This window comes from Pseudonocardia zijingensis (genome assembly GCF_042657305.1).
GTDB lineage: Bacteria > Actinomycetota > Actinomycetes > Mycobacteriales > Pseudonocardiaceae > Pseudonocardia > Pseudonocardia zijingensis.
This window is the reverse complement of the sequence record NZ_JBHSKO010000014.1, coordinates 1-109751: the sequence shown is the minus strand read 5'-3', so window position 1 is coordinate 109751 and position 109751 is coordinate 1. Positions and strand designations below refer to the sequence as shown.

The 109751-nt window shown below is 72.9% G+C and carries 115 protein-coding genes, 2 tRNA genes and 1 other RNA gene (1 of these 118 running past the window's edge); 52 read left to right on the top strand and 66 right to left on the bottom strand.

Annotated elements, in window-relative coordinates:
- Positions 1 to 853: the 3' portion of an MFS transporter gene (locus ACFPL3_RS25135; protein WP_343944273.1), read on the top strand. 560 nt of this gene lie to the left of the window's left edge; only the last 853 of its 1413 coding nucleotides appear in the window; its start codon lies off the left edge, out of view; it ends in the stop codon at positions 851 to 853.
- A gap of 30 nt (positions 854 to 883) precedes the next feature.
- On the opposite strand, the gene ACFPL3_RS25130 is transcribed toward ACFPL3_RS25135, so the two are convergent.
- Positions 884 to 1618 (bottom strand): SDR family NAD(P)-dependent oxidoreductase, encoded by a 735-nt coding sequence (locus ACFPL3_RS25130; RefSeq protein ID WP_343944272.1) that lies wholly within the window; start codon positions 1616 to 1618, stop codon positions 884 to 886.
- Between the two features lie 87 nt (positions 1619 to 1705).
- On the opposite strand from ACFPL3_RS25130, the gene ACFPL3_RS25125 reads away from it, so the two are divergent.
- Positions 1706 to 2056 carry a MerR family transcriptional regulator gene (locus ACFPL3_RS25125; protein WP_343944271.1) on the top strand — a complete coding sequence of 117 codons (351 nt, stop codon included), beginning with the start codon at positions 1706 to 1708 and terminating at the stop codon, positions 2054 to 2056.
- A 36-nt stretch (positions 2057 to 2092) separates the two neighbouring features.
- On the opposite strand, the gene ACFPL3_RS25120 is transcribed toward ACFPL3_RS25125, so the two are convergent.
- A complete protein-coding gene (locus ACFPL3_RS25120; RefSeq protein WP_343944270.1) occupies positions 2093 to 3241 on the bottom strand; it encodes an epoxide hydrolase family protein in 1149 nt (382 codons plus the stop codon).
- An 88-nt stretch (positions 3242 to 3329) separates the two neighbouring features.
- On the opposite strand from ACFPL3_RS25120, the gene ACFPL3_RS25115 reads away from it, so the two are divergent.
- Positions 3330 to 3845 carry a CGNR zinc finger domain-containing protein gene (locus ACFPL3_RS25115; RefSeq protein WP_343944269.1) on the top strand — a complete coding sequence of 172 codons (516 nt, stop codon included), beginning with the start codon at positions 3330 to 3332 and terminating at the stop codon, positions 3843 to 3845.
- A 291-nt stretch (positions 3846 to 4136) separates the two neighbouring features.
- Here the strand turns inward: ACFPL3_RS25115 and ACFPL3_RS25110 are convergent, their stop codons facing one another.
- A complete protein-coding gene (locus ACFPL3_RS25110; protein ID WP_343944268.1) occupies positions 4137 to 5045 on the bottom strand; it encodes a helix-turn-helix transcriptional regulator in 909 nt (302 codons plus the stop codon).
- A 137-nt stretch (positions 5046 to 5182) separates the two neighbouring features.
- Here ACFPL3_RS25110 and ACFPL3_RS25105 point away from each other — a divergent pair, with 137 nt between their 5' ends.
- A complete protein-coding gene (locus tag ACFPL3_RS25105; protein ID WP_343944267.1) occupies positions 5183 to 5935 on the top strand; it encodes an SDR family NAD(P)-dependent oxidoreductase in 753 nt (250 codons plus the stop codon).
- Positions 5936 to 6004: 69 nt separating this feature from the next.
- Here ACFPL3_RS25105 and ACFPL3_RS25100 read toward each other — a convergent pair whose 3' ends face one another.
- Positions 6005 to 6358, bottom strand: a complete 354-nt coding sequence (locus ACFPL3_RS25100; protein ID WP_343944266.1) for a winged helix-turn-helix transcriptional regulator — start codon at positions 6356 to 6358, stop codon at positions 6005 to 6007.
- 149 nt (positions 6359 to 6507) lie between these two features.
- On the opposite strand from ACFPL3_RS25100, the gene ACFPL3_RS25095 reads away from it, so the two are divergent.
- Complete coding sequence (locus ACFPL3_RS25095; protein ID WP_343944265.1) at positions 6508 to 6882, top strand: hypothetical protein; 375 nt, start codon at positions 6508 to 6510, stop codon at positions 6880 to 6882.
- A 270-nt stretch (positions 6883 to 7152) separates the two neighbouring features.
- On the opposite strand, the gene ACFPL3_RS25090 is transcribed toward ACFPL3_RS25095, so the two are convergent.
- Complete coding sequence (locus ACFPL3_RS25090) at positions 7153 to 8352, bottom strand: ROK family transcriptional regulator (protein WP_343944264.1); 1200 nt, start codon at positions 8350 to 8352, stop codon at positions 7153 to 7155.
- A gap of 115 nt (positions 8353 to 8467) precedes the next feature.
- Here ACFPL3_RS25090 and ACFPL3_RS25085 point away from each other — a divergent pair, with 115 nt between their 5' ends.
- The 7 genes from ACFPL3_RS25085 to ACFPL3_RS25055 are packed head-to-tail and all read left to right on the top strand — an operon-like array spanning position 8468 to position 15010.
- Positions 8468 to 9730, top strand: a complete 1263-nt coding sequence (locus tag ACFPL3_RS25085; RefSeq protein WP_343944263.1) for a sugar ABC transporter substrate-binding protein — start codon at positions 8468 to 8470, stop codon at positions 9728 to 9730.
- Complete coding sequence (locus tag ACFPL3_RS25080; protein WP_343944262.1) at positions 9727 to 10656, top strand: carbohydrate ABC transporter permease; 930 nt, start codon at positions 9727 to 9729, stop codon at positions 10654 to 10656. Before ACFPL3_RS25085 ends, ACFPL3_RS25080 begins: the two co-directional genes overlap by 4 nt.
- An 8-nt stretch (positions 10657 to 10664) precedes the next feature.
- Positions 10665 to 11492 (top strand): carbohydrate ABC transporter permease, encoded by an 828-nt coding sequence (locus ACFPL3_RS25075; protein ID WP_343944261.1) that lies wholly within the window; start codon positions 10665 to 10667, stop codon positions 11490 to 11492.
- A complete protein-coding gene (locus tag ACFPL3_RS25070; RefSeq protein WP_343944260.1) occupies positions 11489 to 12703 on the top strand; it encodes a Tm-1-like ATP-binding domain-containing protein in 1215 nt (404 codons plus the stop codon). Before ACFPL3_RS25075 ends, ACFPL3_RS25070 begins: the two co-directional genes overlap by 4 nt.
- Positions 12704 to 12709: 6 nt before the next feature.
- On the top strand, positions 12710 to 13567 hold the full coding sequence (locus ACFPL3_RS25065) for a phosphoenolpyruvate hydrolase family protein (RefSeq protein WP_343944259.1): 858 nt from the start codon (positions 12710 to 12712) through the stop codon (positions 13565 to 13567).
- Positions 13568 to 13577: 10 nt separating this feature from the next.
- On the top strand, positions 13578 to 13871 hold the full coding sequence (locus ACFPL3_RS25060) for an EthD family reductase (RefSeq protein ID WP_343944258.1): 294 nt from the start codon (positions 13578 to 13580) through the stop codon (positions 13869 to 13871).
- Positions 13868 to 15010 carry a Gfo/Idh/MocA family protein gene (locus tag ACFPL3_RS25055; RefSeq protein WP_343944257.1) on the top strand — a complete coding sequence of 381 codons (1143 nt, stop codon included), beginning with the start codon at positions 13868 to 13870 and terminating at the stop codon, positions 15008 to 15010. Before ACFPL3_RS25060 ends, ACFPL3_RS25055 begins: the two co-directional genes overlap by 4 nt.
- Before the next feature lie 112 nt (positions 15011 to 15122).
- On the opposite strand, the gene ACFPL3_RS25050 is transcribed toward ACFPL3_RS25055, so the two are convergent.
- The 3 genes from ACFPL3_RS25050 to ACFPL3_RS25040 form a co-directional block, all read right to left on the bottom strand.
- On the bottom strand, positions 15123 to 15677 hold the full coding sequence (locus tag ACFPL3_RS25050; RefSeq protein WP_343944256.1) for a hypothetical protein: 555 nt from the start codon (positions 15675 to 15677) through the stop codon (positions 15123 to 15125).
- A 192-nt stretch (positions 15678 to 15869) separates the two neighbouring features.
- A complete protein-coding gene (locus ACFPL3_RS25045) occupies positions 15870 to 16475 on the bottom strand; it encodes a TetR/AcrR family transcriptional regulator (protein ID WP_343944255.1) in 606 nt (201 codons plus the stop codon).
- A gap of 55 nt (positions 16476 to 16530) precedes the next feature.
- The gene (locus ACFPL3_RS25040) at positions 16531 to 17058 is read right to left on the bottom strand and encodes a MarR family winged helix-turn-helix transcriptional regulator (RefSeq protein ID WP_343944254.1); all 528 of its coding nucleotides are present in this window, start codon (positions 17056 to 17058) and stop codon (positions 16531 to 16533) included.
- 93 nt (positions 17059 to 17151) lie between these two features.
- Here ACFPL3_RS25040 and ACFPL3_RS25035 point away from each other — a divergent pair, with 93 nt between their 5' ends.
- Positions 17152 to 17802, top strand: a complete 651-nt coding sequence (locus ACFPL3_RS25035) for an FMN-dependent NADH-azoreductase (RefSeq protein ID WP_343944253.1) — start codon at positions 17152 to 17154, stop codon at positions 17800 to 17802.
- 43 nt (positions 17803 to 17845) lie between these two features.
- On the opposite strand, the gene ACFPL3_RS25030 is transcribed toward ACFPL3_RS25035, so the two are convergent.
- The 3 genes from ACFPL3_RS25030 to ACFPL3_RS25020 are packed head-to-tail and all read right to left on the bottom strand — an operon-like array spanning position 17846 to position 20413.
- On the bottom strand, positions 17846 to 18724 hold the full coding sequence (locus ACFPL3_RS25030; RefSeq protein WP_343944252.1) for a hypothetical protein: 879 nt from the start codon (positions 18722 to 18724) through the stop codon (positions 17846 to 17848).
- Complete coding sequence (locus tag ACFPL3_RS25025) at positions 18721 to 20073, bottom strand: hypothetical protein (protein ID WP_343944251.1); 1353 nt, start codon at positions 20071 to 20073, stop codon at positions 18721 to 18723. The genes ACFPL3_RS25030 and ACFPL3_RS25025 overlap by 4 nt, the downstream gene beginning before the upstream one ends.
- Positions 20074 to 20107: 34 nt before the next feature.
- On the bottom strand, positions 20108 to 20413 hold the full coding sequence (locus ACFPL3_RS25020) for a DUF6403 family protein (RefSeq protein ID WP_343944250.1): 306 nt from the start codon (positions 20411 to 20413) through the stop codon (positions 20108 to 20110).
- Positions 20414 to 20520: 107 nt separating this feature from the next.
- Between ACFPL3_RS25020 and ACFPL3_RS25015 the strand changes: the two genes are divergently transcribed.
- Positions 20521 to 20733 carry a hypothetical protein gene (locus tag ACFPL3_RS25015; RefSeq protein WP_343944249.1) on the top strand — a complete coding sequence of 71 codons (213 nt, stop codon included), beginning with the start codon at positions 20521 to 20523 and terminating at the stop codon, positions 20731 to 20733.
- Here ACFPL3_RS25015 and tsaA read toward each other — a convergent pair.
- The 9 genes from tsaA to ACFPL3_RS24970 form a co-directional block, all read right to left on the bottom strand.
- Complete coding sequence (gene tsaA, locus ACFPL3_RS25010) at positions 20705 to 21109, bottom strand: tRNA (N6-threonylcarbamoyladenosine(37)-N6)-methyltransferase TrmO (protein ID WP_343944248.1); 405 nt, start codon at positions 21107 to 21109, stop codon at positions 20705 to 20707. The genes ACFPL3_RS25015 and tsaA overlap by 29 nt on opposite strands.
- A 132-nt stretch (positions 21110 to 21241) precedes the next feature.
- On the bottom strand, positions 21242 to 22390 hold the full coding sequence (locus ACFPL3_RS25005) for a M20 metallopeptidase family protein (RefSeq protein ID WP_343944247.1): 1149 nt from the start codon (positions 22388 to 22390) through the stop codon (positions 21242 to 21244).
- Positions 22387 to 23565, bottom strand: coding sequence for a Xaa-Pro peptidase family protein (locus ACFPL3_RS25000; protein ID WP_343944246.1), 1179 nt, complete (start codon positions 23563 to 23565; stop codon positions 22387 to 22389). The genes ACFPL3_RS25005 and ACFPL3_RS25000 overlap by 4 nt, the downstream gene beginning before the upstream one ends.
- Positions 23562 to 24665, bottom strand: coding sequence for a diaminopropionate ammonia-lyase (locus ACFPL3_RS24995; RefSeq protein ID WP_343944245.1), 1104 nt, complete (start codon positions 24663 to 24665; stop codon positions 23562 to 23564). The genes ACFPL3_RS25000 and ACFPL3_RS24995 overlap by 4 nt, the downstream gene beginning before the upstream one ends.
- Positions 24662 to 25699 (bottom strand): ABC transporter ATP-binding protein, encoded by a 1038-nt coding sequence (locus ACFPL3_RS24990; protein WP_343944244.1) that lies wholly within the window; start codon positions 25697 to 25699, stop codon positions 24662 to 24664. The genes ACFPL3_RS24995 and ACFPL3_RS24990 overlap by 4 nt, the downstream gene beginning before the upstream one ends.
- Before the next feature lie 25 nt (positions 25700 to 25724).
- A complete protein-coding gene (locus tag ACFPL3_RS24985) occupies positions 25725 to 26513 on the bottom strand; it encodes an ABC transporter permease (RefSeq protein WP_343944243.1) in 789 nt (262 codons plus the stop codon).
- Complete coding sequence (locus ACFPL3_RS24980) at positions 26510 to 27367, bottom strand: ABC transporter permease (protein ID WP_343944242.1); 858 nt, start codon at positions 27365 to 27367, stop codon at positions 26510 to 26512. Before ACFPL3_RS24980 ends, ACFPL3_RS24985 begins: the two co-directional genes overlap by 4 nt.
- Positions 27367 to 28419 carry an ABC transporter substrate-binding protein gene (locus ACFPL3_RS24975; protein WP_343944241.1) on the bottom strand — a complete coding sequence of 351 codons (1053 nt, stop codon included), beginning with the start codon at positions 28417 to 28419 and terminating at the stop codon, positions 27367 to 27369. Before ACFPL3_RS24975 ends, ACFPL3_RS24980 begins: the two co-directional genes overlap by 1 nt.
- Positions 28420 to 28424: 5 nt before the next feature.
- Complete coding sequence (locus ACFPL3_RS24970) at positions 28425 to 28841, bottom strand: pyridoxamine 5'-phosphate oxidase family protein (protein ID WP_343944240.1); 417 nt, start codon at positions 28839 to 28841, stop codon at positions 28425 to 28427.
- Positions 28842 to 28927: 86 nt separating this feature from the next.
- Between ACFPL3_RS24970 and ACFPL3_RS24965 the strand changes: the two genes are divergently transcribed.
- Together ACFPL3_RS24965 and ACFPL3_RS24960 are read left to right on the top strand one after the other, a co-directional pair.
- Positions 28928 to 29620 carry a GntR family transcriptional regulator gene (locus tag ACFPL3_RS24965; RefSeq protein ID WP_343944239.1) on the top strand — a complete coding sequence of 231 codons (693 nt, stop codon included), beginning with the start codon at positions 28928 to 28930 and terminating at the stop codon, positions 29618 to 29620.
- A 3-nt stretch (positions 29621 to 29623) separates the two neighbouring features.
- Positions 29624 to 30466: an SDR family oxidoreductase gene (locus ACFPL3_RS24960; protein WP_343944238.1), complete on the top strand. Its 843-nt coding sequence runs from the start codon at positions 29624 to 29626 to the stop codon at positions 30464 to 30466.
- A gap of 18 nt (positions 30467 to 30484) precedes the next feature.
- Here ACFPL3_RS24960 and ACFPL3_RS24955 read toward each other — a convergent pair whose 3' ends face one another.
- A complete protein-coding gene (locus ACFPL3_RS24955) occupies positions 30485 to 31210 on the bottom strand; it encodes a DUF4386 family protein (RefSeq protein ID WP_343944237.1) in 726 nt (241 codons plus the stop codon).
- A gap of 204 nt (positions 31211 to 31414) precedes the next feature.
- Here ACFPL3_RS24955 and ACFPL3_RS24950 point away from each other — a divergent pair, with 204 nt between their 5' ends.
- From ACFPL3_RS24950 to ACFPL3_RS24925, 6 genes are read left to right on the top strand one after another with little or no spacing between them, the layout of a single operon-like run.
- Positions 31415 to 32161 (top strand): GntR family transcriptional regulator, encoded by a 747-nt coding sequence (locus ACFPL3_RS24950; RefSeq protein ID WP_343944236.1) that lies wholly within the window; start codon positions 31415 to 31417, stop codon positions 32159 to 32161.
- Complete coding sequence (locus ACFPL3_RS24945) at positions 32158 to 33126, top strand: tripartite tricarboxylate transporter substrate binding protein (RefSeq protein ID WP_343944235.1); 969 nt, start codon at positions 32158 to 32160, stop codon at positions 33124 to 33126. The genes ACFPL3_RS24950 and ACFPL3_RS24945 overlap by 4 nt, the downstream gene beginning before the upstream one ends.
- Positions 33123 to 33614 (top strand): tripartite tricarboxylate transporter TctB family protein, encoded by a 492-nt coding sequence (locus ACFPL3_RS24940; RefSeq protein ID WP_343944234.1) that lies wholly within the window; start codon positions 33123 to 33125, stop codon positions 33612 to 33614. The genes ACFPL3_RS24945 and ACFPL3_RS24940 overlap by 4 nt, the downstream gene beginning before the upstream one ends.
- Positions 33615 to 33624: 10 nt before the next feature.
- Positions 33625 to 35112 carry a tripartite tricarboxylate transporter permease gene (locus ACFPL3_RS24935; RefSeq protein WP_343944233.1) on the top strand — a complete coding sequence of 496 codons (1488 nt, stop codon included), beginning with the start codon at positions 33625 to 33627 and terminating at the stop codon, positions 35110 to 35112.
- A complete protein-coding gene (locus ACFPL3_RS24930; protein ID WP_343944232.1) occupies positions 35109 to 36194 on the top strand; it encodes a sialidase family protein in 1086 nt (361 codons plus the stop codon). Before ACFPL3_RS24935 ends, ACFPL3_RS24930 begins: the two co-directional genes overlap by 4 nt.
- A complete protein-coding gene (locus tag ACFPL3_RS24925; protein WP_343944231.1) occupies positions 36191 to 37051 on the top strand; it encodes a dihydrodipicolinate synthase family protein in 861 nt (286 codons plus the stop codon). The genes ACFPL3_RS24930 and ACFPL3_RS24925 overlap by 4 nt, the downstream gene beginning before the upstream one ends.
- Before the next feature lie 34 nt (positions 37052 to 37085).
- Here ACFPL3_RS24925 and ACFPL3_RS24920 read toward each other — a convergent pair whose 3' ends face one another.
- Positions 37086 to 38045, bottom strand: coding sequence for a hypothetical protein (locus tag ACFPL3_RS24920; RefSeq protein WP_343944230.1), 960 nt, complete (start codon positions 38043 to 38045; stop codon positions 37086 to 37088).
- A 190-nt stretch (positions 38046 to 38235) separates the two neighbouring features.
- On the opposite strand from ACFPL3_RS24920, the gene ACFPL3_RS24915 reads away from it, so the two are divergent.
- Both ACFPL3_RS24915 and ACFPL3_RS24910 read left to right on the top strand, forming a co-directional pair.
- A complete protein-coding gene (locus tag ACFPL3_RS24915; protein WP_343944229.1) occupies positions 38236 to 39408 on the top strand; it encodes a sensor histidine kinase in 1173 nt (390 codons plus the stop codon).
- Entirely contained in the window at positions 39405 to 40142 is a 738-nt protein-coding gene (locus ACFPL3_RS24910) for a response regulator transcription factor (protein WP_343944228.1), read from the top strand. Before ACFPL3_RS24915 ends, ACFPL3_RS24910 begins: the two co-directional genes overlap by 4 nt.
- Positions 40143 to 40291: 149 nt before the next feature.
- Here the strand turns inward: ACFPL3_RS24910 and ACFPL3_RS24905 are convergent, their stop codons facing one another.
- From ACFPL3_RS24905 to ACFPL3_RS24860, 10 genes are all read right to left on the bottom strand, one after another.
- The gene (locus ACFPL3_RS24905; protein ID WP_343944227.1) at positions 40292 to 41086 is read right to left on the bottom strand and encodes an isocitrate lyase/PEP mutase family protein; all 795 of its coding nucleotides are present in this window, start codon (positions 41084 to 41086) and stop codon (positions 40292 to 40294) included.
- Positions 41087 to 41114: 28 nt separating this feature from the next.
- On the bottom strand, positions 41115 to 41645 hold the full coding sequence (locus tag ACFPL3_RS24900) for an MFS transporter (protein WP_343944226.1): 531 nt from the start codon (positions 41643 to 41645) through the stop codon (positions 41115 to 41117).
- Complete coding sequence (locus ACFPL3_RS24895) at positions 41645 to 42415, bottom strand: MFS transporter (RefSeq protein WP_343944225.1); 771 nt, start codon at positions 42413 to 42415, stop codon at positions 41645 to 41647. The genes ACFPL3_RS24900 and ACFPL3_RS24895 overlap by 1 nt, the downstream gene beginning before the upstream one ends.
- Positions 42416 to 42510: 95 nt before the next feature.
- Positions 42511 to 43515 (bottom strand): sigma-70 family RNA polymerase sigma factor, encoded by a 1005-nt coding sequence (locus ACFPL3_RS24890; protein WP_343944313.1) that lies wholly within the window; start codon positions 43513 to 43515, stop codon positions 42511 to 42513.
- A 676-nt stretch (positions 43516 to 44191) separates the two neighbouring features.
- A complete protein-coding gene (locus tag ACFPL3_RS24885; protein ID WP_343944224.1) occupies positions 44192 to 44836 on the bottom strand; it encodes a TetR family transcriptional regulator in 645 nt (214 codons plus the stop codon).
- A gap of 23 nt (positions 44837 to 44859) precedes the next feature.
- The gene (locus ACFPL3_RS24880) at positions 44860 to 45540 is read right to left on the bottom strand and encodes a DUF4166 domain-containing protein (RefSeq protein WP_343944223.1); all 681 of its coding nucleotides are present in this window, start codon (positions 45538 to 45540) and stop codon (positions 44860 to 44862) included.
- Positions 45537 to 46226 carry a hypothetical protein gene (locus ACFPL3_RS24875; RefSeq protein WP_343944222.1) on the bottom strand — a complete coding sequence of 230 codons (690 nt, stop codon included), beginning with the start codon at positions 46224 to 46226 and terminating at the stop codon, positions 45537 to 45539. Before ACFPL3_RS24875 ends, ACFPL3_RS24880 begins: the two co-directional genes overlap by 4 nt.
- A gap of 347 nt (positions 46227 to 46573) precedes the next feature.
- Positions 46574 to 46646 (bottom strand) — tRNA-Ala (locus tag ACFPL3_RS24870).
- An 86-nt stretch (positions 46647 to 46732) separates the two neighbouring features.
- A complete protein-coding gene (locus ACFPL3_RS24865) occupies positions 46733 to 47473 on the bottom strand; it encodes a DsbA family protein (RefSeq protein WP_343944221.1) in 741 nt (246 codons plus the stop codon).
- Position 47474: 1 nt separating this feature from the next.
- Positions 47475 to 47951 (bottom strand): MauE/DoxX family redox-associated membrane protein, encoded by a 477-nt coding sequence (locus tag ACFPL3_RS24860; protein ID WP_379589674.1) that lies wholly within the window; start codon positions 47949 to 47951, stop codon positions 47475 to 47477.
- Between the two features lie 162 nt (positions 47952 to 48113).
- Between ACFPL3_RS24860 and ACFPL3_RS24855 the strand changes: the two genes are divergently transcribed.
- Positions 48114 to 48839 carry a VIT1/CCC1 transporter family protein gene (locus ACFPL3_RS24855; protein WP_343944220.1) on the top strand — a complete coding sequence of 242 codons (726 nt, stop codon included), beginning with the start codon at positions 48114 to 48116 and terminating at the stop codon, positions 48837 to 48839.
- Here the strand turns inward: ACFPL3_RS24855 and ACFPL3_RS24850 are convergent.
- Positions 48829 to 50058 carry an MFS transporter gene (locus tag ACFPL3_RS24850; protein WP_343944219.1) on the bottom strand — a complete coding sequence of 410 codons (1230 nt, stop codon included), beginning with the start codon at positions 50056 to 50058 and terminating at the stop codon, positions 48829 to 48831. The genes ACFPL3_RS24855 and ACFPL3_RS24850 overlap by 11 nt on opposite strands.
- Positions 50059 to 50123: 65 nt before the next feature.
- On the opposite strand from ACFPL3_RS24850, the gene ACFPL3_RS24845 reads away from it, so the two are divergent.
- Entirely contained in the window at positions 50124 to 50528 is a 405-nt protein-coding gene (locus ACFPL3_RS24845; RefSeq protein WP_343944218.1) for an SRPBCC family protein, read from the top strand.
- A 416-nt stretch (positions 50529 to 50944) separates the two neighbouring features.
- Positions 50945 to 51259, top strand: coding sequence for a hypothetical protein (locus tag ACFPL3_RS24840; RefSeq protein WP_343944217.1), 315 nt, complete (start codon positions 50945 to 50947; stop codon positions 51257 to 51259).
- Between the two features lie 4 nt (positions 51260 to 51263).
- Here ACFPL3_RS24840 and ACFPL3_RS24835 read toward each other — a convergent pair whose 3' ends face one another.
- The 10 genes from ACFPL3_RS24835 to ACFPL3_RS24790 form a co-directional block, all read right to left on the bottom strand.
- The gene (locus ACFPL3_RS24835; protein ID WP_343944216.1) at positions 51264 to 52025 is read right to left on the bottom strand and encodes a GAF and ANTAR domain-containing protein; all 762 of its coding nucleotides are present in this window, start codon (positions 52023 to 52025) and stop codon (positions 51264 to 51266) included.
- Between the two features lie 22 nt (positions 52026 to 52047).
- The gene (locus ACFPL3_RS24830; protein WP_343944215.1) at positions 52048 to 52749 is read right to left on the bottom strand and encodes a GAF and ANTAR domain-containing protein; all 702 of its coding nucleotides are present in this window, start codon (positions 52747 to 52749) and stop codon (positions 52048 to 52050) included.
- A 1199-nt stretch (positions 52750 to 53948) separates the two neighbouring features.
- Positions 53949 to 54343: a transfer-messenger RNA gene (gene ssrA, locus ACFPL3_RS24825) on the bottom strand.
- Positions 54344 to 54412: 69 nt separating this feature from the next.
- Complete coding sequence (locus tag ACFPL3_RS24820; protein ID WP_343944214.1) at positions 54413 to 54628, bottom strand: hypothetical protein; 216 nt, start codon at positions 54626 to 54628, stop codon at positions 54413 to 54415.
- Positions 54629 to 54678: 50 nt separating this feature from the next.
- Positions 54679 to 55584: an amidohydrolase family protein gene (locus ACFPL3_RS24815; RefSeq protein ID WP_343944213.1), complete on the bottom strand. Its 906-nt coding sequence runs from the start codon at positions 55582 to 55584 to the stop codon at positions 54679 to 54681.
- On the bottom strand, positions 55581 to 56066 hold the full coding sequence (gene smpB, locus ACFPL3_RS24810) for an SsrA-binding protein SmpB (RefSeq protein ID WP_343944212.1): 486 nt from the start codon (positions 56064 to 56066) through the stop codon (positions 55581 to 55583). The genes ACFPL3_RS24815 and smpB overlap by 4 nt, the downstream gene beginning before the upstream one ends.
- Positions 56067 to 56119: 53 nt before the next feature.
- Positions 56120 to 57022: a permease-like cell division protein FtsX gene (ftsX, locus tag ACFPL3_RS24805; protein ID WP_343944211.1), complete on the bottom strand. Its 903-nt coding sequence runs from the start codon at positions 57020 to 57022 to the stop codon at positions 56120 to 56122.
- Between the two features lie 3 nt (positions 57023 to 57025).
- Positions 57026 to 57715, bottom strand: a complete 690-nt coding sequence (gene ftsE / locus ACFPL3_RS24800) for a cell division ATP-binding protein FtsE (protein ID WP_343944210.1) — start codon at positions 57713 to 57715, stop codon at positions 57026 to 57028.
- A 73-nt stretch (positions 57716 to 57788) separates the two neighbouring features.
- Positions 57789 to 58898 (bottom strand): peptide chain release factor 2, encoded by a 1110-nt coding sequence (gene prfB, locus ACFPL3_RS24795; protein WP_343944209.1) that lies wholly within the window; start codon positions 58896 to 58898, stop codon positions 57789 to 57791.
- 31 nt (positions 58899 to 58929) lie between these two features.
- A complete protein-coding gene (locus ACFPL3_RS24790; RefSeq protein WP_343944208.1) occupies positions 58930 to 59442 on the bottom strand; it encodes a PadR family transcriptional regulator in 513 nt (170 codons plus the stop codon).
- A gap of 206 nt (positions 59443 to 59648) precedes the next feature.
- Between ACFPL3_RS24790 and ACFPL3_RS24785 the strand changes: the two genes are divergently transcribed.
- The 5 genes from ACFPL3_RS24785 to ACFPL3_RS24765 are packed head-to-tail and all read left to right on the top strand — an operon-like array spanning position 59649 to position 66338.
- Entirely contained in the window at positions 59649 to 60626 is a 978-nt protein-coding gene (locus tag ACFPL3_RS24785; RefSeq protein ID WP_343944207.1) for an ABC transporter permease, read from the top strand.
- 5 nt (positions 60627 to 60631) lie between these two features.
- Entirely contained in the window at positions 60632 to 61564 is a 933-nt protein-coding gene (locus ACFPL3_RS24780) for an ABC transporter permease (RefSeq protein ID WP_343944206.1), read from the top strand.
- Positions 61561 to 63669 carry an ABC transporter ATP-binding protein gene (locus ACFPL3_RS24775; RefSeq protein ID WP_343944205.1) on the top strand — a complete coding sequence of 703 codons (2109 nt, stop codon included), beginning with the start codon at positions 61561 to 61563 and terminating at the stop codon, positions 63667 to 63669. The genes ACFPL3_RS24780 and ACFPL3_RS24775 overlap by 4 nt, the downstream gene beginning before the upstream one ends.
- A gap of 47 nt (positions 63670 to 63716) precedes the next feature.
- The gene (locus ACFPL3_RS24770) at positions 63717 to 65408 is read left to right on the top strand and encodes an ABC transporter family substrate-binding protein (RefSeq protein WP_343944204.1); all 1692 of its coding nucleotides are present in this window, start codon (positions 63717 to 63719) and stop codon (positions 65406 to 65408) included.
- 18 nt (positions 65409 to 65426) lie between these two features.
- Entirely contained in the window at positions 65427 to 66338 is a 912-nt protein-coding gene (locus tag ACFPL3_RS24765; protein ID WP_379589673.1) for a hypothetical protein, read from the top strand.
- Positions 66339 to 66345: 7 nt separating this feature from the next.
- Here the strand turns inward: ACFPL3_RS24765 and ACFPL3_RS24760 are convergent, their stop codons facing one another.
- From ACFPL3_RS24760 to ACFPL3_RS24745, 4 genes are all read right to left on the bottom strand, one after another.
- A complete protein-coding gene (locus tag ACFPL3_RS24760; protein ID WP_379589672.1) occupies positions 66346 to 68547 on the bottom strand; it encodes an FtsX-like permease family protein in 2202 nt (733 codons plus the stop codon).
- A 1-nt stretch (position 68548) separates the two neighbouring features.
- Positions 68549 to 69415: an ABC transporter ATP-binding protein gene (locus tag ACFPL3_RS24755; RefSeq protein WP_379589671.1), complete on the bottom strand. Its 867-nt coding sequence runs from the start codon at positions 69413 to 69415 to the stop codon at positions 68549 to 68551.
- Between the two features lie 87 nt (positions 69416 to 69502).
- The gene (locus ACFPL3_RS24750) at positions 69503 to 70519 is read right to left on the bottom strand and encodes an acyl-CoA dehydrogenase family protein (protein WP_343944200.1); all 1017 of its coding nucleotides are present in this window, start codon (positions 70517 to 70519) and stop codon (positions 69503 to 69505) included.
- 10 nt (positions 70520 to 70529) lie between these two features.
- Positions 70530 to 71699 (bottom strand): acyl-CoA dehydrogenase family protein, encoded by a 1170-nt coding sequence (locus ACFPL3_RS24745; RefSeq protein WP_343944199.1) that lies wholly within the window; start codon positions 71697 to 71699, stop codon positions 70530 to 70532.
- 130 nt (positions 71700 to 71829) lie between these two features.
- On the opposite strand from ACFPL3_RS24745, the gene ACFPL3_RS24740 reads away from it, so the two are divergent.
- The gene (locus ACFPL3_RS24740) at positions 71830 to 72072 is read left to right on the top strand and encodes a hypothetical protein (protein ID WP_343944198.1); all 243 of its coding nucleotides are present in this window, start codon (positions 71830 to 71832) and stop codon (positions 72070 to 72072) included.
- A 7-nt stretch (positions 72073 to 72079) separates the two neighbouring features.
- Positions 72080 to 72472, top strand: coding sequence for a hypothetical protein (locus tag ACFPL3_RS24735; protein ID WP_343944197.1), 393 nt, complete (start codon positions 72080 to 72082; stop codon positions 72470 to 72472).
- A 544-nt stretch (positions 72473 to 73016) separates the two neighbouring features.
- Here ACFPL3_RS24735 and ACFPL3_RS24730 read toward each other — a convergent pair.
- Positions 73017 to 73739, bottom strand: coding sequence for a tyrosine-protein phosphatase (locus ACFPL3_RS24730; RefSeq protein WP_343944196.1), 723 nt, complete (start codon positions 73737 to 73739; stop codon positions 73017 to 73019).
- A gap of 68 nt (positions 73740 to 73807) precedes the next feature.
- Between ACFPL3_RS24730 and ACFPL3_RS24725 the strand changes: the two genes are divergently transcribed.
- Both ACFPL3_RS24725 and ACFPL3_RS24720 read left to right on the top strand, forming a co-directional pair.
- Complete coding sequence (locus ACFPL3_RS24725) at positions 73808 to 74581, top strand: TetR/AcrR family transcriptional regulator (RefSeq protein ID WP_343944195.1); 774 nt, start codon at positions 73808 to 73810, stop codon at positions 74579 to 74581.
- A gap of 189 nt (positions 74582 to 74770) precedes the next feature.
- A complete protein-coding gene (locus ACFPL3_RS24720; protein WP_343944194.1) occupies positions 74771 to 75895 on the top strand; it encodes a polysaccharide pyruvyl transferase family protein in 1125 nt (374 codons plus the stop codon).
- A gap of 80 nt (positions 75896 to 75975) precedes the next feature.
- On the opposite strand, the gene soxR is transcribed toward ACFPL3_RS24720, so the two are convergent.
- Complete coding sequence (gene soxR / locus ACFPL3_RS24715) at positions 75976 to 76446, bottom strand: redox-sensitive transcriptional activator SoxR (RefSeq protein WP_343944193.1); 471 nt, start codon at positions 76444 to 76446, stop codon at positions 75976 to 75978.
- A gap of 51 nt (positions 76447 to 76497) precedes the next feature.
- Here soxR and ACFPL3_RS24710 point away from each other — a divergent pair, with 51 nt between their 5' ends.
- From ACFPL3_RS24710 to ACFPL3_RS24695, 4 genes are all read left to right on the top strand, one after another.
- Positions 76498 to 77181 carry an SDR family NAD(P)-dependent oxidoreductase gene (locus tag ACFPL3_RS24710; protein WP_343944192.1) on the top strand — a complete coding sequence of 228 codons (684 nt, stop codon included), beginning with the start codon at positions 76498 to 76500 and terminating at the stop codon, positions 77179 to 77181.
- Complete coding sequence (locus ACFPL3_RS24705; protein ID WP_343944191.1) at positions 77178 to 78245, top strand: S-adenosylmethionine:tRNA ribosyltransferase-isomerase; 1068 nt, start codon at positions 77178 to 77180, stop codon at positions 78243 to 78245. The genes ACFPL3_RS24710 and ACFPL3_RS24705 overlap by 4 nt, the downstream gene beginning before the upstream one ends.
- Before the next feature lie 360 nt (positions 78246 to 78605).
- On the top strand, positions 78606 to 79265 hold the full coding sequence (locus ACFPL3_RS24700) for a transglycosylase SLT domain-containing protein (RefSeq protein ID WP_343944190.1): 660 nt from the start codon (positions 78606 to 78608) through the stop codon (positions 79263 to 79265).
- 97 nt (positions 79266 to 79362) lie between these two features.
- Positions 79363 to 81264 (top strand): acyltransferase family protein, encoded by a 1902-nt coding sequence (locus ACFPL3_RS24695; RefSeq protein ID WP_343944189.1) that lies wholly within the window; start codon positions 79363 to 79365, stop codon positions 81262 to 81264.
- On the opposite strand, the gene ACFPL3_RS24690 is transcribed toward ACFPL3_RS24695, so the two are convergent.
- Positions 81237 to 81491 (bottom strand): RNA-binding S4 domain-containing protein, encoded by a 255-nt coding sequence (locus tag ACFPL3_RS24690; RefSeq protein WP_343944188.1) that lies wholly within the window; start codon positions 81489 to 81491, stop codon positions 81237 to 81239. The genes ACFPL3_RS24695 and ACFPL3_RS24690 overlap by 28 nt on opposite strands.
- Before the next feature lie 6 nt (positions 81492 to 81497).
- Positions 81498 to 81836 carry an ArsR/SmtB family transcription factor gene (locus tag ACFPL3_RS24685; RefSeq protein ID WP_343944187.1) on the bottom strand — a complete coding sequence of 113 codons (339 nt, stop codon included), beginning with the start codon at positions 81834 to 81836 and terminating at the stop codon, positions 81498 to 81500.
- A gap of 85 nt (positions 81837 to 81921) precedes the next feature.
- Between ACFPL3_RS24685 and ACFPL3_RS24680 the strand changes: the two genes are divergently transcribed.
- Positions 81922 to 83106 carry an MFS transporter gene (locus ACFPL3_RS24680; RefSeq protein ID WP_343944186.1) on the top strand — a complete coding sequence of 395 codons (1185 nt, stop codon included), beginning with the start codon at positions 81922 to 81924 and terminating at the stop codon, positions 83104 to 83106.
- On the opposite strand, the gene ACFPL3_RS24675 is transcribed toward ACFPL3_RS24680, so the two are convergent.
- Together ACFPL3_RS24675 and ACFPL3_RS24670 are read right to left on the bottom strand one after the other, a co-directional pair.
- The gene (locus tag ACFPL3_RS24675) at positions 83087 to 83962 is read right to left on the bottom strand and encodes a putative RNA methyltransferase (RefSeq protein WP_343944185.1); all 876 of its coding nucleotides are present in this window, start codon (positions 83960 to 83962) and stop codon (positions 83087 to 83089) included. The genes ACFPL3_RS24680 and ACFPL3_RS24675 overlap by 20 nt on opposite strands.
- Before the next feature lie 171 nt (positions 83963 to 84133).
- Positions 84134 to 85246: a glycosyltransferase family 4 protein gene (locus tag ACFPL3_RS24670; RefSeq protein WP_343944184.1), complete on the bottom strand. Its 1113-nt coding sequence runs from the start codon at positions 85244 to 85246 to the stop codon at positions 84134 to 84136.
- A gap of 138 nt (positions 85247 to 85384) precedes the next feature.
- Here ACFPL3_RS24670 and ACFPL3_RS24665 point away from each other — a divergent pair, with 138 nt between their 5' ends.
- The gene (locus ACFPL3_RS24665; RefSeq protein WP_343944183.1) at positions 85385 to 85816 is read left to right on the top strand and encodes a Fur family transcriptional regulator; all 432 of its coding nucleotides are present in this window, start codon (positions 85385 to 85387) and stop codon (positions 85814 to 85816) included.
- A gap of 20 nt (positions 85817 to 85836) precedes the next feature.
- Positions 85837 to 88074, top strand: coding sequence for a catalase/peroxidase HPI (katG, locus tag ACFPL3_RS24660; protein ID WP_343944182.1), 2238 nt, complete (start codon positions 85837 to 85839; stop codon positions 88072 to 88074).
- 88 nt (positions 88075 to 88162) lie between these two features.
- Here katG and ACFPL3_RS24655 read toward each other — a convergent pair whose 3' ends face one another.
- The gene (locus ACFPL3_RS24655) at positions 88163 to 89167 is read right to left on the bottom strand and encodes an SDR family oxidoreductase (protein WP_343944181.1); all 1005 of its coding nucleotides are present in this window, start codon (positions 89165 to 89167) and stop codon (positions 88163 to 88165) included.
- A gap of 88 nt (positions 89168 to 89255) precedes the next feature.
- Between ACFPL3_RS24655 and ACFPL3_RS24650 the strand changes: the two genes are divergently transcribed.
- The gene (locus ACFPL3_RS24650) at positions 89256 to 90098 is read left to right on the top strand and encodes a metalloregulator ArsR/SmtB family transcription factor (protein ID WP_343944180.1); all 843 of its coding nucleotides are present in this window, start codon (positions 89256 to 89258) and stop codon (positions 90096 to 90098) included.
- Positions 90095 to 90694 carry a dihydrofolate reductase family protein gene (locus ACFPL3_RS24645; protein ID WP_343944179.1) on the top strand — a complete coding sequence of 200 codons (600 nt, stop codon included), beginning with the start codon at positions 90095 to 90097 and terminating at the stop codon, positions 90692 to 90694. Before ACFPL3_RS24650 ends, ACFPL3_RS24645 begins: the two co-directional genes overlap by 4 nt.
- 300 nt (positions 90695 to 90994) lie before the next feature.
- Here ACFPL3_RS24645 and ACFPL3_RS24640 read toward each other — a convergent pair whose 3' ends face one another.
- Positions 90995 to 92194 (bottom strand): MFS transporter, encoded by a 1200-nt coding sequence (locus tag ACFPL3_RS24640; protein ID WP_343944178.1) that lies wholly within the window; start codon positions 92192 to 92194, stop codon positions 90995 to 90997.
- A 46-nt stretch (positions 92195 to 92240) separates the two neighbouring features.
- Positions 92241 to 92855, bottom strand: a complete 615-nt coding sequence (locus tag ACFPL3_RS24635; protein WP_343944177.1) for a TetR/AcrR family transcriptional regulator — start codon at positions 92853 to 92855, stop codon at positions 92241 to 92243.
- Positions 92856 to 92927: 72 nt separating this feature from the next.
- On the opposite strand from ACFPL3_RS24635, the gene ACFPL3_RS24630 reads away from it, so the two are divergent.
- Positions 92928 to 93728, top strand: a complete 801-nt coding sequence (locus ACFPL3_RS24630; RefSeq protein WP_343944176.1) for a nuclear transport factor 2 family protein — start codon at positions 92928 to 92930, stop codon at positions 93726 to 93728.
- Between the two features lie 8 nt (positions 93729 to 93736).
- Here ACFPL3_RS24630 and ACFPL3_RS24625 read toward each other — a convergent pair whose 3' ends face one another.
- Positions 93737 to 94153 (bottom strand): DUF6069 family protein, encoded by a 417-nt coding sequence (locus ACFPL3_RS24625; protein ID WP_343944175.1) that lies wholly within the window; start codon positions 94151 to 94153, stop codon positions 93737 to 93739.
- Positions 94154 to 94537: 384 nt separating this feature from the next.
- Here ACFPL3_RS24625 and ACFPL3_RS24620 point away from each other — a divergent pair, with 384 nt between their 5' ends.
- Together ACFPL3_RS24620 and ACFPL3_RS24615 are read left to right on the top strand one after the other, a co-directional pair.
- Positions 94538 to 95563: a LuxR C-terminal-related transcriptional regulator gene (locus tag ACFPL3_RS24620; protein WP_343944174.1), complete on the top strand. Its 1026-nt coding sequence runs from the start codon at positions 94538 to 94540 to the stop codon at positions 95561 to 95563.
- Between the two features lie 168 nt (positions 95564 to 95731).
- On the top strand, positions 95732 to 96124 hold the full coding sequence (locus ACFPL3_RS24615) for an STAS domain-containing protein (protein ID WP_343944173.1): 393 nt from the start codon (positions 95732 to 95734) through the stop codon (positions 96122 to 96124).
- Between the two features lie 44 nt (positions 96125 to 96168).
- Here the strand turns inward: ACFPL3_RS24615 and ACFPL3_RS24610 are convergent, their stop codons facing one another.
- The 4 genes from ACFPL3_RS24610 to ACFPL3_RS24595 all read right to left on the bottom strand — a co-directional run bounded on the left by ACFPL3_RS24610 (position 96169) and on the right by ACFPL3_RS24595 (position 101123).
- Positions 96169 to 96351 carry a helix-turn-helix domain-containing protein gene (locus tag ACFPL3_RS24610; RefSeq protein ID WP_379589682.1) on the bottom strand — a complete coding sequence of 61 codons (183 nt, stop codon included), beginning with the start codon at positions 96349 to 96351 and terminating at the stop codon, positions 96169 to 96171.
- Positions 96352 to 96801: 450 nt separating this feature from the next.
- A tRNA-Met gene (locus tag ACFPL3_RS24605) sits at positions 96802 to 96878 on the bottom strand.
- A 97-nt stretch (positions 96879 to 96975) separates the two neighbouring features.
- A complete protein-coding gene (locus ACFPL3_RS24600) occupies positions 96976 to 99912 on the bottom strand; it encodes a UPF0182 family protein (protein ID WP_343944172.1) in 2937 nt (978 codons plus the stop codon).
- A gap of 194 nt (positions 99913 to 100106) precedes the next feature.
- Positions 100107 to 101123: a YlbL family protein gene (locus tag ACFPL3_RS24595; protein ID WP_343944171.1), complete on the bottom strand. Its 1017-nt coding sequence runs from the start codon at positions 101121 to 101123 to the stop codon at positions 100107 to 100109.
- Positions 101124 to 101226: 103 nt separating this feature from the next.
- On the opposite strand from ACFPL3_RS24595, the gene ACFPL3_RS24590 reads away from it, so the two are divergent.
- Positions 101227 to 102672: a zinc-dependent metalloprotease gene (locus ACFPL3_RS24590; protein ID WP_379589670.1), complete on the top strand. Its 1446-nt coding sequence runs from the start codon at positions 101227 to 101229 to the stop codon at positions 102670 to 102672.
- A gap of 108 nt (positions 102673 to 102780) precedes the next feature.
- Here ACFPL3_RS24590 and ACFPL3_RS24585 read toward each other — a convergent pair whose 3' ends face one another.
- Positions 102781 to 103365 carry a M48 metallopeptidase family protein gene (locus tag ACFPL3_RS24585; RefSeq protein ID WP_343944168.1) on the bottom strand — a complete coding sequence of 195 codons (585 nt, stop codon included), beginning with the start codon at positions 103363 to 103365 and terminating at the stop codon, positions 102781 to 102783.
- A 121-nt stretch (positions 103366 to 103486) separates the two neighbouring features.
- On the opposite strand from ACFPL3_RS24585, the gene ACFPL3_RS24580 reads away from it, so the two are divergent.
- Together ACFPL3_RS24580 and ACFPL3_RS24575 are read left to right on the top strand one after the other, a co-directional pair.
- Complete coding sequence (locus ACFPL3_RS24580) at positions 103487 to 104455, top strand: hypothetical protein (protein WP_379589669.1); 969 nt, start codon at positions 103487 to 103489, stop codon at positions 104453 to 104455.
- 115 nt (positions 104456 to 104570) lie between these two features.
- The gene (locus tag ACFPL3_RS24575) at positions 104571 to 105911 is read left to right on the top strand and encodes an ABC1 kinase family protein (RefSeq protein WP_343945755.1); all 1341 of its coding nucleotides are present in this window, start codon (positions 104571 to 104573) and stop codon (positions 105909 to 105911) included.
- Between the two features lie 210 nt (positions 105912 to 106121).
- Here ACFPL3_RS24575 and ACFPL3_RS24570 read toward each other — a convergent pair whose 3' ends face one another.
- From ACFPL3_RS24570 to ACFPL3_RS24555, 4 genes are all read right to left on the bottom strand, one after another.
- On the bottom strand, positions 106122 to 106301 hold the full coding sequence (locus ACFPL3_RS24570; RefSeq protein ID WP_343945754.1) for a hypothetical protein: 180 nt from the start codon (positions 106299 to 106301) through the stop codon (positions 106122 to 106124).
- A 128-nt stretch (positions 106302 to 106429) separates the two neighbouring features.
- Positions 106430 to 106807 (bottom strand): WhiB family transcriptional regulator, encoded by a 378-nt coding sequence (locus ACFPL3_RS24565; RefSeq protein ID WP_379589668.1) that lies wholly within the window; start codon positions 106805 to 106807, stop codon positions 106430 to 106432.
- A 102-nt stretch (positions 106808 to 106909) separates the two neighbouring features.
- Positions 106910 to 107083: a hypothetical protein gene (locus ACFPL3_RS24560; RefSeq protein ID WP_343945753.1), complete on the bottom strand. Its 174-nt coding sequence runs from the start codon at positions 107081 to 107083 to the stop codon at positions 106910 to 106912.
- Between the two features lie 119 nt (positions 107084 to 107202).
- A complete protein-coding gene (locus ACFPL3_RS24555) occupies positions 107203 to 109257 on the bottom strand; it encodes an ATP-dependent DNA helicase UvrD2 (RefSeq protein WP_343945752.1) in 2055 nt (684 codons plus the stop codon).
- 55 nt (positions 109258 to 109312) lie between these two features.
- Here ACFPL3_RS24555 and ACFPL3_RS24550 point away from each other — a divergent pair, with 55 nt between their 5' ends.
- Positions 109313 to 109561: a mycoredoxin gene (locus ACFPL3_RS24550; protein WP_343945751.1), complete on the top strand. Its 249-nt coding sequence runs from the start codon at positions 109313 to 109315 to the stop codon at positions 109559 to 109561.
- The last annotated feature ends 190 nt before the right edge of the window (positions 109562 to 109751 follow it).

Below are 109751 nucleotides of genomic sequence, written 5' to 3'. Positions count from 1 at the left end.
CGAGTCGCGGATCCGCACCCCCGGCCGGATCGACGTCGGCGGGGCGGTGCTCCTGGGCGGCGGTCTGGCCGGCGTGCTCAGCTACGTCAGCCTCGGGGCCGAGTTCGGCTGGCTCGCCGCCGGTCCGCTGGCTCTCCTCGTCGCGGGCGCCGCGGCGCTGGCCCGCTGGTGGCTGGTGTCGACCCGCGAGCCCGAACCCCTGATCGACGTCCGGAACCTCGGCCGGCCGCTGGCGCTCACCTTCCTCGTACTGTTCCTCGCCGCAGGCGCCTACCAGAGCGTGCTGCAGCTCATCCCGCTGATCGGAGACGTCTCCACGGGCCTGCACCTCGGCTACGGGCTCGCCGACCAGGGATCGGTGGCCCTGCTGCTCGCCCTGCCCGGGATCGGCGTCACCCTCGGCGGCCCGCTCTCCGGCCTGCTCGCGACGCGCATCGGCCCGGCCGCGACGCTGGCCGGGGCCGTGCTGGTCGGGCTCGTGGGCGTCCTCGGGATGTTCCCGGGAGCCTCCCTGCTGCCCGCAGCGCTCGGCTCCGCGTTCCTGCTGGGCCTCACGGTCGGGGCGCTCGGGACCTCCGGCTTCACGATGGCAGGCAGCCTGGCGTCCCCCGAGCGGCAGAGCGTCGTGGCCGGGCTCGTCATGGTCGTGATCTCGATCGGCTCTGTCGTGCTCAACTTCGCCGGTGCCGCGGTGCTCACGTCCACCACCACGGCCCTCGGCGGCGAGACGGTGAACACGGCCGCGGGGGTGTTCAGCTGCCTCGCGATCGCCGCCACCGCGTTCGCGATCGCCGCGGTGGCGGCGATCGGGCTGGCGCGGGCGTCGCGCGGAGTCGCTACGGCGTCGCGCTGATCGCCTCCGGCGAGTTCAGGAAAGCCACGTTCAGGGCCTCTCCGGCCTTGAATGTGGCTTTCCTGAACCACCCGGGCCTGAACCACCCGGGCCTGAACCACCCGGGCCTGAACCACCCGGGCCGAGGACGACCTCCCGCTCCCAGCTCCCCTTCGCCTGGGCGTGCAGGCGCCAGTACTCCTCGGCGATGACGTCCGGGTCGAGGGCCGTGCCGACGACGACGTCCCCGTCGGGGGTGACCGAGGCGACGTGCACGCCGGAGGGCCCGTACGCCAGGTCGAGCACCTCGACGAGCGTCCGGAGGCCGGCCTTGCCCAGGGAGAGGGACACGTAGCCGGGCTTCGGCTCGGGCATGCCGCCGGTGACGAGGAAGGTTCCGCTGCCGCGCTGCGCCATCCCGGGCAGGACGTGACCCGCGGCGACGTACGCCCCGCCGACGTTGACGGCCCAGGTCTCGACGAGCTGCGCCGCACTGAGCTCCCCCACCGCGTCGGGGCGCACGAGCGCGGCGTTGTGGACGACGACGTCAGGGGCGCCGAGCCGGTCCGCGGCCCGGTCGAGCACGCTGCGCAGTTCCGTCTCCCGCGTGCTGTCGGCGGTGAGGGGCACGGCGGTTGCCCCGGCCGCTTCCACCTCGCCGGCCACCGAGCGCAGCACCGCTTCCGAGCGGGCGACGAGGACGACCGGCAGGCCCTCGCGCGCGAACCGCAGTGCGACCGAGCGGCCGATCCCCGGCCCGACTCCGATGATCACGGCTCCCGACATCTGCGTTTCCTCCCGGTGTGGAATGTGTCGGGCGGACCGTAAGGTTTCACACCGGTGTGAAGGTCAAGCCCGGAGCCGGAGCCTCGAGTGCGGATCGGTGAGCTCGGCCGCGCCGCCGGCGTGAGCACCCGGCTGCTGCGCTACTACGAGGAGCAGGGGCTGCTGCAGCCCACGCGGGGGCCGAACGGCTACCGGGAGTACGCCGAGGCCGACCTCGCCGCGGTGCTGCGCATCCGGGCCCTGCTCGCGGCCGGCCTCCCCACCTCGGTCATCGGGCAGGTGCTGCACTGCGTGCACGACGACGGCGGGAGGCTGGCGTCGTCGGGCTGCCCGGGCGTCGTCGATCTCCTGCACCGCGAACAGGCCCGCGTCGACGCCGCCATCCGGCGCCTGCGGAGCACGCAGGAGGCGCTGGACACCCTCCTGCGCAGCAGCTGATCCGGCTCGGTGCTCATCATCGGTTGCTCATCGCTGTCACCGCAGCGATGGGCAACCGATACCGCGGAAGAAGGCGGCGATGTCGTCGGCGAGCAGGACCGGCTCCTCGTGCGCGGCGAAATGGCCGCCGCGGGGCATCTCGGTGTAACGGGTGACGTCGTAGGTGCGCTCCACCCAGCTGCGCGGCAGCCTGCCCCCGAGGTCGGCGGGGAAGACCGCCACCCCGGTCGGCACGTCCACGCGCTCGACGCGCGGGCTGTGGCCGTTGCCGCGCTCCCAGTAGGGGCGGAACGAGGTGGAGATCGAGCCGGTGAACCAGTACAGCGACGCCTGGGTCAGCAGGAAGTCGTCGCTGAACCGGCTGGCGACGTCGCCCCCGCAGTCGCTCCACGCCCGGTACTTCTCGAGGATCCAGGCGAGCAGGCCCGACGGTGAGTCGGTCAGCCCCTGCGCGAGGGTGAGCGGACGCGTCTGCTGCTCGTGGGAGTAGCCGCGCTCCTCGTCGAACCACCGCTGCTCCGCGTCGAGGTAGGCGCGCTCGTCGGCGGTGAGGCCCGCCGGGTCGAAGCTGGGCGGGTCGACGGCGTCCAGGAGGTGCAGGCCGGCCACCGCCTCCGGGTGGGCCGCGCCGAGCAGGGTGACCTCCCCCGCGCCGATGTCGGAGCCGTGCGCGCCGTACCGCTCGAACCCGAGCACGTCGTGCATGAGCCGGTGCCAGATCTCGTGGGTGAGCACGCCGTCGAGCGCGGGGCGCTGCGCGCTCAGCCCGTACCCCGGCAGGGTCGGGACGACCACGGTGAACGCGTCGTCCGGGCTGCCGCCGAAGCGGGAGGGCGTGGACAGCCGCTCCGCCACGCCGATCAGCTCGAGGAACGAGCTGGGCCAGCCGTTCGCGAGCAGGATCGGGAACGCGCCCTCGCGTTCGGCGTCGAAGCGCAGGTAGTGCACGGAGGTGCCACCGATCTCGGCGAACCGCGACGGCAGGGCGTTGATCGCCGCCTCGTGCTCGCGCCAGTCGTAGCCCGACGCCCAGTACTCGACGAGGCGGTGCAGCTCGGCACCGTCGGTGCCGGCCTCCCAGGGGTCGACCGGCCACGGCGTCGCCCACCGCGTGGCGCGCAGGCGCGCGGTGAGGTCGTCGAGGTCGGCCGCGGACACGTCGAGCACCGGTCGCGGCTCGGTCATCGGCTTCTCCTCCTGTCGGTTCGACACCAGCGAAAGCTAACAAAGGTGTCGCAAGCCAGCAACACCGGTCAACAACTATGGTGGTGTCGTGCCTGGACTCAGCCTGATCGAGGAATTCCTCAACACGGTCGACGAGCGGTCGTTCCGCAGGCACGGGCAGATCCACGCGGGCGGCGACCAGCTGACGTCGCCGGACGCACTGGCGCGCTGGCTGGCCGCGCACGACCTGGCCGACGCGGGCACCGCCCTGGACCAGGACGACCTGGCCGGCACCCTCGCCCTCCGCACGGCCCTGCGGCAGTCGCTCCTGGGCGAGGCCGACCCCGCCACCGCGTTCGCGGACCACCCGCTGCAGCTCGTGCCGGACGGCGCGGGCGGGATGCGGGTGGCCGCCCGGTCCGGGAGGCGGTGGCTCGACGTCCTCGTCGAGACGGTGGCCGAGGCCGCGTGCCGGGGGGACTGGAAGCGGATCAAGCTCTGCGCGGCACCGGACTGCCGCTGGGCCTTCCACGACACCTCGCGCAACGCCCGCGGACGCTGGTGCAACATGAACGCCTGCGGCAACCGCCACAAGACCCGCGCGTACCGCGAACGCCGCCACTGACGAACCTGCCCGGACCCGCGCCCCTCAGCGATGCGCAACCGACGACCTCGATTGCGTACCAGGTGCCGCGCCCGCGGCCACCGCACCGGGTACGAACGGGCACGTGTCCCCGCGGGCGCCTACTTCGCCCGCTCCCGACCCCGCGAGACGGTTCAGCCCCGGCCGGGTCGGCCCCCGCGCCGGCGAGCAGGTACCCGTCGGGCACGGAACCCGCATCGTCCACGCCGAAGCCGCTCGCAGCGCCACCGCGCGTCCGCGGGATGACCGCGCGGACCGGCACGTGCGCTGAGTTCACATCACCGAGCTGACGGTCCCACCCATGCCTCCGCCGTTGACTGGCGAGCCGGGCGGCCGACCCCGACCTGACCAATCCGGTCGACGGAGGACGCGATCGATGCGTTCACGGCTGCGATCCTCGGCGGGGGTGTGGACGACGATCCGGATACCGGGGTGGTCGACAAGGGCCATGCCGGTGGAGCGGATACGAATTTCCCCGATCTCCGGGAAGTCGTAGTGCTTGTCGCACAGACGGGGCGGGGCCACGTCTTCGGTGTCCCACAAGCGGGCGAACAGAGGGCTCGCGTCGCGCAGGCGGGCGACGAAATCGCGCCATTGCGGATCGTTGAGGTGCTGGCTGTAGCTGTAGCGGAAGCCGGCCACGACCTCCGGTGCCTGTTCGTCGCGGTTGAGGATGCGGCTGTGCTCCTGCAGCGCCGTGAACAGGTACCAGATGGTGTTCCGTTGGGCGGCCGGCGCGCTGACCAGGTGATGGTGTAGAGCACCGTACGACCGATTCCAGCCCAGAACGTCCGTGCGGGCGTTGACCAGCACCGCTGGCAGCGGATCCAGGGCCCGCACGATGGCGTGGAGCTCATCCGGGATGTCGAGCGCGGGTTCCACGTCGGCCAGGAGCTGGGGGACCCCCGCCAGGCGGTAGAGGTGGTCGCGTTCGGCGTCGGTCAGGCGCAGGGTCCGGGCCACCGCGGCGAGCACCTGGGCGCTGGCGTTGATCGGCCGACCCTGTTCGAGCCAGGTGTACCAGGTGATGCCGACCCCGGCGAGCTGGGCGACCTCCTCGCGGCGGAGCCCTGGGGTGCGCCGCCGGGTGCCGGGCGGGATGCCGACCTGGTCGGGTGTGATCCGTTCGCGCCGTGACCGCAGGAACGACCCGAGTTCCTTACCGTGTGCGGTGGCTGTCACGCCACCATCGTGCCCGAGCCGGTGGCAGGTAGCCGGGTGGTGTCAGTACCGGTATGAGCAGGCTCTCAGCACCGGTATCGGAGGAGGTTCAGGCTCGGACCGCTGGTGATTCCGAGCATGAACGGACGAAGATCTCGATGAGCGACACATTTCACGGCAAGATCGCGGTCGTGACGGGCGGCAGCGCCGGTATCGGCCACGCCACGGCCCGGAAGATCGCCGCACGCGGCGGCGCGGTCTACATCACGGGCCGGGACGGGGATCGCGTGAAGGCAGCGGCCGCGGACATCCCCGGTGACGTCGTCGGTGTCCAGGCCGACTCGGCCTCCGTCGACGATCTCGACCGGCTCTTCGCGCAGGTGCAGGAGCGCAGTGGCCGGTTGGACGTGCTCGTCGCCAACGCGGCGGCGATCGTGCCCGCCCCGCTGGGCTCGATCACCACGGAGATCATCGACACCGTGTTCGGCGTCAACGTGGCTGGGACGATCATGACGGTCCAGAAGGCGCTGCCGTTGCTGGTCGACGGGGGTGCCGTGGTGCTCGTCGGGTCGATGGCCGCGCACAAGGCGTCGCGCGGGCAGAGCGTCTACGCAGCGTCCAAGGCCGGGGTTCGGGCGCTGGCCCGTACGTGGGCTCTGGAGCTCAGCCCGCGGGGGATCCGGGTGAACGTGGTGAGTCCGGGCCCGACGGACACGCCCGGCATCGCGCAGCTCGCCCCGGGCGACGAGGCGCGGAAGGCGTTCTTCTCGAGGATGGGCGCCGGGACGCCGATGACCCGGGCCGGCACCGCGGAGGAGGTGGCCGCGGTCATCGCTTTCGTCGCCTCGGACGCCGCTTCCCACGTCAACGGCGCCGACTACCAGGCCGATGGCGGATACGGGCAGGTCTGAACTGCTGATCGATACTGATACTCATCCCGGGCGCCGGGCCGCTCGTGCGCGGGCCCGACCCCGGGTGATTCAGGCCTGTGACGACTCGTCGAGCTCCGCGGCCCAGCGCTCCGACCACGACACCAGCGGCAGGAGGTGCTCCACGAGCTCGGTCCCCAGTGTGGTGAGGCGGTAGCCGTCGGCGTCGGCGACGGCCAGGCGGGCGTCCTGCAGGACGCCGAGCCGTTGGCTGAGCACGCTCGAGGACATGCCGTCGCAGCGCTTCTGGAGGGCGTTGAACGGCAACGGAGCATGCCCGTGCAGCTCCCACATGATCCGCATCGTCCACCGCTGCCCGAGGACGTCGAGCAGCGCCATGATCGGACGCCCGGTGCGTGATCCGCGCACCGGGCGAGCGGGCCGGGGCGCCTGCTGCGCGCTCATGAGCCTGCGCCCGTGTGGCGTACCGGCATTCGCAAGCCTCTTTCCGTGCCTCGGCTGCAGCGCGCCAGCCTAGCCGTGCCCCGTGAATTGACAGGCCCCACGGCGGTGTCGCAGACTCGCTTCTAAATTCGAAGTGGCGAGAGGCGATCATGATCCGCGCACTGCTGGCACCGTCCACGCCGGACACCGTCCGGCCGCTGCTCGCTCCGTCCGTGGCGTTCCACAGCCCGGTGGCCGACTACCGGGGCCGTGACGACGTCGCGCACCTGCTCGCCACGATCGGCCGGTGCCTGACCGACCCCGAGCCGGGCCAGCGGTGCGAAGCGGAGCGGCGGCGGTTCGAGGAGTTCACCGCACACGTGGGTGACCACCCCGTCGACGGCGTGCTGATCCGGCGGACCGGCCCCGAAGGGCTGATCGAGGAACTGACCCTCTTCGTCCGACCCCTCGAGCCGCTGCAGATCGCCGTGGCGATCATGCGGGACGCGCTTCGCGCCGATCCACTGCCGAGCAGGCGGCGGTGACCCGTGGAGGGGCAGCACCCTGATCGACTGCAGCGCGTCCGGGAGGCGGCCTGAGCGCGAGCCGCACTTCACAGTGCGGCTGAGCGCCCCCGTGTGCTGCTCGCGCCAAGCATCGGAAGGTCAGCAGTACCTCACGGTCGTGTCGCCTGCACTGAGGTGCTTCTCGGGCCGGCGCAGCACCCGGGGGCTGGGCTCCGCACCGCCAGCCACAGGTCGTGGCGGGCCCGGGGTTGTGGAACCGCGCACGGCCGCAGCGGCTCGCGGCCGCCCTCAGGCCGACCAGGAGCCGGTGAGCACCGCCCGGTCCACGGCGCGGGGCTCCAGCACGATGTCGATCACGGAGAGCGCGGCGCCCCGGACCCCGGCCAGCTCACCCAGGGCCGTGTTGATGAGGCGGAGGTTCTCGCTGGAACCGGGCAGGGCCGTCTGGTACAGCGACTCGCGGATCCCGGCGAGCAGGGACTCGGCCTCGGTGAGGTAGCCCCACATCGAGATCCCCGCCGGGTTGAGCAGGTTCACCACCGACGACAGCACTTCGCCGATGCGCCGGCCCGAGCGGCGGATGAGGTGCACCGCGTCCCGGTCGCCGTCGTTGGCGAGCTGCACGACCTGCGAGACGTGGTCGACGGGGCGGCCGGCCGCGACCATCTGGCGCACGAGCGCGCTGCCGCTCGCGACCGCGTCGAGGCACCCGACGCTCCCGCAGGCGCACGGGTCGTCGGCGTCGGTGACCTTGATGTGCCCGAGCTCGCCGGCGAGGCGGTCGGCCCCGCGCACCGGCAGGCCCCTGACCACCACCGACGCGTCGATCAGGGTGCCGAGCTTGACGCACACGAGCACCTCGGCGTCCGGCCAGGACACCCGGTGCTCGGCCAGCGCCAGCATGGCGACGTCGAGGTCGAGCAGCACCGGCACGTGGTAGCGCGCCGCGAGGGCGTCGCGGAACTCGTCGCGGTCCCAGCCGACGGCCGAGAGACCGTGCCCGCGCGCGTAGGCCTTCAGCTCGAACGTGCTGGGGGTGCCGACGCCGACCCCGACGACGGGACCGGCCGCGGCCTCCGCGGAGAGCTCCTCGAACGTGCCGTGCAGGAGGTCGAGCACGGCGCCGGGGCCCCGCGCGACGTCGACGGTGCGGAACCGGGCGGCGAGCACCTCGCCGTCGAGGTCGGTCACGGCCAGCCGTACCCCGGTGAGTCCCAGGTGGGCGGCGAGCACCGTGCCCGCGCGCGGGTCGAACCCGAACACGGCGGCGGGACGGCCGCGCGCCCCCTCGGTGCGCATCTCGCTGCGCACGAGGCCGAGCCGCTGGAGGTGGTCGAGCCGCTGCAGGATCGTCGAGCGCGCCACGCCCATGGCGTCCGCGAGCTGGGTGACGGTGCGCGCCCGCCCGCTGCGGATCATCCCGAGCAGCACGCCTGCACCCTCCACCGACGCCGGGGTCGGCGGGTGGCTGCGCTCGGATACGGCCATCCGGCCAACATAACGTCCGGACAATTACGTCGGCAATCTTCATATATATCTTGTGCGTCGCTATAACCCTGCCTAGGCTCAGCCCGACGCCCACGCCGCTGTGGAGGACCCGCCGATGAGATCGCGCCTGCCCGCACTGGCACTCGCCCTCCTGCTGGTGACCTCGGGCCCGGTGCTCTCGGGCTGTGCGATCTCCAGCATCGCGGCGAGCACTCCGGGCAGCACCGTGCTGACGTTCTGGCAGTACTACGACGGCACCCAGAAGGAGTGGCTCGAGGCCGAGGTGCAGCGCTTCGAGGAGCGCAACCCCGGCGTCGAGATCGAGCTGGTGCAGGTGGTTGGCAGCCAGCAGGACCAGAAGCTGCTCGCGTCGGTGGCCACGGGGAGCACGCCCGACCTGTTCACCAACAACATCGTGGTCGACTTCCCGACCCTCGTCGCGGGCGGCGTGATGCGCGACCTCACGCCGCACTGGGAGTCCTTCCCCGACGCCGACCGCTTCCCCGACCACGCCACCTGGGAGGACGAGGGCCGCATCTACAACCTGATGTCGTACACGAACCTGGTCGGCCTCTACTACAACCAGGACATCCTCGACGAGTACGGCCTCGCTCCCCCCACCACGCTCGACGAGCTGCAGGCCGCCATGGAGACGGTCGAGGCCGGCGGGAAGTACGGGGGCGTCGCACTCTCCGGCGCCGCCGACGTGGAGGGCGCATGGCTCTTCGCGCCACAACTCCTCGGCCTGGGCGTTGGCTACTGCAACCTCGCGGAGTCGGCCCAGCAGGTCACCGAGGCGTTCCGGCGCATCGCCGCGTGGCGGGAGACGGACTCGCTGCCGCGCGCCGCGGCCACCTGGGACCAGAACGCGTCGTGGCAGCAGTTCATGACGGGCCGCTACGCGTTCGCGCTCAACGGCAACTGGCAGCTCGGCAACGTCAAGGAGGCCGGGTTCCGCTACGGCACCGCGCAGTTCCCGGCGCCCACGGGCGGGAGGAGCCAGGTCTTCCCCGGCGGGGAGGGCTTCGCGATCGGGTCGAAGTCGCAGCACCCCGACCTCGCGTGGAAGTTCCTGGAGCAGCTCATGTCGCCGGAGAGCGGCCTGGCCGTGTACGAGGCGGCGGGCTCCATCCCGCTGCACGAGCAGGCCGCCGCGGCGCCCGAGATCCAGCAGGACCCCCTGGTCGCCCCGTTCGTCGCCGCCACGCGCGACGCGGCCCCGTGGCCGAACAACCCGAACACCGCGGCCATGCAGAAGGCGCTCGGCACCGCGGTCAGCTCCGTGATCTCCGGGGAGCAGTCGCCGGAGGACGGGGCGCGGGACGCGATCGAGAGCGTCGCCGAGGCACGTGAGCAGGGCGGCGGAGGATGCGCATGAGCGGGCTCGCCACGAAGATCCCGGAGGTCGCGGCACCCCCGCAGGCCCCACCGGAGAGACGCCGGAGCGCGATCACCCCGCTCGGCTTCGGCGTGCCCGCCGCCGTCGTGCTGGTCGCCATGGCGCTCTACCCGCTCGTCGTGCTGTTCCAGATGTCGGTGAGCGACGTCGGGCCGAGCAACATCGTCGGCGGCTGGTCGCTCGTCGGCCTCGACAACTTCGCCGACGCGCTCGGCGACCCCGAGACCTGGTACGCGCTGTGGCGCACGCTCGGCGTGTGCGCCGTGCTGCTCACCTCCAACCTGGTGCTGGGCTTCGTCTGCGCATCGGTGCTGGCCGAACCGGGCCGGGGCAGCGGCGCCGTGCTCGGACTGATGGTGTTCATCTGGGCGCTGCCGCCGCTGGTCAGCGGCAGCGTCTGGAAGTTCCTGCTCGACGACTCCGGGGTGCTCAACTCGGTGCTCGGCGTCGTCGGGATCGGGCCGGTGCCCTGGCTGAGCTCGCCCAGCGCGGCGCTGTGGACGGTCGCGGGCGTCGTCGCCTGGTCGGCGCTGCCGTTCTCGACGCTGATCCTTCGCGGCGCGATGCTCGCCGTGCCGAGGGAGGTCCTCGAGGCCGCCGCGATCGACGGGGCGGGCTACTGGACCACGCGGGCCCGCATCGTGCTGCCGCTCCTGCGGCCCACCATGTGGATCCTCGCGATCCTCACGGTGGTCTACGCGTTCAAGAGCTTCGACTTCGTCTACGTCCTCACCGAGGGCGGGCCGGGCACCTCGACCAACACCCTGCCGGTGCTGTCCTACTACACCGCGTTCACCCAGTTCGACATGAGCACGGGCGCCACCGTCGCGGTGCTGTCGATGATCGTGGTCGCCGCCTGCGCCGTGCCGTACGTGCGCCGGGTCAACGCGGAGGTCCCCCGATGATCCCCGGGATGATCACCGCTCCCACCCGGGCGCTGTTCGCCGTCGTCAAGGCCCTGCTCGCGCTGGCGTACGCCGTGCCGCTCGCCTGGATCGTGGTGACGTCGTTCAAGAGCACCACGCAGGTGCTCACGGACCCGAACGGGGTCGTGTTCGCCCCCACCCTCGACACCTACCGCGAGGTGGTCGGCGAGGGCGCGGCGGCGATCGTCACCTCGGTGCAGATCAGCGTGGTCGTCACGGTCGTGGTCGTGGCGCTCGGGGTGCCGGCGGCGTTCGCGGCGGCGGAGCGCCTCAGCGGCGGCGCGGCGCGGGTGATCGCGGTCGCGCTCGCCGGGCTGCTCGTCCTGCAGATGATCCCGCAGCCGATGACGGTGATCCCGCTGTTCAGCGTGCTGGCGCAGTGGGGGATCCTCAACACGCTCCCCGGCCTGATCCTCGCCGACGTCGCGGTCATGCTGCCGTTCGCGATCATGCTGCTGCGGCCGTACGCGCAGGACGTCCCGCGGGCGCTGTACGAAGCCGCCGTGATCGACGGGGCCGGGCCGTGGCGGTCGTTCCGCTCGATCACCGTGCCGATGATGCGCAACGGCGTGTTCACCGTCGCCAGCGTCGTCTTCATCAACGCGTGGGGCGAGTTCGTCTACGCGATCAACCTGCTGCCGCCCGGCGTGGTGCCGCCGGTCAGCGGCCTGCTCGCGTCGCAGAACACCACCTACGCCGCCAACTGGAACGGGCTGATGGCGCTCGCGGTGCTCACCTCGCTGCCGCTCGTGGTGGTGTTCGCGGTCTCCCAGAAGCGGCTGATCAGCGGGTTGTCGTTGGGTGCGGTCAAGTGAACGTCGTGCTCGTCGGCGCGCTCGACACGAAGCACGCCGAGTACGGGTTCGTCCGCGACCGGATCACGGCGGCGGGGGTGCCCTGCCTGCTGGTCGACACGTCCGTGCTGGGCGAGCCGGGGCTCGCCGCCGACGTCGACCGGCGTGCTGTGGCGGAAGCGGCGGGCGCCGAGCACGACGGGCTGGTTGCTGCCGGGGACCGGAACGCCGCCGTCTCGGCGATGGCCCGCGGCGCCGCCGCCGTGGTGCGCGAGCTGCACCGGGCGGGCCGGGTGGCCGCCGTCGTCGTGCTCGGCGGGTCGAACGCAGGCTTCGTGATGAGCGAGGTGGCCCCGGTGCTGCCGCTCGGCGTGCCGAAGGTGCTCGTGTCGACGGTGGTCGCCGGCGACACCCGCCCGTACGTCGGCACCAGCGATCTCACGATGATCTACCCGGTCGTCGACATCGCCGGGCTCAACTCGGTGAGCACCCCCGTGCTGGCCAGGGCGGCCGACGCCGTCGTCGGGATGGTCACCGGACCACCGGTCCCCGTCGCAGCCGACCGCCCCGTCGTGGGCGCCACGATGTTCGGCGTCACCACCGCGTGCGTGCAGGCCGTCGGCGAGCACCTGGGGGCGAACGCCGAGGTGCAGGTCTTCCACTGCACCGGCACCGGCGGGCGCACCTTCGAGTCCCTGATCGCCTCGGGGCTGTTCGCCGCCGTCGCCGACGTCACCACCACCGAGCTCGCCGACGAGCTGGTCGGCGGCGTCTGCACGGCGGGACCGCACCGGCTGGAGGCGGCCACGGCGCACGGCGTGCCGCAGGTGGTGAGCGTCGGCGCCCTGGACATGGTCAACTTCGGCCCGCGTGACACCGTGCCCGCCGAGCACGCCGGGCGGCACCTGCTCGCCCACAACCCGTCGGTCACGCTCATGCGCACCTCCCCCGCCGAGAACGCGGAGCTGGGCCGGATCATCGCGCGCAAGCTCGCGGGGGCCCGCGCGTTCGTCGAGGTCCACGTGCCGCGGCGGGGCTTCTCCCAGATCTCCGCGCCGGGCGGGCCGTTCCACGACCCCGAGGCCGACGCCGCGCTGATCGACGCATTGCAGGCGGCGCTCGACCCGCGCATCCCCCTGCACGTCCACGACCTCGCCGTGAACGACCCGGCCTTCGCCCGCCACATCGGCGCGGCGGTGGACCGGGCCATCCTCAGCACGAAAGGCACGTGATCTTCCATGTCCACCCGATCCGAGCTCGTCGACCGCCTGCGCGCGAAGGTGGCGCAGGGGCGGCCGATCATCGGCGGCGGCGCAGGCACCGGCCTGTCGGCGAAGTGCGCCGAGGCGGCGGGCCTCGACTTCGTCGTCATCTACAACTCGGGCCGCTTCCGGATGGCGGGGCGCAGCTCGATGGCGGGCCTCATGCCCTACGGCGACGCCAACGCGATCGTGATGGAGATGGGCACCGAGGTACTGCCGGTGGTGCGCGACCTGCCGGTGCTCGCCGGGGTCTGCGGCACCGACCCGTTCCGGCTGATGCCGCAGTTCCTGCGCACGGTCGCCGAGGCGGGGTTCTCCGGCGTGCAGAACTACCCGACCGTCTGCCTGTTCGACGGGATCATCCGCGCCAACCTCGAGGAGACCGGCCTCGGCTTCGACAAGGAGGTGGACATGATCGCCGCCGCGCACGCGCTGGACCTGTTCACCTGCACCTACGTGGCCAACCCCGACGAGGCGGCGGCCATGGCCGAGGCCGGCGCGGACGTCGTCGTGCCGCACATGGGCCTCACGACGTCCGGGATGATCGGGGCGCGGACGGCGCTCTCGCTCGCGGAGGCGAAGGAGAAGGTCGCCGAGCTCGCCGCCGCCGCGCGGGCGAAGAACCCCGACGTGCTCGTCGTGTGCCACGGCGGGCCGATCCACTCCCCCACCGAGGCGGCCGAGGTGATCCGGGACGTGCCCGGTGTGCAGGGCTTCCTCGGCGCCTCCAGCATGGAACGGCTGCCCACAGAGGTCGCGATGGTCGACCACATGCGCTCCTACCTGCAGATCGAGCTGCCGAGCACGACCACCACCCCGACGGAGGCGAGCTGACGTGTACCGGATGACCATCCTCTACGGCACGCCGACCGACCCCGAGGCGTTCCGCCGCTACTACACGGAGACGCACGTCCCGCTGGCCCGGAAGATGCAGGGGCTCACCGGCTGGAACCTGCAGTGGACCGACGGGAACCCCGACTGGATCCTCGTCGCGGAGCTCTACGCCGAGGACAAGGCGGCCATGGACGCGGCGCTCGCCTCGCCGGAGGGCGTCGCCGCGAGCGCGGACCTCGACAACTTCGTCACCGGCGGCGTGGTGTTCCTGACCGGCGAGGAGGAGCAGGTGGCCTTCTCGTGAGCGGTGGCGCCGGCCTCGTCGTCGCCGTCGCCGGGTTGGGCTTCGGCGCCGAGTTCGTGCCGATCTACCTCAGCCACCCCGACGTGGCGAGGGTCGTGCTGGTCGAGCCCGACCGCGAGCGCCGTGCCGCGCTGGCCGAGCGGTACCGGCTGTCGGCGGGGTACGGCGACGTCGCCGACGCGCTCGCCGACCCGGGCATCGACGCGGTGCACGTCTTCGCGCCGGTGCACACGCACGCCGACCTCTCGGTCGCCGCGCTGGAGGCGGGCAAGCACGTGGCCTGCGCCGTGCCGATGGCCACCACGCTGGAGGACCTCGACCGCGTCATCGCGGCCCAGGAGGCCTCCGGCCGCAACTACATGATGATGGAGACCACGGTCTTCGCCCGCGAGTACTTCGCCGTCTCCGGGATGCACCGCGCCGGCGAGCTGGGCGAGCTCACCCTCTACCGCGGCTACCACATCCAGAACCTCGACGGCTTCCCCGCGTACTGGCAGGGCTTCCCGCCGATGCACTACGTGACGCACGCGCTGTCGCCGATCCTCTCGCTGCTCGACACGACCGTCGCGAGCGTCCGGTGCCAGGGCGCGGGGCGGCTCGCCGAGACCCGCCGCACCGGTGGTTTCGACAACCCGTTCCCCACGGAGATGGGGCTGTTCCGGCTGCGCGACAGCGACGTGCTCGCCGACATCCAGATGTCGTTCTCCCAGACCGCCCGCAGCTACATCGAGGGGTTCTCCATCTACGGCGACCGTCGCGGCGTCGAGTGGCCGATCGACAACGAGGGCGAGCTGACCGTGTTCGACATGTCCGGCCCCGCGCCGGGGCGGCGCGGCAACCGGGTCGAGACGAGCACGCTCGCCCCACCCGACCACCCCGAGCTGCTGCCGGAGCCGCTGCGGCGGTTCGTCCGGCCCACGGCCGTGCGGCTGCCGGGAATGCTGGCCGAGGTCGAGGTGGGCGCGGACCACGGTGGCTCGCACCCGTTCCTCGTGGACGAGTTCGTGCGCAGCGTCGTGGACGGGCGGGCGCCGCTCGTCGACGCCCGGCGCGCGGCCGCGTGGACGGCACCCGGGATCTGCGCGCACGCCTCCGCGCTCGCCGACGGCGCGACGGTGCAGGTGCCCGACTACGCGTGACGGGCTGCCCGAGGAGGCGAGCACCGATCAGTACGCCACCATGAACCGGGTGCGGCGGTGCGCCGCCAGCTCCGCCTCGTCGACCAGCGCCACGGCGAGACCGGCCGGAGGATCAACCTTCCGACCGTCGAGCCGATCCGGCTACCGGTCGATCTGCGTGCTCCGCGGCGCGCCTGCGTAGGTGGTAGTGCCAGGTGACCGCGAGCAGCAGGGGCGGCCACAGCACCATCGGCAGGTAGAACACGAGCACGTCCCAGCCGGGTGGGGTGCAGCCGGGCGGCAGCGGGTGGCGCGGCTCGCCGCCGATGACACCCCGCACCAGGAACGCTGTCACGAGCAGCGCCCCCGTCGTCGCGGCGCCCACGGCGAGCCGGGCGGGCACCAGGCGCCCACCGACCACCGGCAGCCACCGCGGGAGCACCTCACCCCATTCCTGCACCAGGCCCGTCGTCAGCAGGGCGAGCCCGAGCGACACCACGGACAGCGACGGGACGTACACCAGCTCCCACACCGGCTCGCCCGGCGTGGCGCACACGTGCCCGCCGCGGGCCAGGCCGTTCGCCCAGTCGACCACCCGCCAGACGGCGGAGGGCAGGACCGTCAGCGGCACCGCCCAGGCGGCAACCCTGGCCCACGTCGGCACGAGATCGGGTCGGAACGTCGACATGCCCCGACCCTCGCCGCCCCGCCCGCCGCCCGGATCCCCCGCGGAGGCCGGTCGCCTCCCCCGCGGGTGGGACCCGCGGGCTCGGTGGTGGATCGGCCGAAGCGGCTCCGATCGGCGACCGGCCGAGAGTCGGTCGGGGGATCAGGCCCGGATCTTGGCGTACGCGTGCCCCACCATTTTCGGCCATCGATCTCAGCCGTCGTCGGACGTCCGCAGCAGCGCGTCGAGGTGGTCGGTGAGGGCGGCCAGCGCCGTCTCGTGCGTGCGCAGCCCGATGAGGACGTGCAGGGTCAGGCCGTCGGCGAGGGCGAGCAGGCTGACGGCGGCACGGTCCGGATCCAGGTCGGCGGGCGCGCCCCCCGTATCCCGGGCAGCGCGGAACAGGCCGGCGACGACGTCGCCCAGCTCGGCGTAAACCGTCTGGTAGAACTCCGCCAGCTTCGGCTCGACCGTGGCCTTCGCCAGGTATCCGGCCCACACCCGCGCCTGGTCGCGGTACTGCTCCTCGGAGAACAGGAGATCGGCGATGACGTCCTTCAGGACGGTCCGCGGGGGCACGCGCTCGGGTGAGTCGGCGATGCGCTGGTGGATGCGCCGGGTGGAGCGCTCCACGAGGTACACCAGCGCGAACCGCAGCATCTCGTCCTTGTTGGCGAAGTAGTGCTGCGCCGAGCTGAGCCCGGCCTCCGCGGCGACGTCGCGCATGCTGACCGCTTCGAGCCCACCACGGCCCACGAGCCGCCAGAGCGCCTCCGCGATCCGGCGCCGCTGCAGCTCGTGATCGACCTTCTTCGGCATCCCACTCCCACTCCGCTCCGGCCGACGGGTTCACGCACCGTTCCCCACCCTCTCCTCACGAGGCCGGTTCGTCGGGACGCGCGGCGTCAGCCTCCTTGATCGCCCCCTCGAGCGTGGCCGCGACCTCCGGCGACGCCGCCTCGGTCAGCGCCCCCGCGATGGCCCGCAGCTGGGCGACCTGCTCACGGGTGAGCCGGTCGAACACCAGCCGCCGCGCCTCCCGGACGTGACCGGGCGCCGCGGCGGCCAGCACCGACATGCCCTCGTCGGTGAGCACCAGCTCGGTCCACCGCGACTCCCCGCTGATCACGCGCCGACGCACCAGGCCCTGCTTCTCCAGCCGGCTCGCGGCATGCGACAGCCGCGACAGCGTGCCGCCGACCAGCTTGGCCAGCTGGGTCATCTGCAGCGCCCGGTCCGGGGGCGCCGACAGCTGCGACAAGATCGAGTACTCGAAGAAGTTCAGGCCCGAATCGCGCTTGAGCTGCGCGTCGACCGCCGGCGGCAGGGTCATCACCATCGCCATCAGCGACATCCAGGCGGCCTGTTCGTCCGGGTCGAGCCATGGCGTGGGAGCGGTCACGGGCGATCATCCTATCGTGACTTGAACATTCAACCTTGGCATGGCACCTTGGAGTTGAACATTCAACCCCCTCTCATGGGAGATCGCATCCACATGTCCGTCCTGCGAATCGACGCCAGCATCCAGGGCCCCCGCTCGGCCAGCAGCGAGCTCGCCGACGCCGTCGAGGCCGAGTGGTCCGCCACCCGCCCCGGCACCACCTTCATCCGCCGCCACCTGGGCGCCGAGCCGCTGTCCGCCGACGCCTGGACCACCGCGATCCACGGCGGGTTCACCCCCGAGGAGCACCGCACCCCGGCCCAGCGCGACGCCATCGCCCTGGCCCGCACGCTGGCCGACGAGCTGCGCCGGGCCGACGCCGCGATCCTGGCCCTGCCGCTCTACAACTGGGGCGTCTCCCAGCACGTCAAGACCTGGATCGACCTGACCGTCGCCGGCGGGGAGAACGGCGAGCGGCTGCTCGACGGCAAGCCCGCGATCGTGCTCACCACCCGCGGCGGCGGGTACGGGCCCGGTACCCCTCGCGAGGGCTGGGACCACAACACCGCCTACCTGCGGCGCATCGTCGCCGACGTGTGGGGCGCCGACCTCACCCTGATCGAACGCGAGCTCACGCTGGCCGGCGTCAACCCCGCCATGGAGCCGCTCCTGGAGACCGCCGCCCTGATGAAGAAGGACGCGCTCGAGGCCGCCTCCCAGGCCGGCCGGGCCGCGGCCGCCGCCGCTGCCGCACCGCGCGGGTGACCCGTCCCGTGGCCACGATCGGGCTCATCGGCAGCACGTCGCCCTACTTCAGCCCTCGCAGCTGCCCGGACAGCGTCCTGGCCCGGTCGGTGAACTGCTCGTAGTCGGTCCAGCCGTCGCGGTCGGCGGCCGCGATCTCGTCGAGCAGAGTGGCGTAGTCGACTGCGAGGCGTGCGTGCTGCGCGGCGCGCTTCTGACCGGGCAGGCCGTCGATGTCGATGATCTGGCGCGCGACGAGCGCCATCTCGGCGCTCAGCAGTCCCCGGCTGTCACCGGTCTCCTCGCGGCGGACGCTGCGCACCACCGCCCGGCGGCCAGCCCGGTGCGCCACGAGGTACAGCGCGAGCGCCCCGACGACGACCGCGCTGATCGCGGCGGCCGCGATCAGGTACCGCGGCAGGGGCGGGCTGAACGTGCGGGCGTCGTCGGGCAGGACGCCGAGGTCGACGAGCTGGTCGTAATTGGTGACGACGACCTTCAGCGCGTCCAGCGGCCGGTCGAAGAACCCGTCGACGCCCGCGCCGATCCGGGTCTCGGCGACGGCCCGTTCGCCGAAGCCCTCGTCGTCGACGTCCCCGCCGTCGAGGAAGCCGCAGCCGTAGGTGTCGAACTCGTCGTCCTCGGGGGACATCAACAGCGCGAGGGTGCCCGCCGCTGCGTTGCCCAGCCCGTCGCACGCGGCGTCCAGGTCGGACCCGGACTCGAGCATGACGACGACGAGCCGCCGGTTGCCGATGATCCGCTCGGCGGCCGCCGTGTCGAGCCCGACCCCCGGTGCCGCGTAGACCGACGTCGTCCGCACCGTCCGCGCGGCGGGTCCGTCGAACAGGCCCGCGGTCCACACCGCCCAGCCCGCCAGCAGCACGCAGGCCACGGCGCCGAGCCCGAACGCCGTCCCCAGCTGACGCATGATCTGCTTCACGCCCGCTGCCTCCGGAGGTTGTCGGCGGGCCGGTACCCGTCGACCGGGACGGCCCGGCCGACGCGGTCGAGCTCCTCGGCGGCATGGTCGAGCAGCCGGTGGACGTGCCGGTCGGGCAGCCCTCCCGCGATGGCGTCGCGCGCGGCCCGCAGGTGGACGATCGCCCGGGCGAACGCCGGGTCCTGCGCCTTCTCGGTGAGCCCGGAGACCTCGACGGCCAGCGCGCTCAGCTCGCCGAGCCGGCCGGCCGTGCCCAGCGGTCTCGCCGCCGTGCGGCGCAGCAGGGGCCGAGCGGACAGCGCGAGCAGGAGCGCCGCGCAGCCCGCGAAGATCCAGGGCAGGGCGGGGAGCGTGACGGAGAGCGGGTCGAACGGCGTGTAGGGCAGCGGCCGGTCGAACAGGCCCGCGTAGCGGACGCTCGCGACCTGGCGCAGGTACACGCGCAGCACGTCGTCCTGGGGGTACGGCCCCCGTGCGAGCACGCTGCCGTACTGCGCGTAGTACCCGGCCGCGGCCACCTCGGCGAAGTCGGCGGCGTGCGGGCCGTGGTACTCGATCCACGAGCCGTACAGGACGACGATCGCGGTCTCGGGGAACAGCCGCGCGAGCGCGGGCCCGTAGTCGGGCACCCGCTCCCCGGCCGGCTGCACGGGGAACGCGGCGTACATCGCGGGCACGCCGCCGAACGCCTCGGCCGAGGCGTCGGCCGGCACGTCGGTCAACGACGCCCCGGGCGCGGTGAACCGGCCGGACTCGCGCAGCTGCTCCGCGACCACCTCGAGCTCGTCGGGGGTCGGTTCCCGCCGCTCGTCCGCCGGGCCCTCGACCGGTTCGTCGCCCGACCCGATCAGTTGGTTGATCAGGGCGATCATGGGCGCGGTCACGTCGTTGCGCCCGAACTGCGCCCGCCACTCGTCGAGGGTGCTCGGGGCGACCTCGTAGATGCCGCCGGACACCCGCGTCCCGCTGATCGTGAGGACGGTGAGGTCCGCGTCGTCCTCGAGATCGCGGCGGACCTCGAAGTCGACCTCCGCGAACGCCGAGCGCTGCTCCTTCGTGAGCCCCGGCGGCGCGGCGATGATCCGGACGTCGCGGTCGCCGATGGCCTGCCGCACCCGCTCCTCGTCCCACGCGGCGACGGCGCCGGGCAGGCGGACGACCGGCTCCTCGTCCAGCATCGCGGCCATCTCCGGGGCCGACGGCAGGTCGACCGTCGGCTGCTCCGGCGGAGCGCTCGGGCTCTCCTCCGGCGCGGCACCGGAGCCGTAGGTGACCTGCGCACCGCGGCCCTGGGCGGCGACGAAGAAGACGACGCAGGCGACCGCGGCGACGGCGAGCACGACGCGCACGATCCCGACGATCGACGACCTGCGGATCGGGAGGCTATTCACCGGCGGCCGCCCGCCACAGGCGGTCGGCCCGCCTCGCATGTTTCGTCGCGCTCCGCGCCGCGCGGGCGCCGCCACCACCGGCGACGATGGCGCCCGCTCGGGCCAGTGCCGCCTCGGCCGCCTCCGACCGATGGGCGCAGGCGTCGCGGCTCACCGTGGCGCTCTCGATCGCCGTCCGCGCGGTCGACCACGCGACCTCCCGATCGGTCGCGCGAGCCCGCAGCTTCGGCACGGCGGCGACGCCGAAGCCGGCGACGAGGATCGCACCACCCGCCACCGCCCAGATCAGCCAGGACACAGCGGCTCCACGATCATGCGGCGGATGGTAGACGCCCGGCCGTCAGGGGCTCGGGGCCCGTGGACAGACGGCGGGAATCCCGTCCCGGCAGGGTGGTCCCACCCGGCGTGTCAGCGCAACGCACACGCGGCGAGATCGTGCGGCTCGCCCACCGCGGCCTGCGCGCCGTGCTCGTCGACGACTCCGAGACCTGGGGCGCCCTCACCCTGCTGCGCGAGCGCGGACGACCCCACTTCTCCGACGCCGAGATCCGCTGCGTCGCCTCCGTCACAGGCCCGACCGCCGGCGTGATCAGCGCTCCGGGCCGAGCACCGGCTTGATGTCGATCACCGGTGTGCCGTCGATCGCCTCGAGGTCGCGCACGTCGAGGGTGGTGCCCTCGATGCCGGCGATCGTGACGACGTGCAGGCCCACCGGGTTGGGCCGGTCCGGCGACCGCGTCGCGAAGACGCCCGTGAGCGGCCTCGTCACGTCGTCACGGGGGTACACGGACAGCACGCCGCGATCCGCCTCGTGGAGCCACGTCAGCACGATCACGGTGGCTCCGACCTCGAGGCCGGCCATCGCCTCCGCGAACTCCCGGTCGACCTCGATCCGGGCGGGCGGCGCGCCCTCGTCACCCTGCTTCGGCGCCGCGCTGCGATCGGTCAGCGGGGACCTGACCCATCCGGCGGGACGCAGTTCGTAGGTCGGCACGTGCCCCATGCTCCTCGCAGGTCACCCCAGGGTGAGGTCGACCCGGGTGGTGACGTGGGGCAGCGTCATCACGGTGTCGACCGCCGCGGCGACATCCGTCGGCAGGTGGGCGCTCGGTGGAGTTGATTGGGGTCAGCCACCGAGAATGCTGAGGCAGGCCTCGGTGAGCGCGAGGGTCGCCACCGGCAACGCGCGTTCGTCGAGGTCGAACCGCGGGTGGTGGTGCGGGGTGTCGGTGCCGGTTCCGACGCGGAAGTAGCAGCCCGGCACCTCGGCGAGGAAACGGGCCATGTCGTCGGTGCCCGTCGTCGGCCGTCCCGGGACGACCCGCTCGCCGAACGACGCCCGCAGCCGCGTGCGGACCTGCTCGGTGACCCCGTCGTCGCAGACCAGTGCCGGGACGTGCGGGCCGAGCTCCACGGCGACCTCCGCGCCGTGGCGGGCCGCGATCGCCGCGCAGGTCGAGCGGACCGTGGCGAGCAGTGCGTCGCGCTCCGCGGCACCCATCGCCCGGGCCGTGCCGCGCAGCCGCGCCACCGACGGTACGACGTTGGCCGCTGTGCCCGCCGTGAACTGCGCGATCACCACGCTGACCGGCGGCTCGCCGCGGATCTCCCGCATCGCCAGCGCGATCTCGGCCCCCACCTGGACGGGGTCGACCGTGCCCTCCGGCGCCCCGGCGTGACCGCCGACGCCGTGCACGGTGATCCGCAGCTCGTCCGCGGCCGCCCACTGCACGCCGGCGCCGACGGCCACCGTGTCCGCCGCGATCCCCGACTGCAGGTGCAGCCCGACCGCCAGGTCGACCCCGTCGAGGGCACCGTCGGCGATCATCGCCGCGGCACCCGCGTCGGTCTCCTCGGCCGGCTGGAAACACATCCGCACCCGCCCGGACCACGCCGTCGGCAGCCTGCTGAGTACCTCGACCACCCCCAGCGCGACGGCGACGTGACCGTCGTGCCCGCACGCGTGCATCACACCGGGAACCGCGGAGCGGGACACCCGGTCGTCGTCGGCCTCCTGCACGGGCAGCGCGTCCATGTCGGCCCGGACGAGCAGGACCGGTCCGGGTCGGCCGCTGTCCAGCTCGGCGAGAACGCCGGTCCGGCCCACTCCCGACCGCACCTCGTGGCCCAGCTCCGCGCACCGATCGGCGACGAGCGCCGCGGTGCGAAACTCCTCGAACGCGAGCTCGGGGTGCTCGTGCACCTCGCGGCGCACCGCGACGAGAAGGGGTTCGACCCGCGCGACCTCGGCCGGCAGATCCACGTCCGCGGTCACAGCACGATGATCCCGTCGGGAGCGGGAGGCGAGATGGCCTCGTAGCCGTCGATGGTGACGACGTGTTCCTCCTCGGCGACGAAGTTGATCCCCTCGTGCAGCACCGCGGGTTCGATGCACAGCGCGAAGCCCGGCTCGATCACCGTCGGGTCGGCGGCGTGCAGGGACGGCAGCTCGGGGACGTGCAAGCCGATGCCGTGGCCGAACCGGCCGAAGCCGACCGCCTCGGGCGCGATGTTCATCGCGGCACCCATCGCCGCGCCGATCTCGGCGGCGGTGCGGCCGGCCGGCGGGATGGCGAGCGCCGCCTCGAGGCCCGCGCGCACCCGCGCGTACCCGGCCTTCTCCTCCGGGCGCGGCGGGCGGACGGCGAAGGTGCGGCAGTAGTCCGACCAGTAGCCGTCGACGATCGCGGCGCCGTCGAGGTAGAGCAGCTCGTCGGCGTCCCAGACGCGGTCGGTCGGTGCGCCGAAGAGCCCTCGGTTCGGGTGGGCGACCGCGGCGTGCGGGCCGACCTCGTGCGCGCCGGCCTCCAGCTGGGCGATGGAGAACTGTGCCGAGATCTGGCGCTCGGTCATGCCCGGCCGGATCCGGTCGACGACGGCGGCGTAGGCGCGGTCGAGCACGGCCGCCGCGGTGCGCATCCGGTCCAGCTCCCACGGGCTCTTGCGCAGCCGGGCCTTCCACACCAGCGCGGAGGCGTCGACGAGCCGGTCGGCGATCCCCGGGATCAGGCGGGTGAGCTGCCCGACGGGCGGCCAGACGGCGTCGAGGCCGTCGACGGCGATCGGCCCGTCGCCCGCGTCCTCGATCGCCTCGCCCAGCACCCGCGCGGCGTGCGGCGCGAACTGGATCGGGCCGTCGGGCAGGCCCGGCGCGGGCGGCGGTTCGAGCAGCACGTAGGAACGGACGTCGGCGCCGGGGATGCGCAGCCGGGCCGAGTCGACCTCGGTCTCGGCCGCGACCACGATCAACCGCGCGTCCGCGGTGAGCACGGCGACGACCGGCCTGCTGTGCATCTTCCAGGTCATCGTCGTGTAGCCGGTCAGGTACGCGACGCTCTCGTCCCGGATCGCGACGAGGCACGCGCCGCCCACCTCGCGCAGGCCGTCGAGCAGGCGCCGGTGCCGGTCCTTCAGCTCGTCGGCGAGACCGGGGATGGCGAGTTCGGTCATCTCTGCTCCTGTCCCGTGGCCGCGGCGTGCGCCGCCTCGTCGGTGATCCCCTCCGTGGCGAACAGCAGGACGGACGGCCGCTCCGGGAGGCCGAGGCGGGCGCGGTCCGGGCCGGTCAGCAACTCCTCCGCGGCCGCCACCGCGACCCCGGAGCACTCGCCGGCGGCGATGCCGTGCTCGCCGAGGACGCGTACGCCCTGCCGCGCGGCGTCGTCGTCGAGGGCGAGCACGGCGTCGAGGGTCTGCAGTACGGGCCATGCGACGAGCGACGGTGTGCCGCAGTTGAGCCCAGCCATGACCGAGTCGTGCGGGCCGGGCACGGTGACCAGCCGTCCCGCCGCCAGCGAGGCCATCACGCACGCCGCCGTGGTGGGCTCCACTCCGACCACCGCCGGGTCCCTGCCACCGGTGCGGAAGTGCCTCAGCACGGCGGCGCCGAACGCGCCCACCCCGAGCTGGACGATCACCAGGTCCGGTGGGCGGACGAGCTGCTCGGCGGTCTCGGCGAGGATCGTCGCGTACCCGTCGATGACCGCGCCGGGCACCCGCTCGTAGCCGGGCCACGACGTGTCCGAGACCAGGACGTCGCCGTCCTTCCCGGCCGCCGACGCCGCGACCGCGTCGTCGTAGGTGCCGTCGACCACGACGACCTCGGCGCCTTCGGCCTCGATGTCCGCGATCCGCTGCGCGCTCAGTGCGGACGGCACGAGGATCCGGGCGCCGAGACCGAGCAGGGCCCCGACCCGGGCGAGCGCCCGGCCGTGGTTGCCGTCGGTGGCGGCCACCAGCGTCAGCGACGGCAGCTTGCCCGCGAGCGCGTCGAGCCCGTCCCCGGGCCGCCAGGCCGGGGGGAGCCAGGGGCGCAACGCCTCGACCGCCGCCCAGGACGCCCCCATGATCTTGAAGGAGGGCAGGCCGTACCGGTCGCTCTCCACCTTGACGTCGACGCGCGCGGCTCCGATCCGCTCCGCCAGCGCCGGCAACCCGACCAGTGGCGACGGCCGGTACCCCGGGATGGTCCTGTGCAGCTCGACGGCCTCGCCGCGTGGCGGGGTGAGCGCCGGCCGATCCCGCCGATCCCGGTGCAGGATGCGGGTCATCCCGCTCCCTCGACGAGCACGCAGTCGGCCGCCGACCACGACACGACCACCCGGTCCCCCGGCGCGGCGCCCGTCGCCGCCCCGACCGGCTCGTGCACGAGCACGCTGCGCTCCCCCACCCGCACCTCCACCTTCCGTGCCGTTCCGAGGTAATGAACGTCCACGACCTGCCCCGGCAGCCCGTTGTGCCCGGTCGGGGAGGCCGGGTCGGTCACGAGCCGCATGCGTTCCGGGCGCACCACCACCGTCGCCCGTCCCGCCGACCGCCCGTTGGTGGGCATGCGCAGCGCCGACCCGTCGGGAAGCCGCAGCACCCCGGCTCCCAGTTCGCCCGTGAACACGTTCGAGTCGCCGAGGAACTCCGCGACGAACCGGCTCGCCGGACGCTCGTACAGCTCGTCTGGCGTGCCGACCTGCACGACCCGGCCGTCGGCGAAGACCGCGATCCGGTCGGACAGCATCAGCGCCTCGTCCTGGTCGTGGGTGACGTAGACGAGCGTGACCCCGAGCTCGTGGTGGATCCGCCGGATCTCGGTCTGCAACTTCTCCCGCAGCCGCCGGTCGAGCGCCCCGAGCGGCTCGTCCATGAGCAGCAGGGGCGGCCGGAACACCAGCGCCCTCGCCAGCGCCACCCGCTGCTGCTGGCCGCCGGACAGCTGGGCAGGCCGCCGATCTCCGTACCCGTCGAGACCCACCATCTCCAGCGCCTCCGCGACCCGGCGCTCGCGCTCCGCTGCGGCAACCCCTCGCTGCCGCAGCGGATAGGCGATGTTCTGCGCCACGGTCATGTGCGGGAACAGGGCGTAGTGCTGGAAGACCATGCCGATGCCACGGCGGTGCGGCGGCATCGCGGACACGTCCTGGTCGCCGAGACGGATCGCGCCCGCGGTGGGCGCGACGAACCCGGCGATCATGTTCAGCGTGGTGGTCTTGCCCGAGCCCGACGGCCCGAGGAACGTCATGAACTCCCCCGGCGCCACGTCCAGGCTCACGTCGGCGACCGCGGGAGCGCCGGCGCCGTAGTCCTTCGACACCGCTGCGAGGGTGAGTCGCAGACCTTCAGATGACACGGCTGACCAGCCCTTTCCGCCCCAGACGCATCCCGATCAGGATCAGTAGCGTCGTGAACACCAGCACGACGGTGGACGCTGCTGCGATCGTCGGGTCGACCTCGCGCGTGACCGCGTTGAACATGAGCACCGGCAGGGTCTGCGTCTGCGGCGAGGTGAGGAACACCGAGAGCACGACCTCGTCGAACGACCCGAGGAACGCGAACACCGCACCCGCGAACACCCCCGGCGCCACGAGCGGAAGCGTGACGTCCCGGAACACCGCGACGGGGCCGGCGCCCAGCCCCGCGGCGGCCTGCTCGATGCGCCGGTCGCGCTCGCCGAGGCTCGCCGTGACCGTCCGCACGACGATCGGCATGCCGATCACCGAGTGGGCGAGCACCAGCCCACCGATCGTCCCCGCCAGCCGCAGCCGCAGGAACAGGTAGAACAGGCCGATTGCGAGCAGGATCACCGGCACGATCGCCGGCGAGAACAGCAGCGCGACGACCACCCCTTTGCCGGGGAACTCCGAGCGGTCGAGCGCGAGCGCGGTGAAGGTGCCGGTGACCGTGGCCACGACGGTGGTGAGCAGCGCGATCACGAGCGAGTTGCGGGTGGCGTCCCACCAGCGCCGGTCGGTGAACAGGTTCTCGTACCACTGCAGCGACCACCCCTGTGGCGGCAGCACGAAGGCCCGGGTGCCCGAGAAGCCGACCGGCACGGCCACGAGCGTCGGCACCACCAGCCACGCGCCGATCAGCACGCACCCGGCGAGGAGCAGCCTGCGCGCGATCACCGCGCGCTCCTCGCCGCGACGCGGCGCAGCCCCACCATCGCCGCGAGCACGAGCAGCGTGGTGAGCAGCAGGACGAATCCCATCGCGGCCCCCGTGCCGCCGTCGCCCAGCTGCGTGATCTGCGTGTAGATCAGCTGCGAGAGCAGCGCGTTCGACGGCGAGCCGAGCATCTGCGGCGTGATGAAGAAGCCGAGCGAGAGCACGAACACCAACGACAGCCCGACGAGCACGCCCGGCAGCGACAGCGGCACGTAGATCCGCAGGAACGCCGCCGTGGGACGGGCGCCGCAACTCGCCGCCGCCTGCAGGAGGCGCCGGTCGATCTTCTGCATGATCGCGTACATCGGCAGCACCGCGAACGGGAGCATGACCTGCGCCATCCCGATGGTGACCCCGGTGGAGTTGCGGATCAGCGGCAGCGGCCCGACGCCGATCCCCGTGAGCCCCGCGTTGACGATCCCGTTGTCCTGCAGGAGCACGAGCCAGGAGAACGTGCGCACCATGAGGCTCGTCCACAGCGGCACGAGCACGATCACCAACAGCAGGTCCCTGAGGCGTGGGGACACGACCGTCATCGCGTAGGCGTACGGGTAGCCGAGGACCAGGCACACCGTGCAGACCACGGCCGACGTCGTGAACGTCCGCAGCAGCACGGTGCCGAACACCGGCGAGTCCCACAGCTGCACGTAATTGCCGAGGCCGGGCGTCGCGAGGCTCAGCCCGAGGAGGTTGAGCAGCGGGTAGCCGAAGCAGAGCGCCAGCAGGGCGGCACCGGGCACGTAGAGCGCGAGCCACGCTCGGCTCCCGAGGCCTCGCGCGGCCCCGGGGCCGGGGAGTGTCAGGGCGGTGGCCATCAGCCGTTGAACGTCTGTTGCCAGCGCGCGGTGACCTGCTCACCGTTCTCGGCCCACCACCGCTGGTTCTGCACGATGACGCCCTCGGCCACCTTCGGGTTCGTGGAGGGCAGGAACTCCTGCAGACCGGGCGGGAGGTCGACGAGCGGGGCTCCCGGCTTGGACGGCTCGTACGGGATCAGCGTGGTCAGCTTGGCCTGGCGAGCGGGGTCCATCGTGAAGGCGACGAAGCGCATCGCCGCCGCGGGATCCGCCACGCCCTTCGGCACGACCATCGTGTCGTAGTGCAGGAACGCTTCACCGTACGCCGGCGAGAACGCCGCGTTCTGCTCCTCGATCGCGGCGTACGCGCGCCCGTTCCAGGCGAGGATCATGTCCACCTCGCCCGCGAGCATGAACTGCGACGACTCCGAGCCGGAGTTCCAGAACACCAGGTCCGGCTTGATCGTCTCGATCTTGCGGAACGCGCGGTCGACGTCGAGCGGGTAGAGCTGCTCGCGCGGCACGCCGTCGGCGATCAGCGCGCACTCGACGAGCGGGTTGGGCATCGCCGACGACGACGCCGCCCGTTTGCCGGGGAACCGCGCCACGTCGAAGAAGTCCGCGCAGCCGGTCGGGCCCGTGCCCTCCGGGAACCGCGTGTTGTTGTAGTAGATCGTCGAGGTGTAGGTCAGGAGCGGTGCCGAGCACTCGCTCTCGATCAACTCGGGGTCGATGCCCGACAGGTCCACCACCGTGCGGTCGATCGGCTCCAGGAGCGTGCCGCAGTTCTGCGCCGCCCAGTAGCCCTCGGCCGGGATCACGTCGACGTTGGCGCTGCCGGCCTCGACCATCGTCTTGATCTTCGCGTAGTTGAGGGTGGGGTCGTCGTGCACGACGACACCCGTCTCCTGCTCGAACGGCCGCGCGAACGCGGCGTCGAGGGCGTCCTGGTAGACCCCGCCGCCCGACATCAGCGTGAGGCTGCCGGGCGCGGAGCCACCGCCGCACGCCGCCGCAGCGAGCAGTGCGGTGCAGGCGTACGCCGCCGCGATCATGCCCTTCCTGCCCATCTCGATCACCTCCGGTTGTCGGCCGACGCGGGGTCGCCCCACGTGTGCCATCTGTCGATCTCGACGAACGCGGTGACGCAGCTGAGCTCGCGCTTGCCGTACGGCGTGCCGACGTAGCGGCGCGAGAGGGCGTCCAGGTCGGTGAGCTCGGGGTCGTCGCGCAGCTCGGTGACCCGGCCGCGCAGGGAGACGTGGTCGTACCAGTCCTCGCCGAGGACGGTCATCGCGACCGCCGGCCGGTCGAGGAGGTTCCGGTGCCGGGGCGCGCCGGCGACCATGCTGATCACCACCCGGCCGTCGCGCCAGTCGTACCAGGTGGCGGTGGTCCACGGGCTGCCGTCGGCGCGCACCGTTCCGATGACCGCGGGGCGGGGCGCCCGGACGAACCGTTCGATCTCCGTGGGAAGCGGTGGATGCGGCATCTCGCCCTCCTCAGGGCTGTCCCAGCTGGGGAGCGATATAGTAATATACTGGTATGTTGGAGCCGTCAACAGCGATGATGGAAACCGTGGACGTCCGTGAACTCCTGTCGGCCGATCCGTTCGACACCCGGACGGGACGCACCCTGCTACGCGAGGCCGTCTACGAACGCGTCCTGCGGCACATCGTCGACGGCACCCTCCCGCCCGAGACCAAGGTGCGCGACGCCGACATCGCCGAGGCCCTCGGCGTCAGCCGCACCCCCGTCCGCGAGGCGCTCAAGCGCCTGGAGGACGAGGGCTTCGTCGTGGCGGCGGCCAACAGGTGGACGAAGGTGGCGGGAGTCGACCCCCGCACCGCCGACGACCTCTACCCGATCGTCTGGGCGCTGGAGCGGCTCGCCGCCACGATGAGCCCACCGTGGACCGCGGAGCAGGTCGACGGCCTGCGGGAGGCGAACGACCGGCTCGCCGTCGCCATCGACGCCGAGGACGCCGTGGGCGCCCGCGACGCCGACAACGACTTCCACCGCCGGATCGTCGAGGCGTCCGGCAACGCCGAGATCGCCGCGATCACGGGGCAGCTCAAGGTCCGGCTGCACCGCATCGAGGTCGCCTACTTCGGCGGGCAGCTGGCGGGGCGGCAGTCCGTGTCCGAGCACGAGCAGGTGATCCAGGCGTTCGCGGCGGGCGACCAGGAGCGCGCGGGGCTCGCGGTCGAGCAGAACTGGCGCGGCAGCCTCGAACGCCTGCACGCGCGACTCGAGGACGAGGGGAACTGACCCGTGCACACCGTCACCGTCGCCGGCGCGAGCGGCAAGACCGGCCGGCACGTCGTCGAACAGGCAGCCGAACGCGGGTGGGAGGTACGCCGCGCCGGCAGGCGCGACACCGGTGGCCCCGGCCGCTGGGTGCCGCTCGACTGGGACGACCCCACGAGCTGGGCCCCCGCGTTCGCCGGAAGCGACGCCGCATACGTGCTCATCCCGTTCAACCACCCCGGCGCAGCCGAGGCCACGCCCGCCGTGCTGAAGGCGGCCGGCGCCGCAGGCGTCGGCCGGATCGTGCTGCTGTCGTCGTGGGACGCGGCGCACGCCGCCGACGACGACCCGCTGCGGGTCGCCGAACGCGCACTGCTCGACCAGCACGTCCACGCCGCGGTCCTGCGCCCGACCTGGTTCATGGACAACTTCACCCACGGCTCGTTCGCCGCGATGACCGCCGAGGGCGAGCTGCGGCTCCCGTGCGGCGACGGCCGGATCCCCCTCGTCGACACCCGCGACATCGCCGCTGTCGGGGTGGCGTGCCTCGCCCCCGACGGCCCGACGGGCCTGCTCCCCATCACCGGGCCGGCCGCCGTCGACCACCACGAGGTCGCCGCCGCCCTCGCCGCGGCCGCGGGGCGAGCGATCCGCTACACCTCCGTGGAACCCGAGGAGTTCATCGCGCTGCTGGAGGCACGCGGCTTCTCCCGCGCCTACGGGCAGTTCCTCGCCGACGCGCTCGGCGAGGTCGCCACCGGGCGCCTGGTCGTCCCGGTGGAACGCACCGTCGACGAGGTGCTCGGCCGCGCACCGCACTCGATCACCGAGTTCGCCGCCCACTACTCGGCGCTGCTGCGCAGCTGAAACCGCCGGGGCCGGGACCTAGTCCCGTGGCTCCCGGGCCCGGCGCCCGACGACGAGCAGGCCTGCGCCGAAGACGAGGACGACGACCTGGAGGGCGATCCCCACAGCATCCTGGAATCCGCTCTCCAGCCCCTGGTAGCCGACCGAGATCCCGATAGCGAGGGAGAGAAGGCCACCCACCACCAGCAGGACGCCGAGCCAGCTCGGGACGAGGCGGCTCGCGACGAGCGCTGCACCCAGGAGCAGGAACGCCAGGCCGAGCAGAACCCGGAAATAGCCTTGCAGGCCCCACTCGATCCACCGGACGGATTCGGCATCGGCGAAGCGAGTTGCCTTGTCGGCCCCCGACGCGGCCGCCCAAGCGTCCACCGCCTGCTTGAGCGTGACGCCGTCCACCGCTTGGAGAGCGGTCCACACCGCGCCGCTCGCGACGAGTGCGCCGGCGGCCAGCAGCGCGAGGTAGGGCGTCTCCGGTCGCAGGCCGCGGCAGATCACCAGCAAGCCGGCGATGGCGACGAGCACGAGCACGTACTCCGCGAGGTGAGTGGCGACCCAGACGTCACTCGCCGCGTACTCGGAGAAGATCGCCCTGTGATCGTCCTCCTCCCCGGTCGGGTGCAGGAGCGTTCTCTGGACCGCGTTCACCACGAGGCCCCCGAGCAGCAGTGAACCGCTGAGGATCAGCACACCGCGGTCTGCCGGAGTGCTGATCCCGCGAGGCTCTTCACGACGGCTGGCGCTCATCGCCGCGATCCCTTCACCGCTTCAGTCGGCCGGGCGTTCTCGATCCCGGCGTGACAGCGGGGCCACAACCCGACGCCGCGAGCCCTCGGAGTCGCCGCCCTCCGCCGGCCGATGCAGTGGAAGCAGGGTACTGCGATCCCCTCCTTGTCGCGTCGCGGTCGACGGTTTACGGTTAACCGTCATCCGTCACCGAACGACCGAGAGATGAGCGTGACCGCGAACAGCAGCGCCTGGCGCGCCTCCGTCGACGGCATCAGGCCCACCCCCGCGCTGGGCAGCCACGTGCTGCAGCAGCTGCGGCGGCTGATCATCCGCGGGGAGCTGCAGCCCGGCACGCACCTGGTCGAGGCGCAGCTGTCGGAGACCTTCGACGTCAGCCGCGGCCCGGTCCGCGACGCCCTGCGCCAGCTCGAGATCGAGGGGCTCGTGGAGTCGCGCAGGCGCGGGGTGTTCGTCATCGGCCTGACGGTGCAGGACATCGAGGAGCTCTACTCGCTGCGCCGGCTACTGGAGGCCGAGGCGGTCCGCTCGTGCACGGCGCGCCCGGGGTCCTCGTACGCCCCGGCGCGAGAGGCGCTCGGGCGCATGCAGGTGGCCGCGGAGTCCGGCGACAGCCACGCTTTCGCCGAGGCCGACCTGGCCTTCCACTCCAGCTTCTACGACAGCTGCGGGCACCGTCGGCTGGCCAGCGTCTGGCAGCAGTACCGGCCGACGTTCGCCGACATGCTGTCGGTGACCAACGCCGAGGACCGCGACCTGCGGCCGACCTACCAGGACCACGTCGACCTGCTCGCCGTGATCGAGCGCGGGGACGAGGCGGCGGCCGTGGCCACGCTGCACGAGCACATCGACGGCTCACGGCGCCGGATGCTCACCGCCTACCGGCGGTTCACAGAGGCCGGCGGGCCGCCACCCGCCACCGAAGATCGACGAGGGAGTCGTCAGTCATGATCCGTTCCACGCGGCGCGCGGTGCTCGCCACCGCGGCGATGGCAGCACTGGCGCTGTCCGGCTGTGCCGGCGGCGGGGAGTCGTCCGGAGGCGGCGCCGCCTACCCGGAGGACGACATCACGCTGATCGTCCAGGCCGCCGCGGGCGGCGGCTCCGACCTCAGCGCGCGGGCGCTCGCCGCGGAGCTCGAGCCGATCCTCGGCGTCTCGATCGTCGTGGAGAACCGCCCCGGCGCGGCCGGCTCCACGGCCATGCAGCACGTCGCCGACGCGGACCCCGACGGCTACACGATCGGGTTCGTGCCGGTCGAGGTGGCGATGCTCAAGCACCTGAACTACGACGTCGACCCGGCCGACTACGACTTCCTCGGCCAGATCATGCTCGGCCCGGGCGTCCTGTCCGTGCCCGTCGACAGCCCGTACCAGACGCTCGAGGACTTCGTCACGGCTGCGAAGTCGCAGCCGCTGGCCGTCGGCACGTCCGGCGCCGGGTCCATCTGGGAGGCCGCCGCCATGGGGCTGGCCGCGGAGACCGGCGCCCAGCTGACCCCGGTCCCGTTCGACGGCGAGGCCCCCGCGATCGCCGCGGTCGCCGGCGGCCAGATCGACGCCGCGGTCGGCGGTGGCGCGGCGTCGTCCGCGGCCTACGCCGAGAAGCAGGTGCGCCCGCTCGCGGTGTTCCACAGCGAGCGCCACCCGCTCATGCCCGACATCCCCACCGCGGCCGAGGCGGGCCACGCGCTCGAGTTCGGCGGCTGGGGCGGCATCTACGCGCCGAAGGGGCTGCCGCCCGAGGTCCGCTCGACGCTGGAGTCGGCCGTACAGCAGGCGGCGAACTCCCCCGGCTTCACCGAGACGATCAGCAAGAGCGGGTCGCTGCCGGTCTACAGGACCGGTGAGGAGTTCACCGCCTTCGTCAACGGCGAGTACGAGCGGTTCGGCACGCTCCTCGGGCAGGGCGGATGACGACACCCGACGACACGGAGGTGCCCACCGCCGGCGGAGCCCGGCCGTCGAAGCCGATGGAGATCGCCGCTGCCGCGGTGGCGCTCGCCGGTTTCGCCGCGGTGTTCCTGCTGGCGCGGGGCATCGAGCTGCGCGTGGAGACCGGCGGGATCGGCCCGCGGTGGTGGCCGCAGGTGCTCGGCGCCGCAGGCGCGGCGCTCAGCGTCGTGCTCCTCTGCCGTGCCGTGGTGGGCGCAGCCGCGCAGCGGGAGGGCGTGCAGGAAGCCACCCGCGACGGCCGGGTCCGCGTCGTGCTCGTCGTCGTGCTGGCCGCGCTCTACGTCGTCGCCTGGCCGCTCGCCGGCTTCGTCGTGGCCACGCCCTTGTTCCTGGCCGCCGGCGCCTACCTGTTCGGCGGGCGGGGGTGGGCGGCGCTGCTGGCGTTCCCGGTGGGACTGACCGCGCTGCTCTACCTGCTGTTCCACTCCGTGCTGGAGGTGCCCCTGTGACGGTGTCACCGTGAGCGTGTTCGTCGACGGCATCGCGGCGCTCCTCGACCCCACCGTGGCCGTCTGCTTCGTGATCGGGCTCCTGGTGGGCACCCTGGTGGGGCTCTTCCCGGGCGTCACCGGGTCGATGGCGGTCGCGCTCGCCTCCGGCTTCACCCTGACCCTCGAACCCGTGCAGGGGCTCGCCGTCCTGCTGACGATCTACGTCGGCGCCAACTACGGCGACCGGATCCCGTCGATCCTGGTGAACACCCCGGGCACGCCCGCCGCGATCGCCACCACGTTCGACGGCTACCCGATGGCCCGCCAGGGCAAGGCGGGGCTCGCGCTCGTGAGCTCGGCGATGGTGACGACCGGCGGGATCCTGCTGTCGATGGTGCTGTTCGTCGTCGCAGCCCGCCCCGTGGCGCAGCTGGCGCTCGAGTTCGGGCCTGCGGAGATGTTCGCCCTGGTCGTGTTCGGCCTCGCGGTGATGGTGTCGGTCTCCGGCGACTCCGTCGTGAAGGGGCTCATCGCGGGTGTGGCGGGCCTCGTGCTCGCCACCGTCGGCCGCGACCCGATCAGCGGGGACGCGCGGTTCGTCTTCGGCCTCAACGACCTCAACTCCGGCCTTCCGTTCATCGCCGTGATCATCGGCCTCTTCGGGGTGGCGGAGCTGTTCGACCAGCTGCTCACCCACCGCCCGCACGCCGTCAAGCCACTGTCGAGCCTCGGGCGCTGGTGGCCGACCCGCGGCGAGTACCGGCAGATGGCGCGGCCGTTCGGGGTCGGCAGCGTCGTCGGGATGGTGGTCGGCGTGGTCCCGGCGGCCGGCGGCGACATCGCCGGGCTCATCGGGTGGGACCGCGCCAAGCGCCTGTCACGCGAGCCCGAGCGGTTCGGCAAGGGATCCCTGGAGGGCCTGTCGGCGGCGGACACCGCGTCGAGCGCCACCCTCGGCGGCTCCTTGACGACCACCATGGCGCTGGGCATACCCGGTGACGCCGTGATGGCCGTGATGATCGGCTCGATGATCATCTGGGGGATCCAGCCGGGGCCGTCGCTGTTCACCCGCAACCCCGAGCTCATGGTCAGCATCGCCGGCATCATGGTGCTGGCGGCGCTCGTGTCGCTGGCCATCAGCCTCGTCCGCACCCGCGGCATCGTGCGGCTGCTGGACCTGCCCAACCACTACCTGTGGTCGGGGATCCTGCTCTGCTGCATCGTCGGGACCTACGCGACCACGAACAACACCTACACGGTGTGGGTCATGCTGGCCTCGGGCGTGGTCGGAGTGGTCATGAAGCGCTGCGGGTTCCCGCCCGGCCCCGTCGTCCTCGGCCTCCTGCTCGGGCCGCTGGCCGAGTCCAACCTGCGCCGGGCGCTGCTCATCGACGGTCCGAGCAGCCTCGTGGCGCAGCCCATCGCGGCCGGCCTGCTGGTCCTCGCGCTGCTCGCGGTCGTCGGGCCGCTCGTCGGCCGGGCCCGGACCGCCCGCAGGCGGGCCGAGGTGCGATGACCCCGCCCGTCCACCGCCGGTGGGTCGCGGTCGACCACCCCGCGTGGCGCCAGGCCCACGCCTCGACCGTGCTCGCGGTCGACGGCGACCTGCTCGCCGCCTGGTTCGCGGGGGAACGCGAGGGCAGCCCCGACACCAGGATCTGGCTCGCGCGCCGCCCCGCCGGGTCGGCGCGGTGGTCCGCGCCGGAGGTCGTCGTCGCGGGCGACGAGGCGCACTGGAATCCCGTGCTCGCCCACGGCCCGGACGGCGCCGTGTGGCTGTTCGCCAAGCGTGGCGCGTTGATTTCCGAGTGGACGACGTGGGTGCGCCGCTCGGTCGACGGCGGGCGGACGTGGTCGCCGGAGTTCCCGCTCGTCCCCGGCGACGTGGGCGGGCGCGGCCCGGTGAAGAGCCCCCCACTGCTGCTCGGAGACGGCACCTGGCTCGCGCCGGGCTCGCGGGAGAACTGGTCGGACCCGCCGGTGTGGGAGTCGTTCGTCGACGTCTCGACCGACGCGGGCGCCACCTGGCTGCGCACGCCGATCCCGCTCGAGCGGGACAGCCTGCGGGGACCGGGGGTGATCCAGCCCGCGCTCTGGGCCGACGGCGACCGCGTCTACGCGTTGATGCGCAGCTCCGAGGGCCGGGCGTACCGCGCGCGATCGACCGACGGGGGGCGCACCTGGTCGGCGGCGCACCCGGTCGACCTGCCGAACAACAACTCGGCCCTGACGGTCGTCCCGCTGCCGGACGGCTCCATCGGCTGCGTGCACAACCCCGTGAGCGGCGACTGGGGCGACCGCTGCCCGCTCGTGGTCTCCCGGTCGCGGGACAACGGCGAGTCCTGGCAAGTGGTGGTGACCATCGAGGACGGCCGGACCCCCGTGGACGACCACCCGGCACGTCGCCCCAGCCTCCCGCCCACCGGCCCCGGCTTCCGCGCCGCCGACGGCGGCGTGCGCACCACCGGCGAGGGTGAGTACTCCTACCCGGCGGCCACCCTCCTCGGCGACACCCTGGTCGTCACCTACACCTGGCAGCGGCGCGGCATCGTCGAGGCCACCGTCCCCGTCCACGCCCTGACTCGAAGGACCCCATGACCGCCCAGATCATCAGCGCCGTCCCCGTACCGTTCCTCGGGGACGGCACGATCGACCTCCCCGAGTTCGACGCGGCCCTCCGGTCGCTCGACGCGCACGTGCACGGCGTGCTCGTCGCGGGGACGACCGGTGAGTTCCCGGCGCTCGACGATGCGGAGCGGGTGGGGCTGTTCGGCCGTGCGGTGGACGTGCTCGGCGCGGAGCGCGTCATCGCGCACATCGGCCACGCCAGCGCCCGGCAGGTGGTGCGGCTGGCCGAAGCGGCCACGCCGTTGGGGATCACGCGGTTCGCCGTGCTCACGCCCTACTACCTGCCCGCGGACGACGACGGGGTGCTCGCCCACTTCCGCGCGGTCACCGAGGCGCTCCCGGGCGCGCGCGTCTACCCGTACCTGTTCCCGGAGCGGACCGGCCTCGACGTCTCCCCGGAGGCGCTCGGCCGGATCATGGCACTCCCCGGGATGGCCGGCGTGAAGCTCTCGGGTGGCGCCGCCGCCCGGCTCGCCGAGTACGCGCCGTGCCTGCACGATGGCCAGGAGCTGTTCTCGGGCGACGACGCCACGCTGCCGCTGGTGCTCGAGAAGGGCGGTGCGGGGGTGGTCTCCGGCGTCTCCGCCGCGTTCCCGCAGACGTTCGCCGCGCTCGCCCGCGCCCTCGACGCGGGCCCCGGACCGCAGAGCGACGAGCTGCAGGCCACGGCCGTCCGGCTCGTCGGCCTCGCCGGCCCGACCATCCCCCGGTTGAAGGCCGCGCTCGCCGCGCGCACGGGGGCGGTGTGGGCGAGCCGGATGGCGCAGCCCGCGGTCCCCGGCGACGTGCGCGATGCCATCGAGGAGGCCGTCGCGCAGCACCGGTGACGGACGCGGCCCAGCCCGGGAAAACCGTCAGGGGTCAGCTGGGCACCGCGAAGATGTGGGTCATCGCCGACTCGTGGTTCTTCTGCGGGGCCCTGCAGTTGTTGAGGCCGGTCGTGTCGCAGAGGCCCGGTGCCGCGCCGCCGATGTTGCCGGGGTCACCGGCCACGGTCGTGCTGGTCACCTGCGCCTTGAAGTCCGTGCAGCCGGCCTTCAGCGGGAACTTCGTGTAGAGCGGCACCGCGAGGTGGTTGATGCCCGGTTGCACGGTGCGTTCGATCCGGGCGACCGGAGCGGACGGGCAGTTCGCGCCGCCGGACGTCTTCACGTCCAGCGCGAATCGGACGGTGGCCGAGCACCCGTTGCAGCGGTGGTACGCCACGTCCGCGATGACGGCCAGCTGCTTCAGACCGGCCGGGATCTTGCCGCTGAGGACGGGCGTCGTGGCCGAGGGGTTCACCGGGGTGTTGCCGTGCGGCAGGGAGCGCTGGAGCGCCACGCCGTTCACGTCGCCGATGACGTCCTCCGAGGCGAACCGCATCTCGCTCCTGACCGTCTCGCGGGAGACGAACTCCGACGTCGACGACGTGCGCAGGAACTGCTCACAGGTGAGCTTGCCGGCCGACGTCGCCGTCACCAGGAAGCGCGTGACGACCGTGATCTCGCGCAGCGGGGAGCCGCTGTTCCGCGGGAAGACGTTCTCGCCCATCACGACGTCCGCCCTGCCGGCGCCCGAGCAGCGGACCTCGTTGTCGATGAGGTTCACGTGGTCGGCGTTGTTGGCGGTGACCGTGGAGTAGACGTAAGCGGTCTTGCCCTTCCGGAGCTCGGTGCTGATGGTCCCGAGCGGCACGACCTTCTGGGTGGCGTCGCCCTTCTCCGGGGTCTTCGGCACGTCGGTGATGACGGCCGGCCCGAAGGACGTGGACTTGGCGGACGCCGCGGCCTGGGCCTCCACCGCCGTGCCCCCTGCCGCCACGGCGACCGCCGCGAGCACGACGCCACATCGATGTATGAACCTCACGGTCCCCCCACGCTTTGCTGTTGTCGATCGAGCCGGGAACGTCGATCATGACGGCGCGCAGGATCTTATGATCAACGCGGCGGCGCATCCACCCATGGGTGGACACGGGGCGTACTGCCGGGGGCGGACGCCCGCGACGGTCACGGTGCGAAATGATGCGGTCATGACGTCCGCCCAGAGCCGGGCCCGTTGGCGTGACCTGCTCGTCACGCTGGGTGGATGCACCCTCGACCTGGTCGGGTTCTCGAAGATCCTCTCCGGCCCGGCGGAGTTCCCCGCGTGGGTCGCCGGATACGCGCTCGCCGGGTTCGTCGCGTTGTTCTGGCGCCGCCGGGCGCCGCTCGCGGTGTTCGCCGTGCTGTGGCTGCACGCCGTGATCGCCGCGGTCGCGATCCCGTCCTACGGCCCGGTCGTCGGGGTGGTGATCGCCCTGTTCACGGTGGCGAACCAGCTGCCGCGCGCGGTCGGGATCTGGGCGCTGGCCCTCAGCCTGGTGCCGACGGTGATCCTGGTCGCGGGCGAGGTGGCCGGGGCCCCGCCCGAGCTGGTGATCTCCGTGCTGGCCGCGTCGCTGACGCTGCTGTCGCTGGTGAACGCGGGCGCGTGGAGCCTCGGCCGCTGGGCGCGGGCCCAGCGCGAACAGCTCGACCTGATCGAGCAGCAGCGGCGGCGCGAGGCGCAGGAGGCGCTCGCCGCGGAGCGCGCCCGGATCGCCCGCGACCTGCACGACATCGTCTCGCACTCGGTCGGGGTGATGACCCTGCAAGCGGCGGGGGCCCGCAAGGTGCTGGCCGCGGGCAAGCAGGACCGGGCCGCCCGGGCGCTCGCCGACATCGAGGGCGCAGGCACCCAGGCCCTCGTCGAGCTGCGCCGGATGCTCGGCGTCCTGCGCGTCGACGGGCAACAGGCCGAGGAGGCCGAGACGCAGCCCCGGGACGGGCTGGACGAGCTCGACGCACTCGTCCAGCGCGTGCTCGCCGCCGGCGTGCCGGTCCGCGTCGAACGGCACGGCCCGCCGCGGCCGCTCGACCTCGGCGCCGACCTGACCGCGTACCGCACGGTGCAGGAGGCCCTCACCAACGTCGTGAAGCACGCCGGCACGGGCGTGCCCACGGTCATCGCGCTGCGCTGGGCCGACGACGAGCTGGAGCTCTCGATCACCAACGACGCACCCGCGCGACCGCCGGAGATCCGCCCGCACACGTCCGGCTACGGCCTGATGGGCCTGGACGAGCGGGTCGCGGCGGTGGGCGGTCGCTTCCGCGCCGGCCCGCTGCCTGGCGGCGGGTTCCGCGTGGCCGTCACGCTGCCGGTCGGCTCTCCGGTGGCCGCATGATCAAGGTGATCGTCGCGGACGACCAGCCGCTCGTGCGCAGCGGCCTGGCGATGCTGCTCGACGCCGAGCCGGACGTCGACATCGTGGGCGAGGCGGGCGACGGCGCCGAGGCCGTCGACCAGGCCCGGCGCCTACGGCCCGACGTCGTGATCATGGACGTCCGCATGCCGGTGATGGACGGGGTGGAGGCCACCCGGCGGATCACCGCGGACGGCTTCGCGGGCGACGCCGACCGGCCGGTGAAGGTCCTGATCCTCACCACCTACCACGTCGACCGCACCGTGCACGAAGCGCTGCGCGCGGGTGCGTCCGGGTTCCTGCTGAAGGACTCGGCGCCCGCCGACCTCATCGCCGCCACCCGCGCCGTCGCTGCCGGCGATGCCTGGCTCCAACCGGCCGTCGCCCGCGACCTGCTCGCCGAGTTCGCCGCGCGACCGGATCAGGACACGGCCGCGCCGGAGACGGTCGCGCGGCTCACCCCGCGGGAGACGGAGGTGCTCGTGCACATCGCGCGCGGCATGACCAACGCGGAGATCGCGGAGCACCTGCACGTCAGCGAGGTCACCGTGAAGACCCACGTGGGGCGGATCTTCATGAAGCTCGACCTGCGCGACCGCGTGCACGCGGTGATCACCGCTTACGAGAGCGGCCTCGTCACTCCGCGCAGGCCCGGGTGTACCAGCACGAACCCACCGGGTCACCCGGGTCCCCGCCGGCCGCCGTCACCGTCGTGACGGGGCTCGGCTGCGCCGCGTCCACGAGCTGCGCGGAACCGACCACGGCCGCCGCGCTCGCGACCAGCACCGCCACGCCGACGATCACCCTGCGCATGACCATCCCCCCACCTGCATGAGCCGGAGCCTGCCTCCGACCGCGCGAGACCCTACTGCAACCGTGGACCGGTGGCGGCGACGTCTTGTGCCAGCAACTCCTGGACACCGGCCTTCAGCCGGCCCAGCGCTGCCCGGTAGAACCGCGGGCCGTACGACACACGCGCCACGCCGAGTTCGCGGAGGGTTGCCAGGTCCAGGCTGTCACCGGTGTTGCCGTTCACCGGGCCGGGAAGCTCGGCGACGAGGGTCGCGACATCTCCCTTGTCCCGCACACCGATCGGGTAGATGCAGTCGGCTCCGGCATCTCGGTAGAGCCGGCCCCGTCGTACCGCTTCTGCAACCCGATCGGCGTCGTGGATTCCGCTGGTGGGCAGGAAGGTGTCGACGCGTGCGTTGATGACGACGGGAACCCCGGCGTCGTCGGCAGCGGAGCGGACCGCCGCAAGCCACTCGGCCTGTGCATCGGCATCGAGCAGGCCACCCGCCCGGTGGTCGGTGTCCTCCAGGTTGCAGCCGACCGCGCCGATGCCCAGCAGCCGGTCCACCAGCTCACGCGGCTGCATGCCGTACCCCGCCTCGGCATCCACCGTGACCGGCAGCGACACCGCCCGAGCGATCCGCCCCGCCGCGGCGAACATGTCCTGCCACGGCGCACTCTCCCCGTCGGGATACCCGAGCATGGCCGCGATGGCGTTGCTGGCGGTGGCCACAACGGGGAACCCGGCTTCGGCGACGATCTCCGCGCTCGCCGCGTCCCACACGTTGGGCAATACGAGCATTTCCCCCGTGTGCAGCTCGCGGAGCTTCTCGGCACGATCCTTCAGATCCGCCCCGTCAGCACCCATCACGTCCTCCAGGTCGATCTCGAGCCGGTCACGGCTGGGTTTGCGCGCTGACGGAATTTCCGCCCTCGGAGGGGGCAGCAGCCGCCTCTGGGAGAGCGGGCGGACGCTTGCCCGGGATACCGAGCGCGACGAGTGCGCCGACGAACGCGAGCGCGGCGACGGCAGTCATCCCCGCGGAGAACCCCACGCTGAACTCCCCGGCCGACCCGTACCCCCCGGCCCCTGCGAAGACGGCAACGGTCACCGAGGTACCGAACACACCGCCCAAGATCCGGAGCATCATGAACGCCCCCGACGCCTGACCGATCTCCCGCGGCTGTACTGCGCCGACCACGGCCTTCTGCGCCGCCAGCATGGCCATGGTCAGCCCGGCGCTTCCGATGATCAGCGCAGGGAGCATCTCGAGGTAGCCGGTGCCGGTATCGGCGATCATGGCGATCCAGCCCATGCCCGCTGCCTGCAGCAGCAGCCCGCCGGCCACGAACCTGCGCTCACCGACCTTGTCGACCAGCCGCCCGGCGATCGGCGCGCACACCATCAGCGTCGCGGTCCACGGCATCAGCCGTAGACCAGCACCGATCGGGCCCTCGCCGGACACGATCTGGAAGTACGTACGAACGCGACAATCAGTGCCACTCCGAGCACCGCGGAGCCCACTACCTCAGCGCTGTTCCAACCCGCCGCGTTCCCGCGGACCAGCGCCCAGACGATGCCGAACGCGCCCACGGTCACGAGCCCGACCCCACCCAGGTCCAACCGGTTGTTCGGGCCGTAGCTCTCCTCGATCCGCCGCACCGCGAGCAGGATCGCGACCAGACCGATCGGCAGGTTCACCCAGAAGATCCACTGCCATGCCAGTCCTTCGGCGATGACGCCACCGATGAACGGCCCGCTGAACGTCGCCAGGCCGGTGATCCCCAGATACAGCCCCATCGCCTTGCCCCGCTGCTGCGGGGGGAACATCGCGCTGATCAGCGTGAGCGACAGCGGCAGCACCATCGCCGCACCAACACCCTGCAACGCCCTGGCCGCGATCAGCGTGCCGACATCCGGGGACAGCGCGCATGCGACCGACGCGACGGTGAACACGGCCAACCCGGCGACGAACATCCGGCGGCGGCCGAACCGGTCGCCCAGTGCCGCCCCGGTCAGGAGCATCACAGCGAACGTCAGGTTGTACGCGTTGACGGTCCACTCGAGTGACTCGATCGATGCCGTCAGGTCCTGCCGGATCGTGCTCAACGCCGTCGTCACGACCAAGCTGTCCAGCGCCATCATGAATGATGCGAGCGAAGCAAGCCCGAGCACCCAGGCCTGCGTGGACGTCATCCGCCCTCCCTCAGCAACCACTGTTCCCCTCCTGTTGGACAGGTTTGATGCCCGCGACGATTCGATCGAAAGATCTCCCCGTCAGAGCCCGTGGATCAAGCGCGTAGTGATCGTGGGAGTCCGAACCGCGGTAGAAGCGAGTTGTCGTGGAACCGGGTCAGCTCGGCGATTCGGTCACCGGTGAGAGTCAGCACGAGCAGGCCATGGGCATGCAGGATCGGTGTCCGAGGGTCGCGGAGGTAGCAGCCGAACGCCGGTTGCCCGTTCGCCCGCGTCCGCACCAGCACGTACTGGACACCGTCGCGCAGCGCGACCGTGCTCAGGAACTGGCCCACGGCCTCGAGACCCTGGTACTCCAGAGGCAACGGCGGCATGGTCAGCCGTGCGTCATCGGTCAGCAACGCCACGACCGCGTCGACGTCACCGGCCTCGAACGCCCGCACGAAATCGTTCACGAGCCGGCGCTCGCGAGGCGAGTCCGGAAGGGGAGCGTTCCCCCGGCCGGAGCCTGGCAGTTCAGGCCCCATCGCGGCCCGGGCTCGTTTCAGTGCGCTCGTCACCGCGTTCTCGGTCATCTCGAGCATGTCCGCCACTTCGGAAGCTCGAAACCCCAGCACGTCCCGCAACACGAGAACCGCCCGCCGCCGCGGCGGCAACTGCTGCAGCGCGGTCAAGAACGCCAGCGACACCGACTCCTTGGCCTCATAACGCGCCTCCGGCCCGGGAACCCGGTCGGCGAGCGCCTCCAGGAGCACATCGGGGTACGGCTCCAACCAGCTCAGCTCCGATCGCCGGTGCGTCGGCTCGGGCAACGAGACCTCCGATCGGTAGCCCGCTCCGCCAGGCGAACGACGGGCACCAGTCCGCAACGCGTTCAAGCAACGGTTGGTCGCTATCCGATACAGCCACGTCCGCACCGACGCACGGCCCTCGTACGACCCGAGGCCCTGCCAGGCCGCCAGCAACGTCTCCTGCAGCAGATCCTCGGCGTCCTGCACCGAGCCGAGCATCCGATAGCAGTGCACCTGCAACTCGTCCCGGAACGGCTCGACCAGGGCACGAAACGCCTCGCCGTCCCCACCCCGGGCCGACGCCAGCAACACGTCCACCCGGTCCCGCCCTCCAACCGGGCCCGCCTCACCGGCCGGTCCATCGATCGGGCCACCTACGGAGAACCCACCCACGACTCCACCCCTCCCGCCCACCCCGCTCACCCATGTAGACACCGCCGGCACCCGAAACTGGTCACCCTGCCTCGCGTTCGGCCACGTCCGCGGGGGTGATGCACAAGATGGCCTCCGCGCCCGACGGGTCGACACCCCGAGCAGGCAGGCGGTCGCGACCACGGTGACCAGGGCCTGCTCGGCGCGGCGGCGGTGGCCGTCCCCCACACGCCGTACCCGTCAAGCCTCGACCAGGATCACGGTGCGGCCGGCGAGCGTTCCGTCCCCGGCCCCGGCGGCCAGCAGCGCGGGGATCACGTCGGTCGGCCAGATCGCGAGCAGGCGCAGCGTCCCGCTCGAGACGTCCGGGTCCGAGCGTGCTGGTCCGTGAGGAACCGCCGGGTGCCCTACGGCGCGCCGTCGGTCCGAAACCTATTGCTACGAAGCCAGCCTGTTCTCGATCCGGCCGTAGCGGGAACCCGGTGGCAGGCCCGGATCGACCCTCTGGCTCGCGCCCGGGGCTCTCTCATCGTCCAAGGATCACGCGAGCTCGTTGCCTTCGGCTGAGCGCAGCCGGGGGGCTCACCGCGCTCGAGCCCGGCGGGCGAGAGCGTCACGGTCCTGCTGGCCGGTCGGATCGGTCGGTCGACGGCGCCGGTGCCGCGGTCCTGCGGAGGCGGGAGCGGATGGTGCGCGCGGTCACCGGGCCCAGTTCGTCGAACGCGGCGACGAGCCCGACGAGCTGCTCGAGGGCGCCGAAGGCGGCGTCCGCTCCGGCGACGTCGACGCCCTCGTAGAGCTGGAGGCCGACGAAGGCCGCCGAGACCGCCTTCGCAAGTCCGGCGATGTCCACGAGCCCGGCGAGTGGGGTTTCGCCCAGCACTCGCAGCAGCACCTCCTCGATCTCGTCGGTCCAGAGCGCGAGGCCGGCTGCGGTCGCGGTGGCGAGGCGTTGGTGGGTCTGCGCGCCCGCGAGCAGCTGCGCCAGCGCGGCGACGTGGCCGCCCGCGCGCTCGCCGGCGCGCAGCTCGCGGCTGAGATCGAGCAGCTCGCGGATGCTGCGCACCTCGTCGAGGCGCTCGCGGTGCGCTGCGACGCGCTGCTCGGCACCGTGCCGGCATGCCGCGACCAGCAGCTCGTCGACCGTGCCGAAGTGGTAGAAGACCAGAGCCTGGTTCACGCCGGCCGCGGCGGCGATGGTGCGGGCCGATGCTCCGGCGATGCCGTGCTCGACGAGGGTGGTGAGCGCGCCGGCCATCAATTTCGACCGTGTGCCATCGGTCAACTGCGTGCCTCCTCGCGCAGCGGGCGCAGCCCGGCCCGCACGCCGAGGTCGGCAGCATCCCGGAACTCGGCCGAGAAGCTGCCCTGGTAGCCGAAGAGAGGACCGAACCGGCGGTTGGCCACCGAGACCTGGATGCGGAAGCATCCGGCGACGTCGTCGTACGACTCGCGGACCACGGCGGTCCCTGCGATCAGCTCCGGCACGCGGAGGTCGACCCGGCCCTCCCGGAAGCGGTGCTCCCCGGAGCGGATGACGAGGGCGCCGTCGGTGTCAGCGGTGAGGTGCAGATCGGTGGCCAGGTGCTGGTGGGTGCCGAGGTAGTCGACGATGCACCCCCGTTCGGGATTGAAGACCATCGTGGCGTCGAAGCGTTCTGGTCGGGCGCCGAAGCCGAACGTCCGGACGAACGTGACCGTTTCCCGGCCGAAGGAGTCGATGTAGGGGACGTTCTCGATGACGAACGGGATGTCGCGGCCAGTGCTCGGCAGCAGGATGTGCCGGCTGGCGCCGAGCGCGAGGAACGGCCGGATCCAGCCTCGGGCGTGCCAGATCCGGTTCATGCGACCGCGCCCGATGCAGGCGAGGCCGCTGGTGAGTCCGACAGAGAAACGGCGTTGCAGCAGCGGGTGGAGCCGGTCGAACTCGGCGCCCATGGCTTGCTCGAAGATCGACGTCATCGGGCGGTCATCACCTCGAGTACCGCGGGTGCGGCAACGCGGTCGGGCGGACGCCGCAGGCAGCGTCTGCTCGACGGGGTGGTCGGCAGCGCGGGGAGTGCGATCGCCACGGTCGCCACGGCGACGGCGAGCAGTGGGTGCGCCTGCCCTGCGAGTGCGACCGCGGTCACCCTCGCCGCCGCCTCGGCGAGACCGTTGCGCAACGACCGCTCGGGCGAGATGTCACGCTCGCACCACAGCCGTAGCCGGTCGAACGACCATCGGGTGCCCCAGGCCATCAGCGGCCGGAACGCGAACCGGTCCACCAGACGGCCGAAACGGCCCCAGCCTGGCGTGTAGTCGTAGCCGGTGAGGAACCGCACGCCGCTGTCCACCGGGATGTAGCGCCAGTAGCCCTGCCCGTCGGCGATGAGCGACAGCGGATGTGCGGAGGAAAACCGCAGCGCCGAGGTACGGGTGCCGTCGGGTCGGCGCCGCTCGCCCGCGCTGATACCGGTGCCCGAGACCGTGAGCCCGGGCAGAACCCGGACGGCGTAGGTGAACCGCTGAGGCTCGCCCGCGGCACGTGGGGCGTAATCGATGCACGTGAAGCGCAGGTCCCAGCGCTGGTGCAACGCCGGGTCCTGTGTGCGGTTCCAAATGCGGTCCAGGTCGGCATGGATCCTGGTCTCGACGTACAGCCCCATCGTCCCCCCTTTTTGAGCAGCCGCTCAAGTCCGAGGTTAGAGCAGGTTTGAGCGACCGCTCAAGTCGGGCGACGGCGCGAACCGTCCCCGAACTCGTCGCTGCCCAGCTCGCCGAGCGCGGCGTGTCGGGGCCTCGATGGTTTGCTTCCCGGGCTGCTGCCCCGGCGCGCCGGAACGGTCCACGACCTGCCCCCAACCGTGAGGTGGCCGACGTGGGCGAGCCGGCGCGTGACGAGGAGACGACCGCGCAGACGCCACCGCCGCACATGACTACAAGATCGACACAGGCCACAGAAAACCCCGCCTGACCTGTGCGGACTCAGGTGGCGGGGCTCCGGGTGCAAGAGTGGAGCTGAGGGGATTCGAACCCCTGACCCCTTGACTGCCAGTCAAGTGCGCTACCAGCTGCGCCACAGCCCCTTGCCCCGACGAAGTTACACGATGCCCCGCGGGCCCCGTGCACCGGGTCGGCACAACCGTGCGGCGGCGCCGACCCGGCAGAGCACTCAGCCGATCGCGTTCTGCAGCCAGCTCGTGTCGTTGAGGTCGATCTTCTTCCCGTCGATGGCGACGGTCGGGGTGCCGAAGCGGCCGTTGGTCTGCAGCGCGGGGTCGGAGGTGGCCTTGTCGGTCTCGGCCGCGACGGCGTCGGTGTTCGTACCGCCCTGCACGCACGCGGCGAAGTCGCCCTGGGCACCGAGCTCGGTGCCGAACGCGATCAGTTCCTCGTCGCTCAGCCCGGCGCTGCCCTCGGCGGGCTGCTCGTCGAAGAGCTTCTTGTGGTACTTCGGGAAGATCCCGGCCGGCACGGCGCAGAGCGCGGCGTTGGCCGCACGAGTGGAGTAGCCCTCGGGGTTGCTCAGCGTGTCGAGGATCGCGATGGTGTGGAAGCGGACGGTGATCCGGCCCTCGTTGAGCGCCGTGGTGATCTCGTCGCCGTAGCGCTCCTCGAACCGCTCGCAGCTCGGGCAGAGGTAGTCCTCGTAGACGTCGATCACCACGGGGCCGGTGCCGGCCGTGACGACCGCACCCTCCGCCGACGCGGTCCAGGTGGGCTCCACGGAGCCGCCGAGGCCGCGGGCCAGCAACACCGCGGCCCCGATGACCACAGCGAGGACGAGCACCACGGTGACCACGATCGTGGGCGTCCGGTTGCGCTTCTGCGGCACCTGGATCCCCGCGGCGGCCAGGCGCTGCTCCGCCGCCTCCTGCTTGCGCCGCTTCTCGCTGCGCGAAGCTCCACTCATCTCAGCCGATCCTCCCGGTTCCGAGCCGCTCGTCGAGTGCCAGCGCCGTGCGCGGGCGGACGACCAACCAACCCGCCATCAGCAGGAAGCCCGCGTCGCGCACCAGCTCCTGCACGTAGGTCGTCTCGCCCGGCTCCACCGCACCACCGCCGCCGAAGCACCCGCAGTCGATCGACAGGCCGCGGGCCCACGCCTGCGCGACACCGGCGATGAACACCACCAGCAGAGCAGCCGAGAGCGCGGCGACCAGGCGCGTGCCGATGCCGACCAGCAGCAGCACGCCCAGAGCCAGCTCGACCCACGGCAGCAGCGCGGCCACCACCTCGACGCCCGCGTCGGGCAACACGTCGTAGGCCCGCACGGCGACGTAGGTCTGGTCCGGGTCGACGGCCTTGAGCAGGCCGGACACCAGCCAGACCCCGGCGAGACCGAGCCGGGCCGACGTCCCGATGAGATCGGGGATGCGGACGCGGCTCACGCGTGCAGATTAGCGAGAAGCGTCGATGCGGAGGGTGGCGGCCCATGTGCCCAGAGTGGCGACGCCGGGCGCCCCGAAGTTCAGGAAAGCCACATTCAGGGCTCTACAGGCCCTGAATGTGGCTTTCCTGAACCACCCCGGGGCGGAACTTAGGATCACGTCGTGACCGACGTCCCCGATCCTGACGCCCCCTCGGGGCACGATCACCACCACGCCGACGTCTCCGGGGGCTGGCTGCGGGCCGCCGTGTTCGGGGCGATGGACGGGCTGGTGACGAACATCGCGCTCGTCGCGGGCGTCGGTGGTGGCGGCGGCGACCGGCAGACGATCATCCTGACCGGCATGGCCGGCCTCGTCGCGGGCGCGTTCTCGATGGCGCTGGGCGAGTTCGCGTCGGTCGACACCCAGAACGACGCGGTCGCGAACGAGGTGGCGGTGGAGCGGGAGGAGATCCGGATCCACCCGCAGGCCGAGCAGGCCGAGCTCGCGCGGATGTACGAGGAGATGGGCCTCACCCCTGCGACGGCGGAGGCGATGGCGCGCGAGGTGCACGCCAACCCGGAGCTGGCGCTCAAGGTGCACGTCGCGCAGGAACTCGGGGTCGACGTGGACGACCAGCCCTCGCCGTGGGTCGCCGCGATCTCGTCGTTCCTGTGCTTCGCCGTGGGCGGGCTGATCCCGCTGGTCTCGTTCCTGCTCGGCTCGTCGTCGCTGCCCCTCGCGCTCGCAGTCGGGGCCGTCGGCCTGTTCGCGCTCGGCGCGCTGACGTCCCGTTTCACCACGCGCACGTGGCTGCTCAGCGGCGTGCGCCAGCTGGGCTTCGGGGCGATCGCGGCGGGTGCGACCTACCTGGTGGGCATGCTGATCGGGGTGGGGGTCACGGGGTAGCGCGGGCCGACGCCGCGGGCAGGGTCTCGGGGGCGCGCAGCCAGAAGCAGAGCGCGACGACCGCGGCGGCACCGGAAAGCGCGAACGCCGCGCCGTAGCCTGCGACCTCGGCCAGTGCTCCGGCGGCCACCGGGCCGACGATCGCACCGAGGTCGGCCACCATCTGGAAGCCGGCGAGCACCGTGCCGCCGCGCCCGCGGGAGCCGATGACGTCCGCGACGGCCGCGTTGATCGGTGGGTTCACCAGGCCGCTGCCCATCCCGGCGAGCAGGCTGGCGACCAGGAACGGGACCGGGTCGACGAGGAAGCCGAGCACGGCGGTGGCGACCGCCGTGACGGCGAGGCCTGCCAGCACCGGTGGGCGGCGGCCGCGCCGGTCGGCCCACCGGCCGGCGATCACGAGCGTGGCCGCGTTGCCGGCGGCGAACACGGCGAGGGCGATGCCGCTCCACGCCTCCGAGCGCCCCATCGCCTCCACCACGAACAGCGGCACCAGCGCGACGCGGACGCCGAACACGACCCACCCGTTCGCGAAGCTCGCCGCGAGGGCCGCGCGGTAGGCCGGGTGCGCCAGCGCGGCCCGGAACCGCGCAGGCGGCTCCACCACGGCGTCCGGGGCGTTGCCCGGCCGGCTCCCGCGCAGCATCAGCAGCGCGACGCACACGACCAGCACGAGCACCGCCGCGTACACGAGGAACGGAGTGCGGAGGCTCACGACCACGAGGCCGCCCCCGACGAGCGGCCCGATCACGTTGCCGAGCAGGAACCCGGTGGCCCACATCCCGGAGGCCCGCCCCCGCATGTGCACCGGCGCGAGGCGGATGAGCAGCGACAGCGCCGACACCGTGAACATCGTGGAGCCGATCCCACCGAGCCCGCGCAGCGCCAGCAGCTGCCAGTAGGTCGCCGCGAACGCGCACGCCCCGGTGCTGAGAGCGACGATCCCGAGTCCGATCGTGAACGTCGGCACCTCACCGAGCCGGCCCACGATGGTCCCGCTCAGCGGCGCGAAGAGCAGCCGGACCAGCGCGAACACGCTGATGACGAGGGAGGCCGCCGTGATGCCGACCTCGAACGACCTGACGAACACCGGCAGCGCGGGCGCGACGATCCCGTAGCCGATGGCGATCAGGAACGAGGTGCCGACGAGGACCCAGATCTCCCGGGGCATCCGCTCCGCCGCCTGCCGGTCGGGCCCGTTCCCGCCGACCTCGACCACGTCCGCCAACCCTACGCCGGCCCGGGGGACGGGTGTCCCGGCGACCGCCCCGGGTACTCACGGACATGGCGGAGTTCGAGGCCGAGCGCAGCATGCCGGCGGCAGCGGAGCAGGTGTTCGCGGTGGTGTCCGACATGGACCGGCTCCCGGAGTGGATGCCCGATCCGGTCGACGTGCGCCCCACGGGCGACGGGGAGGTGCACGCCGACGTGCCCGAACGGGGCGTCGACGCCGAGGGCAACGTCCGGGTGCGCCCCGAACAATTGCGGGTGGAGTGGTCGCACGCCCCCGCCTACGCGGGCTGGCTGCAGGTGGAGCACGCCGACGGCGAGCGTTCGACGGTGCTGCTGCACCTGTCGTTCCTGGGCGAACAGCCCGAGACGAAGGGCGGGGCGGCCGCCGAGGACGTGCGGCGCTGGCTGGACGACGCGCTCGGCCGGCTCGAACGGGTGGTGGCGGCCGGCGCGTGACCCCGGCGCGAGGAGTCCCGCGGTCACCCGTCCGGATGGTGGGGCTGTGGGGAGGCCTGGGCCGGCGCCGTTCTCACCGGGCCGGCCGCGCTCCTGGTCGTCAGCTGGATCTTCGCGCGCCCGGCGAGGCCGGTTGTCCGGGGGCGGCCCGGGCGAGGATGATGGGACGGCCTGTTCCGCCGCGGCACCAGCCGCGGCGGCGGTCGCTCTGGACCCCGGCGCCCGAGGCGCGATGAGGCACGCGCGCAGCGATCGACGACGGGGGCGCCATGCCGGGAGGTCCGCCCGCTGGACCCGGTCCGACCCATCGGCCGGGTGGCGATGGGCAGGTCTCTGCTGTCCCGGGCACCCGGCTCGCGACCACGCTCGAGAGCCTGATCAGCGACCTGTTCGCGGCGGGTCTCCAGTTGCAGGTCGTGCTCCAGGACATCGACGGCACCACCGAACCGGCGCGACGCCTGCGCGCTGCACTCGTGCGGATCGACACCACGATCTCGGGCTTGCGGATGGCGGAGCGGGATCTGATGCGCGTCGAGCGGCTTCACTCGTCCGCCGCCGCGTCGATCGACATCGCGCAGGCCGAAGGGATCCTCGCCGAGCGCCTGCAGATTCCGATCGCCGACGCCGCGGCCGCTCTGGCCGAATACGCGCGCCTGCACGGCCGGCACCCGGTGGAGACGGCCCGCGGCGTGATCGACGGAACGATCGACCTGTCGGGCGAACCGAGCTGAGCGCCTACGTCCGTCGCCGCGAGGCCGGGGGTGCGGTGAAGACGGCGAGATCGAGCTCGCGACGCACGACCTGGCCTGCGACGGCGGCCAGCTTCTCGTTCCGGCTGCGCGCGTAGTGGCGGAGCCGCTCGAACGCGTCCTCGACGTTCTCGCCGAATTGCTGGCTGAGCACGCCCTTCGCCTGCTCGATCGTGATCCTGCTGGTCAAGGCGATCTGCAGCTGCTCGTTGAGGACCTCCGCACGCCGGATCGCCCGTTCCTGGAGGATGCCGATTGTGGCCACGTCGGCCAGCGCCTGACCGAGGGCGAGGTCGGCCGCGGGCAGCGAGCCCGGTTCGCTGTCGAAGAGGTTCAACGCCCCGATCGCCTGCCCCCGCAGCCGCAGCGGCAGGGCGTGCACCGCGCGGAACTGGCTGCGTTCGGCTACCGCGGTCACGAACTTCGGCCATCGCCCTGCGGCCTCTCCCAGGTCTGCGATGCTGACCGGCGCGCCGGTCTGGTAGCAGTCCAGGCAGGGCCCCTCGTCGTTCTGCAGCTGCAGGAGCTCCATCAGCTCCGCGGCCTCGTTGGTCGCGGCGACGACGCGCAGCTCCCGCCGCGCGTCACCGAGCATGATGCCGGCGGCCTCGGCGGGCAGCAGCTCGACGCAGAAGCCGATCAGGCGATCGAGCAGGTCGATGGCGTCGTAGTCAGCGACCATGGTGTCCGCGAGCGCGACGAACGCCTCGCTGACCGACCGTTCGCGCTCGACCGGCGATCGCCTCATGGCGCACACCCCTCACCAGAACTCATCGCTCTTCTGCATCCTCGACGAAGCTGATCCGCCGAGCCACGACGTCGCGGGCGACGTCGATCAACAACCGCCCGTGGGCGAAGGCGTAGGCCCGCAACCGGGCCAACGCCTCCGGCGCACTCACCCCGAGCTGGACCAGCACCATGCCGGTGGCCTGGTGGACTTCCGCCCTGCTCACGGTGGTGCTGTCCAGCCAGCCGTCCTCCCCGCCGGGGTCGGTGCGCTGCGCCAGCAGCATCAGCGCTGCGAGATCGGCGGCGCTGATGGCGTCGCGGCGCTGCTCGTCGGCCAGGTTGCCCGGCCGACGGCGGTACAGGTCCAGCACGCCGAGGTTGATCGCGCCCCACTGCAGCGGCAGGGCGAACAGAGCGCGGACCGCTGTCCGCTCGCCGACGGCCTCCGCGAACACAGGCCAGCGTGCCGTGGCCGTCGTGTCCTGCACATCCGGCACGAGTACAGGGTGACCGGTCCTCGCGGCCTCCACACATGGCCCCTCGTTCAACGTGAACTGCAGCTCTTCCAGCATGTCGGCAGTCGGATCCGTGGCTGACAGCGTCTCGCGGGCATCTGTGGCGGTCAGCACCGAGATCGACGCGCCATCGACGTCCAGCCCGGCGATGCACGCCCGGCAGATGGTTCCCGCCAGTGCACGGTCTCCCGAGCTGTCCCGGGCGACGCCTAGGAGGATCCGGGTCACAACGCCAAGCTCAGGCACCCGACGCCCACCTCACCAGCACCCTGTGCCACCGGCCGATCATCACATGACGTCCCGTCGTGCATGGCCAACAACCCGCGCGCGACGAGGACCAGATCGAACACCGGGCCAGCGCGCCAACGTTACCCCCAGGAGAGGCTCCCCGTGCACCCGCACCGCGGAATCATGCGCGTGAGGTGGGCATTCGGGCGCTCCCGCTGCCGCCGTTCAGCGCTGTACGCTCCACGAGCCGACGCCTACCGTCGGACCGCAGTGCCCCCAGACCCCGGGCGTCCGCGACCCATGCGTTGCGCTGTGCCGGGTGGGAGCAGCCGTCATGTCACGGCCGCACACACCGGACTCCGGAAACCTGCTGGTTGGCGCTGTCTCCTGAGGGGGTGAGACCCCGCCCACCGACAGGCATCGGGCCTCGACCGGTAAGCCGGTCGAGGCCCGATGACCATGCGGCCGGCGAGCCTGCCACTTCCCCGTAGGCCTGGGTCCTCCGGTGGCGCCGCGCATCGTGCGGGGCATACACGTGGGCAGGCCGGGGCCTGCCCGGTGGGCGCGCGGCGCCACCTCCGGCGGGTGTCGCGGGCATGATCACAGGTTTGGCGCATTCCCGGGCGTTTTCGACACGGGAATGCGCCAACTCTCCGATCATGGGCCAAATTGGCGGGACCGGGGTCGTCGATCAAGGGGAAATGGTCGCTAGATGATCTCTGGGAGCGACCATTTGCCCTTGATCGCCGTGAGATCCGCCGTGTGGCCCTGATCGCCGCGGAACCAAGGTCTCCCGGGGAGGCTGCCTCCTGGTGGTGGCGCCGCGCGCCAACGGGGCAGGCCCCTGGCCTGCCCGCGAAGCCTGCCGTAGGGGCCGCAGAGGCTCGCAGGTCAAGGAGCGCGAAGCGATCGCGCAGCGACGCCGGAGCGCCCTTGACCTGCGAGGGGCGGCCCCGCACGATGCGCGGCGCCACCAGGAGGCCCCGGCCGACACAGGTCGCTGGGGCGTGTTCCGCGGAACCCGGGATCCCGTCAGCCCTCGACGGCCGGGCAGTCCGGTGCGAGGCGCGGCGCTGCCGGGGGCCGGCCGGCGCGGGGCCGCCCCGGCGGGTTCCGCGGAACCCACCCGGGGTCCGTCGGCCTTCTGCCCCGGACACAAAAGAACGGCGGGGCGTGCTCTGTGAGCACGCCCCGCCGTGTCGTGGAGGTGCCGGGAATCGAACCCGGGTCCTCCGTCGCTTCACGAGGGCTTCTCCGTGCGCAGTCCGCTCTGCCTCTACTCGGATCCACCGGTCATGCGGACGAGCCGGTGTGACGATCCCAGTCGCTGTTTGGTGTCCCCGTCCGCCCCGCGACCGGGTGAACGGGTGAGTCCCCTAGCTGATGCCGGGATCCGGGTCGGGAACGCACCCGGGCCGACAGCCCCTTACTGGATCAGGCGGCGAGAGCGAAGTCGCTCTGCTTGGCCTTGACCGGGGCGTGCACCGTATTGGTGGCACTTATTTTTTTGCGACGTATGGTTAACGAGATCATCGTCGCCTTCCTCGGCACGCTTCCCCTCGATCCGCATCCGGAGTCGAAACCGTTCACCCCCTTCTGGGCCCGGTGGTCCGGGCGTCCGTCGAGTGTAACGCCCGGCGGGCTGCGGTTCATCCCGGTTCTGTCACCCGCGTCGCCGCCTGCGGGCGGGGTCGGTGGCGGGGAACCCGCCGCTGGCGCTCGGCCCGTGCCAACCACCGCCGATGCCGAGGTCGGGGGCGGTGGGTCCGGCGGCCGGTTCGTCGTGGGTGCGTCTGCGGATGCGGAGGGTGAGGATCGCGACCGCAGCGACGGCCGCCAGCACGACCAGCACGACCAGCACGACCACAGCACTCAGCACCGAGCCCATGCGGGCGGGTACCCGATGTCAGGCGACGGCAATCGTGCTGGTCAGAGCCCCAGGAGACGGCTGGGCGCGACGTGGAGGACGGACCGGAGGAAGGGTTCGCCCAGGCGGGGGTCGGCCGCGGCCCACTCGGCGACCGCGCGCACCTGCTCCGCGTAGGGGTAGGGGATGTTGGGGAAGTCGGAGCCGAACACCACCCGGTCGGCGACGTCCGCCAACTGCGCGGGCCAGTCGGGCGGCAGGGGCGCGAACCGGTTGCTGAACGCGGTGCCGACCATCGTGGTGTCGATGTGCACGGCCTCGTGGCGGCGCACGAGGTCGAGCGCCGCGGCGAAGTCGGGCATCCCGGCGTGCGCGAGCACGGCCCGCAGACGGGGGTGCTCGGTGAGCACGGCCCCGAAGACGTCGAGGCCGGTGTGCTCGCCCGGGATCGGGCCGTTGCCGCAGTGCACGACGACGGGGACGCCGGCGTCGGCGAGCAGGCCCCAGGCGGGGCGGAGCACCGGGTCGCGCGGGTCGAACGCCCCCACCTGGACGTGCACCTTCACGACCCGGGCGCCGGCCTCGACCGCGGCACCGAGGTAGTCGGCGACGTCGGGCTCGGGGTAGAAGGTGGCGGTGGGCACCGCGTCGGGGGTGTCCGCGGCGAACCCGGTGACCCACTCGGTGAGCCAGCGCGCCATGCCCGGCTTGTGCGGGTAGACGAGCGGCGCGAACGTCTGCACGCCGAGCTTGCGCAGCGTGGCGACGCGGTCCGGTTCGGGGGTGCGGTACTGGATGGGCCAGGCGCGGCCGTAGTGGGTCTGCGCCTGGTCGAAGTACGCCCAGACCTTCCGCAGCACGCGTTCGGGCAGGAAGTGCACGTGGAGGTCGACGATCCCGGGCAGGCCGAGGTCGGCGAGGAACCGCGGGACGTCGTCGTCGGACTCCGGTGGCGCCGGAACCGTCACCGCATCTCCCGCGCCCGGCCCTTGGCCGCCCGGCCGTACGCGCGCTGGATCTCGCGGTCGGCGTCGCGCTTGGCGAGGTCGGCCCGCTTGTCGTAGGCCCGCTTGCCGCGCGCGAGGGCCAGTTCCAGCTTGACCTTGCCGTCGCTGAAGTACAGCGACATCGGCACGAGCGTGAGCCCGCCCTCGCGGATCTTGCCGATCAGCCGCTCGATCTCGCTGCGGTGCAGCAGCAGCTTGCGGGTGCGCCGCGGTTCGTGGTTGGTCCAGCTGCCCTGCGTGTACTCGGGGATGTGCAGGCCGCGCAGGTACACCTCGCCGTCGTCGATCGTGGCGAAGGAGTCGACGAGGGAGGCGCGGCCCAGCCGCAGGCTCTTCACCTCGGTGCCCATCAGCGCCACGCCGGCCTCGTAGGTGTCGAGGATGGTGTAGTCGTGCCGCGCCCGCCGGTTCTGCGCGATCACCTTGCGCCCCTTCTCCTTCACCGGTCCAGCCTACGCGGGAGGGTGGATCGAGGGCTCGGGGTTACAGCGCAGGGCTACAGCCGCACGTACATCCGCAGCGTCACGTAGCCGGTGACGGCCGCGATCCCGCCGCCGATCATGATGAGGATCGGGGCGACCCAGCCGATGTCGGCGAGCTCCACCGGCGGCACCACGCCATTGGCGACGATGCCGGAGAGCAGGTCGTCGATGAACAGGAACTTCCCGGCCACCAGCCCGCCCACGGCGATCAGGGCGCCGATCACGCCGGTGACCACCGCCTCGATGAGGAACGGCAGCTGCGTGTACCAGCGGGTGGCCCCGACGAGGCGCATGACGCCCACCTCGGTGCGCCGGGTGTACGCCGAGATCTGCACCGTGTTGGAGATCAGCAACAGCGCGGCGATCGCCTGCACGATCGCGAGCGCGAACGTGACGTCGCGGAAGCTGCCGATCATGTCGAACAGCTTGGCGACCACTTCCCGCTGGTCGATCACGTTGCGCACGCCCACCTGGCCGTCCACGGCCTGGCGCACGGCGTCCGCGCCGCCCTGCTGGTCGGCGAGCCGCACGCGCAGCGTGGCCGGCAGCGACTGCGGCCGGGCGACCTCGGCGAGCGCCTGACCGGCGAAGAGCTCCTGGAAGTGCTCGTAGGCCTCCTGCTGGCTCTGGAACCGCACGGACTCGACGAGCGGCGACCGTTCGAGCGTGTCGCGCAGGTCGGTGCAGATCGGCTGGCTGCAGTCGAGGTCGGTGGCGGAGACGTCGGCGGTGAGGGTGACCTGCACCTCGAACCGGTCGCTGTAGAGCTGCTCGGTGCGGTCGATCGTGCGCACCGCGAGGAGGCCGGTGCCGACCAGTCCGAGGGAGATCGCGGTGGTGAGCACCATCGCGATCGTCATGGTGACGTTGCGGCGCAGGCCGGTGAAGACCTCGCGGGTGACGAAATCGGCGCGCATGCGCTACCGCCCCACGCCGTAGACGCCGCGCACGTCGTCGCGCACGACGGTGCCGAGGTCGAGCTCGACGACGCGGCGGCGCATCGAGTCGACGATCGAGTGGTCGTGGGTGGCCATGAGCACGGTGGTGCCGGTGCGGTTGATCCGCTCCAGCAGCAGCATGATGTCCTGGCTGGTGTCGGGGTCGAGGTTCCCGGTGGGCTCGTCGGCAAGCAGCACCTGGGGCCGGTTGACGAAGGCCCGCGCGATCGCGACGCGTTGCTGCTCACCGCCGGAGAGCTCGTGCGGCATGCGGTCGGCCTTGCCGGTGAGGCCCACGAGGTCGAGCACCTCGGGCACGACCTTGCTGACGGTGTTGCGCGACTTGCCGATCACCTCGAGGGCGAAGGCCACGTTCTCGCCGACCGTCTTGTTCGTCAGCAGCCGGAAGTCCTGGAACACGCACCCGATGCGCTGGCGCAGCTTGGGCACGCGCCGCCGCGGCAGCTTCGCGACGTTCATGTCGGAGACGAAGATGTTGCCCTTGGTGGGCACGTCCTCGCGCAGCAGCAGCCGCAGGAACGTCGACTTGCCCGATCCCGACGGCCCGATGAGGAAGACGAACTCGCCTTTCTCGACCTGCATCGACACCCGGTCGAGTGCCGGGCGCGTCGAGGTCTTGTACAGCTTGGTGACGCGTTCCAGGCGGATCACGACGCGGAAGGCTACTCGTCGGTCGGTACCACCCCGGGAACCGACCCGCCGAAGCGCTGGTGGCGGCGACGAGTTATGCGTCTGCGGTGGCCTGGCTGCGCCGCCAGCGGATGCCCGCCTCGATGAAGCCGTCGATCTCGCCGTCGAGCACGGCGGAGGGGTTGCCGACCTCGTACTCGGTGCGCAGGTCCTTGACCATCTGGTAGGGGTGCAGCACGTAGGAGCGCATCTGGTTGCCCCACGAGGAGCCGCCGTCCTTGAGCGCGTTCATCGCCGCCTTCTCCTCCTGGCGGCGCCGCTCCAGCAGGCGCGACTGCAGCACGCGCATGGCGGCCGCGCGGTTCTGGATCTGCGACTTCTCGTTCTGGCAGGACACCACGATGCCGGTGGGCAGGTGCGTGATGCGGACGGCCGAGTCGGTGGTGTTGACGCTCTGCCCGCCGGGGCCGGACGAGCGGAACACGTCGATGCGGATCTCGTTCTCCGGGATGTCGACGTGGTCGGTGGTCTCGGTGACCGGCAGGACCTCGACGCCCGCGAACGACGTCTGCCGCCGCCCCTGGTTGTCGAACGGCGAGATGCGCACGAGCCGGTGGGTGCCCTGCTCGACCGAGAGGGTGCCGTAGGCGAACGGGGCGTGGACCTGGAAGGTGGCGGACTTGATGCCCGCCTCCTCCGCGTAGGAGGTGTCGAGGACGTCGACGGGGTAGTCGTGGCGCTCGGCCCAGCGCAGGTACATCCGCATGAGCATCTCGGCGAAGTCGGCGGCGTCGACCCCGCCCGCCTCCGAGCGGATGGTGACGAGCGCCTCGCGCGGGTCGTACTCGCCCGAGAGCAGCGTGCGCACCTCGAGCGAGGAGATCTCGTCGCGGAGCTTGGCGCGCTCGGCGTCGGCGTCGGCGATGGCGGACTGGTCGCTCTCCTCCTCCGCCAGCTCGTAGAGGACCGGCAGGTCCTCGAGCCTGCGGCGCAGGTCCTCGAGCCTGCGCAGGTCGCCCTGGGCGTGGGCGAGCCGGCTGGTGACCCGCTGTGCCGCCTCGGTGTCGTCCCACAGGTCGGGCTGGCCCGCCTGGTCGGAGAGGTCGGCGATCTCGGCGCGCAGCGCGGGCAGGTCGATGACCGCCTCGATGTTCTCCAGCGTGGCGGACAGGTCCTTCAGATCGGCCGCGGCGTCGGGGTTCACAACGCTCCAGGTTACGCCCCGGCCGCGACGGCTACTCGGGTATGGCGTCGAGGAGCTTCAGCACCGCGCGGATGTGGGCCACCGCGAAGTCGGCCGCCGCCTTGCGGTACGGGTCGCGCTCGCGGCGCGCCTCGGCGCGGGCCGCCGCGAGCCGCTCCGTGTACGCCTCCCGGCTGGTGCGCACCAGCTCCGCCCGCTGCCGCGCGGTGAGCGTCCGCGCGTGCAGCAGGCGCAGCACGAGCGGGCTGCGCAGGCTGTCGACACCGCGGCCGGCGGCCACCCACGCGCGGAACGCCCGCTTGCCCTGCGGCGTGATCACGTACTTCTGCGACGCCCGCGCCCCCTGCTCCCCGCGCTCGAGCAGCCCGGCCGCGGCCAGGACGGGGAGCTCGCGGTAGACCTGGCTGCGCGTGACGGAGAAGAAGGCACCGAACCGCTCCGCCGCGGTGGCCACCAGCTGGCCCCCGGACATCGGCCCCTCGTGCAACAGGCCGAGCAGCGCGGCGGCGGTGGCGTTCACGGCGGGAGCTCGCGGGGCCGGCATGCGGGTCACGGTGCCATCCGCAGGCGCGGATTGCCACGACCGGGTGACAGCGTGTGAGGAGAGATCCTTCCCGGGGACCGGGTTCGCGCCGATCTCCGCGCCCGCTTCACGGCGAGCACACAGGGGGCGTCCCTACGTTCCCGCCAACATCCCGGCGCGCGAGGATGGACGCCCGACAGACCCGCCCGGCGTAGGCAAGGAGACGCATGGTCCGGTTCCTGGCGCGGCGCCTCGTGAACTACGTCGCTCTCTGCCTGATCGCGACGTTCCTCGCGTACTCCCTCGCTGCGCTGACGTTCGACCCGCTGGCGAACTTCGCCGAGCGCACGCCGCCCCCACCGGCTGCGGTGATCGAGGCCAAGCGGGCGGAGCTGCGGCTCGACGAGCCCGTGCCAGAGCGGTTCGCCGGCTGGCTCGGCGACGTCGTGCGGGGCGATTTCGGCACGACGGTGACCGGGGTTCCGATCTCGGACCAGCTCTTCAGCCGCATCGGGGTGAGCCTGCGGCTGTTCCTCGTCGGCACGGTGCTCGGCGTGGCGGCCGGGGTGGTCGTCGGGGTGGCGAGCGCGGTGCGGCAGTACCGGTTCAGCGACCACGTCGCCACGTTCCTGTCGTTCCTCGTGCTCTCGATGCCGGTGTTCGTGCTGGCCCAGCTGCTCAAGTTCGGCGGCCTGCAGCTCAACGAGGCGGCGGGCACGACGATCCTCTACTTCCAGGGCGAGGTCACACCGAGCTTCCAGGGCAGCGCCCTGGCCGAGCTGCTGGACCGGCTGCAGCACCTCGTGCTGCCCACCCTCGCCATCGCGCTGGGCCAGATCGCCTACTACAGCCGCTACCAGCGCAGCGCGATGCTCGACGTGCTCGGCAGCGACTTCCTGCGCACGGCGCAGGCCAAGGGCCTCACCCGGCGCCGGGCGCTGTTCACCCACGGTCTGCGGACCGCCCTCATCCCGATGGCCACGCTCTTCGCGTTCGGGTTCGGGCTCCTCGTCACCGGCGGGGTCTTCACCGAGCGCATCTTCGGCTGGTTCGGGATGGGTGACTGGCTGGTCTACGGCGTGCAGCAGCAGGACACGAACATCGTCGCGATCGTCACGCTCTTCATCGCGGTGCTGGTGCTGATCTCGGGCTGGCTGTCCGACGTCCTGTACGCCGCGCTCGACCCGCGCATCCGGATCAGGTGAGCGGCATGTCCGCATCGGTCGAGAGCTCCGGCGCCACGGGGGCCGCACCCGTCGGGCAGCCGGTCGCTGCTGTGGGCACCTCCCGGGGCCGCCTCGTGGCCCGCCGGTTCCTGCGCAACTGGCGGGCGCTGCTCGGGCTCACGGTGATCGTGCTGCTGTTCGCGCTCGCCTACCTCGGGCCGCTGGTGAACCGCTGGGGCTACGACGAGCTGGACTACAGCGCGTTCCTCACCGCTCCGTCGGCCGACCACTGGTTCGGCACCACCCAGGTGGGCGCCGACGTCTTCGCGCAGACGATGCGCGGGCTGCAGAAGTCGCTGGTCATCGGGCTGCTGGTCGGCTTCATCTCGACCGGCCTCGCGGCGGTCGTGGGCGCGGCGGCCGGCTACTTCGGCGGATGGGTCGACCGGGCGCTGATGTGGCTCGTGGACCTGCTCCTCGTGCTGCCCTCGTTCCTGATCATCGCCATCCTCTCCCCCGGGTTCCGCGGCCGGACGTGGCTGGTCTTCGTCGTGCTGCTCGCCGCGTTCGGCTGGATGATCACGGCCCGCATCGTGCGCGGCATGACGCTCTCGCTGCGCGAGCGGGAGTTCGTGAAGGCGGCGCGATTCATGGGCGTGCCCCCGTGGAAGATCATCTTCAGGCACATCGTGCCGAACATGTCGTCGCTGCTGATCATCGACGCCACCATCACGGTCGGCTCCGCGATCCTCGCCGAGACCGGCCTGTCGTTCTTCGGGTTCGGGGTGCAGCCGCCCGACGTCTCGCTGGGCTCGCTGATCGCCGCGGGCACCGACTCCGCCCTGACGTACCCGTGGCTCTTCGGCTTCTCGGCGGGCTTCCTGGTGCTGGCGGTGCTGTCGGTGAACCTCGTCGGCGACGGCCTGCGCGACGCACTCGACTCCGGCTCCCAGCGCGGCACGGGAGGAGCCCGATGAGTCTCGCGGAGCCCCTGTTCGACGAGCCGGCCGCGGCGGACGAGCCGGTCCTCGCCGTGCGGGACCTCGCGGTGTCGTTCCCCGGCGAGGCCGGCCGGGTCGAGGCCGTCCGCGGTCTGGACCTCGACATCGCCCCCGGAGAGGTGCTCGGGATCGTCGGGGAGTCCGGGTCCGGGAAGTCGGTGTCGGCGATGGCCGTCATGGGGCTCCTGCCCGGCCAGGCGCGGATCACCGGATCCGTGCGGTTCCGGGGCACCGAGCTGCTCGGCAAGCCGGACACCGAGCTGTCCCGGATCCGCGGGCGCCGGATCGCGATGGTCTTCCAGGACCCCCTGTCCGCGCTCACGCCCGTGTACACGGTCGGCGACCAGATCGCTGAGGCCCTGCGCATCCACCGGCGCGACCTGTCGGCGTCCGCCGCGCGGGCACGTGCGGTGGAACTGCTCGACCTCGTCGGCATCCCGGGCGCGAGCGCGCGGTCCCGCGCGTTCCCCCACGAGTTCTCGGGGGGCATGCGCCAGCGGGCCGTCATCGCCATGGCGATCGCCAACGACCCCGACCTGATCATCGCCGACGAGCCGACCACCGCGCTCGACGTCACCGTGCAGGCCCAGGTGCTCGAGGTGCTGAAGACCGCGCGGGCCGTCACCGGCGCGGCGATCATGCTGATCACCCACGACCTCGGGGTGGTCGCGGGCACCGCCGACCGCGTGATGGTCATGTACGCGGGCCGGGCGGTGGAGACCGCACCCGTCGACGAGCTGTTCGGGCGCCCGCGAATGCCCTACACCCTCGGCCTGCTCGGCTCGCTCCCCCGGCTCGACGCGGACGAGCGACGGCCGCTCGTCCCGATCACCGGGCAGCCGCCCGCGCTCACCGACATGCCGCCCGGCTGCCCGTTCGCACCCCGCTGCCCGCTGGCCGTCGACCTCTGCCGCGAGGTCGAACCCGGCCTCGAGGTGGTGGCCGCGCAGCACCGGGCCGCCTGCCACCGCAGCGGCGAGCTCGAACGGCGCGACGCCGCCGACGTGTACGGGGCGGAGCCGGTCGCCGGACCGGCCGGGGTGCCGCGCGAGCAGCGCGTCACCGTCCTGCGGGTCGACGACCTGATCAAGCACTACCCGGTGACCTCCGGCACCCTCCTGCGCCGCCGGGTCGGCACCGTGCACGCCGTCGACGGCGTCGGGTTCGACATCCGGGCGGGCGAGACGCTCGGGCTGGTCGGCGAGTCGGGCTGCGGCAAGACCACCACGCTGATGGAGATCCTCGGGCTCGAGGCGCCCGAACGCGGCACGGTGGAGGTGCTCGGGCGCGACGTCCGCACGCTGGGCACGAAGGACCGCACGGCGCTGCGCCGGGACGTGCAGGTGGTGTTCCAGGACCCGGTCGCCTCGCTCGACCCCCGGATGCCGGTCACCGACATCCTCGCCGAGCCGCTCGTCACCCACCGCGTGCCGCGGGCGGAGATCGCCCGGCGGATCCCGGAGCTGCTGGAGCTGGTCGGGCTGGCGCCGGAGCACGCGAGCCGCTACCCCGCGGAGTTCTCCGGCGGGCAGCGCCAGCGCATCGGCATCGCACGGGCGCTCGCGCTCGAGCCGAAGCTCCTGGTCCTGGACGAACCGGTGTCGGCGCTCGACGTCTCCATCCAGGCCGGGATCATCAACCTCCTCGACGAGCTGCGGGTGCGGCTCGGCCTCGCCTACCTCTTCGTGGCCCACGACCTGTCGGTCGTGCGGCACGTCGCCGACCGGGTGGCCGTCATGTACCTCGGGCGGATCGTGGAGATCGGCGACGTGCGCACGGTGTTCCGGGCCCCGCAGCACCCGTACACGCAGGCGCTGCTCTCGGCGATCCCCGTGCCCGACCCGGCCGTCGAACGCGCGCGGGAGCGGATCCTGCTCACCGGCGACCTCCCCAGCCCGTCGGAGCCGCCGTCGGGGTGCCGCTTCCGCACCCGGTGCCCCCGCTACGCCGCGCTCGGCCCGGGCGACCGGCGGCGGTGCGAAGACGACGACCCCGGGCTCGAGCCGCCTCCCGGCAAGGCCCGCGACATCCACGACCACGAGGTGGCCTGCCACTTCGCCGCACCGCACGCCGTGCTCTGACGTTGCACCGGTGAGGGCCCGTTGACGTGACAGGAAGGATCGTCCCGATGCGCATCCGGTCGAGGACCGTGACGGTGGCAGCGCTCGTCGCGGCCATCGCGCTCGCGCTGAGCGCGTGCGGAGGCGGCTCCGGCGGAGGGGGCGGCGGCCAGGTGGTGGCGCCCGACCAGCAGCAGGAGGGCCAGAACGACGTCAACCCGGTGCCCCGCGACCAGATCCCGGACGGAGGCGACCTGCGCTGGCCGCTCGACCAGCTCCCGGACAACCTCAACCGCCTCCAGGTCGACGGCACCCTCGCGGTGAACAGCGAGGTCATCTCGTCATTCCTGCCGAGCAGCCACCGGGTGCTCGCCAACGCGACCGTCGAGGTGAACACCGACTACTTCACCTCGATCGAGCTGACGTCCACCGAACCCCAGGTCGTCACCTACACCCTCCGGCCGGAGGCCACGTGGGACGACGGCACGCCGATCACGTGGCGCGACCTGCAGGCCCAGTGGCAGGCGCTGAACGGCACGAACCCCGAGTTCCAGGTGTCCAGCACGACCGGCTACGAGGACATCGCCTCGGTGGAGCGCGGGGCGGACGACAAGCAGGCCGTGGTCACGTTCGCGCAGCCCTTCGGCGAGTGGCGCAGCCTGTACGAGTTCATCTACCCCGTGTCCACCACCACGGACCCCACCACGTTCAACAGCGGCTGGATCAACGCCGTGCCGACGTCGGCGGGCCCGTTCCGGGTGGACAACATCGACACCACCGCGCAGACGATCACCGTCGTCCGCAACGAGAAGTGGTGGGGTGAGCCCGCGAAGCTGGACCGCATCATCTACCGGGTGGTCGAGCGCGGGGCGCTGGCCGACGCGCTCGCCAACAACGAGCTCGACTTCTACGCGATCGGCTCGGACGTCAACCTCTTCGCCCGCGCGCAGGGCATCCCGGGCACGGAGATCCGGCAGGCCGTCCAGCCCAGCTACAACCACGTCACGTTCGGCGGCGCCCCCGGGTCGCTCCTCGCCGACCCCGCGCTGCGCCGCGCCGTGGCGCAGAGCATCGACCGCCAGACCATCGCCCGCGCGCTGATCGGCCAGATCGTGCCGGAGACCACCCCGCTCGGGAACTACCTGTACGTGCAGGGCTCCAAGGACTACGTCGACCACTCGCAGGTGGTGGCCTTCGACCCGGCCGCCGCGGGCGCCGCGCTCGACGGACTCGGCTGGACCTCCCCCGGCGAGGGGCAGGTGCGCACCAACGGCGGGCGGCCGCTCACGGTGCGGTTCCTCACCGACGCGGGCAACCCCATCACCGAGCGGATCATCGGGTTGGTCACCAACCAGCTCGCCGCGGCGGGCATCGGCGTCGAGGTCGTGCAGGCCGCGGCGGGCGACTTCTTCGACGAGTACATCACCCCGGGCAACTTCGACATGGTGGCGTTCGGCTGGCAGGGCACCGCGTTCCCCGCCACCTCGACCCGCAACATCTACACCAGCGGCGGGGAGCAGAACTACGGCAAGATCAGCACCCCGGAGATCGACGCCCTGTACGACCAGGCGATCCGCGAGCTCGACGACGCGCGCCGGGTGGAGCTCGGCCAGCAGATCGACCAGCTGCTCTGGCAGGAGATGCCGCAGCTGCCGCTCTACCAGTCCACCGGCGCCTTCGCCGTGCGCAGCACGCTGGCGAACCTCGGGGCTCGCGGGTTCGCCGACGTCCGGTACGCCGACATCGGGTTCGTCGGCTGACGCGCCCCGGCGGTCGGCGTGCCCCGCGTCCTGCGGTACGGCCTGCTCACCACCGGGCTCGTCCTCGCCGTGTGCGCCGTGCTCGCCGTCGTCGCGGGCACGGCGCTCGCGGGCGCGTCCGGCCGGCTGACCGCTGCCACCGGCCGGACGTTCGGCACGGTCGTCGCAGCCGACGGCAACCGGGTCGACGTGCGCTGGACGCCGCAGGGCGGCACCGAGCGCACCGACCCCGTCGAGCTCGCGGGCGCGGCTCCGCCTGCGGGCACCCGCACCGAGGTGGCCTACGACCCGGCGGCGCCCGGCACGCCGCTGGTGCCGGGCGCGCGGGCGCTCGCCGACGCGGACAGCGCCCTCGACACCCTCTACCTGACCGGGACCGTCGCCGTCCTCGTGGTTCTGACCGCCGGCTGGCAGCTGCTGAGCCGCCGGCACGCGGCCGCCCGCCCCGCGCGGGGTGTGCCGGTGCGGCGGGTCCGGATCCAGGCCGGGCTCCTCGCCCGCAGCTGGCTCGAGACCGAGGCGTCGCCCCGGCGGTGGATCCCCGTCCACTTCGACCCCGTACTCGTCGGGCTCCGCGCACCCGCAACCGTGCGGGTGCACGGCGATCCGCTGCGGCACCGCCTGGTGGCGGTGGAGGTCGACGGGCGGCTGCTGCACCCCTCGGGGCCGGTGCGGGACCGGGAGCCACGCGGGCGCCGCACCGACAACCCCAGCGCGCCGGACGCCTCCACCCTGGAACGCGCGAAGCGTCTGGCACCCCTGCACCGGCAGCTGAGCGCGGACCTTCCGCTGCTGCTCCCGGCGCCGGTCCTCGCCCTGCTCTGGACCTGGGTCAGCGGCGCCGGTGCCGGCACCTGGGCCGGCACCACCGCGCTGCTCGCCGCCCTCGCGATCTGGCTCGCCGCGCTGCGCGGCTCGGACCCGAGCTGAGCCCGCGTCAGGCCTCCTGCAGCGCCCGGATCGGCGGCACCCGGCCCGCCCGGACCGCCGGGATCATCGCGGCCAGCATCGCGACCACCACGACCGCTGCCACGAGCCCGACGAGCTGCAGCACCGGCAGCGCCGAGGGCCCGCCGTCGAGGCCGAGCGCCGACACCGCCAGCCGGCCGTAGATCGCACCGATCACCACGCCGAGCACGGCCGCGCCGGTGCCGCTCACCCCCGCCTCGAGGGCGACCATCATCCGCACGCCGGGCCGGGAGAGCCCGACGGCGCGCAGCAGGCCGGTCTCGCGCACCCGCTCGGTGACCGACAGCATCAGGGTCACCCCGACGCCGACGACAGCCACGAGCAGCGTCATCCCCACCAGGCCGAGCCCGATCAGGCTCGCGATCGACAGCTCGTTCTCCATCTCGGCGCGCGCCTCGCCCGCGACGCCCACGGTCAGCAGGTCCTCGCTCTCGGCGGCCGCCTGCTCGACGGCCGCGCGGACCGCGGCGACGTCGGCCCCGGGCGCGGGGTCCACGAGCAGGTTGTCGCCCTCGACCCGCACGACCAGCCGGTCGTCGGCCGACAGCTGCTCGGCGAACGCCTCCGCGCTGCTCGGGTCCGTCGCGCCGACGACGACCTCGGCCGGGAACTGCGCGTCGATCTGCTGCTCGGCCCCGGCCTGGACGGTGGCCAGCGCAACCAGGAGCGCGGAGGTCAGGCCGACGCCGAGGGACAGCACCGAGATCGTGGCGGCGGTCCGGCGCGGGACCTGCGCGGCGTTCGCCGTCGCGAGCCGGCCGGGGCCGCCCGCGACGAGGGCGACCAGCCGCCCGACGGTGGCCCCGATCGCGCGCACCAGCAGCGGGCCGGCGGCGATGACCGCGGCGAACGCCGCCATCCCCGATACCGCGACCGCGAGCATCGACTCGAGCGGCGACCCGTCCGACGACGTCCCGACCGCGGCCAGGCCGACGGCGACGACGACCAGCACGCCGGCGAAGACGAGCCGGCCCACCGGGCGCGGCGCGCCGACCTCGCCCGCGCCCGCGGTGCCGAGCGCGGCGACGGGCGGGATCCGGGCGGCGGCGAAGGCGGGCGCGAGCGCCGCCACCACCGTGGTGAGCACCGCCACCAGCAACACCCCCGCCAGCATCGGCCAGGAGACCACGAGGTCCGGCACGTCGGTCATCCCGCTCGACCGCATGGCGGCCAGCAGACCCTGGCCCGCCAGCATCGCCAGCACCTCCCCGAGCAGGCCCGCGACCACCCCCGTCACCAGGGCTTCGGCGAGCACGGCGCGGATCAGCTGTCCCCGCTGGGCCCCGACGCAGCGCAGCAGCGCGAGCTGGGTGCGGCGCTGGGTGAGCACGATCCGGAACGTCGACGCCACCACCACCGCGGCCGCCACCACGGCCAGCCCGGCGAACACCCCGACGCCCACCAGCACGGCCGTGACGGTCTCGGCGGCCTCCTCGCCCTCCTCGGTGCGCTGTTCCTCCCCGGTGACCACCGCGTCGGGGTGGTCGACGACCTCGCCCACCCGGGCCGCCAGCTCGGCGGGATCGGTGCCGGGTGCCGCGGCGACGTCGACCTGCTTCAGCCACCCGTTGACGCCCACCACGTCGTCGACCAGGGCGAACAGCTCGTTCTGCCCCGCCCGTCGCGGGGGCTCGTCCACCACCGCGGTGACGGTGTACGTCCGCTCGGGCTCCCCGTAGTCGTCCTCCGGGATCGTGAGGGTGCCGCCCGCGGCGAGGCCGGTGCGCTGCGCGGTGACCTCGGTGATCGCGACCTCGCCGGGACCGGCGGGCAGCCTGCCCTCCTCGGGCGCCTCGAGCCGCGACAGCGGCCCGGCCATCGGATCGGAGGCCACGGACCACTCGCCGGACGTGCCGTTCGCGGTCATCGTGGCGGTCGAGCCCCACACGCCGACGACCTCGGCCACCCCGTCGAGCTCCTCGATCCCCCCGAGGAGCTCCGCGGCGGCCTCCTCGTCGTACACGTCGAGCCGGGAGGCGTCGACGACGACCGCGGCGGCTTCCGGGGTGACGACGTCGCCCTCGGTGAGGTAGCCGCGCAGGGTCTCGCTGAACAGCGTGGTGCCGGCCGCGAACACGGTGGCGACGATGACGGCGAGGCCGGTGAGCAGCACCCGGCCCGGCTTGCGGCGGGTCTCGGCCAGCAGCACGGCCGATGCGGACGCCACCACGTCAGGTCCCCGCCCGCATCGGGGGCCCGGCGAACCGGCCCTGCGGCTGCCCCTGGGGCGGCCCCTGGGGCGGGTGGCCCGGTCCCGGGTGCGGAGGTGGGGGCGGCGACCCGGCCCGGGACAGGGACGACAGCGCCGCGAGCACGGTGTCCGGCCGCGGGTTCGGCAGCACGCCCGCGAGCTGACCGTCGCGGAGCAGGACGACCTCGTCGGCGTAGGAGGCGGCGACCGGGTCGTGGGTGACCATCACGACGGTCTGCCCGACGTTGCGCACGGAGGCGCGCAGCAGGTCGAGCAGCTCGTGCCCGCTGGCGGTGTCGAGGTTTCCGGTCGGTTCGTCGGCGAAGACGACCTCCGGGCGACCGAGCAGCGCGCGGGCCACCGCCACGCGCTGCTGCTGACCGCCGGACAGCTCGGTGGGGCGGTGGCGCAGCCGCTGCCCGATGCCGAGCAAATCGATTAACATCGCTCGCCATCCCGGATCGATCGACCGACCGGCCAACCGGGCGGGGAGCTCGATGTTCTGCTCGGCGGTCAGCTGGGGCAGCAGGTTGAAGCTCTGGAACACGTAGCCCACGCGGTCGCGTCGCAGCGCGGTGAGCTGGGCGTCGTTGCACTCCGTGAGGTCGGTGCCGCCGAGCATGACCTGCCCCGACGTGGCCGTGTCGAGGCCGGCGAGCAGGTGCATGAGCGTGGACTTGCCGGAGCCGGACGGCCCCATGATCGCCGTGAACCGGGCCGCGGGGACCTGCAGGTTCACGCCGTCCAGGGCTCGCACCGCGGCGTCACCGCGGCCGTAGATCTTGACGAGGTTCCACGTGGAGGCGGCCACCGGGAGCGGGGGCCGGGGGGCGGGAGGCGCGGTCACGTCCCTCCTTCAGTCGGTCGGGTGGTGTCGCTGGGGAGCGATTCACCCGACCGTAGCAACCGACCCCCGGCGCTCCCGGCCGCCGGTTCACGGGAGGGTGAAGGCCGCGATCCGCTCCCGGTGGCTGTCGGCGTCGCCCCACTGGCCCGCGAGCCGCTTGGCGCGCTTGTAGAAGAAGTGCGCCTCGTGCTCCCACGTGTAGCCGATGCCCCCGTGGTACTGGATCATCGCGCCGGTGGCCTGCACGGCCACGTCGCTCGCCTTGGCCTTCGCCACGCTCACCGCGAGCGGCGCGTCGGGCAGGGCGGTGTCCACGGCGTGCGCGGCGTACAGCGCGGCGTGCTCGGCCATCGTGACGCCGACGTGCAGGTCGGCGAGCGCGTGCTTGATCGCCTGGAACGACCCCACGGGCACGCCGAACTGCGTGCGCTCCCGGTCGTACGCGACGGTGCGCGTGATCGCCTCCCGCGCGACGCCGACCAGGTCGGCCGCCACGAGCACCGTGGCCCGGGCCCGCAGCTCCTCCACCACCTCGGCGGTGGCACCGGGCAGCGCCTCACCGGCACCGGCGTCGAGGTCGGCCAGCCGGGTGGTGCCGTCGTAGGACCCCCGCGGCGTGGCCTGCGCGCCCTGCACCAGCGCCAGCCCCGTTTCCGACGGTGCCACCACCACGTCGGCAACCGCCCCGTACTCGACCGCGGGGAGCGGCCCCGGCGCCGTGCCGCGCCCCGTGAACGCCCCGACGGCGTCACCCGCGGCGAAGCGCGGCAGCCACGCCGCCTTCTGCTCGTCCGAGCCGGCCAGCCGCACCGCCTCGGCCGCCAGCACGGTGCCCCGCCACGGTCCGGGCGCGACCCCGGCACCGAGCGCGCGGGCGATCACCTGCGCCTCCACGAGGCCGAGCCCCAGCCCGTCGTGGTCCTCGGGCACGAGCACTGCGAGCCAGCCCTGCTCGCCCGCGGCCTTCCACAGCCCGGCGGGGTGGCCGTCGCCCTCCGGCGCCTCGACGACCGCGCGCACGGCGTCCAGGTCGAACCGCTCGGCGAGGTAGCCGCGCACGGCGGCGTCGAACTCGCGCTGGTCGTCGGTCAGTGCGAAGAACATCCCCGCTCCCCTACCGCGGCAGGCCGAGCACGCGCTCGGCGGTGACGTTGCGCTGCACCTGCGACGAGCCGCCCCAGATCGTGACCGACCGGGACCACATCGCCTGGGCGTGCAGCGGCCTGAGGTCCAGCCCGTCGATCGAGTCGAGGGTGGCGTCCTCGCCGAGGAGGTCGTCGAAGACCTCCCAGAGGTCCTGGAACGTCTCCGACCACTGCAGCTTCGTCATCGACGCCTCGAACCCCAGGTCACGGCCCTGCTCCACCTGCGTGAGCACGTGCATGGCGTGCAGCCGCAGGCACTCGAGCTCGGTGAGGACGCGGGCGAGCTTCGCGCGGATCACCGGGTCGCGGTGGCGCCCCAGCCGCTTCGCCACGGCCGCGATCTCGTCGTACTGGCGGCGGAACTCCGTGTACTGGCCGATCCCGGACGCCCCGCGCTCGAACGACAGCAGCAGCATCGCGGTGCGCCACCCCTCGCCGATGTCGCCGAGCACGTCGCCGGCGGGCACCCGCGCGTCGTCGAAGAACACCTCACCGAACTCGCTCGCGCCGCTCATCTGCTTGAGCGGGCGGGCGTCCACCCCCGGCTGGTGCATGTCGATCAACAACATGGACAGGCCGCGGTGGCGCTGCGACCCCGCCTCGGTGCGTACCAGCGTGAAGATCTTGTCGCCGTGCACGGCGTTGGTGGTCCACACCTTCTGGCCGTTGACCACGAAGTCGTCCCCGTCGCACACCCCGCGGGTGGAGATCGCCGCGAGGTCCGACCCGGCGCCGGGCTCGGAAAAGCCCTGGCACCAGATCACCTCGTTGCGCAGCATCGGCCCGATGATCTCCTTCTTCTGCGCGTCGGTGCCGATCGCCATGACGGTGGGCGCGAGGAAGGTGAGCCCGAGCCCGTTGGCGGTGCGCGGCGCGTTCGCCCGCACCATCTCCTCGTCGTAGATCGCCTTCATCCCCGGCGTGCCGCCCCGCCCGCCGTACTCGGTGGGCCACGAGATCCCGGCGAACCCGGCCACGGCCTTGTCACGCTCCCAGTCGCGGCGCAGCCGGAAGCTCTCGTCGGCGTCGAGCGACGCCCAGAAGCCCGGGCGCGTCCACTCATCGGGGATGTTCGCCTGCAGCCACGATCGCAGCTCCCGGCGGAAATCCTCCTCCGCAGGGGTGTACGTCAGGTCCATCGCGGCCTCCTCGCGCGCATACCGACGACCCGGTGCCCGGTGGCACCACCTTGGCATACCGATCGGTAACCTGCGCGCCGTCCGGCACGCTGGCTGAAGGCGCCCCGCGATCCCGGGTACGCTCCGGCTCATGCGCACTGAGCGGGTGACGGTGAGCCTGCCGGCCGAACTGGTGGCCGAGGCCCGCAACGCCGTGCGGCGCGGCACCGCGCGGAGCATCTCGTCCTACATCGCCGAGGCGGTGTCGGCGCGCCAGATGCGCGACCGATCGCTGGCCGCCCTCGCCGACCTCTACGGCGGCCCCCCGCCTCCGGACGAGCTCGCCGAGGCGCGACGAACCCTGCGCCTGGTGCGTCGGGCCGCCGCCGTCTGATGGCCGCATGATCGGCGGGCGCGTCCTCGACGCCACCGCCCTCGCCGCCTTCGCCGTCGGCAGGCCCGTCTACATGCGGGCGCTGGTCTGGGCGGCCGTCGAGGAGAACATCGTGCTGGCGGTGCCGAGCGCCGCACTCGGCCGTGCCTGGGGGATGGTCGACCCGGAGCACCACCCCGCCCTGCAGGTGCTCCTCGACCTGCCCAACACCGTGATCGACGAGCTGGGATCGGCCTCGGCGCACGAGTCCGGGCTCCTGCTCGCGGCGTCCGGCCACGACGACATCGTCGCGGGCCAGGTGGCCGCGAGCGCCAAGCGGCGGGGCTGGCCCGCGGTCACCGGCGAGCCGGGTGCCCTCCGGAAGGTCGACACCACCGTGGCGATAGAGGAACTCCCCTAATTCCGCGGTATCGGCCGCCGGAGCGCTCGAGAAGTACCGGACCGTCGTCGCACCCACCGCGACGTACTCCCCGGCCCCAAGATCAGCCCGAGCAGCACCTCACCGCACCACCGAGAACCACCGCGTGCGACTCGCCGCCACCACCCCGCTCGCCACCACCGACGATCCACCCGAGTCGCACACCACCGCCGCCGGCACACCCCAGACGTACGGCTCGAAGATCCGCGCTATCGGGTGTCCATTGCTGTGTTCACCACCATGGACACCCGAAACCGGCCGCCGGAGCGCTCGAGAAGTACCGGACCGTCGTCGCACCCACCGCGACGTACTCCCCGGCCCCCATGATCAGCCCGAGCAGCACCTCACCGCACCACCGAGAACCACCGCGTGCGACTCGCCGCCACCACCCCGCTCGCCACCACCGACGATCCACCCGAGTCGCACACCACCACCGCCGCCGCACCCTGACGTACTGCTCGGCCGAACCCGCCGGCGGCCCCGCGAAGATCCGCGCCGGCCGTCGAGGCGTCTGAGCGGCGCCGCCTCACCCCACGAGGCGCTCGCGCAGGCGGGCGAGGTGCTCCTCCTCCAGCCCGTGGGCGCGCAGCCAGCCCGCGGCCCCACCGTGCTCGGCGTCCAGGTGCGCGAGCACGGCGGCCATGGCCTCGGCGCGCGGCAGGTGCGGGGTGAGGTCGTCCGGCATCGGGTCGCCGGAGGCCGCCGTCCACCGCCGGAACAACGCCTCGATCCGCTCGGCCGAGAGGGCGTAGTCGGCTACCACCGCGTCCCGCTCGACGCCGACGGCGTCCAGCACGAGCGCCACGAACACGCCGGTGCGGTCCTTGCCCGCGGCGCAGTGCACGAGCGTCGGGCCCGCGGTGGCGAGCCTGCGCACGGCGGTGACGACGTTGTCGGAGCGGTCGCGCAGGTAGCCGAGGTAGATGTGGATCAGCGGGTCCACGTCGTCCTCGGTCTCGGGCAGCTCGCGCCCCTCCTCGGGGATGAAGCTGAGCGCCACGGTCTCGACGCCGGCTTCGGCGAGCGCGGGCGGGCTGACGTTGATCTCGATCTCCCGCCGGGTGCGCAGGTCGAGCACGAGCTGCAGCCCGAACTCCTCCACGAGGTGCGTGATGTCCGACGCCGTGCACCACTTCAGCGACGCGCTGCGCAGGAGCACGCCCGTGCGGGTGGAGCCGCCGTCGCGCAGCGGCAGGCCGCCGACGTCGCGGATGTTGTCGAGACCTTCCAGGGGGAGCCAGCGATCCACGGGTGCAACCACGTCCCCACCCTCGCACGACGGAACCGCATCAGACATTTACCCGTATCCTGTTCCAGGTGGAGCGGGAACTGGTGGCGGCGGCGCTGACGGCCGCGCGTGCGCGCGGGCGCGACGTCGCGGACGTGCCGCTCGCCGCGATCGCGGCCGCGGCAGGCATGTCCCGCAGCACGCTCCTGCGCAGGCTCGGCGGCACCCGCGCACCGCTGGACGAAGCCGTGCGCCGAGCGGGCGTCGACCCGGGCGGGCGGCCACCCGCCCGCGAGCGCGCGATCACGGCCGCCGCCTCCCTCATCGCCGAGCAGGGCCTCGGCGCCACCACGCTCGACGCCGTGGCCGCGGCCGCCGACTGCGCCCTGCCCACCCTGCACGGCCTCTTCGACGGGCGCGACGGCCTTCTCACCGCGGTGTTCGCCCGCTACGGCCCGCTGCCCGACCTCGAGGCGCTCGCCGCCGACCCGCCCGCCGACCTCCCCATACTCGTGCGGGAGGTGCACCGCGTGATCATCTGCGCGTTCGCGCGGGAGCCCCGCGTGCTGCCGGCGATCTTCGCCGACGCCTGCGCGCGGCCGGGCGGTCCGGGGCAGCAGATGCTCAAGGCGATGATCCCGTGCCTCACGGCGAGCCTGTGGACGCTGCTGGAACCGCACATCACGGCCGGGCGCCTGCGACCGATGCCGTTCCCGCTCGTCGTGCAGCTGCTGCTGGGCCCGATCACCACTCACATGCTGTTGCGCCCGGTGCTCGAGAGCAGCGCCGACGTGGAGTTGCCCACCGTCGAGGAGATCAGCGAGTCGCTCGCTGCCGCATACCTGCGCTCGGTCAGCGCCTGATCCCGCCGCGCGGGCACCGGGGACGACGGTCCGCGCTGGTCCCGGAACCGCCGGGCGATCATGGGTGCTGCCCGGCCGACGGCGGGTGCGCACGTGCTGGACGAGTGCTGCGGGCCACACCGTAGGCTGCGGCGGATGAGTGACCGACGGTGGTCACGCAGAGTCGCCGCCACGGACCCGAGGGAATCGATGACGGACCCCCGCGCCAACCTGATCCGCCAGCAGCTCGCCGACCTCGGCAGGCGGCACGCCGCCGAGGAGAACGCCAAGGCGGCCACACCACGGCCCACCCGCGTGCTCATCATCGGGAACTTCGGCAACGGCAACACCGGTGACGAGGCGATGCTCGCCCGCACCCTGCAGGAGCTGCCGCAGGACACGGACGTGCGCGTGGTGTCGCGCAACCCCCGGATGGTCGAGGCGCTGCACCGCGTTCCCGGCGTCCCCATGGAGGGGATCGCCTTCGTCAAGTCGCTGAAGTGGTGCGACGGGATCGCGGTCGTGGGCGGCGGCCTCTTCGGCACCGGCGCGTCCTCGCTCGTGAAGATCCTGCCCGCGATCGTGTGGGCGGCCACGGCGCGTGGCCGCGACATCACCTACCTGGCCATCGGGGTGTACCCGGGCACGCCGGACCGGGTGCTGGACCTGCTACGCCGTTCGGTGCGCAAGCCGGGCCGCATCAGCGTGCGCGACGAGGTGTCGGCGTCGGTCCTCGGCGACCGGATCGTCGCGCCCGTGGTGGGCGACCTGGCGATGGGGCTGAAGGCCGCCCCGGCGGCGGAGGCGCGGCGCACGCTGGCGGCCGCTGGCGTCGACCCCGCGGTGCCGCTGCTGCTCGTGGCCCCGAAGGCGCTGCCCAACCCGATCCTCGTCGACGCGCTGCAGGACGCCGCCGCCACGCTGGGACGCCGCTGGATCGAGCGGGGCGGGGCCGTGGCGGGCCTCGCGATCAGCACGCACGCCGACTACGGCCTCGGCCTGGCCCGTCGCGACGAGGTGCTCATCAACGAGCTCGGTGAGCGGCTCGGCCGTCCGGTGCCCGTGATCGGCCCGCAGCTGGAGCCCACGCTCGCCAAGGCCGTCGTCGGCGAGGCCGACGCGCTCTTCGGGCTGCGCATCCACGCGCTGGTGTTCGCCGTGTCCACCGGCGTCCCCTGCCTCGGCGTCGGCTGGGAGGAGCGCACCACGGCGTTCCTGGCCGAGCACGAGCAGTCCGCGATCAGCACCCGCCCGCCGGTGGAGGACCTGCACGCCTGGGTGGACCAGACGCTGCCCGCGCGCTGGTCGGCCCGGCCGCGCCTGCTCTCGTCGTAGGACCCGCAAGTTCAGGAAAGCCACATTCAGGGCCTTAGCGGCCCTGAATGTGGCTTTCCTGCCCTCCCCGGGCACCAACCTCAGACACCATCCGCCGGCGTCCTCCGCAGCATCGGCGGGAGCAGCCGCGCGCCCGGCCCCAGCTCCGACACCCGGTCTCCCGGGTTGTACAGCCGGCAGCGCTTCAGCGACAGGCAGCCGCAGCCGATGCACGAGTCCAGGCCGTCGCGCAGGGCTACGAGGGCCTGGATCTGCTCGTCGAGCCGCCGCCGCCACGCCTTCGACAGCCGGGACCAGTCCGCCTTGGTGGGGGTGCGCCCGTCGGGCAGCTGCTCGAGGCCCTCGCGCACCTCGTCGAGCCCGACGCCGATGGTGCGCGCGGCGCGGATGAACGCGAGCCTGCGCAGCACCGAGCGCTCGTAGCGGCGCTGCCCGCCCGACGTCCGTGTGGTCGTGAGGAGGCCCTCGCGCTCGTAGTACCGCAGCGCGGACTGCGGGAAGCCGCTGCGGTGCGCCACCTCCCCGATGGTGAGCAGGTCCTTCGCGTCCACGTGGCCGTCCCTCCTTGACCTGAAGCTGACTTCAAGTCGCACGGTACAGGCATGACCACCGCCATCGTCACCGGTGCGGGGCAGGGGTTCGGCCTCGCCCTCACCGCCGCGCTGAGCGCCCGCGGCACCACCGTGATCGCGTGCGCCCGCGACGCCGGCCGCCTGCGCGCCGCCACCGGACCCCTGCCCGGCGTCCGTGCCCTGCCCGGGGACGTCACCGACCCCGCCTTCCGCACCGAGCTCGTGGCCGCCGCGGGCCCGAGCCTGGACCTGCTCGTGCACAACGCGGGCGAGCTCGGCCCGTCGCCGCTGCCGCCGCTGGAGCGCTACCCGCTCGACGCGCTGCGGGCCGTCCTGGAGACCACCGTGCTCGCGCCGCTCGCGCTCACGCAGCTCGCCCTGCCCCTGCTGCGCGCCTCCGGTCGGGGCACGGTCGTGACGCTCAGCTCGGACGCCGCGGTGGACGCGTACGCCGGGTGGGGCGGCTACGGCGCCGCCAAGGCCGCGCTCGACCACCTCGCCGCCGTGCTGGCGGTGGAGGAGCCGGGCCTGCGCGTACACGCGTTCGACCCCGGCGACATGCGCACGGCGATGCACCAGCGCGCCTTCCCCGGGGAGGACATCTCCGACCGGCCGGAGCCGGAGACCGTGGTGCCGTCCCTGCTGCGGCTGCTCGACGAGCGGCGCCCGAGCGGCCGGTACCGCGCTGCCGACCTCGCGCAGGGTGTGCGGTGATCACCGCCTTCTCGGTGCCGGCCGACCTGTCGGCCACCGAGCCGCCAGAGGCGCGCGGGGTCGCCCGTGACGGGGTGCGGCTGCTGGTCGCCCGGGAGCGCGGCCCGCTGCGGCACACGACGTTCGACGCGCTCCCGTCGGCGCTGCGCCGCGGCGATCTCGTGGTGGTCAACACCTCCGACACGGAACCCGCCGCGGTCGACGGGCAGCGCGCGGACGGCACGCCGGTCACGGTGCACGTGTCGGGTCCTGCGCCGGACCACCTGCACGTCGTCGAGCTGCGCACCCCGGACGGGCACCGGGTGACCGACGGCGTCGCGGGCGAGAGCATCGCGTTGCCGTGCGGCGTGGTGGCCACACTGCTCACCGGCCACCCCGACCCGCACGTCGCGACGGGCAGCAGGTTGTGGCGGGCGCGGATCCCGGTGGCGGGCGGGTTGCGGTCGTGGCTGGCCGAGGTGGGCAGGCCGATCCGCTACCCCTACCTGCACCGCTCGTGGCCGCTGGACGCCCACCGCACGGTGTTCGCCCGCGCGGAGGCCGAGTTCGGCAGCGCCGAGATGCCGAGCGCGGGACGCCCGTTCACGCCCGCGGTGCTGCACGCCCTGCACGCGCAGGGGGTCGACGTGGCACGGGTGGTGCTGCACACCGGGGTGTCGTCCCCGGAGGCCGGGGAGACCCCGCTCCCGGAGCGCTACCGGGTGCCGCAGGAGACCGCGGACGCGGTGAACGCCGCGCGGGCGGCGGGTGGCCGGGTCGTCGCCGTCGGCACCACGACGACCCGGGCGCTCGAGAGCGTCGCCGCACCGGACGGGCACGTGCGGGCGGGCGCGGGGTGGACCCACCTCGTGCTCGGTCCGGGGCGCCCGGCCCGCGTGGTGGACGGGCTGGTCACCGGGTGGCACGAGCCGGGTGCGTCGCACCTGTCGCTGCTGGAGGCCGTGGCGGGGGAACGCCTGGTGAGCAGGGCGTACGCGGCCGCCCTGGAGCAGCGGTACCGCTGGCACGAGTTCGGCGACTCCTGCCTGCTCCTTGCGGCCCAGTCCGTTCATCGTCCCGGGTGACCGTTGATCGCGTACGCGGCGTACCCGGGCCTGGCTGCCTCGTGCCGCCGAACGGTACGTGGGCTGCGCCGAACTGCGCTGCCTGCTCTTGTCGCGATCAATGGACCGCAATAGTCTCTCGCCCAGCGTTACGAACCGATCACGGGCACGCACTCGGGCCGGACTCCCCACCCGGCCCCCGGACCCCCGACCGGAAGCCCGCGACCGGCTCGCTCCCCCGAGCGCTGGAAGGGCTGTTACGTGGCAGGACACCGCTCCCCCCGTGGTGCTCGTGCGCCTCGCACCGCCGGTTCCACCGGCACCGGCCGCCATCACGCGGCACACCGGCCCGCCCCCACGGGCCCGTCGCTCGGCACCACCGTGATCGCCACCACCGCTGCCGTCGGGGCGGTGGCCACCGGCGCCTTCACCGCCATCGTCCCGGCGCTCGAGGACGGCACCGCCACCTCCGCCGCCGCGGACGGCCCCTACGACGCAGCGCTCGCCTCGTCCAGCACGGCGCTCGAGAAGGCCGCCCCCGCCGTCTCGATGGTGCCCGTGGAGCTCGCCGCGGAGGCCGAGTCGATCGAGGAGCACGTCGCGCGCGTCGTGCAGGCGGCCGACCTGGCCGAGCTGCACGCGAAGCAGGCGCGCGAGCAGGCCGAACGGGAGCGGGTGCAGGCCCTGATCGCGCGGGGCGGGCTCGACGGCTGGATCGCCGAGGCGCTGCAGGTCCTCGAGCTGCCGCAGTCGCTCGCGAAGCCCGTCAAGAAGATCATCATGGCCGAGTCCGGCGGCAACCCGCGCGCGGTCAACAACTGGGACGCCAACGCCCGCCGCGGCACCCCGTCCCAGGGTTTGATGCAGACGATCCCGACGACCTACCGTCACTACGTGCACCCCGACATGAAGAACCGGCCGATCACCGACCCGGTCGCCAACATCACCGCCGGCATCCGGTACATGATCGACAACTACGGGATGAGCACACTCGAGCGCGGCGGCCGCACCAACAGCAGCGGGAACTACGTCGGTTACTGAGCGCCGCTCGGGCGCCGGGCGGCCCGACCTCGCCGTTCCCCCTGCCACCTTCCGCCCGGAACTGCAGGGCCTCCGCGCGCTCGCGGTCTCCCTGGTCGTGTTCCACCACGTCACCACCGGGCAGGTGTCCGGCGGTGTGGACGTCTTCTTCCTGATCTCGGGTTTCCTGCTCACCGGGCAGCTCGCACGCGCCGCCGCCCGCGGGCGCATCGACCTGGTGGAGCGGTGGAGCCGGATGGCGCGCAGGCTGCTGCCCGCGGCCACGGTGGTACTGCTCGGCACGGTCGCCGCGTGCGCGGTGTTCCTCCCGGACACGCGGTGGCAGCAGACGGTGCGCGAGGTGGTTGCCAGCGCGCTGTTCCTGGAGAACTGGCAGCTCGCCGCCGACGCCGTCAACTACGCCGCGCGCAGCAACACCACGAGCGTGGTGCAGCACTTCTGGTCGCTGTCGATCCAGGTGCAGTTCTTCATCGTCTGGCCGCTCGCCGTGGCGCTCGTGGTGCTGGTGGGCCGCCGCGCCGCGCACCGCCTGCACACCCACCTGACGGCCACCCTGCTCGGCCTGTTCGCGGCGTCGCTGTCGTTCTCGATCGCGCTCACGGCCACCGACCAGCCGTTGGCGTACTTCCACTCGCTCACGCGGCTGTGGGAGTTCGCGCTGGGCGGGCTGCTCGCGCTGTGGATCGACCGCGTGCCCTGGACCCGCAACGAGCGCGTCTCGTTCGGCTGGGTCGGCGTGCTCGGGCTCATGGCGTGCGGGTTCGTGCTGGACGGCGGCTCGACCTTCCCGGGGTATGCGGCGCTGTGGCCCGCGCTGTGCGGGGCGCTGGTGCTGACGGGCGGGGTCACGCAATCCCCCTACGGCGTGCACCGGGTGCTCCTGCTGCGGCCGGTGCAGTACGTGGGCAAGGTGAGCTACCCGCTCTACCTGTGGCACTGGCCGATCCTCATCCTGGTGATGGTGGTGCACGACCAGGACGGGGTCGGGCCGCTCGGGGCGATCGCCGTGGTCGCCCTGTCGTTCGTGCTCGCGGTGCTCACCTCCCGGTTCGTCGAGGGCCGCGTGCAGGGTCTGCGCCTGGGTGTCGGCGCCGCCTACCGGTACGCGGCGGCCGCGCTGGCCGGAGTGCTGCTCGCCGCGGCGCTCTGGCAGTTCGCCGCTATCCAGCGCACGGTGCCGATCGAGGGGCTCGGCGGCCCCCGGTACCCCGGCGCGGCCGCGCTCGGCGGCACCGCACCCGAACAGGCCCCGCTGCTGCCCGCGCCGGTGTCGGTGTACGACGACTGGGTGCTGGTCGACGAGTGGGACTGCACCCCGCTGCCCGAGGTCGACTCGCAGTTGTGCGCGCAGCCGGTGGCGGAGCCACCGCAGCGGCGCGTGCTCGTGATCGGCGACTCGCACCTGGAGCAGTACATCGCCGCCCTCATGCCGATCGCCCGGCAGCACAACTGGCAGATCATCGCGGCGCTGCGCGGCGCGTGCCCGTTCTCGACTTCCGCCGAGGTGGATCCGAACGACGCCGGGTGCCTGGCCTGGAACGCCACGGTCGCCGAGCAGGTGGCGCAGCTGCAGCCGGACGCCGTGGTCACCACCGCGTCACGGGAGGTGCGCGCCGGGCTCACCGAGTACACGCCTGCCGGGTTCGTGGAGCAGTGGTGGCGGATGCACGACCTCGGGGTCCCGGTGCTGGCCGTCCGGGACAACCCGCGCTTCGACTACGACGTGCCCGACTGCATCCGCAAGCACGGCCGCGAGGACGACCCGTGCGGGGTCGAACGCAGCGACTTCTACGCGGAGGAGCCGCCGTGGGCGCAGCTGGACGTGCCGCCGAACGTGACCTTCCTCGACCTGGCCGACTACGTCTGCGACGACACCCGCTGCCCCGCCGAGGTCGGCAACGTGCTGGTGTACCTGGACGACAACCACCTCACGGCGTCGTACGCCACCACCATCGCGCCGCTGATCGAGGATCAGGTGCTGGACGCCGTCGGCGGCTGAGCCACCCGCGCCCGCTGCCCGCCGACGGCCACCACGTCCCCGGCGCTCAGCTGCGCACCCCTGCGCGTCTCCAGCCGCCCGTTGACCTGCACCTGCTCGTCCTCCAGCAGCTCACGGGCGTGCGCGCCATGTTCGGCGAGCCCGGCCAGCTTGAGGAACTGGCCGAGCCGGATCGGGTGCTCGGCGACGGGGACGTCCTGGATCGGAGGGCGGCTCACGACGCCCATCCTCCCTCAGCCGCCGGGATCGGCCGCGTGCCGTAGGGCGAGGTCGAGCAGGCCCGGGAAGCGGGCGTCGATGTCCTCGCGGCGCAGCCGGTTCATGCGGCGCGTGCCCTCGTCGCGCTGGTGGATCACACCGGATTCCCGCAGCACCTTGAAGTGGCCGCTCCGCGTGGACTTGCTGATCGGGAGCGCGATGGTGCCGCACGCCAACTCGCCGTCCGGTCCGGCGGCGGCGAGCTGGGTGACGATCGCCAGGCGCACCGGGTCGCTGAGCGCGGTGAGCACCGCCGTGAACTCCAGCTGCTCGCGCTCGGGGTGCACGAGCGCCGTGGACGTCCGGCTGGCCATGACCCCACCCTAGCCGACATGTTCGAGCTTGCCGAACATCTGCTATGTTCGCCATCTCCGAACATAACCTCGTGGGGAGTCCCCGATGTCGAACCCCGCCAGCCGCCTGCGGTTCTGGGCGACGGCGTACGCGATGCTGGTCCTGCTGATCGGCACGAACCTGGCGACGCCGCTGTACCAGGGCTACGCGGAACGCTTCCGGTTCTCCCCGGTGGTGCTCACGCTGGTCTTCGCCTCCTACATCGCCGTGCTGATCCCCTCGCTGCTCGTGGCGGGGCCGCTGTCCGACGCCGTCGGCAGGCGCCGGGTGTTGCTGCCCGCGGTCGTGCTGGCCGCCGCGGGGTCGCTGGTCCTCGCCCTCGCGCCGAGCACGGAATGGTTGTTCGCCGGGCGCGTGCTCCAGGGCCTCGCCGTCGGTGCGGCCTCCGCGCCGCTGACCGCCGCGCTGACCGAACTGGAACCCCACGGCGACCGCCGCAAGGCCGCGCTCGTGTCCACCGTGGCGTCCGCGAGCGGGCTCGGCGGCGGCCCGCTGCTCGGCGGCCTCCTCGCCCAGTACGCCCCGGCGCCGCACGTCCTGCCGTACGTCGTGGAGATCGCGCTGCTGGTACCGGCCGTCGCGGTGGTCGCGACGCTGCCACCGACCGCCCCGGCGGCCCGGTGGCGACCGAGCCGCCCCGGGATCCCGCCCGGCATGCGCGCCGTGTTCGCGACGAGCGGCACGGCGAACTTCCTCGCGTTCACCGTGATCGGGCTGTTCCTCACCCTGGTCCCCGGGTACGTGGCGGACCTCTCGGGGAGCCGCAACCTGCTGCTCGCCGGGGCCGCGGTGGCGCTGCTGCCCGTCTGCTCGGCGATCGCCCAGCTCGCGGGCTACGGACGGCAGGCCCGAGCACTGGAATTCCTCGGGCTCCCCCTGCTGGCCGCCGGGCTGGTGCTGCTCGCCGTGGCCGGGGGTACGTCCTCGGCGCCCCTGCTCCTCATCGCGGCGGTGATCGCCGGCACCGGCCACGGGCTGGTGTTCCTCGGCGGCCTGACCACGATCAACGAGTCGGCGCCCACCGGGCGCCGGGCGGAGGCGCTCGCCGCGTTCTACGTGGTCATGTACCTGGGCTCGGGGGTGCCCGTCATCGGGGTCGGCGCCCTCGCCACCCTGACCGGGGTGCTCCCCGCCGTGCAGGAGTTCGCCGTGGCCGTCGCCCTCGCCGCCTCGGTCCTGACCCTCGCCCTCGCCCGCCGCGGGCGCCGGGTCACCGCGCGCCACCCGTGACCGGGCGGTGGACCGACACCTCCACCGACACCGTCACCTCGACCGGCTCCGGGAGCCGCGCGATCGCCCGTGCGAGCTGGTCCTCGGACAGGTGGCGGGCGCTCGGGCCCATCGCCACGGCGGCGTGGGCCTCCTCGCGCCCCAGGGCGATCCGCCCGCGCACCACCCGCTCCGCGAGGCGTTCGAACCGGCGCAGCGACGCCGCCAGGCGTTCGGGCCTGCGGGGGTCGATCCCGACGCCGCCGACGAGCCTGCCCAGCTCCTGCAGGTGGTCGGGGCACGGTCCCGCCACGACGACCACGCCGTCCGGGGCGAGGACGCGTTCGACCTCGGCGATGCCGCGCGGACCGAACACGCTGAGCACCGCGCACGCCGTGGCATCCCGCAGCGGGAGCCGGGCCCACACGTCGGCACCCACCGCGGCCGCGCGCGGGTGGGCCCGCGCCGCCCGGCGCAGCGCGGGCGCGGACGCATCGATGCACAGCCCGAACCGCCGCGGGCAGGCGTCGAGCACGGCCGAGAGGTGGTGCCCGGTGCCGCCGGCGAGGTCGACCACCACGCCGTCGACGGACCGCGTGTGCTCGGCGGCCAGCTCGGCCAGCGCGCGGCTCACCGGCCGGAAGTGACCGGCCGCCAGGAACCGCTCGCGGGCGGCGACCATCCGGCTGTCGTCGCCGCGGTGGCGGCGGCGCCCGCCGATCAGGTTGACGTAGCCCTGGCGCGCCACGTCGAAGGTGTGCCCCGCCGCGCACACGAGGCTGGGCCCGTCGCGGTGCAGCGCGTCGTCGCAGGCCGGGCAGCACAGCCGCGGGGCCACCGCGTCGAGGGCGGAGGGAGGGGAATGGGGGTGGGCCATGTCGGAGTCGTCCCGTCGCATCGCAGGTCGGGGCGGCGGCACGTCTGCACGCGGCCTCGGACCGGCACGCGTGAGAGGCCGACCGGCGCGCCGGTCGGCGGGGTGCACCGCCTCAGGCGACGCGGGGGCGCTTGATCATCTGCTGACCCATGGCGCCACGCTACCGCGGGCTCACTCGGAGATCGAGCGTGTTCCGTCGCCGGCGAGCGCGCCCAGGGCGCCGATGTAGTCGCGCCAGATCGCCTCGGCGTCGGCGGGCCGCACGCCCGCGCGCAGCGCCGCCAGCCGGCCTGGCTCGTACAGCGCCCGGAGCGCCCGCACGAGGTCGAGGACGTCGTCCGGGGCGCAGAGCAGGCCGTCGACGCCGTCGCGCACGGTCTCGGGGAAGTTGCCGACGCGGGTGGCCACCACGGGCGCGCCGTGCCAGTGGGCCAGCGCCACGAGCTGCGACGCCGTGGCCGACCGGTAGGGCAGGACGAGCGCGTCGACGTCGGCGAACAGCCCGGGGATCCGGTCGGCGGGCAGGTACTCGGGGGTGACGTGCACGCGCGTGGCGAGCCCAAGCTCGTCGACGAGCGCGTCGAGCTGCGCGCGGTCCTCGTAGAACTCGCCGACGATCGCCAGCTCGAGGTCCGGCACCAGCGTCATGGCCCGGAGCAGCACGTCCACGCCCTTGTAGTGGCGCACCTTGCCGAAGAACAGCAGCCGGTGCGTCGGCGGGCGGTCGGAGGAGGCCTGTGCCCGCGGCGTGGCCGGCAGGTGCGGCGGCAGCGCGGCCACCGCGACCGGGCGGTCGGTGAGGCTCCTCAGCGCGCGCCGCTCCGCCTCGGTGTGCACGAGGATCGCGTCGGCGGAGCGCATCAGCAACGCCATCAGCACCCGGTCCCCCGGCCGCGGCTCGTGGGGCACCGCGTTGGCGCAGATCACGACGACCCGTGCCTCCCGGCGGGCGGCACGGGCGATCGCCGCCAGCGCGGGGGCCTGGAACGGCACGTAGTAGATGAGCACGACGACGTCGGACTCGGCCGCGGCCACCCGGCCCGTGTGCGCCCAGTGGCGGGGGTCGCGCCAGGACAGCGGCTCCTGGACGGTCGGGTAGACCTCCGCCTCGGGCGTGGCGAGCGGGTGGCGTTCCGCGGGCAGGAGCCGGGGCGGCCCCTGCCGCGTCCAGGTGCGCACGTGGACGGTGTGGCCGAGGGCGGCGAGCCGGTGGGCGAGCTCGTTGGTGAGCAGCGGGATGCCACCCCGCCAGGGAAAAGCCGGCCCGATCAGCGTGATGCGCACGTGAACCCGTGGTCGTTGCAGTGGATCGCAGGACTCCTCGAGATCAGCCGACACGCCGGGACCAGCATAGCCGCTGGTCAGGCAACCCCTGGACGCGCAATCTTGATTGATTCCAGAAAGTAGTCCAGACTCTTGGCCGTGCCGACGACCGCAGACTTCGAGCGCATGCTCCGCGGGGCCGCCCTGCGGGTGACGCGTCCGCGCCTGGCGGTGCTGTCGGCGGTCCACCAACACCCCCACGCCGACACGGGTTCGATCATCGCAGCAGTACGCACGGCCCTCGGCGAGGTGTCCCACCAGGCGGTTTACGACGTGCTGCGCGCGTTGACCGCGGCCGACCTGGTGCGGTGCATCGAGCCCCCCGGCTCCGTGGCCCGCTACGAGGCGCGCGTCGGCGACAACCACCACCACATCGTGTGCCGGTCCTGCGGCGCCATCGCCGACGTCGACTGCGCCGTCGGGCCCGCACCGTGTCTCACCCCGTCCGACGACCACGGCTTCGTGATCGACGAGGCCGAGGTCGTCTACCGGGGCCTGTGCCCCACCTGCTCCACCGCAACAAGTTCCTGAGCACACCCGGAAGGAAACCCGTGACCGACAGTCATGACGCTGTGATCGGCGAGCTCAACGAGGAGAGTGCCGGCGGCTGCCCGGTCTCGTCAGGCCGCCGCAACCACCCCACCGAGGGGGCGGGGAACCGCGACTGGTGGCCCAACCAGCTCAACCTCAAGATCCTGCGGAAGCACCAGCCCGCGTCCGACCCCATGGACCCGGACTTCGACTACGCCACGGAGTTCCAGAGCCTGGACCTCGACGAGCTCGCGCGTGACGTCGACGAGGTGCTGACCACGTCGAAGGACTGGTGGCCCGCAGACTTCGGGCACTACGGCCCGTTCATGATCCGCATGGCGTGGCACAGCGCGGGGACGTACCGGATCGACGACGGCCGCGGTGGGGCCGGCGCGGGCATGCAGCGGTTCGCGCCGCTCAACAGCTGGCCGGACAACGGCAACCTCGACAAGGCGCGCCGCCTGCTGTGGCCGGTCAAGAAGAAGTACGGCCGCAAGATCTCGTGGGCCGACCTGATGATCTTCACGGGCAACCGGGCCCTCGAGACGATGGGCTTCAAGACCTTCGGCTTCGCCGGCGGCCGCGCCGACGTCTGGGAGCCCGACGAGGACGTGTACTGGGGCCCCGAGCGCACCTGGCTCGGCGACGAGCGCTACTCCGGTGACCGCGAGCTGGAGAAGCCGCTGGGCGCGGTCCAGATGGGCCTCATCTACGTCAACCCGGAGGGCCCGAACGGCAACCCGGACCCGCTCGCCGCGGCCCGCGACATCCGCGAGACGTTCCACCGGATGGCGATGAACGACGAGGAGACCGTCGCGCTGATCGCGGGCGGTCACACGTTCGGCAAGACCCACGGTGCCGCCGACCCCGACAAGTACGTCGGCCCGGAGCCCGAGGGCGCCCCGATCGAGGAGCAGGGCCTCGGCTGGAAGAACACCTTCGGCAGCGGCAAGGGCCGCGACACGATCACCAGCGGCCTCGAGGTGACGTGGACCCCGACGCCCACGAAGTGGAGCAACTGGTTCTTCCACAACCTGTTCGAGTACGAGTGGGAGCTCACCAAGAGCCCAGCAGGCGCCAACCAGTGGAAGCCGAAGAACAACGCCGCGGGCAACACCGTCCCGGACCCGGAGACCGGTGAGCTCAACCGCGGGCCGAGCATGCTCACCACCGACCTGGCGCTGCGGTTCGACCCGATCTACGGCGAGATCTCGCGGCGGTTCTACGAGAACCCCGACCAGTTCGCCGACGCGTTCGCCCGCGCCTGGTTCAAGCTGACCCACCGCGACATGGGCCCGATCCAGCGCTACCTCGGCCCCCTGGTGCCCCAGGAGCGGCTGATCTGGCAGGACCCGGTGCCCGCCGTCGACCACGAGCTGGTGGACGCCACCGACATCGCCGCGCTGAAGCAGCAGCTCCTCGGCTCGGGGCTCTCGGTCGCCCAGCTGGTCACCACGGCGTGGGCGTCGGCGTCGACGTTCCGCATCAGCGACAAGCGCGGTGGCGCCAACGGGGCCCGCATCCGCCTGGAGCCGCAGCGCGACTGGGAGGTCAACGAGCCCGACAACCTCACCCAGGTGCTGCGCACCCTCGAGGGGATCCAGGAGTCCTTCAACAGCTCCCAGACCGGGAACAAGAAGGTGTCGCTGGCCGACCTCATCGTGCTCGGCGGGGTCGCGGGCGTCGAGCAGGCGGCCAGGGCCGCCGGCGTCGAGATCCAGGTGCCGTTCTCCCCGGGCCGCACCGACGCGTCGCAGGAGCAGACGGACGTCGAGTCCTTCGCCCCGCTGGAGCCCACCGCCGACGGCTTCCGCAACTACCGCGGCAAGGGCGCCACCCCGCTGCCGTCGGAGTACCTGCTGCTCGACCGGGCGAACCTGCTCAACCTCACCGCCCCCGAGATGACGGTGCTCGTCGGCGGCCTCCGCGTCCTGGGCGCGAACTACAAGCAGTCGCCGCTGGGTGTGTTCACGTCGCAGCCCGGCGCCCTCACGAACGACTTCTTCGTGAACCTCCTCGACATGGACACCGCCTGGACGCCGGCGTCCGAGGACGCGGAGACGTTCGAGGGCCGGGACCGCGCCACCGGCGAGGTCAAGTGGACGGCCAGCCGCGTCGACCTCGTGTTCGGCTCGAACTCCGAGCTGCGCGCCGTCGCCGAGGTCTACGGCAGCAACGACGCCAAGGAGAAGTTCGCGCGCGACTTCGCCGCCGCGTTCGCCAAGGTCATGGACCTCGACCGGTACGACGTCCGCTGATCCTGCTCCACCGCGAACGGCCCCCGGGACCTCGTCCCGGGGGCCGTTCCCGTGGTGGCAGGTTGTCGTGCCAGGTTGTCGTGGCCGGTCACCGCGTGGTTCGCGCGCCCCTCCACCCGAGCCCGGCGAAGGCGAGGAGACCGGCCGCCGCCGTCGCGCCCACCGCCGCCGCGCGCCGCCTGCGCTCGCGCCGCGCGCCGTCCCATCCCCCGTCGACCGCGGCGGGCGCGGCGCCGGGTGCGTACAGGGAGCCGGACGTCGGGCGCACCTCGCCGCTGTCGCGGCGCAGCGAGCGGTCCACGTCGATCGCCAGCACCCGCTCCGCGACCCGCGGGGCGAGCAGGTGCTGCAGCACGAAGGCACGGCCGAGCACGCCGCCCGCCACGGCCTCGCGCCGCGGCCTGCGCAGCTGCGCGACGACCACCTTCGCCGTGCGCTCCGCGGTGTACACCGGTGGCGGCGGGTTCGGCACGCGGCCGGAGTGGTTCGCGGCCGACGCGTAGATCGGGGTGTCGATCGCCGCGGGCAGCACGGTGCTGACCGACACGCCCCGCACGCCCTCGAGCCGCAGTTCCTCGCGCAGGGCGTGCCCCAGGCCGCGGATCGCGAACTTCGACATCGTGTACGCCGTGCCGTGGGGCTGGGCGATCCGCCCCAGCAACGAGGACACGTTCACGAGCACGCCGGAGCCCTGCGCGGTGAACCGGCGCAGCGCCGACCTGCTGCCGTGCACGCAGCCCATCAGGTTGACGTCGAGCACGCGCCGCATGTCGGCGAGCGGCACGTCGAGCAGCGGGCCGAACATCGTCACGCCCGCGCAGTTGACCCACCCGTCGATCCGGCCGAACCGCGACACGGTGGCCTCGGCAGCGGCCTCGACGGCGTCCGGGTCGCTCACGTCCGTGGGCACGACCAGCGCGACGTCCGGGTCGTCCGCGGCCGCCCGGCACTGCGCGGCGACCTCTTCCAGCGCCTCGGCGCGGCGGGCGAGCAGCACCACCCGCGCCCGCTCCCGGGCGAGGGCGAGCGCCGTTGCCCTCCCGATCCCGCTCGACGCCCCCGTCACCACGACCACGCTGTTCTCGATCCGCACCACGCGTAGCTACCCGCCCCGGGACCGGGCAACCACCCCTCAAATCATTCCTTGACACGAATATTCTTTACAGTGAATACTTCTGGTCATGGACGCACTCCTCGCCGCGCTCGCCGATCCCGCCCGTTGGCGGCTCGTCGGCCTGCTGGCCGAGCGACCCCGCCCGGTGGGCGTCCTGGCCGAGCTGGCCGGGGCGCGCCAGCCGCAGACCACCAAGCACCTGCAGACCCTCGAGCGGGCGGGCGTCGTCACCTCCCACCGCTCCGGCCAGCGCCGGATCTACGCGCTCGAGCCCGGCCCCCTGCGCGACCTCGCGGCCACGCTGACCGGGCTCGCCGCCACCGCCGACCGGGCGGGCGGGCCCCGCGAGACGTTCGACCGCTACCAGCTCGGCGTCGACGCGGAGCGGCGAGCGGCGGAGCAAGCGGGGTGGGCCGACCGCCGTTCGTTCCGGTTCCACCGGTCCCTCGCGGCCACGCCCGAGGTGGTGTGGCGCCACCTCACGGACGCCACCCTGATCGCCGCCTGGTGGACCCCCGACGACCTGCGCGTCTCCGAGCTGGTCTTCGAAGCCCGGCCGGGCGGGCGGATCGTCCAGGAGTACCGCGACCGCGACGACCCCGGCACCGACGCGGTCGTGGGGCGCGCGGAGGGCGTCGTCGAGGAGGCGCGGCGCGACGAGCGGCTCACATACCGACTCTCCCCCGCGCTCCCCGACGGCACCCCCGCCTTCACCGCCCACGTCGACATCGACCTCCGGGCCGCCACCACCGGCACCGACCTCGACGTCGGCTACCTGGTCACCGGCAGCACCGTCGGCTCGGCCGACTTCATCGCAGGCATCGAGATCGGCTTCGGCCAGAGCCTCGAGCGGCTCGCGGCGACCCTCGCCGCGGACCCTCCCCACAACCACCCGAGGAGCACGACATGACCGCGCAGACCGGCCGCCGCAGGGTCGTCACCAACATGAACCTGTCGCTCGACGGCCGCTACGCCCGCCGCGACCCGCTCGACATGAGCTGGGTGCTGCCCCACGCCACCACCGACCTCGCCCACGACCACCTGGCGTCCCTCCACGAGGGGGCGACGACGGCCCTGCTCGGTCGGGTCAACGCCGAGGGGTTCCTCGGGTTCTGGCCCACCGTCATCGGCACGGAGGGCGCCGACCCGCGCGACGAGGCCTTCGCGAAGTGGCTGGTCGGCACCGAGAAGGTGGTGCTCTCCTCCACCCTGCGCGAAGCCCCGTGGGAGCGCACGACGATCGTCGACCGGCCCGCCCCCGACGTGGCGGCCGAGCTCGCGGCCGCCGAGGGCGGTGACATCGTCGTGCTCGCCTCCGCGAGCGTCATCAAGGCCCTGCTGGCGGCCGACGCGGTCGACCGCCTGTCACTCATGATCTTTCCGGTGTTCCTGGGCGAGGGTCCACGCCTGTTCGAGGACGACCTGCCCACGGGCGGGTGGGAGCTCGTCGAGCACGCCGCCGGACCGGACGGCGCGGTGCGCCTGATCTACGACAGATTGCGCTGACGCGGGACCAGGACGGGGGAAGCTCGGGCAGGCTCGTCGGATGATCGCGGACGTCGAGGCGCCGGGTACGCCGCGGCCCTACCACCAGCCGGCCCTCGTCCCCATGATCGTCGGACCGCTCGGCAGGCTCCGGGAGGTTCAGGAAAGCCACATTCAGGGCCGCAGAGGCCTTGAATGTGGCTTTCCTGGCTCCTCACCACGCTGGCCTACCTCGTCGCGGTGCTCGGCTACACCTGGTGGACCGCCCGCCATGCGCCGGCCCCGCGGGCCGCGTCCGTGGGCGGGTCGTGAGCCGGCCCCTCACGCGTGTCGTCGCGGCACGCTGCCGGCCACCAGCACGGCGGCCACCGCGGCCAGCACGGCGAGGCCGGCGAACACCGGCGGGTAGCCGCCGAGGAGCTCGGCGAGCGCGGCGCCGGCCCAGGGTGCGAGCGCCGTGGCGACCATGGCCGGAGCCGACACCAGCCCGTTCAGGCGTCCGTAGTGCGCCGCGCCCCACCGGTCGCTCACCGCGGTGGCCTGCAGGAGCGTGAAGATCCCGCGGGCGGCGCCCGCGAGCATCGCGGCCGCGACGAGGAGCCCCGCCGGGCCGGGCAGTGCGGCGAGCAGGGCGGTGGTGGCCGCGATGGAGGCGAGGACGAGCACGCTGCGCGCGCGGACGCCGGTGGCGGCGGCGAGCCGGCCGTAGCAGAACCGGCCGAGCACCTGGCCGAGCCCGCCGAGTCCGAGCGCCCACGCGGCGGCGGTGGTGGACATCCCCCGTTCGATGAGCAGCGGCACCTGGTTGACCACCACCGCGAACGCGGTGAACGAACTGAGCCCGAGTGCGGCCAGCAGCAGCAGGAAGGAACGGCTGCGGACGATCGCGCCGGGATCGCGGTCGGCGGCCCGCGCGGGCCCGGAGTGCTCGGGCCAGGGGCCACGCAGACCGAACAGGTGCGCCGGGACGGTGGCGGCGGCGAGCACCACCGCCAGGACGAGGTAGGTGTGCCGCCACCCGAACCGCTCGAGGAGCGCGGCGGTGACCGGGGCGAAGATCGTGCTCGCCAGCCCGGCGAGCAGCGTGAGCGCCGTGAGCGCGGTGACCCGGCGCGGCCCCCACCACCGGGTGAGCGCCGCGAACGCGGGCGGGTAGAGGGTGCCGGCCTGGGCGATCCCGGCCAGCACCCACGCGGCGAAGAACCAGGGCAGGGACGGTGCCGTGGCGATGCCCACCAGGGCGGGCCCGGCGAGCACCGAACCCACCGTCATGATCGGCCGGGGGCCCACCCGGTCCAGCAGGTGCCCCGCGGGGATCCCGGCCACCGCGGCGACGAGCAGACCGGTCGAGAAGGCGGCGGTGATCGCGGAGATCGACCAGCCGGTGTCCGCCGCGATGCTCGGGGCGAGCACCGGGAAGGCGTAGTAGAGCACCCCCCAGCTGACGATCTCGGTGGTGCACAGCACCACCAGCACGCGGTGGAGCCCGGCACGGGACAGCGTGCCGGGCTCCGTCGTCATCGCTCCAGCGTGCATCATGACCGCCGGGGCCGGGCAGGGACGTCGATCACCGCGACTGCAGGCCGCGCACGACCAGAGCCAGCATGCGCTCGGCGCGAGCCTCGCCGTCCGGGTCGTCCTGGCAGGCCCAGGCGATGGCGCCGACCGTCTTCAGCACGTCCGCGTCATCGGTTCGGGCGACGACCGCACCCGACCGCCGCGCCCGGTCGAGCAGGGCGCTCCCGACCTCGAACACCTCGGTGTGCCAGGCCGCCACCCGGTCGTTCCCGCGGTCGAGCGCCGAGTTCATCACCGCGGCCGCCAGGCCCCGGTACGCCAGCCCGTGCCGGAGTGCGGCACGCAGCCAGGTGGACACCGCGTCGAGCTCGTCGTCGGCCGTCGCGAGGTCGCGGCCGAGGTCGGCCAAGGCGCGCATCTGCTCCTCCAGCACAGCCTCGATCAGGTCGAGGCGCGTGGGGAAGTGCCGGTACAGCGTGCCGCTGGCCACACCCGCCCGCCGGGCGATCTCGTCCAGGGAGGCGTCGGCACCGAACTCGCCGAACGCGAGCTTCGCCTGCTCGAGCAGCCGCTCGTAGTTGCGTCGGGCGTCGGCACGCCGGGGACGCTCCCGCGGACCACTTCCCACCAGCGCGATCACCACACCGTTGCAAACCGGGGACACAGTCCGTTACCGTGCCCGAAAACCGGACCACGTCTCACTTTATCGGTCCGACGCCCGATCAGGGAGGCCGCCATGCCGCTGAGCGAACAGGACCGGATCGACATCACCGACCTGATCCACCTGCACGGCCACCACGTCGACACGGGCCGGCTGGACCGGGCGGCCGAGCTGTTCACGCCGGACGTCGCCTACGACGTGGGCGATCTCGGCCTCGGCACGTTGCAGGGCGTCGAGGCCATCACCCGGGCTTCGCTCGCGATGGGGGATCGCAACCCGGTGGGCCACCACGTCACCAACGTGGTGATCAGCGAGATCGACGACGGCTCGGCGCGGGTGCGGTCCAAGGGGATCGGGATCACGGCCGCCGGCACGGCCGGCAGCGTTGCGTACGACGACGTCGTAGTCCGGCTGGCGGACGGCTGGCGGATCAGCCGCCGCACGGTGACCGCCCGGCGCGCGCCGCTCGGCGGGAGCGCAGAGGGCCCACGCGAGGTGCTGGAGCGCTGGCGGAGCGCCGCGATCGACCGGTCCGCCGACGGGATGCGGCGCGTGTACGCGGCCGACGCCGTCCACGAGTTCCCGTTCACGCCACCCGGGGTGCCGTCCCGGCTCGAGGGCCGGGACACGATCGTCGACTGGATCTCCGCGGGCTGGGAGGCGCACGGGCTGCGCTACGAGCACTACCGCACCCTTGCCGTTCACCGCACCGACGACCCGGACACGATCGTCGTCGAGCAGGAGGCCCTGGGCACCAGCACGCTCACCGGCGCCTTCACGCTGCCCAACGTCGTGGTGCTGACAGCGCGCGACGGCCGCATCGCCCGCCTGCGCGACTACGTCGACACGCAGGCGGCAGCGGCCGCCACCGGCTGATCCCCCGCTCAGGCGCGCAGCCGGCGGGCGACGACGGGGATCACGATCGCGGCAGCCACCACGTGCGTGGTCATCAGCAGCAGCTTGGTGGCCGTGGTGGCGTCCACGATCACGTCCGGCACCAGGGACAGCACGGTGAGCGCGACGGTGGTGCGGATCCAGGTGGTGCGCGGGCGGCGGGCGAACCGGCGCAGGCCCACCGCGATCACCAGGCCGATCACCGAGAAGATGGCGGTGAGCGTGGCGAAGCCGCTCACCGGGATCGGTGCCCCGGCGATGTCGACTCCGATGCCCACCGCGATCCCGGCGGCGGCGACGGCCGAGGAGGCCACGGCGGCGGCGACGGTGGCGGCGACCCCGTCCCGCAGGAGTGCGACGGCGGACGGAGCGGTCGAAGGGGCGGTGGTGATGGTGGTGGCGGACACGGTGGCCTCCGGTGCTGGTCGGACCGGCCCGTTGCCGGTCTCACACCCATGCAGACCGCTGCCCCTCCCGGAACTCATCGCTCCCCTCGCAGCGATTTCGCGATCGCGGTGCCGGATCGATCGGGCATGCTTCGGCACGAGCCACCCGCGCTGCCCATGCCGCCGGATGACCGATTCGGTCCGGGCCCGACCGTGCCAAGCTGGCAGCAGGCCGGGGCTTCTCGCCACCTCCCCGACCTGGTCACAGGGCAGAGGCGACACAGGCCGTGGACACAGGAACCGACTACTGCAGGCCCGGAGTGCTCCCCGAGGCCGGGGCGGCACCGGGCGAACCTGGCGGGTACTGCGGCGAGCAGGCCCGTTCCGGGCGCGCCGGGGTGGGCTGTGGTTGAGCTGCCCCCGGGCTGGCCGCAGGTCGTGGCGGAGGTGGCCGGGATCGCGGCCGCGCCGGCCGGCCTCGAGGAACGGGCGGCCGCGCTGCTGGAGTCGCTGCACCCGGTGGTGCCGTTCCAGGCCGGCAGAATCGCCCTGCTCAACCCGGAGCGCCGCAGGCCCGTGTCCCTGGTCAGCAAGGGGTACGCCGACCCAGTGCGCGCCTACTTCGAGAGTCCGGCAGTGGTTGAGGAGATCGAACTGATCGGCCTGAACCGGACGCGCCCGCCGGTCCGCATCCGTGACATGCCGGTCCCGCCTACCGAGGTGCGCGGCTGGACGCAGTACCTGCGCCCGGCCGGGTTCCGGGAGGGCCTCGCCGTCGGCCTGTTCGCCCCGGACGACCGCTTCCTGGGGTTTCTGGGCCTGAACACCGACACCACGGCGCACCCCACCGACGCCGCCCGCGACCTGATCGGCACTCTCGCCCCGATGATCGCGCATGCGGTCGACCCGCTGCGCACGATCACCGCGGCGGCGCAGCTGGTGCGGGGCGCGACCGCCGGGGTGGTGCTCACCCGGGCCGGGCAGGCGCTGCCGCTGCCCGGGCTGGGCGCCCACCCGCTGCTGGGCGCGGGCTCGGCGCTGCTCGCCGTGGCCGCCCGGCTGGCCGACGGCCGCGCGCACGCGGCGTTCCTGTGCCCCTACCCCGGGTCCGAGCCCGCCGAACACGTGCGGGTCACCGTGCTGGGCTGCCCCGACCAGCCCCCGCACCACCTGGTGGCGGCCGTGGTGCTGGCCTCACCGCCGGACCTGCGCGGACTCACCCCTCGCGAGCTGCAGATCCTCGGGCTGCTCATCGAGGGCTGGACCAACGCGCGCATCGCCGCCGAACTGGTGGTGGCGCCGCGCACGGTCGCCGCCCACGTGGAACACATCCTGGCCAAGCTGGATGCCGGGACCCGGGCCCTGGCCGCGGTCCGCGCCCTGAGCCAGGGCTTGTACCTGCCGCCCGAACTGACCGGCATGTGGCCGTGACAACCGCGGCGGTGCGGGTCACGGTCCCTCGGCCGTTTCACCCCAGCCCCGGCGGACATCGGGGAACGAGCGGCCGTGCCGCTGTGCCGAGGGCATCGACCGCGGATAATCCCTCGATGTATCGAGGCGGTGCCGAACGGCGACGGAAGCTTCGAGGAGGTGGCTCAGATGGGCGCCGATGCCGACGGCGGCGAGTGGGCGCCGCGTGGGAGAGACTCCCTGGTTCGACTCGTACACCTCCGGCCCGCGGTACCGGTCGTTCAGGTGCAGGGCTGCCTCGACCACACCACCGCCCCCGCGGTCCAGAAGTTCGTCCTCGAGGTGCTGGCCACATCCCCGTGGGCGGTCGTGCTGGATCTGCGCGCGCTGACCGACCTGGCTCCCGACGCCGTGCCGGCCCTGGTCGAACTGGCCTGTGTCGCCGGCGATGCGGACATCGGCCTGTATCTGGTTGGCACCGACCCTGTGGTCGCGCATGTCCTCGCCGCCGCCGGCGTGCACCGACTCTTCGAGATCCATCCCGACATCGACAGCGCGCTCCGCACCCTGGGCCGGCCGTAGTAACCACGACAGCTGCTTCCCGCTCCACGAACCCGGGTCACCGGCTATGCGTGCAGGCCCGCGATCTCCAGCAGCGCCTCCATCGATCTCGGATCTTCTGGCTCGATCCCGGTGACTTCGCGGACACGGTAGAGGCGATACCGAACGGTGCTGCGATGGTTACTCAGAGCGCCCGCGGTATGGGCGAGGTCGCAGCCCAGCGCGTGATACCCCCACAACGTACCCATCAGCACCAGGAGCTCGGGCCGTCGGACCGGTGCCGGGCGTTTGACCACCTGTCCGTTCGTGGGCCACCCCAACCGGTCACGCGTATCTCGCGACGCCACGACAGATACCTCCTGAAGTTCGGAGACGTCGACGGCGAGAGCCGCTGGCGGCCGCAGAGGCGCAGGCGCGCCCGTGCCCAACGGCTCCGATACCAGACGCTGCCCCGTCCCGTGGTCGGCGTCTATGGGCAGATCTACCGATCCGGCCCGCCCGGCTCGTTCCTCGTCCAGCCCCGGTCCATCCGACCTGGTAGCGAGCCAAGGCCGGACGCGTACGGCACGATCGACGCCCACCGCTCGGCCGGCCGCACGCAGGACCCCGGATCGGGGGCGCCTGACCGGGTCGGCTACTTCTCACTACCGGGCACATGAGAACAGCCCCCGGACGGTCTGTCCGGGGGCTGTCCTTCCTGGTAGCGGGGGTAGGATTCGAACCTACGACCTCTGGGTTATGAGCCCAGCGAGCTACCGAGCTGCTCCACCCCGCGTTGCTGTTGTGAGTACTACTGTACACGTCCCCGAAACGGCCCCGCAGGGGGGTCCCCCCACCGCCCGACCCGGGGCCGAACGGTGGGGAGACCGGCGTCAGCCGCCCGGAACGGGGGCCGGGGACGGCGTCGCCGCCGCCTGCCCGTTGGCCTCCTGGAACTGCTTCACCGCCGCGTCCAGCGCGGCCAGCGCACGGCCCTGGGCCGCGAAGTCACCGCTCTGGTTGGCCGCGCGCAGCTCGGAGATGGCCTGCTGGATCGCCGACGCCGCAGTGGCCACCTGCGGGTTGGAGGTGCCCGGTGGCGCGGTGGGTGCGGCCGGTGTGCCGGCCTCGGCCGGCGCCGGCGACTGGCCCGGCACGGTCGGCACCACGGCACCGGCGCCCGGGAGCACCTGGTCGAGCGCGCCGGCCAGGGTCGGGGCGAAACCGACCCGGCCTTGGTAGAACACGAGCACCCGGGCCAGCTGCGGATAGCTGACCTCCTGGTTCGCTCTCTCGATGTAGACCGGCTCCACGAACAGCAGGCCACCGGCCACCGGGAGCGTCAGCAGGTTGCCGTAGTCGACCGTGCTCTGCCCGTTGCGGGAGAGCAGACCGATCTGCTCACTCACGTCGGGCGAGCTGACGAGAGCGCTCTGCACCAGCTGCGGACCCTGGGTGGTGGTGTTGTCCGGTAGCCGGAGCAACGTCATCTGGCCGTAGGTGTCCGGATCGGAGCTGACCGAGAGGTACGCCGACAGGAACTCGCGTTCCTGGAACACCAGCGCGCTGCTGAGCTGGAACGACGGCGGCGATCCCGGCTGCGCCGGGGTGCCCGCGAGGATGTAGTAGGGCGGCTGCGGCAACGCGCTCCCGGTGCCGGTGCCCTGCGGCGACGGGTCGGACGGCACGTTCCAGAACGACACGTTGTTGAAGAAGTCGCCCGGCGTGTCGACGTGGTAGCGGGTGAGCAGCTCACGCTGCACCTTGAACTGGTCCTCCGGGTACCGGAAGTGCGAGCGCAGGCCCGGGCTGATGTCCGAGGCCGGCTTCACGGTGCCGGGGAACGTCTTCATCCACGTCTGGAGGACGGGGTCGCTCTCGTCGAACGCGTACAGGCTGACCGTGCCGTCATAGGCGTCGACGGTGGCCTTCACCGAGTTGCGCAGGTAGCTGACGTCCCGGTCGAGTTCGGGGCGCACCCCGCCCTGGCCCGGCTGCAGCGCGTCGGTGGTGGACTCACCCAGCGGCGTGCGCTCGGCGTACGGGTAGTTCTCGAGCGTGGTGTAGCCGTCGACGATCCACGTGATCCGCCCGTCGACCACCGCGGGGTACGGGTCGCCGTCCAGCGTGAGCCACGGCGCGACGGCCTGGACCCGGTCGGCCGGGTCGCGGACGTACATGATCTTCGAGTTCTCGTTGATCGAGCTGTTGAACAGGATGTTCCGCTCGCCGTAGAAGAGCGCGAAGACCAGGCGGTTGACGATGTTGCCCAGCGACACGCCACCGCGGCCGTTGTAGGTGTAGCGCTCGGTGTCGGTGTCGTACTCGACGGGCGGCCCGCCCTCCTCGGCACCGACGATCGAGTAGGTGTCGATCAGCTCGCCGTAGTACGTGCGCGGCTCCTGCACCCGCAGGCTCTCCGGGATCTCGGGCTTGTTCGAGGTGAAGACCGGCAGACCACCCTGGCCGCCGCTGTCCTCGAGCGCCGCGTTGATCTCGTTGGCCTGCGCGGTGACGATCCCGTTGCCGTGCGTGTAGACGAGGTGCTGGTTGATCCACTCCGTCTGGTTGCCGGACAGGCCGCTCGTGTCGAGTTCGCGCAGGGCGACGATGAAGTCCTGCATCTGGCCGTTGACCTCGTAGCGGTCGATGTCCAGCTGCGGGGGGAAACCGTAGAACGCACGCAGCTGCTGCTGCTGCGTGAACGTCCGCTCGATCTTCGCCGGGTCGAGCAGCCGGATGTTGGACATCGTGGCCGTCTCGGCGCGGACCTGGGCGGGCGTGGCGTCGCTGATGCCCGTGTACGGCACCTCGTTGATGTTGTTGAGGCCGTACGCGTCGCGGGTGGCCGCGATGTTCCGCTCGATCGAGAGCGCCTCGCGCTGCTGGGCGTTGGGCGCCACCGAGAACTGCTGCAGCACCTGCGGCCACGCCGCCCCGATCAGCACGCTGGACAGCACCAGCAGCACGGTGGCGATCGCGGGCAGCTGCAGGTTGCGCCGGAACACGGCCGCGAAGAAGGCCGCCGCGCAGATGAGCGAGATGAACAGCAGGATCAGCTTCGCCGGCATCACCGCGTTGAGGTCGGTGTAGGTGGCACCGGTGAACAGCGGGCTGCGGTCGCTGAAGAGCAGCTCGTAGCGGTCGAGGTAGTAGGCCACCGCCTTCAGCAGCACGAACACGCCCGCGAGGATCGCGAGCTGGGCCCGCGCAGCCGAGGAGACCTGACCGGCCCGGCCCGTGAGCCGGATGCCGCCGAAGATGTAGTGGGTGATCAGCGAGACCACGAACGCGATGGCGACGGCGACGAACATCCAGTCCAGCACGTACCGCAGGAACGGCAGCTGGAACGCGTAGAAGCTGACGTCGATGCCGAACTCGGGGTCGGCGACACCGAACGGCGTGGAGTTGAGGAACTGCTGGACGGTCTGCCAGTCGCCCTGGGCGGCCAGCCCCGCGATGACGCCGATGACGACCGGGATGCCGATGCCGAACAGGCGCAGCCGCTGGATGATGACGGTGCGGTACCGGGCGATCGGGTCCTCGGGCCCGCTCACCGGCACGAACACCGGGCGGGTGCGGTAGGCGATCCACAGCGACAGCGCCACGAGCCCGCCGATCAGCAGCGCACCCACCAGGAACTGCACGATCTGGGTGAACAGCACCGTGGCGAACACGCCCCGGTATCCCACCTCGCCGAACCACAGCCAGTCGACGTAGAAGTTGATGAGGCGCGAGCCCCCGAGCAGCAGCAGCACCAGCAACCCGGCGACGGCGAGCAGGATCCGGGTGCGGCGGGTCAGCGTCGGGGCTCCCACCGGGGGCCGCATGGCCACAGTGCACGCTCCAGCAGATCGGTATTCGGCAGCCGGGCGCCCGAGCCGGTCCGGTGTGGCGGAGACCTGCCCAGATCGCTTCCGACCGCTCCGACCGCACGCCCTGTCGACCCAACTCTACGGACAGGGTGTGGAGTTCCCGTGGGGGCCTCGAATGTCCGAGTTTCCCGGTTTTCCCGGACGGGCCGTCAGCAGGCCGGAACCGGTCCCCCGGTGTTCAGCGACCGGAGCGCCGTGACGGCGTCGTGCAGCGAGCCGACGCGGACGAGCTGCAGGCCACCGGGGTTCGTGGCGACCGCCTCCGCGCAGTTCGCCTCCGGGACGAGGAACACCGTGGCGCCCTCGTCGAACGCCTTGCGCATCTTGAACGGGATCCCGTTGATCGGTGTGACGGTGCCCGTCGGCTCGATCGCGCCGGTGCCCGCGACGAAGCGCCCGCCCGACAGGTCGTCGGGCGTGAGCTTGTCGACCACGGCGAGCGCGAACATCAGACCCGCCGACGGCCCGCCGATCCCACCGAGGCTGATGCGGATGTCGCCGTCGCGCAGCCGGGCGCCCAGGATCACGCCGAGCAACCCCTGGTCGCGGTCGGGACGGGCGGCGAGGGGCACCTCGACGTCGCGCACCTCGCCCTCCCGGCGGTACTGGACCGCCACCAGGTCACCGGGGCGGGTCGGCGCCAGCGCGTCGGTCACCTCCCGCACCGAGCTCATCGGCTGCCCGCCGACCGCGAGCAGCTCGTCACCCGGCTGCAGGATCGCCGCCGCGGGCGTCTCCGGCACCAGGCTCGTGACGACGACGGTGGCCGGCAGCTGCAACTCGGCAAGCGCGGCAGCCTCGGCGTTGGACTCCGACGAGGTGAACTGCGCGCTGTTCTGCTGCTGGATGTCTTCCAGCGACATGTTCGACGGGTAGATCGGCTCGCGCGGCACCACCTGGTTCTGCGGGGACGCCCACAGCGCGAGCGCGGAGAACATCGTGAGGCGGTCGGTGACCGACACGGTGGTCATGTTCAGGTGCCCGGTGGTCGGGTGGACGGGCAGGCCCTCGACCTCCACCACCGTGGTGCCGTCGACGACACCGAGGGTGTCGTAGGTCGGGCCCGGCCCGAGCGCCACCATCGGCACCGGGAGCGTGGCACCGAGCACGCCGAGCGCCAGCGCGAGCATGCTCGCGGAGACGACGGTCCATGTCCGGCGGTTCACGACGGCACAGCCTAAGCCGCGCGCGCGTGGGATCTGCGTACGGCCGCCCCTGCACGCCGAACGCGAACAGCTCAGCAGCTCGTACCCGCGTACCGTGGGCGCCATGAGTGACATCCCGTTCGGCTTCGGATCCGCCGACCGCGACCCCGACGAGGAGCGTCGGCGCCGCGACCTGGAGGGCCGCGGTCAGGGGGGCCAGGACCCGTTCGGGTTCAGCGGCTTCCCCGGCTTCCCCGGCATGCCGGGCGCCGGGATGCCGGGCGGCGCGGGCGGGTTCGACGTCAACCAGCTCGGCCAGATGCTCACCCAGCTCGGCCAGATGCTCAGCCAGGCCCAGTCCAGCGGCGGCGGCCCGGTCAACTACGACCTGGCCGCACAGCTCGCGCGTCAGCAGCTCGCGTCCACCACCTCGTCGCTCACCGGGGCGCAACGCGCCGCCGTGAGCGACGCCGTCAAGCTGGCGGAGCTGTGGCTCGACCCCGCCACCGACTTCCCCGCGGGCGCCACCGAGACCAAGGCGTGGTCGGCGAGCGAGTGGGTCGACGCCAGCCTCCCCACGTGGAAGCGGCTGTGCGACCCGGTCGCGCAGCGCGTCTCGAGCGCGTGGGTCGAGGCCATGCCGGAGGAGGTCCGCTCCGCCGCCGGCCCGATGATCGCGATGCTCGGCCAGATGGGCGGTCTCGCGTTCGGCAGCCAGCTCGGCAACGGGCTCGCGCAACTCGCCGCGGAGGTCGTCTCGTCCACGGACATCGGGGTTCCGGTCGGTCCCGACCGCACCGCCGCCCTGCTGCCGGAGAACATCGAGAAGTTCACCAAGGACCTCGACCGCCCCTCGAGCGAGGTCATGATCTTCCTCGCCGCGCGCGAGGCCGCCCACCAACGGCTGTTCGCCCACGTGCCGTGGCTCAAGGAGCGGCTGCTCGGCGCCGTCGAGCAGTACGCGAGCGGCATCCGCGTCGACACCTCCCGCATCGAGGAGCTGGCCCGCGGCATCGACCCGTCCAACCCGGCCGCCATCGAGGAGGCCATGCAGTCGGGCATGTTCGAGCCCGAGACCACTCCGGAGCAGAAGGCGGCGCTCGCCCGGCTCGAGACCCTCCTCGCGCTGATCGAGGGCTGGGTCGACGCCGTCGTCGCCGACGCCGTCGGCGACCGGCTCCCCGGCGCCGAGGCGCTGCGCGAGACGCTGCGCCGCCGCCGCGGTGCAGGCGGGCCTGCCGAGCAGGCGTTCGCCACCGTGGTGGGGCTGGAGCTGCGTCCCCGCCGCCTGCGCGCCGCCGCCGAGCTCTGGCGGCTGCTCGGCGAGCAGCGTGGCATCGCGGGCCGCGACGCCCTGTGGGCCCACCCCGACCTCGTGCCGTCGGCCGACGACCTCGACGACCCCGCCGCGTTCGTCGGGCGCGCCGAGCTCGCCGACCCGATCGCCGAGCTGGAGAAGCTCCGCGACCAGAAGGCGCCGGAGGGGGACAGCCCCGGGGCGAAGGCCGACGACACCACGGACGACGGCCCGGAGGACGGCGGGTCGGACGGCCCGGAGAAGACGGGCTGACCCACCCGGCACACCCTCGGTTCAGGAACGCCACGTTCCTGAACCTGGAGTACAGCAACGTGGCTTTGCTGAACCTCTCAGCGGCGCCACGTACCCCGGAAGCCGGTCCTAGCCCGTCGCCGACGTGGGCTCGGGTGCGCCTGCGGTGTCGGGCTCCTCGCCGTCGATGCCCACGAGACCGAGCCCGGCCGCCGCCGACAGCCCCTCGAGGTAGCCCATCGCGCGCTCGGCGCGCGGGTAGCGGTGCACCCACGCCCAGAACCGGGCGTCGTGGCCGGGTTCGAGCAGGTGGGTGAGCTCGTGCACCAGCACGTAGTCGACCACCCAGCCGGGGGCGTCGCGCAGGCGCTCGCTGATGCGGATCGTGCCGTCGGCCGGCGTGCACGACGCCCAACGCGTGCGCATCGGCGGCACCCAGCGCACGCTCGTGGGCCGGGCGCGCCCCTCCAGGAAGCGGCGCGACAGCTCCACCGAGCGCCGCCGCAGCGCGTCGTCGCCCTTGCGGCCCGGTGACCGGCGGCGGGCCTCGCTGCGTTCGAGCCTGCGCACCATCTCATCCACCCAGCGGCGCTCCTCGGCGTCGCTCATCCAACCGGGGATGAAGACGATGACTGTGTCGCCCTCGCGCCGGGCACTGACCATGCGCCGGCGGCGGTCACTGCGCCGGACCTCCACGACCGCGGGCTGCGCCATCACACCACCTTAATGCCCGAAGGCCGGGTAACCGCCTCGTGGGACGGCCGGCACACGGGTTGTCCACATCCCCTGTGGACAACCTGGCGCAGGGACGGGCGGAGGCGCGCAGGATCGGGCCATGACCACGTCCCCGCGCCCCGTGCCCGCGCTGCTCGGGCTGCCACCACACCGTTCGCTGCTGGCCGCGGGCCCCGGCTCCCGGATCGTCGGCCTCGACCCGGCCGTGGCGGTGGCCGTCGAGGGCCTGCCGCCCCCGCTCGCCGAGATGCTCGACGAGCTCGCCGCACCCGTGCCCGCCGCGGAGCTCGTCGAGCGGGCCGCCGCGCGCGGGGCCGACCGCGCCGACGCCGAGGCGCTGCTCGCCGAGCTCGTCGCGGGCGGGGTGCTGGTCGACGCCGCCGACGGGCGGAGGCGCGCACGCAGGCGCGCCGCCGCCACGGTGGTGGTGCACGGCGGCGGACCGCTCACCGTCGGGCTGGTGCTCGGGCTCGTGACGGCGGGGGTCGGCACGGTGCACGTCGTCACCTCGGGCGTGGTGCGCGCGGGCGACCTCGGCACCGGGCTCGTCGACACCGACCGCGGGCGCGACCGCGCCGGGGCCGTCGCGGCGGCCCTCACCCGGCTGCACCCCTCGGCCCGGACGGGCCCACCTCCGCAGCGGACCGTGCCCGACCTCGCCGTGCTCACCGACCACGGCACACCCGATCCGGTACTCGTCGCGCGGTTGCACGCCACCGGCACGCCCCACCTGGTGGTCCGCGTGCGCGACGGCGTCGGCGTCGTCGGCCCGCTCGTGCTGCCCGGCCGCACCACCTGCCTCGGTTGCCTCGAGATCGAGCGGTGCGCCCGCGAGCCGGCATGGGCGGCGGTGGCCGCTCAGCTCGTCGGCGTGCCGGGCCGTGCGGCACCTACCTGCGTGGCCACCACGGTGGGCGTGGCCACGGCCCAGGCCCTCCTGGCGCTCGACGGCCACGACAGCACGGCAGCCCCGCCCGTCCTGGAGGCCACGCTCGAGATCGACGCGGACGCGGGCACGATCACCCGCCGGGTCTGGGCACCACACCCCGACTGCCGCTGCCGAACGTGACGTGGTGGGCGGCGACACGACGTGATGACATGCGCGCGCGGTCTTGGTCGGGACACAATCGAGGGGTGGACGGATACCCGAGCCGCATCACCGGCACCAGTGCCGAGGCGATGACGTGACCGACATCCCACGCCGCACCGCAGCCCGCACCGCGAAGCTCGCGAGCCTTCCGCTCGGCGTGGCCGGGCGCGCGGCCGCCGGATGGGGCAGGCGACTGGCAGGGGGCGACGGCGAGGAGATCTCCGCACAGCTGATGGCCAAGAGCGCCGAACAGCTGTTCGCGGTGCTCGGGGAGCTCAAGGGCGGGGCGATGAAGTTCGGCCAGGCTCTCAGCGTGTTCGAGGCGGCCATCCCGGACGAGTTCGCGGCCCCGTTCCGCGAGTCCCTCGTGAAGCTGCAGTCCGCGGCGCCCCCGATGCCCTCCTCCGACGTGCACCGCATGCTCGCCGAGCAGTTCGGGCGCGGCTGGCGCGACCGGTTCCAGGATTTCGACGAGACGCCGGCCGCGGCAGCGAGCATCGGCCAGGTCCACCGCGCGATCTGGCGCGACGGGCGCGAGGTGGCGGTCAAGGTGCAGTACCCGGGCGCCGAGGAGGCCCTGCGCTCGGACCTGCGCCAGCTGTCGCGCATGACCAGGCTCATCCAGCCGCTCGTGCCCGGCCTGGAGATCAAGCCGTTGATCGCCGAGCTGCGCGAACGCATGGAGGAGGAGCTCGACTACCGAGACGAGGCAGCCAACCAGCGGGTCTTCGCCGCCGCCTACGAAGGCGACGCGACGGTCAAGGTGCCGCGGGTCGTGGCGTCGGCGCCCCGGGCGATGGTCACCGAGTGGGTCACGGGCAGACGGATGTCGGACGTGATCGCCGGCGGCACCCAGGCCGACCGCGACCGCGCGGCGGCGCTGCTCGCCGAGTTCCACTACTCGGCACCCGCGCGCGTCGGGTTGCTGCACGCCGACCCGCACCCGGGCAACTTCCAGGTGCTGGACGACGGCAGGCTCATGGTGCTCGACTTCGGCGCCGTCGCCCGGCTCCCCGACGGGCTCCCCCGGCCGCTGTCGATCATGGTGCGGCTCGCGCTCGAGAACGAGCCGGCCGAGCTCCTGCAGCTGCTGCGCGACCACGGCTTCGTGCGGGAGGACTCCCGGCTCGCGGCGGAGGAGGCGATCGAGTACCTCGCGCCGTTCACCGAGCCGCTGCGCTCGGAGTCGTTCCGCTTCAACCGGCGTTGGCTGCAGCGGCAGGCCGAGCGGGTGGGCGACCTGCGGCGGCCCGAGTTCCGCACGGGGCGCGAGCTCAACCTGCCCCCGCAGTACCTGCTGGTCCACCGGGTCACGATGGGCACCCTCGGCGTGCTGTGCCAGCTCGACGCCGACGTCCCGCTGCGCGGCATCGTGCAGCACTGGCAGCCGTGGATCTTCGACGCCGAGGACGAGACGGCAGGCCGCCACGCCTGACCGCGCCACCCACCTCCCCGAACGCGAGACTCGCGGCCGCGGGGGCGCGAGTCCCCCGTGTCGGGGCGCGAATGCCGCGTTCGGTGTGGCGTCTGGGCACGGCGACGGCACCCCGGATCGCGTTGATCCGGGGTGCCGTCGGCTGGGCGGCGTCACGGAGAGGACGCCACCGCCGCGGACCGGCCGCGGGAGGACCGGTCCGCGTGGTGATCACGCCACCCGCACCCCGGCGCGGGCGGCGGCGCGGGCCCGCTCGGCCCGCCGGGCGGCGTAACCGGCGAGCCTCGCCCACCGGCGCCCGGCGGTGAACCGCCGGACCAGGGCGTGCTGCCGGGCGGCCTCGAGGGCCTCTTGGTGTCGACATCTGGCCAGTGCTTCGTGGAGCAACATCGCGGTTCCTTCGCGGTCACGTACGACGGGTCGCGTCGGGGCTGTGGTCTGCGGCGTCGTGAGGTCGGTCATCGGTATCGGTCTCCTGTGGGCTGGTCCTCGAGGGACCTACGGGTGGGGCGGACTGGTCAGGCGGACATGGCCGCGGCGTACGCGCGGTCGCGGGCGAGGTCGGCCTTGCTCGGGCGACCACGAGGCCTCTTGCGCGGGATCACGGCCCCGCGCTCGAAGATCTCGCCGCCCCAGACACCCCACGGTTCGGCGCGCTGGAGCGCACCTGCGAGGCACTCGACCTTGATCGGGCAGGCCGTGCAGAGCGCCTTGGCCCGCTCCAGCTCCGCGGGAGCCTCGGCGAACCACAGGTCCGCGTCGCCGGAACGACACGGCAGATCCAGCCCGGCGCGGGGTGCCGCGTCGAGCAGGGTCCCCAGCCCGGTGGCCGAGTCGCCGCCGAACTGCTCGGGAGTGATCGTTCCGCCGTCCAACGGAACTGATCGGACTAGCACTTCAACCTCCTGCGGTGAGTGGTCGTGCAGGACAAACAAAAAGGCCGCGGATCCCGGGTGGGGTCCGCGGCCTCGGTCTTCTGGCCTGGGGCTGTGAGGCGTCTAGAGATGACGACGCTCCTCTGCGGACACACCTGTGCTGTTATCGGTCCCGAAGCCACCGAGGATGACGCCGGACGGGCGCTGCTTCCACGCGCGCGCGTGCGTCGGCGCCACGGCCTCCACCGGCAGACGGGTGCCGTGGTCGGCGGTGACGGGAAGCGTCATCGTGATCATCAGGGGCACCCCCTTCGCGGGTGAGGTCGTGGCAGAAGACGGGCTGGTGAGGTCCGTCGAGCGAAGACGTTAGCGACCTCGCGGGAGGCCGCACAACTCATTTACGGAAGCTTCTCGGATCAACTATCCGACTCGGCGATCAGGCCGAGCACGGCCTCGCCGTAGCGGTCGAGCTTGCGCGCCCCGATGCCGGGGATCCGCACGAGCGAGGCGTTGTCGGCGGGGCGCTGCTCGGCGATGGCGGTGAGCGTGGCGTCCGTGAAGATCACATAGGCCGGGACCTGCTGTTCCTTCGCCACGTCCGCCCGCCAGCCACGCAGCCGGTCGAGCAGCTCGAGGTCCACATCGGACGGGCAGTCGGCGCAGCGGCGCAGCTTCATCGAGTCGGCGCCGATCAACGGCGAGCCGCAGACGCGGCAGCGCGGCTTGGGCGCCCCGCGCCCGCCACCGCTGTTCGCCACGCGCGAAGCGGGGTGCTCGTCGGGGATCAGCCCGTAGAGGAACCGGCTGCGCCTGCGCCTGCGCGGCCCGCCCGGCTGCCGCGACAGCGCCCAGGACATCGCGAGCCGCCGCCGCGCACGGGTGATGCCGACGTAGAGCAGCCGCCGCTCCTCCTCGATGGCCTCGTCGTCGCCCTCGGCGTGCTGGATGGGCAGCGTGCCCTCGACCAGCCCGACGAGGAACACCACGTCCCACTCGAGGCCCTTCGCCGCGTGCAGCGACGCCAGCGTGACGCCCTGCACCGTGGGCGGGTGGGCGGCGTCGGCGCGGGTCTCGAGCTCGGCGGCGAACCGGGGCATGCCGGCGTCGGGTTCGACCGCCACCAGCTCCTCGGCCAGCTCCACGATCGCGAGCAGCGACTCCCACTGGGCGCGCTGCTGGGCGCCCGCGGGCGGGTCGGGCGTGAGCCCCACCGGGGCGAGCACGGCGCGCACGGCGTCGACGAGCGGTGCGTCGACCTCGCCCGCCGCCCGGACGGCCACCATCGCCCGGCGCACCTCGGGCCGGTTGAAGAACCGTTCCCCGCCGCGCACCTGGTAGGGCACGCCGACGTCGGTGAGCGCCTGCTCGTAGACCTCCGACTGGGCGTTGATCCGGAAAAGCACGGCGATCTCGCTCGCAGGCGTGCCGTCGGCGATGAGCCGGGCGATCTGCTTCGCGGCGGCGGCGGCCTCGGCGGGCTCGTCGTCGTGTTCGGCGAAGTCGGGCTCCGGACCGGGGGGCAGCTGGCCGATCAGGCGCAACCTGCTGCCGGCCACCCGCCCGCGGGCCGACCCGATGAGCGTGTTGGCGGCCGCCACGACCTGCGGCGTGGACCGGTAGTCGCGCTCCAGCCGCACGACCACCGCCTCGGGGAACCGCCGCGCGAAGTCGAGCAGGTAGCGCGGGCTCGCCCCGGCGAACGTGTAGATCGTCTGGTTGGCGTCGCCGACCACCGTGAGGTCGTCACGCTCCCCCAGCCAGGCGTCGAGCACGCGCTGCTGCAGCGGTGTGACGTCCTGGTACTCGTCCACCACGAAGCAGCGGTAGCGGTCGCGGAACTCCTCGGCGACGCCCGCGTGCTCCTCCAGCGCCGCGGCCGTGTGCAGGAGCAGGTCGTCGAAGTCGAGCATCTCGGCGCGGTTCTTGAGCGCCTCGTACCCGGCGTAGACGGCGGCGACCTGCTCGGCCGCCGCCGGCGTCTCCCGGCGCAGCTTCGCGACGGCGGCCGGGTACTCGTCGGGCGTGACGAGGGTGGCCTTCGCCCACTCGATCTCCCCGGCGAAGTCGCGCAGCGCGGCCGCGTCCGTGCCGGCCTTCACCCGCGCCGCGGCCTGCCCCACCAGCCGCAGCTTGCCGTCGAGCAGCTGCCACTGGGGTCCCCCGACCACGCGCGGCCAGAAGTACCGCAGCTGGCGCAGCGCGGCCGCGTGGAACGTGCGCGCCTGCACCCCCGACACCCCGAGCGCCCGCAGCCTCGTGCGCATCTCCCCCGCCGCCCGCGCCGTGAACGTGACGGCGAGGACCTGGCCCGGCGCGACGTGCCCGGTGCTGACGAGGTGGGCGATGCGCCGCGTGATCGTGCGGGTCTTGCCGGTGCCCGCCCCGGCCAGCACGCACACCGGCCCCCGTGGGGCGGTGACCGCGGCGAGCTGCTCGTCGTCCAGTCCGGCTTCGAGGGTGGGCGCAGTCACCGGCCCATCCTGACAGCCGGGGAAGACGAGATCGGCGGCGGTCGTTGACCAGTGCATGGCTCAGGTGACGATGTACTCGACCACGTGGTGCGGCTACTGCCGCCGGCTCAAGCTCCAGATGGACCAGGCGGGCATCGCGTACGAGGAGATCGACATCGAGCGAGACCCCGAGGCCGCGGCGTACGTCGAGGGCGTGAACGGCGGAAACCAGACGGTGCCCACCGTCCGCTTCGCCGACGGCACGGCGCTGACCAACCCGCCGTTCACGGTGGTGGCGGAGAAGGTGGCCGACCTGGCGGCCTGACGAGAGTTCAGGAAAGCCACATTCAGGGCCTATCCGGCCCTGAATGTGGCTTTCCTGAACCCGCCGGGCCTAGTAAGTGCCTGAGTGGTTGAAAACGAGGACATCCCCCTGTTGTGGTGCTCGGGCTTGGTGTCCCAACCACGACAGGAGGATGTCGGTGTCCAACCCTAGACGGCTCTCCCGCGGTGAT

What these genes read in the sequence shown, in the direction of transcription:
- ACFPL3_RS25105 (WP_343944267.1), top strand. Translation starts at nt 5,183, where the DNA reads ATGAGCGACACATTTCACGGCAAGATCGCGGTCGTGACGGGCGGCAGC.
- ACFPL3_RS24930 (WP_343944232.1), top strand. Translation starts at nt 35,109, where the DNA reads ATGACCCCGCCCGTCCACCGCCGGTGGGTCGCGGTCGACCACCCCGCG.
- ACFPL3_RS24880 (WP_343944223.1), bottom strand. Translation starts at nt 45,540, where the DNA reads ATGACGTCGATCTTCGAGCAAGCCATGGGCGCCGAGTTCGACCGGCTC.
- ACFPL3_RS24900 (WP_343944226.1), bottom strand. Translation starts at nt 41,645, where the DNA reads ATGCCGTGGACCGCGACGCTGATGGTGTGCGCGCCGATCGCCGGGCGG.
- ACFPL3_RS25085 (WP_343944263.1), top strand. Translation starts at nt 8,468, where the DNA reads ATGAGATCGCGCCTGCCCGCACTGGCACTCGCCCTCCTGCTGGTGACC.
- ACFPL3_RS24885 (WP_343944224.1), bottom strand. Translation starts at nt 44,836, where the DNA reads ATGGCCGGCGCGCTCACCACCCTCGTCGAGCACGGCATCGCCGGAGCA.
- ACFPL3_RS25065 (WP_343944259.1), top strand. Translation starts at nt 12,710, where the DNA reads ATGTCCACCCGATCCGAGCTCGTCGACCGCCTGCGCGCGAAGGTGGCG.
- ACFPL3_RS24710 (WP_343944192.1), top strand. Translation starts at nt 76,498, where the DNA reads ATGACCACCGCCATCGTCACCGGTGCGGGGCAGGGGTTCGGCCTCGCC.
- ACFPL3_RS24580 (WP_379589669.1), top strand. Translation starts at nt 103,487, where the DNA reads ATGACCACGTCCCCGCGCCCCGTGCCCGCGCTGCTCGGGCTGCCACCA.
- ACFPL3_RS24675 (WP_343944185.1), bottom strand. Translation starts at nt 83,962, where the DNA reads ATGGCCCACCCCCATTCCCCTCCCTCCGCCCTCGACGCGGTGGCCCCG.
- ACFPL3_RS24570 (WP_343945754.1), bottom strand. Translation starts at nt 106,301, where the DNA reads ATGTTGCTCCACGAAGCACTGGCCAGATGTCGACACCAAGAGGCCCTC.
- ACFPL3_RS24560 (WP_343945753.1), bottom strand. Translation starts at nt 107,083, where the DNA reads ATGATCACGATGACGCTTCCCGTCACCGCCGACCACGGCACCCGTCTG.
- ACFPL3_RS24770 (WP_343944204.1), top strand. Translation starts at nt 63,717, where the DNA reads ATGCGCATCCGGTCGAGGACCGTGACGGTGGCAGCGCTCGTCGCGGCC.
- ACFPL3_RS24955 (WP_343944237.1), bottom strand. Translation starts at nt 31,210, where the DNA reads ATGAGCGCCAGCCGTCGTGAAGAGCCTCGCGGGATCAGCACTCCGGCA.
- ACFPL3_RS24750 (WP_343944200.1), bottom strand. Translation starts at nt 70,519, where the DNA reads ATGTTCTTCGCACTGACCGACGACCAGCGCGAGTTCGACGCCGCCGTG.
- ftsX (WP_343944211.1), bottom strand. Translation starts at nt 57,022, where the DNA reads ATGCGCGCCGATTTCGTCACCCGCGAGGTCTTCACCGGCCTGCGCCGC.
- ACFPL3_RS25080 (WP_343944262.1), top strand. Translation starts at nt 9,727, where the DNA reads ATGAGCGGGCTCGCCACGAAGATCCCGGAGGTCGCGGCACCCCCGCAG.
- ACFPL3_RS24720 (WP_343944194.1), top strand. Translation starts at nt 74,771, where the DNA reads ATGACGGACCCCCGCGCCAACCTGATCCGCCAGCAGCTCGCCGACCTC.
- ACFPL3_RS24650 (WP_343944180.1), top strand. Translation starts at nt 89,256, where the DNA reads ATGGACGCACTCCTCGCCGCGCTCGCCGATCCCGCCCGTTGGCGGCTC.
- ACFPL3_RS24740 (WP_343944198.1), top strand. Translation starts at nt 71,830, where the DNA reads ATGCGCACTGAGCGGGTGACGGTGAGCCTGCCGGCCGAACTGGTGGCC.
- ACFPL3_RS24640 (WP_343944178.1), bottom strand. Translation starts at nt 92,194, where the DNA reads ATGACGACGGAGCCCGGCACGCTGTCCCGTGCCGGGCTCCACCGCGTG.
- ACFPL3_RS24735 (WP_343944197.1), top strand. Translation starts at nt 72,080, where the DNA reads ATGATCGGCGGGCGCGTCCTCGACGCCACCGCCCTCGCCGCCTTCGCC.
- ACFPL3_RS24915 (WP_343944229.1), top strand. Translation starts at nt 38,236, where the DNA reads ATGACGTCCGCCCAGAGCCGGGCCCGTTGGCGTGACCTGCTCGTCACG.
- ACFPL3_RS24630 (WP_343944176.1), top strand. Translation starts at nt 92,928, where the DNA reads ATGCCGCTGAGCGAACAGGACCGGATCGACATCACCGACCTGATCCAC.
- ACFPL3_RS24745 (WP_343944199.1), bottom strand. Translation starts at nt 71,699, where the DNA reads ATGGACCTGACGTACACCCCTGCGGAGGAGGATTTCCGCCGGGAGCTG.
- ACFPL3_RS24790 (WP_343944208.1), bottom strand. Translation starts at nt 59,442, where the DNA reads ATGCCGGCCCCGCGAGCTCCCGCCGTGAACGCCACCGCCGCCGCGCTG.
- ACFPL3_RS24910 (WP_343944228.1), top strand. Translation starts at nt 39,405, where the DNA reads ATGATCAAGGTGATCGTCGCGGACGACCAGCCGCTCGTGCGCAGCGGC.
- ACFPL3_RS25120 (WP_343944270.1), bottom strand. Translation starts at nt 3,241, where the DNA reads ATGACCGAGCCGCGACCGGTGCTCGACGTGTCCGCGGCCGACCTCGAC.
- ACFPL3_RS25035 (WP_343944253.1), top strand. Translation starts at nt 17,152, where the DNA reads ATGTCCGTCCTGCGAATCGACGCCAGCATCCAGGGCCCCCGCTCGGCC.
- ACFPL3_RS24615 (WP_343944173.1), top strand. Translation starts at nt 95,732, where the DNA reads ATGGGCGCCGATGCCGACGGCGGCGAGTGGGCGCCGCGTGGGAGAGAC.
- ACFPL3_RS24895 (WP_343944225.1), bottom strand. Translation starts at nt 42,415, where the DNA reads ATGACGTCCACGCAGGCCTGGGTGCTCGGGCTTGCTTCGCTCGCATCA.
- ACFPL3_RS24590 (WP_379589670.1), top strand. Translation starts at nt 101,227, where the DNA reads ATGAGTGACATCCCGTTCGGCTTCGGATCCGCCGACCGCGACCCCGAC.
- ACFPL3_RS25060 (WP_343944258.1), top strand. Translation starts at nt 13,578, where the DNA reads ATGACCATCCTCTACGGCACGCCGACCGACCCCGAGGCGTTCCGCCGC.
- ACFPL3_RS24835 (WP_343944216.1), bottom strand. Translation starts at nt 52,025, where the DNA reads ATGAGGCGATCGCCGGTCGAGCGCGAACGGTCGGTCAGCGAGGCGTTC.
- ACFPL3_RS25045 (WP_343944255.1), bottom strand. Translation starts at nt 16,475, where the DNA reads ATGCCGAAGAAGGTCGATCACGAGCTGCAGCGGCGCCGGATCGCGGAG.
- ACFPL3_RS25090 (WP_343944264.1), bottom strand. Translation starts at nt 8,352, where the DNA reads ATGGCCGTATCCGAGCGCAGCCACCCGCCGACCCCGGCGTCGGTGGAG.
- ACFPL3_RS25130 (WP_343944272.1), bottom strand. Translation starts at nt 1,618, where the DNA reads ATGTCGGGAGCCGTGATCATCGGAGTCGGGCCGGGGATCGGCCGCTCG.
- ACFPL3_RS24875 (WP_343944222.1), bottom strand. Translation starts at nt 46,226, where the DNA reads ATGGGGCTGTACGTCGAGACCAGGATCCATGCCGACCTGGACCGCATT.
- ACFPL3_RS24785 (WP_343944207.1), top strand. Translation starts at nt 59,649, where the DNA reads ATGGTCCGGTTCCTGGCGCGGCGCCTCGTGAACTACGTCGCTCTCTGC.
- ACFPL3_RS24685 (WP_343944187.1), bottom strand. Translation starts at nt 81,836, where the DNA reads ATGGCCAGCCGGACGTCCACGGCGCTCGTGCACCCCGAGCGCGAGCAG.
- ACFPL3_RS25050 (WP_343944256.1), bottom strand. Translation starts at nt 15,677, where the DNA reads ATGTCGACGTTCCGACCCGATCTCGTGCCGACGTGGGCCAGGGTTGCC.
- ACFPL3_RS24925 (WP_343944231.1), top strand. Translation starts at nt 36,191, where the DNA reads ATGACCGCCCAGATCATCAGCGCCGTCCCCGTACCGTTCCTCGGGGAC.
- ACFPL3_RS24995 (WP_343944245.1), bottom strand. Translation starts at nt 24,665, where the DNA reads ATGACCCGCATCCTGCACCGGGATCGGCGGGATCGGCCGGCGCTCACC.
- ACFPL3_RS24600 (WP_343944172.1), bottom strand. Translation starts at nt 99,912, where the DNA reads ATGCGGCCCCCGGTGGGAGCCCCGACGCTGACCCGCCGCACCCGGATC.
- ACFPL3_RS24970 (WP_343944240.1), bottom strand. Translation starts at nt 28,841, where the DNA reads ATGCCGCATCCACCGCTTCCCACGGAGATCGAACGGTTCGTCCGGGCG.
- ACFPL3_RS24865 (WP_343944221.1), bottom strand. Translation starts at nt 47,473, where the DNA reads ATGAGTGGAGCTTCGCGCAGCGAGAAGCGGCGCAAGCAGGAGGCGGCG.
- ACFPL3_RS24780 (WP_343944206.1), top strand. Translation starts at nt 60,632, where the DNA reads ATGTCCGCATCGGTCGAGAGCTCCGGCGCCACGGGGGCCGCACCCGTC.
- ACFPL3_RS25095 (WP_343944265.1), top strand. Translation starts at nt 6,508, where the DNA reads ATGATCCGCGCACTGCTGGCACCGTCCACGCCGGACACCGTCCGGCCG.
- ACFPL3_RS24585 (WP_343944168.1), bottom strand. Translation starts at nt 103,365, where the DNA reads ATGGCGCAGCCCGCGGTCGTGGAGGTCCGGCGCAGTGACCGCCGCCGG.
- ACFPL3_RS24845 (WP_343944218.1), top strand. Translation starts at nt 50,124, where the DNA reads ATGGCGGAGTTCGAGGCCGAGCGCAGCATGCCGGCGGCAGCGGAGCAG.
- ACFPL3_RS24945 (WP_343944235.1), top strand. Translation starts at nt 32,158, where the DNA reads ATGATCCGTTCCACGCGGCGCGCGGTGCTCGCCACCGCGGCGATGGCA.
- ACFPL3_RS24610 (WP_379589682.1), bottom strand. Translation starts at nt 96,351, where the DNA reads ATGGGTACGTTGTGGGGGTATCACGCGCTGGGCTGCGACCTCGCCCAT.
- ACFPL3_RS25075 (WP_343944261.1), top strand. Translation starts at nt 10,665, where the DNA reads ATGATCACCGCTCCCACCCGGGCGCTGTTCGCCGTCGTCAAGGCCCTG.
- ACFPL3_RS24975 (WP_343944241.1), bottom strand. Translation starts at nt 28,419, where the DNA reads ATGGGCAGGAAGGGCATGATCGCGGCGGCGTACGCCTGCACCGCACTG.
- ACFPL3_RS24680 (WP_343944186.1), top strand. Translation starts at nt 81,922, where the DNA reads ATGTCGAACCCCGCCAGCCGCCTGCGGTTCTGGGCGACGGCGTACGCG.
- ACFPL3_RS24905 (WP_343944227.1), bottom strand. Translation starts at nt 41,086, where the DNA reads ATGGGTGCTGACGGGGCGGATCTGAAGGATCGTGCCGAGAAGCTCCGC.
- ACFPL3_RS24690 (WP_343944188.1), bottom strand. Translation starts at nt 81,491, where the DNA reads ATGGGCGTCGTGAGCCGCCCTCCGATCCAGGACGTCCCCGTCGCCGAG.
- ACFPL3_RS24980 (WP_343944242.1), bottom strand. Translation starts at nt 27,367, where the DNA reads ATGGCCACCGCCCTGACACTCCCCGGCCCCGGGGCCGCGCGAGGCCTC.
- ACFPL3_RS25100 (WP_343944266.1), bottom strand. Translation starts at nt 6,358, where the DNA reads ATGAGCGCGCAGCAGGCGCCCCGGCCCGCTCGCCCGGTGCGCGGATCA.
- ACFPL3_RS24775 (WP_343944205.1), top strand. Translation starts at nt 61,561, where the DNA reads ATGAGTCTCGCGGAGCCCCTGTTCGACGAGCCGGCCGCGGCGGACGAG.
- ACFPL3_RS25000 (WP_343944246.1), bottom strand. Translation starts at nt 23,565, where the DNA reads ATGACCGAACTCGCCATCCCCGGTCTCGCCGACGAGCTGAAGGACCGG.
- ACFPL3_RS24950 (WP_343944236.1), top strand. Translation starts at nt 31,415, where the DNA reads ATGAGCGTGACCGCGAACAGCAGCGCCTGGCGCGCCTCCGTCGACGGC.
- ACFPL3_RS24550 (WP_343945751.1), top strand. Translation starts at nt 109,313, where the DNA reads ATGGCTCAGGTGACGATGTACTCGACCACGTGGTGCGGCTACTGCCGC.
- ACFPL3_RS24940 (WP_343944234.1), top strand. Translation starts at nt 33,123, where the DNA reads ATGACGACACCCGACGACACGGAGGTGCCCACCGCCGGCGGAGCCCGG.
- ACFPL3_RS24645 (WP_343944179.1), top strand. Translation starts at nt 90,095, where the DNA reads ATGACCGCGCAGACCGGCCGCCGCAGGGTCGTCACCAACATGAACCTG.